Origin of the sequence: Paraburkholderia suaedae (genome assembly GCF_040812055.1) — a bacterium.
Taxonomy (GTDB): Bacteria; Pseudomonadota; Gammaproteobacteria; order Burkholderiales; family Burkholderiaceae; genus Paraburkholderia.
The window spans coordinates 1-115,343 of record NZ_JBFOAH010000001.1; the positions used below are offsets into that span (position 1 = coordinate 1).

Sequence of the window (115,343 nt, forward strand, 5' to 3'; positions counted from 1 at the left end):
CGCGGAATCGCTGATCGTGGGCGCGGTGTTCGACCGCAACGGCTTCGCCGGCGTTTATATGAAAAGCGGCAACTGGGGCAAGGTGGTGAGCGGCAACTACTTCTCCAGGAACGGCTGCGGCGGGAATGGCTCGCTGGGCCGCTGGAAGTTTTCGACGCCGTCTCATCCGTCGTATGTGCAGGTGCCGGCCGGGCAGAGCTGTCACATCCAGATCGATTATCAGCAGGGCGCGACGATCGTCGGCAACCGCTTCCGGCCTGGCCGTGACGACGACAACGACGGCTGCGACGGTCCGCAGTTTGTCTATGGCAGTTCGACCACGCCCGGCAGCACGCCGCTCGATGGCATCACGATTCACGGCAATATGGGCGACCGGGCCGGCGATTCGGTCGCCGGCTTCAATAAGGCGTATCCGGGCGGCGGCTCGATTGCCGGCGGCAAGGATACCGACCTGGTCCGCAGTCTCGATCTCGGCGTCGGATTCCATCGCGGCGGCGTGGCCTCGGCGCTGCATTGCGGCGACCAGGCCACTTCGCCGAAAACGTTGCAGGCCACGGTGAACGTGCTGCGCGGCTCGTCCGGCCGCGTGGTGGTGCGCGCAACCACCGAGGCCCATGCGCAACTGGCCGAGATTCTCTTCGCGACCAATGCATCCGATGCCGGATACAGGACAGTAGTCAACAACCTGATTGGCAATGCGGTGAAGAGCGCTGTGCTCGCCGCCAATTCCGCAGACAATCGCTACAACAGGATCGACATTGCTCTGACCGAGCCTGCATTCGTGTCGTATTCTGTTTTTTCAACTTGAGGGACGACCCAAGCGAATGTGCGTGACGAGCAATTGGAAACAGAACCCACTGTGTCGACGAGAAACGTAATCATTGCCCTGTATTCGGTTTACGCGCTCAACTACATGCTCCCATTGGTGACGTTGCCGTATCTGTCACATGTGCTGGGGCCGGCGGGGTTGGGCGTGATCGGCTATGCGCAGTCCATTGCGCAGATTCTGCTGGTGGTGGTCGACTTCGGCTTCGGCATGAGCAGCGCGCGCAAGGTGGCCGTCAATATCGATCAGCCGGCAGTCGTCAACCGCATCTACTGGTCCACGACGATCGGTAGGGCGCTCCTCGCGGTGCTGTGTTCGCTGGTGCTGGTCGCATGGTCGTTCGCGGGCCACATGATGCCGGCCGAACGCGGCGCCACGCTGCTGGCCTTGCTGGTGATCTGGGGCGGCGTCATCACGCCTGCGTGCTTCTACGAGGGATCGCAGCGGCTGCCGGTGCTGGCGGGTACGCTGCTGGTGTCACGAGTCGGCATGCTGATTCCGCTATTCCTGTTCGTGAAGAGTCACGACGACGTGATGCTGGCTGCCGCGTTGCAGTATGCGCCGACCTTCGTTTGCGGCGTGATCCTCACGGTCATGCTGATCTGGAAGCGCGAGATTCTCTTCAACGTCAGGATCGGCTTTTCGGAAGTGCTGGCCGAGGCCAAGGACGCGTATCACATCTTCCTCGGCTCGGCGCTCACGTCCGTGTACATGTACGCGAACGTCATCATGTTGCGGATGATCAGCGGTCCGGGCGCAGTCGGCTACTACGTGGCCGCGGAGCGGCTCACGAATGCGCTGCGCGCGTGTACCGCTCCCGCGATTCAGGCGTTCTTTCCGAAGATCTGCATCGCGTACGAGAATGGCGACCGCGAGTACGTGCACAAGGTCAACCGCGGGTTCATGCTCGCTTTTGCCGCGTCGGCGATCCTGATCCTGGTCGGGTTCTCGGTGCTCGGGGAGTGGTTCGTCGGGCGCTTTCTCGGCGAGGCTTTCGGCGAGACCTTCCGGATTCTGCGCGTTCTGGTGTTCGTACCGGCCATCGTCGGCATGACGACGACGCAGGTGATGCTCACCATCATCGCATCGGGCAACCAGTCCGTGCTGAAGAAAATCTATGTCTACGGCGCGCTGTTTCATCTGGTGCAGGCGCCGGTGTCCATCTATCTGTGGGGCGGCGTCGGCACCGCGTGTTCGGTTGCCGCCACGGAAATGTTCATGCTGATCGGCGTGTGTCGTGTGTCGAACCGTATCAATCGCGGTCAAATCGCGGTGCGCTCGCAGGGCCAGCCGCCGACGCAGCCGATCAAGCCGGAAATGGTAGCCGAAAGGGATTGACCGCGCGGACCCGAGCGGCCCGCGCGTACCGATGACAGCAGGCCGTCGCGCCACACCCCAGCAGTCCGATCGACACCGTATGTCAGACACGTGTTGAGAAGATGAGCGAAAGCAAACCGTCCGATGACGCATCGTTAGTTTTTGAAGTGCTGTCAGAGGCGGCCTCGTTCGTTCGGACAGGTATTTACCTTTACGGCGTGCAGGTGGTCGGAGGTTCAAATCCTCTCGCCCCGACCAACAGAAAATAAGGCTCTCAGGGTTCGGCTCTCAGGGCCTTTTCTCTTATCGGCTGTTTGCGCAAGTGTGCGGCGGACTCGACGCTGCGGCAGCCCCGAGCGCCACAAACCGCTCCAGATGATGATCCTCATCCCCCAGCTGATGATCGATCATCACGAGACGCTTCGCATAGTGAGCAAGCGGCAGCTCCCACGTCATGCCTATCCCGCCGTGCAGCTGGATGCATTCCTCCGCGACCCGCGTGCCGATTCGGCCAATACTGTATTTCGCCGCCGATAGCGCCCGCTCCCGCGACTTGCGCTCGGCACCGAGCGCCGCGGCCGCGTTGATCACCGCCGAGCGCGCCTGCTCGATATCGAGGAGCAGATCGGCCATCCGATGCTGCAGCGCCTGAAAGCTGCCGATCGGAACGCCGAACTGCTTGCGCGTGCGCAGATAGTCGAGCGTGTGGTCCTTCGCGACATCCATCGCGCCGAGCGCTTCGGCGCACAGCGCGAGCACGCCGCAGCCAATCGCGTATTCGAGCGTCGCGAAGCCAACGCCCGCCGTGCCGAGCAATGCGTCGTCGCCGAGCGTCACGTTGTCGAACGCGAGCTCGGCCGCGCGTGCGCCGTCGATCTTGGGGTAGCCCCGCACGCCGACGCCTGGCGCGTCGCGCGGCACCAGAAAGAGCGTCAGGCCTTCTTGCGCATCGTCGGCGCCAGCGGTGCGCGCCGACACCAGAAAGTGCGACGCGTGTTCGCCGTGCTGGACTACCGCTTTGGCGCCGTTCAGTTGCCACCTGTCGCCACTGCGCCGGGCGCGCGTCGTCACGCGCGACAGTTCGTAGTGAGAATCGGGCTCGCCGTGCGCAAGGGCGACCATCCACGAACCGTCGATCAATGCGCTGAGCGTCGCCTTCTGTGCGTGGGTGCCGCTGAGCGCGATCGCGCGGCCGACCATCAGCGTATCGAGAAACGGCTCGACCACCAGAGCGCGCCCGAGGCTTTCGAACACCACTGCGATATCGAAGCCGGCGCCGCCCAAGCCGCCGTCCGCTTCGTCGAACAGTGCGCCGATCGCGCCCAACTCCGCGAAGCGGTTCCATAGCTCGCTGCTGAACCCTTGTGCCGATGACGCGATGCGCTCGCGCGTGGCGAAGCCGTACTGCTCGCTGACGAAACGCCCGAGCGTATCGGCCAGCATGCGGCGGTCTTCGGTGTGCTGAAAATTCATGATGTGCGCCCCTTACAGTCCCAGAATCATTTTGGAAATGATGTTTTTCTGGATCTCGTTCGATCCGCCGAAGATCGACAGCTTGCGGTTGTTGAAGTACTGCGAGGCGGCGCTCGCGGCTTCGTCGGGACCGATGGGTGTTGCTTCGAAGCCGTCATGCAAGGCTTCCTCTACGAACGGCTGCGCATACGGACCCATTGCACGGCGCGTGAGCGACGAGATTTCCTGGCGGATCTCGGTGCCGCGAATCTTCAGCATCGAACTCTCGGCGCCGGGCACGCCGCCGCCCGCGACGGCCGCGATCACACGCAGATTGGTGGTCTTCATGTTCGCGAGGTCGATCTCTACGCGCGCCATGCGTGCTGCGAATGCCGGGTCCTCGGCGAGTGGCTTGCCGTTGCGGCGCTGGTTCGCGGCGATCTGGCGCAGACGATTGAAGGCGGCCACCGAAAAGCCGACGCCCGCGATATTGGTGCGCTCATACGTGAGCAGATATTTGGCGTAGGTCCAGCCCTTGTTCTCTTCGCCGACGAGATTCTCGGCCGGCACGCGTACGTCGGTGAAAAACACTTCGTTGACTTCGTGCTCGCCGTCGAGCGTGATGATCGGACGCACTTCGACGCCCGGTGTCTTCATGTCGATCAGCAGGAAGCTGATGCCTTCCTGCTTGCGCACGTCGGTCGCGGTGCGCACGAGGCAGAAGATCATATTCGCGTAGTGGCCGAGCGTGGTCCACGTCTTCTGCCCGTTGACGAGGTAGTGCTCGCCTTGCGCATCGGTCGCGCGTACCGCGCGGGTCTGGACCGAGGCGAGGTCGGAGCCGGCGCCCGGTTCCGAATAACCCTGGCACCACCAGTCGGAGCCATCGAGAATGCGCGGCAGCCAATGGCGCTTCTGCGCTTCGTTGCCGTACCGGATCAGCACCGGGCCGAGCATGTTGACGCCGAACGGCACCACACGAGGCGCGCCGGCCAGCGCGCATTCGTTTTCGAAAATGAATTTCTGCACTGCGGTCCAGCCCGGGCCGCCGTATTCCCTGGGCCAGTGATTGGCGAGCCAGCCGTGCGCGTTGAGGATCGCGTGCCATTGAGCCATATCGTCGCGCGTGAGACGGCGGCCGCCCTGCACCTTGTCGGCGAGACGCCGTGGGAGCTTATCGTGCAGGAACGCCAGGACGTCGGCGCGAAAGGTTTCTTCTTCGGGGGTGAAGTTCAGGTCCATGGCGGGTGGTTCCATGTTGAAGTGAGCGCGAAGCGGACCGACGCGGGCCATGCGCGAGCGATCCCCATGCGCTACATGATGTGCCGTTTCAGGCCGTCTGGTTCAGGCTCGCGAAATCGGCGCCGCGTTGCACGAGGTCGACCAGCAACGGCGACGCTTGCCAGAACAGCGGGTCCTCTTTGGCGAACTCGCGAATGTCGGCGAGAATCGTCGGCAGGCCGACCGTGTCCGCATATTTCATCGGGCCGCCGCGATAACGCGGAAAGCCGTAGCCGTACAGGAGAGTCACGTCGACATCCAGTGGCCGCAGCGCGATGCCTTCATGCACGACGTTCGCGCCTTCGTTGATCATCGCGGCCATGTAGCGGCGCACGATCTCTTCATCGGTGAACTTGCGCGGCGTGATACCTGCGCGGGCACGCTCGGCGTCGATGATCGCTTCGACTTCCGGGTCCGGCGTGCCGCTTCGAGAACCTTCGGAGTACAGATAAAATCCGCGTCCCGTCTTCTGCCCGAACCAGCCGCGCTCGCACAGGCGGTCGGCAATCTGCACATAGCGTGCCGCGGGGTTGCGCGTGGCCGCGCGCCGCTTGCGCGCGGCCCAGCCGATATCGCCGCCTGCAAGGTCGACCACCTGAAAGGGCCCCATCGGAAAGCCGAAGTCGCGCACTGCGGCGTCGATCTGATACGGCGACGCGCCATCTTCCATCATCGCGTCCGCGGCGCTGCGGTACACGGCCAGCACGCGGTTGCCGATGAAGCCGTCGCATACGCCCGCGCGCACCGGCGTCTTGCGCAGCTTCTTCGCGAGTTCGAACGCGGTGGCGACCACGTCGGCGCCGACCTGCTTGGGCACCACCACTTCGAGCAGCTTCATGACATTGGCGGGCGAGAAGAAGTGCAGGCCGATCACGTCGGCGGGGCGCGAGATGCTGGCGGCGATCGCGTCGATGTCCAGATACGACGTGTTGGTCGCGAGCACCGCGCCCGCTTTGCATACGCGATCCAGCTCGGCGAACACGGCCTGCTTCACGGCGAGGTCTTCGAACACGGCCTCGATCACGAGGTCGGCATCGGCGAGCGCATCGTATGACGTACTGCCGCTCCAGCGCGCCATGAGCTCCGCTTTTTTCTCCGCGCTCAGCCGACCCTTGACGATCAGGCCGTCATAGACCTTTTCGATGTGGGCGCGACCGCGTGCGAGCGACTCATCGTCGCGTTCGATCATCGTCACCGGCAGGCCCGCATCGAGCACCGCGACCGCGATGCCCGCGCCCATCGTGCCGCCGCCCACCACACCGATTGCGTCGAGCGCGCGCGGCTTCGCGCTGCGCGTCTCAGGCGCCTTCAGCACTTCGCGCTCGGCAAAGAACGCGTGGATCAGCCCGGCGCGCTGCGGGCTGTCGATACATTGCAGGAACAGTTCGCGTTCGAGCCGCAGGCCTGCGTCGAACGGCTGTTCGATCGCGGCCTCGACCGCCTCGACGATCTTCAGCGGCGAGAACAGCCCGCGCGACTTCTTCGCGGTCTGCGCGCGCGCCGTTGCAACGGCGGCGAGGTTCGCGGCGCGATTGTCGGCGCTATGGTCGAGCGCGGCTGCGTCGCGCGTGCGGCGCACCGGCGCGTGCCGGGCCAGCAGTTCCTGCGCGTAGGAGAGGCCTTCGGCGAGGATGTCGCCGCTGCTGCCGAGCCGGTCGACGAGGCCGAGCGCCAGCGCCTCTTTTGCGCCGGCGTGCCGGCCACTGAGCATCAGATCGAGCGCCGCGGCCGCGCCGATCAGACGCGGCGTGCGCTGCGTGCCGCCCGCGCCCGGCAGCAGGCCGAGCTGCACTTCGGGCAAGCCGAGCTTCGCGCCGTCGACGGCGATCCGGTAGTGCGCGGCGAGCGCGACCTCCAGGCCGCCGCCGAGCGCCGCGCCGTGAATCGCGGCGACGACCGGTTTGGTGCACGCCTCGATGCGGTTGCACACCTCCGGCAGCGAAGGCGGCACCGGTGGTTTGCCGAATTCGCGAATGTCCGCGCCTGCGATGAAGTTGCGCCCCGCGCCGACGATCAGCACGACCTCGACTGCAGGGTCGGCGTCGGCGGCGTCGATCGCGGCGACGAGGCCGCGCCGAACGTCGGCGGACAGCGCGTTGACCGGCGGGTGATCGATCGTAACGAGCAGCAGTTTGCCGCGCAATTCGCGCGTGACAACGCCGGCCGAAGGATTGAGGGTCATGATGTCGTCTCCTGACTGTTATCGAGGTTCAAGCAAGCGGATCGAAGCGCGGCGCAAGTGAGCGCCAGCATCCGGCGATGTGTGCCGATTGTCGAGCGGTCAAGCTTCGTTGACAATCCCATGGACAGTTGACAGACTGTCAAAATTACTTTGACAGAAGCGCCTGCATGGACGTCAATTCCCTGACCTTGCTGGTCGACATCCTGGACGCCGGCAACCTGAGCGAAGCCGCGCGGCGGCTGAAGATGAGCCGCGCCAACGTGAGCTATCACCTGAATCAGCTGGAGCGCTCCATCGGTCTGCAACTGGTCAGGCGCACCACGCGCCGGGTCGAGGCGACCGAAATCGGTCTACAGCTATACGAGCATGGCCGCACCATCCAGAACGCGCTGCTCGCCGCGAGCGAGTCGGTCGCGATGCTCGGCAAAAGCCTGCAGGGCCGCGTGCGGCTCAGTGTGCCGAGCGGCTACGGCCAGCTCGTGATGTCCGACTGGCTGATCGCGTTCAAGGGGCTTTATCCCGGCATCGTGCTGGACGTGATGTTCGAGAATCGCGTCGAGGACCTGATGCGCGACGAGGTCGATATCGCGGTGCGGGTGATGTCCGAGCCGCCGCAAAATCTCGTCGCGCGCGACATGGGACCGGTGAGTTATGTGGCGTGCGCGTCGCCCGCTTTTGCGCGAACGCACGGAATGCCCGCGAAGCTGGACGACCTGCGCACCGCACCGCTGATCACGGCGGCGGTGGTCGGCAGGCAACTGCGCGTGGCCGCTTATTTGCGCGACGAGCGGCACGAAGTGCTGCTGGAGCCTGCGATCATCTCCGAAAACTTTCTGTTCTTGCGCCAGGCGGTGCTCGCGGGCCTTGGCGTGGGGCTCGTGCCCGACTACGTGGTGCAGGACGATCTGACACGCGGCGACGTGCTCACGGCGCTCGATGAATGGCGGCTCAGCATTTTCGGCACGCACATGTACATGCTCTATATGCCCAACCGGCATCACACGCGTGCGGCCGCGACGTTTATCGAGTTCATCTTGCAGCAGGCGCATGGCGCTGGCCGAAGCGCGGCGGCCTGATGATCGTGCGGGCGAACGTCGAGCGCGATGCTGGATACGGCTTGTCGCGATCATAACGACGCCTGCATCACCCGCCGAACTTGCGCGCAATCGCCGTTGCGATCAACGGGACGCCGACGCGCAACAGCTTGCGCATGCCGTCGTCGCGTCCGACTTTCTCGACGGAGTTTTCGATCATCGTCTGCATCACGTCGGCCGGGTAAAACTCCCGGAACAAAGCGTTGATGCCTGTGCCGGCAAAGAGTTGATGCAGGAACGAACCGGCCGGCGGTCCAATGCGCTTGAACAGTCCCATCCTGGTGAGGCAATGGTTCCGCAGATGCAGTGCGTATGAGTTGGTGCACCACTCCGTACACTCGTCCAGATAGCGCGGCAGAAACACCTTGTAGTAGTCGTCGATACTCACCGGGTAGAACAGGGTTTCGGGCAAGCCCGCATCCATGCCATAGACGGCGGTCAGAAGGCGCGCACCCGTGTCGCTCCGACGGCTGTCAGTCCGCTTCATGGCCTCGATTCGATTCAGCAACTGCTGCAGACGCGGATCTGTCGAGGACAGGCGCAGCAGCGCGGTGCCGAGGCTGTCGGCGGTGCTTCTGCCGATCAGATCGCCAGGGGCATCGAGATCGAGATTGCGCAGCAACAGCATGTCGGTATCGATCCAGATGTCGTCCGTCCTCGTGAACATCGCGAAGCGGAAGTAATCGGAAAAACGCGTGATGGAAGGCACGCCTTTGATCGGGAAATCGTTCAGCGCGTCAGCCGGCAGAATTTCGCGTGCGTCTTTCGCTATCACGCCGGGTGGCAGATCCTTGAGCGGCTCGTAACTGTAGAGCGACACCGCGCTGCCATGCACGGTGAACGAACGCAGACTCGCCACTTCATACGGCGAGAGCTCGGGGCCGTGCCAAAAAGACGCAAATCTTGTCTGGCTCATCGCGTATCCAGGGGGCACTCCGCGTGATGCGCACCGCCGGGCGCATAAGGCAGGCGCAGGCCTGCGGGCACAGCTACCTTTCCGATACTACGCGAGGGGAGGGTTCTCAGCAGACAAAAGGCCGTAATCGCACACGCGTTGGCGCGAAACGATGAAGTGGGGTAGCAAGCGCGGCCTGAAAAAAAGTAGCGAATGTCATACATCGCGAGCTTCAGCGGCGCGCGGTACGATGTTTCTTTGCGCAGCGCCGCGGCCTCGACACGGCGAAGCGTGCAGCGCGGAGTGTACGATCGACCGCAACGGTGCAGGCAGCGTGCGTCGCGCACCAGGACCGCGCAGACCGGACAGCGACACAAAGGAAACGAGATGAACCTCGAAGGCCAGAACTACGATTCGCTCACGGCAAACTTCGCGTGGCGCATTCCTGCGCGCTACAACATCGGCGTCGACGTGTGCGACAAATGGGCCGACGGTTCCGGCCGGCTCGCGCTCATCTACGAAGACGCCGACGGCCGCGACACCCGTTACACGTTCGACCAGTTGAAGACGCTTTCCGGGCGCTTCGCGAATGCGCTGCTGGCAAGCGGCGCGCAACGCGGGGACCGCGTCGGCATCTTCCTGTCCCAATCGATCGAAACGGCCATCGCGCACCTGGCCGCATACAAGGCGGGCATGGTGGCCGTGCCGCTGTTCGCGCTGTTCGGCGTCGATGCGATCGAGCACCGTCTGGGCGACAGCGGCGCTGTTGCGCTGATCACCGATCGCGCGGGCGTCGAGAAAGTCGACGAGATTCGCGCGGCGTTGCCCGAGCTGCGCCATGTTTTCAGCGTCGACGCGCAGCGGGATCATGCGGACCCGGCCGCGCCCGTGCGTTCCTTCTGGCGCGCGCTCGAAAGCGCATCCGCCGACTTCACGCCGGTCGACACCAGCGCGGACGATCCCGCGATCATCATCTATACGTCGGGCACCACCGGCAAACCGAAGGGCGCATTGCACGGCCATCGCGTGCTGCTCGGTCACCTGCCGGGCGTGGAGATTTCGCAGCAGGGGTTTCCTGCTCACGCCACGCTGATATGGACGCCGGCGGACTGGGCGTGGATTGGCGGATTGTTCGACGTACTGCTGCCGGCGTGGCATCACGGCGTCGCCGTGCTCGCGCGCCGCTTTGCGAAGTTCGACGGCGAGGCGGCCTTCGATCTGCTCGCGCGTCACGCGGTCTCGCATGCCTTCCTGCCGCCGACCGCGCTGAAGATGATGCGCGGCGTGGAGCGGCCCGAGCGCTGGACGCTCGCGCTGCGCTCGGTTGCAAGCGGCGGGGAATCGCTCGGCGAGGAATTGATCGGCTGGGGGCGCAAAGCGCTGGGCGTGACGATCAACGAGTTCTATGGGCAAACCGAATGCAACGTCGTCGTGTCGTCGTGTGCGGCGCTGTTCGAGCCGCGTTTCGGTGCGATCGGTCGCGCGGTGCCGGGGCACCGCGTGGCCATCGTCGATGCGCATGGCAACGAACTGCCGGCCGGCGCGATCGGCGACATCGCGGTGGCCGCGCCCGATCCGGTCATGTTCCTCGGCTACTGGCGCAACGAGCCGGCGACGCGCGAAAAATTCCGTGGCCCGTTTCTGGTGACGGGCGATCTCGGCATGCGCGACGCGGACGGCTTCATCCGCTTCGTCGGCCGTGACGACGACGTGATCACGAGCGCGGGCTACCGGATCGGTCCGGCTTCGATCGAAGATTCGCTGCTGCGTCATCCGGCCGTCTCGATGGCCGCGGTGATCGGCGCGCCGGATCGCGAGCGCACGGAAATCGTGATGGCGTTCGTGGTGCTCAAGCCCGGCTTCGTCGGCGACGAAGCGTTGGTACGCGAGATCCAGCAGCATGTCAAAACGCGGCTGGCCGCCCATGAGTATCCGCGCGAGATCCGCTTCGTCGACAACCTGCCGTTGACGGCCACGGGCAAGGTGATCCGCAAGACACTGCGCGAGGAACTCGTGCGCGATCCGAAGGGTGGCGCTGCAAAGCGCTGAATCGCGGCACGGGTGCAACGGGTGCAACGGGTGCGGCGCGCCTCGCATGCTACGATGCTGCGCTGATTGCAAGAGCGTAACGTCGGAGACAGAGATGCGTCCTGAGCATGCCGCCCGTTTCGATCAACAGTTCGCACCTCGTATCGCCGAGGCGATTGCCGCCTGTCTGGCGGCCACCGTGCATACCGAAGTGCTGCCCTACGGCGGCCCGGGTCATCCAACCCGCTTGCGGATTCACGCATCGCCGCTCGACGGTCTGGGCCACTATCCGCATCCGTTGAACCTGTATCTGACCTGGGACAGCGACGAGATCGAGCGGCTAATGGATGCGCAGGGGCAGACGCGCTTCGCCAATTATCTCGGCGCGCTGCCGCGCAAGCTCACGGCGTGGACCCATGCACGGCAACTGGATTTTCTTTCACACACGCAAGCTGAACCGGTGGCGTTGATCGGCGGTCTCGACTTCGAGTCGTGAGCGGTGGTGGGCGCTGGCGTCGACAACCGATAGCGTTCAATGGAGCCCGAGCCCGAGCTCACGCGGCGCGTCGGGCAGACGGCCGCGGCAGTTCGTCCGCACCATCGGCTGCGCGACCGCTGCTCAGCTTCCCAGCGCCGGATCGCTCATGCTGCTCTTGCCGGTCTCCACATGGCCGGCCAGGCGCCGTATAAACGCGGCGTCGGCATCGACCGTGATCGCGAGGTCGTACCAGCCGTGCGCATTGCGCAGGTCGAGGTAGAGCGGTTCGGTATCGCCGCCGCGCACCGAACGTTGGATCACGTTGTCCGGGTCGTAGGCGTTGACGATGGTGAACTGGCAATGCGCGCTGCCGAGGTTTTCCAGCCGACTTGCAGATTGCCGTTCGCCACGTCATAACCTTCCGCAATTTCCGGCCGCGCGATGTCCGGGCCGCTCCACCCGCTGCGTGCCGCCGCCTGGCCTGCGAAACGCCGCAGAAATCCGTTCGGGCCGTGAACGGTGAAGTCATAGCTGCCGTTGGCATTCACCGGCAACTGATCCTGCAGGCTCTTACCGGCTTCCACGGTATAGCTGCGCGGCGCGTCGGTACTCCGTGCGGTGTAGACAAGGAACACCGCGCCGGCGCGGCCCGTGTTGACGAAGCGCATGGTCAATTGTTTCGCGGAGCCCTCGCCGTGCACGCGCACGAAGAGTTCGTATGGCAACGCTCGCGCGGGGCGCACGCCGGCTTCCTGCTTCGGCACCGCCTGCGTGGGCGGCGGCAGCGGCGCGTAGTCCGGATGGCGGTTCCGGTCGGCCGGCACGTAGGCACTGGTACTCGGCAGGCTCGGCCACGTATCGTTCGGAGTGCTGAAGTTGAACGCCGACAGCAGATCGCCGCACACCGCGCGACGCCACGGCGTGATGTTGGATTCGCCCAGGTTGGGGTGCTGGCCGAAACGCTTTTCGATAAAGCGGATCACCGACGTATGGTCGAACAGTTCGGAGCACACATAGCCGCCTTTGGACCACGGCGACACGACCAGCATCGGCACACGCGGTCCGAGGCCGTAGGGGGCCGCGGCCGTTTTCGCGTCGCCCGGATAGATTTCATGGGTGAGCTCGACGGTGGACAGGCCGTTCGTGTTCGAAGCCGCGGCGAACGGCGGCGCGATGTGATCGAAGAAGCCGTCGTTCTCGTCGTAGTTGATCAGCAGCACGGTCTTGCTCCACACATCCGGATTCGCCGTAAGGATCTGCAAGACCTGATCGATGTACCACGCGCCGTAGTTCGCGGGCCAGTTCGGATGCTCGGAATACGCTTCCGGCGCAACGATCCACGACACCTGCGGCAGCGCGTTGTTCTGCACGTCGCGCTTGAGAATGTCGAAGTAGCCATCCCCTTTTGCCGCGTTGGTGCCCGTGCGCGCGTTGTCGTAGAGCGGGTTGCCTGGCTGCGCGTTGCGGTACTGGTTGAAGTAGAGCAGCGAGTTGTCGCCATAATTGCCGATGTACGGATTCTGCGTCCAGCCCCACGACCCATTGCCGTCGAGCCCGTTGCCGATGTCCTGATAGATTTTCCACGTGATGCCCGCGCTCTGCAGCACTTCCGGATAAGTGGACCAGCCGTAGCCGAGTTCCGAATTGTCGATCACCGGGCCGCCGCCGCTGCCGTCGTTGCCGACCCAGCCGCTCCACATGTAGTAGCGGTTTGGGTCCGTCGGACCCATCAGCGAGCAGTGGTACGCGTCGCAGATCGTGAACGCGTCGGCGAGCTGATAGTGAAACGGGATGTCCTCGCGCGTGAAATAGGCCATCGTCGTCGCACCCTTGGCGGGCACCCATTGATCGTTGCGGCCGCCGTTCCACGCTGCATGTGTGCTGCCCCAGTCGTGCGCGAGATCCTGCAGGAACTGCAAGCCCAGGTTAGGCGCGGTGGGGTGAAACGGCAGCACGTAGCCTGGATTGGCGGAATCCGCCGCGAGCGGTTGATACCACACCGGTTTGCCGTTGGGCAGATCGATCGCGCGCGTATCGCCGAAACCGCGCACGCCTTTGAGCGTGCCGAAGTAGTGATCGAAGGAGCGGTTTTCCTGCATTAGCACGACGATGTGTTCGACGTCGGCAAGGGAGCCGGTCCGGGTGTTGGCCGGAATGGCGAGCGCGTTGCGAATGCCGAGCGGCAACATGCTCAGCGCGGTGGCGGAGCTGGCGGCTCGCGCGGCGGAGCGCAGAAAATCGCGGCGATTTTTCGAGGTCATGGTTTTGGCTTACGATCTTCGTTTGACGAACGATACATCGCGCGCGTAACTCAATCCACTGTATGGATCACGGGCGCGGCGAGCGGTGCGGTAGCGGCGGTGGCGAGTGCTGCGCCGGTGTTCGAAGCGGGCAATGCGGGGGTTCGAATAGTCAGCGCGGGCGGCGCAGGTTCGGACTGCGATGGGTTCGCCGATGCGGTTGTGACCACCTTGCCGGGGTCGACAGGATGATCCGGCGAGCTGGGCATGGTGGTGTCCGCCGCGCGGTCGTCGGCAGCATCGTCGCCACATGCAGCGATCAGCGCGCATAGCGAAGCGGCGAGCAACGCGGACGTCAAACGTTTGCGCTGCAACGCGGGAGAGGACTTGCTTACAGGCGTGATGACAACGTCTCCGGCACGGGGATGCGCGCCAGTGCAGTGATGCGCCCAGGTCAGCGATGCCGCAGGATAGTCGCTTACCTGTGTAAGTTTTATGAAGAAACGGAAGACGAAAGGGGCACCGCTCATGCGGGCTCAGGGCGACAGTTCGGACGCGGCGACGGCATGCGCCTTCAGGGTTGACGGGCGGCGCGCTTCCCGGCTGGCTGCTGCTTGTTTCCCGTAGCAGCGTTCACTGGCGCTGCGACGAAACAAAAGCCGCAATCGCATCGTTCAACTTTTCGGGCGCATCCCGATGCGGCGAATGTCCGCAAGCATCGAGCTTGACGAGTTGGGCGTGCGGCACCTGCACGGCGATCGTATCGATCTGCGCCAACGTCCCGTAGTTGTCGTCGTGGCCTTGTATCGCGAGCAACGGCTGGCGGATCGACGCCAGTTCCGCGGTGATCGACCACTGGCTGAACGCGGGGTTCAACCAGATATCGTTCCAGCCGTAAAACGCGGAATCGACGTCGGCATGATAGCGGCTGAGCTTCGCGCGAAAGTCCGTGGTTTCGTACAGCTGCTTCGTCTCGGCAATGCTCTGCACCGAGATATCTTCGACGAACACGTGCGGTGCGATGACCACCGCGCCCGCCAGCGCGTCCGGGCACAGCGCCGCGTACAAGAGCGCGATCGTGCCGCCATCGCTATGGCCAACGACCCACATGCGCCGGCGCTCGCGCGTGTCGATAGCGAGCGCGTCGAGCAGCGCGGGGAGAATGTCGCGCGCCTGGTCCGTCATGAAATGGACGGGCCATTTCACGTGGTGCGCGCGCGGCGTGGACAGTCCATAGCCGGGCCGCGAGTAAACCAGTCCCCGCATGCCGAGCCGCTCGCACAAAGTCTGCGGCCAGTCGCGCCACATTGCGATCGAACCGAGTCCTTCGTGCAGGAACACCACGATCGGCGCATTGGCCGCCGTCGGGTTGAGCCAGCGATACTCGATGCGCAACGGCCCATGCGAAGCCGTAGCCGGCAGTTCAGCGAAACTACTCGCGGTAGGGGTCGCAACGGCGGCAGCGGTGGCAGTGGCGGCGGCAAGGGCGGGCTTCGGCATGAATCACCTTATGACAGTTCGCGCAGTTTGAAGCGTTGAATTTTGCCAGTGGCGGTCTTGGGCAAATCGTCGGTAAAGACGATGTCGCGTGGATACTTGTGCGGCGCGAGCCGTGCCTTGACGAAGGCCTTCAACTCGTCCGCCAGTATCTCAGACGGCGTGAACTCGCGCTTGAGCACCACGAACGCGCGGGTCTTCACGAGGCCGCCATGGTCGACGCCGACCACCGCCGCTTCGAGCACCGCATCGTGCTGCACTAACACCATCTCCACCTCGACGGGCGACACATACTGGCCGCTGACTTTCAGCATGTCGTCGCTGCGGCCCGCGTACACGTAGCAGCCATTGGGCAGCCGCCGATACTTGTCGCCGCTGCGAATCCATTCGCCGAGAAACGTCGCGCGCGACTTCTCGCGATTGCACCAGTACATCAGTGCCGCACTCGGCCCCTTGATATACAGATCGCCGATCTCGCCATCGGGTACCGGATGACCTGCTTCATCGCGCAATTGCACTTCGTAGCCGGGCACCGGACGGCCGGTCGTGCCGTATTCGACTTCGCCGCCGCGATTGGACAGAAAGATATGCAGCATCTCGGTCGAGCCGATACCGTCGAGAATCTCGGCGCCGAAGTGCGCGGTGAAGCGTTCGCCGATTTCCCGCGGCAACGCTTCGCCGGCCGACGCGCAGATGCGCATCGCCACATCGGCCCGCGCGGGCAGGTTGGGCGACACCAGCATGCTCGCGTACAACGTGGGCACGCCGTAGAACACGCTCGGGCGATGCTGCACGAGGCGCTTGAAAATCGCATCGGCGGTAGGGCGCTCCGCCATCAGCACAGCGGTGGCGCCAACCGACAGCGGAAAGGTGAGCGCGTTGCCGAGCCCATATGCAAAGAACAGCTTGGCCGCCGAAAACACCACGTCGCTTTCGACAATGCCCAACACCGCCTTGGCGTACAACTCCGCGGTCCAGTACAGATTCGCGTGCGTATGGACCGTGCCTTTCGGCTTGCCGGTCGAGCCGGACGAATACAGCCAGAACGCGATGTCGTCGCCGTTGCTCCGGTAGCCTTTGACGGCCGGCTCGGCGGCGTCGATCAGGTCTTCGAAACGGGGCGCCGGGGGCCGAGCGTCGGTGAGCGGTTCGGAGACGATCAACTGGCAGCCGTCGTATTCGGCGTTAGCCAGCGCTTCGCTGACGTTCGGCACCAACGCACCCGACGCGATGACGGCGCGCGCATGACTATGCGTGAGCATGTACCTGTAGTCCGCGGCGCTGAGCAACGTATTGGCGACCACCGGCACGACGCCCGCATACAGTGCGCCGAGAAACGCGATCGGCAAGGCGACCGTATCGAGCATCACGAGCAGCACGCGTTCCTCGGGATGCACGCCGAGCGTGCGTAACGCGGTCGCGAAGCGGCGCGCGCGTTGTTCGAGTTCGCCGTAAGTGGTGGTGCCGGCGTCGTCGATATAGGCGATCTTGCCGGCGCGCACTGCATTCAGCTCAAACACATGCGTGGCGAAATTAAAGAGCGGGGGCGGTGGCGCCACCGGCGCGCCGCACTGCGCGGCGGGCGAATTTTCAGCTGTCTCGAGCGGGGATTGCATGTGTCTCCTCCATCGATGGTGGCGATCCGGCTGTTGTGTGCTCGTGATCCGCGCGATGCTTGTGCAGCTTCCCTGCGACCGCTAGGTCGTGGCGGGGTGAGTCATGTGCGTCAAAGTGTCGATCGCCGCCGCCGGCGCCTGGACCGCGCAGCGCCGGTGATAGAACCCGAGCGCGCGCAAGCCGCCGAGCTCTTCGCCACCGCCCGCGCGGCCGGGGCCGCCATGCAGCGACATCGGCATGACGTTGCCGTGCCCGGTGTGACTTTGCTCGACCGATGGCGAGATCGCATGCACGCGTCCGTGCGAGTCGGCGAGTTCGAGCGCGAGCTGGCCGGCATGCGCATCGTCGTTCGAATAGATCGACGCGACGAGCGAGCCCTGGCCGCGTCCTGCGAGTGCGACGGCGTGCGCTTCGGCCAGCGCGTTCGCGCCGACGGCGACGCGATAGGGCGCGACCGTCGCGACAGGACCGAACACTTCCACATCGTGCATCAGCGTTGCGCTGTCCGGATCATTCACGACGAACAGATACGGCGCGACGCACGCCGAGATTGCCGGGTCGGCGTCGATCAGCGGCACAGCCGAGCCGTCGAACGCGAGCAGCGCTTGCTCGCGCAACGCGGCGATGCCGGCCAGCACGTTCTCGAATTGCTCGCGGCTCACGAGCGCGCCCATTCGCACGGCTTCGTTGCGCGGATTGCCGACGCTGATTTTCGCGAGCTTCGTTTTCAGCGCCTCGAGCACGGCCTCGAGCGCTGTTTCCGGCACGAACGCCCGCCGAATTGCCGTGCACTTCTGCCCCGACTTCACCGTCATTTCGCGCACCACTTCCTTGATGAACAGCTCGAACGCGGGGGTGCCGGGCGTCGCATCGGCGCATAGGATCGCGCTGTTCAGACTGTCGGCCTCGACGTTCAGACGCGCGCCGCGCCGCACGAAAGCCGGGTGCGCGCGCAATGTGGCGGCGGTGTGCGCGGAGCCGGTGAACGACACCACGTCGTAGGGCTGAACCTGATCGAGCAGGCCTGCGGAGCTGCCGCAGATCACCGATAGCGCGCCGGCCGGCAGGATGCCCGCGTCGACCACATCGGCGACCATGCGCTGCGTGAGCCATGCGGTGGCCGTGGCGGGCTTCACGATGACCGGCACGCCCGACAGCAATGCGGGCGCCGCCTTTTCCCACAGGCCCCACGACGGAAAGTTGAACGCGTTGATGAAGAGCGCGACGCCGCGTGTCGGCACGAGCACGTGCTGGACGCTGAACGATTGATCCTTGCTGAGCGGCACGGCGTTGCCATCGCGCAGGGCATGCACGTCGCCCAGCGACGCGCCGAGTTTCGCGTAGTACGACAAGGTAAAGATGCCGCCGTCGATATCGACCGCCGAGTCATTGCGCGTCGTGCCGGAGTTCGCGGTGGCAATCGCGTAGTAGTCCTCACGCTTTGACTGCAGCAGCTTGACGATATCGGCGAGGCGCGCCGCGCGTTGCGCGTAGGTCAACGCGCGTAGTGCGGCGCCGCCCTGGTCACGCGCAAAGCCGAAGGCGTGCGGGAGATCGAGGCCTTCGCTGGACACGCGCACGAGCGCTTCGCCCGTCACCGGATCGCTCAGCGTGGTGCCCGCGCCGCTGCCCGCGACCCACTGGCCGGACACATGGTTCTTCAGAAGTTCGGTCATGGTTTTCTCGAATGGACGTGCATCAGGCGGAAGTGAATTCGATCGCGCCTTGTGGCAACAGATACAGCACCAGCGCCTCACCGTTCGCAACGGTCGGGCGATGCGCGGAGCCCGGGCCGTATACGCACCAGCCGGCCGGGTGGCCGTCGAACGTCGCGCCTTCGGTGAGCGGCATGATCAGATCGATCTCGCCGTGCGGATGCACGTGATGCGGACCGGCAATGTCCTGCATGTCGACGACGTCGACGGAAAAGCCGTGCGTTTCGGGCAGTGCCTTGAAGATGCGGCCGTAGCGAATGCCGCCGGCTTCGCGGTTGCACAGCCAGCCTTGCGCGACGCCGCAGCGGCAGGCATCCGCGAGCTCGCGGAAGGTCGCGCCGTCGGCCGGGTAGGTGTCGTTCAGCCAGGCGGCGAGCTGGCCGTCGAGCGGGCGGCCGGCGAGTTGCTCTGTGACGCCCGCAATCAGGCGCTGGAATTCATGTTGGGACATGCGAGCCTCCGGGTCAGCGCGCTCGCGCAGCCAGGGTGCCTCGGCACCCCAATGCATGCGTATTGCCGCGCAGTCTCCATGACGATGCCGAACAAGTTCGGCCGCGTTTGTTATTGGATCGATATTTGGCGAAAATTAACCGTTCACCTGGTGCGTGTCAAGCACTATAGTACATATAACGCAGCTACGAGGTGGTTAAACATGAATCAAAAGTACTCGCCGGCACCGCTGGATGAGGCCGCCGCCGATAGCAGCCGCACGGAGCCCGTGGAGCGCGGCGGCGAACGCGAAGAGCGCGATCCGTTTCTGACCGCGATGGGCGAACGCGTGCGCCTGCTGCGCGCTCGCCGCGGCATGACGCGCAAGACGCTGGCCAGCGAAGCCGGCCTGTCGGAGCGGCATCTGGCCAACCTGGAGTCGGGCGTCGGCAATGCGTCGGTGTTGGTGTTGCGGCAGCTCGCGGGCGCGCTGAACTGTTCGCTCGCCGAAATGATCGGCGACGAGACCACTGTGTCCGCCGAATGGCTGCTGATCCGCGAACTGCTGCAAGGCCGCGATCAGGCCGCGCTGCAGCGCGCGCGCGTGGCGCTCGCCGAGATGTTCGCGCAGGCGCCGCGCGACCCGAATCGCAAGAATAGGATCGCGCTAATCGGTCTGCGCGGCGCCGGCAAATCGACGCTCGGCAGGATGCTGGCGCAGGAGCGCAAGGTGCCGTTCGTCGAACTGACGCGCGTGATCGAGCAGATGGCCGGCTGCCCGCCATCGGAGATCCACTCGCTATATGGAGCGAGCGCTTACCGGCGTTATGAACACCGCGCGCTCGAGGCCGTGATTCGCGAGCATGAGCGCGCGGTGATCGCGTCGCCGGGGGGGCTCGTATCCGAGTCGGCCACCTTCAACGCGCTGCTGTCGCATTGCTTCACCGTGTGGCTGCAAGCTACGCCGGAGGAACATATGCGCCGTGTCGTCGCGCAAGGCGATTTGCGGCCGATGTCGGGCAACAAGGAGGCGATGGACGATCTGAAGCGCATCCTCGCGGGGCGCGGCGAGCTGTACGGCCGCGCGGACATGAACTTCGACACCAGCGAAAAAACGCTCGCCGACGCCTATCTGCAGCTGCGGGACCGGCTCGCCGCGCGCCTCGCGGCGGAGTCGCCGGACGACGTGCCAGTGGGTTGACCTGCGGCGAGCGGTCGGGGTTTACGAGTAAACATGCATTAAAGTGCTTTACATGGCGTGTACAGTGCACTATTGTTCAAAAAACAGATTTTGCATTGTCCAGTCAGGAGACAGCCCATGTCCGCAGCAGAAGCCGCCACCGCGCCGGTCGACTACCGAACCGATCCCTCGCAGTACAAGCACTGGAAGCTGAGCTTCAATGGTCCGGTCGCGACGCTCGGGATCGACATCGCCGAAGACGGCGGCATCCGCGACGGCTACAAGCTCAAGCTCAATTCGTATGATCTCGGCGTCGACATCGAACTGCACGACGCGATACAACGCATCCGTTTCGAGCATCCCGAAGTGAAGACCGTGGTGCTGACGAGCCTCAAGGACCGCGTCTTCTGCTCGGGCGCCAACATCTTCATGCTGGGTCTGTCCACGCACGCGTGGAAGGTCAATTTCTGCAAGTTCACCAACGAAACCCGCAACGGACTGGAAGACTCGTCGCGTCACTCCGGGCTGAAGTTTCTCGCCGCGGTCAACGGCGCGTGCGCAGGCGGCGGTTACGAACTGGCGCTCGCCTGCGACGAAATCTATCTGGTCGACGATCGCTCGTCGTCGGTATCGCTGCCCGAAGTGCCGCTGCTCGGCGTGCTGCCTGGCACTGGCGGCCTGACGCGCGTCACCGACAAGCGCCGCGTGCGGCACGACCGCGCCGACATCTTTTGCACGGTGGTCGAAGGCGTGCGCGGAGAACGCGCGAAAGCGTGGCGACTGGTCGATGAAGTCGTGAAGCCGAACCAGTTCAATCAGGCTATCCAGGCGCGCGCGTTGGAACTCGCCGCGCAGAGCGACCGCCCGGACGACGCGCAAGGCGTGATGCTCACGCGTCTCGAACGCACCGATCGCGCAGACGGGCTGACCTACCCGACGCTCGACGTGACGATCGACCGCGCGAAGCGCGTGGCGACCTTCACCGCCAAAGCCCCGCACGCCGAAACGCCCACGCAGATCGACGCGATCGTTGCGGCGGGCGCGAACTGGTGGCCGCTGCGATTTGCCCGCGAACTCGACGACGCGATACTGTCGATGCGCACCAACGAACTCGAAATCGGCACGTGGGTCTTCAAGACCGAAGGCGACGCCCGCAAGCTGCTCGCCGCCGACGCCACGCTGCTGCAGCACAAGGACCACTGGTTCGTGCGCGAGACGATCGGGTTGCTGCGCCGCACGCTCGCGCGCATCGACGTGTCGTCGCGCTCGTTGTTCGCGCTGATCGAACCGGGCTCGTGCTTCGCGGGCACCTTCGCGGAACTGGCTTTCGCCGCCGACCGCAGTTACATGGCCGCGTTGCCCGAAAACGAGGACGAGGAACCGGCCATCACGCTGTCGGAAGTCAACTTCGGTCTTTATCCGATGGTCACGCAGCAGTCGCGCCTCGCCCGGCGCTTCTATGAAGAGAGCGAGCCGCTCGACGCCGCGCGTTCGCGGATCGGCGAGCCAGTCAAGGCAGTGGAAGCCGAGCGCCTCGGTCTCGTGACCGCGTCGCCCGACGACATCGACTGGGCCGACGAGATCCGCATCGCGCTCGAAGAACGCGCGTCGATGTCGCCGGATGCGTTGACCGGACTCGAAGCGAACCTGCGCTTTAACGGCCCCGAAACGATGGAGACACGCATCTTCGGCCGTCTGACCGCGTGGCAGAACTGGATATTCAACCGGCCCAACGCAGTGGGCGAGAAGGGTGCGCTCAAGGTGTACGGCAAGGGCAGCAAGGCGCAATTCGACGTCTCGCGCGTTTGATGTTCGCCTGAACGTATGCGCGTCGGGTGCGCGTGAAATTGGCCGTGAGGCGCTCGCCTGCACAGCGCACTTCACGCCGGCAACGCGGCCCGACGCAACGCCACTCGCCCGATACGCGCTTCTCACCGTCAGCATTGCAGCTTCCGAACAAGGAACCGACCATGTCAACGATCAACTACAGCGAAAAAATCCCCAACAACGTCAACCTCGCCGACGATCGCACGCTGCAACGCGCGCTCGAACAATGGCAACCGAACTTTCTGTCGTGGTGGGGCGATATGGGCCCGGAAGGCTCGCACGGCTACGATGTTTATCTGCGCACGGCGGTCAGCGTCGATGCGGGCGGCTGGGCGCACTTCGACTACGTGAAGATGCCGGAGTACCGGTGGGGCATTTTCCTCACGCCCGGCGAACAGGACCGCAAAATCCACTTCGGCGAGCACAAGGGCGAAGCGGCATGGCAGGACGTGCCCGGCGAGCATCGCGCGAACCTGCGCCGCATCATCGTCACGCAAGGGGATACGGAGCCGGCGTCGGTCGAACAACAGCGCCACCTCGGGCTGACCGCGCCGTCCATGTACGACCTGCGCAACCTCTTCCAGGTGAATGTCGAAGAGGGGCGCCACCTGTGGGCGATGGTGTATCTGCTGCATCGCTTCTTCGGCCGCGACGGCCGTGAGGAAGCCGAAGCATTGCTCGGGCGCCGCTCGGGCGACGAGGACAATCCGCGCATTCTCGGCGCGTTCAACGAGAAAACGCCCGACTGGCTCGCGTTCTACATGTTCACCTACTTCACCGACCGCGACGGCAAGTTCCAGTTGTCGGCGCTCGCCGAGTCGGGCTTCGACCCGCTGGCGCGCACCACGAGGTTCATGCTGACCGAGGAAGCGCACCATATGTTCGTCGGCGAGTCGGGTGTGTCGCGGGTGATCCAGCGCACCGCCCAGGTGATGAACGAACTCGGCACGGACGACGTCGCGAAGATTCGCGCGGCGGGCGTGATCGATCTGCCGACCATCCAGCGCTATCTGAACTTCCACTACTCGGTGACGATCGACCTGTTCGGCGCCGATCATTCGTCGAACGCGGCGACGTTCTATAGCTCGGGGCTCAAAGGCCGCTACGAAGAGAACAAGCGCGACGACGATCACCAGTTGAACGGCCAGAGCTACAAGCTGCTCGACGTGCAGGACGGCAAGCTGGTCGAGCGCGAAGTGCCGATGCTCAACGCGATGAACGAAGTGCTGCGCGACGACTACATCAAGGATTCGGTGGCGGGCGTGGGGCGCTGGAACAAGGTGCTCGAAAAGGCCGGCATCGACTTTCGCATGACCGTGCCGCATAAAGCGTTCAACCGTCAGATCGGCACTTTCGCCGGCACACGTGTGTCGCCCGATGGCCGCGTGATCAGCGAGACCGAATGGGCCGCCAACGAAGCGAAGTGGCTCGCGTCGCCTGAAGACCGCGCATTCGTTGCGTCGTTGATGGGCCGCGTCGCCGAACCCGGCAAGTTCGCGAACTGGATTGCGCCGCCCGCGATGGGCGTGAATCGTCAACCGGTCGATTTCGAATACGTGCGCTTTAACTGAGCGCACGGGCAGGCGCGTAGCGCGCAACGCGCCGCACACCATGGTGGAGGAAGTGATGAACGGCCCAGTATCGATCGAAGTTCTCAGGCAGCATCTGATCGATCCGGAAATCTGCATTCGCTGCAATACCTGCGAAGAGACTTGCCCGGTCGATGCGATCACGCACGACGACAACAATTACGTGGTCAAGGCGGACGTCTGCAACGGTTGCATGGCGTGCGTGCCGCCGTGCCCGACTGGCGCGATCGACAACTGGCGCACCGTGCTGAAGGCCGACGCGTATACCATCGAAGAGCAGTTCACGTGGGACGTGCTGCCCGAGCAGAACACCATGGCGGTGGCCGCCGCGGACCAGGCGCCGGAGGCGGGCGCGTCGGGCGATACGCCTGCGCACGCAAGCGGAATCGAAGTGGACACGGTGCGCGGCTCGGTCGTGCCGCCGTGGTCGGCCGCCAAGCCTTACGTCAATCTCTATACGCACAAGGCGTCTACCGCCGCGACCGTGGTCGGCAACTACCGGCTCACCGACAGCACGACCAGCAGCGACATTCATCACATCGTGCTGGATTTCGGCTCGATGCCGTTCCCGGTGCTGGAAGGACAGTCGATCGGCATTCTGCCGCCCGGCATCGGCGCCGATGGGCGCGCGCATCATGCGCGCCAGTATTCGGTGGCGAGTCCGCGCGACGGCGAGCGGCCCGGCTACAACAACGTGTCGCTGACGGTCAAGCGGGTGTCGCAGCAACATGGCGATGAGCTCGACGGCGTGTGTTCGAACTACCTGTGCGATCTGAAGAAGGGCGACGTGGTCAACGTGATCGGCCCGTTTGGCGGCACCTTCCTGATGCCGAATCATCCGAACTCGCATCTGTTGATGATCTGCACGGGCACGGGTTCCGCGCCGATGCGCGCGATGACCGAGTATCGCCGCCGGCGTCGTCTGAAAGGCGCGACCGGCAAACTGATGCTGTTCTTCGGCGCGCGGACCAAGGAAGAATTGCCCTATTTTGGACCCCTGACGAATCTGCCGAAAGATTTCATCGATACCAATCTGGCCTTTTCACGCACCCCCGGCCAGGCGAAACGCTACGTGCAGGACGCGATGCGCGAGCGCGCCGCCGATGTCGCGAGCATGCTCAAGGACGACAACACGCACATCTACGTGTGCGGTCTGAAGGGCATGGAAGATGGCGTGCTGCAGGCGCTCAAGGAAATCGGCGAGCAGCATCGAATGGATTGGGACGTGCTGTGGGCAAAGCTCAAGCGCGAAGGGCGGCTGCATCTGGAGACGTACTGAGGTTCGGGCGCCCGCGCAGTTCGCCGGCAACACCGCACAGTCAACCAGGGCCCCGCCAGTCGGCAAGATCCGCGGGGTCTTTTTCCATACCTCAGCGTTGCGGCATTGATCCGTCCTTCTGCCGTGCAGGCGACACCGCACCGCACGCGCGGATAACCAGTTGCACGACTTCCTCGGTGGTTGCGTCGAACGCTTTCTGCGTCATCGCGCGCTTGCCTTTGAGCGCACGGATCTGCGCGTCGAAATCGGCGTAATGCTGGGTAGTCGCCCAGATCATGTACATCAGCGTTTGCGCATCGACCGGCGCGAGCAGGCCGCGCGCAATCCAGTCGTCAATCACCTTCACGCGGCTGTCGAGCCACGGCTTCACGCGCCCTCTCAGAATGTCTTCCATGTGCTCCGCACCGTGGATGATCTCGCTCGCCCACACCTTCGAGCCGAGCGGCCGGCGGCGCGACAACGCCATTTTCGCGCGCACATATCCGCCGATGGCTTCGACCGGGTCGTCACTGCATTCGAACGTGTCGGCCGCTTTGTGCCACTCTTCGAACAGGTCTTCGAGCACGCGCCGGTACAGCGCCAGCTTGGTCGGAAAGTAGTAGTGCACGTTGGCTTTCGGCAAGCCTGCACGCTCGGCGATCATCGCGGTGCTCGCGCCGTCGAGTCCGCGTTCGGCAAAAACCGCCTCGGCGCACGCCAGCAGATGCGCTTCGTTCGATTCGCGAATGTGCGCCTTGCGCCGCCGCAAAGGCGCGCGGGTCGGGTCGTTATCCGTGATGCCGGCCGCCACGTCGTCGTCTCTCATGTTTGCCTTCGGCGGCATCTGCGCCGCGTCGCGCTTCATTCTAGTCGGTTGATGCGGTGTCCACATGCGCATTTTGCTGCGCGCGCCAGACCGTGCTGCAACGCAATGGCATGCTTCTCGCTCTGTTCGTCGCCGAACGAAAGGTGTTGATCTGCCGCAGGTTATCGTCTACAACCTGTCCAACTGGACAGGATTGATAGAGCGGGCGATCACCAGGGTTAGCCCTCGTTTACGAGAGGCGATCCGTTGCATCGCACATGCACCGCCGCCGTGCGGACATGCGCCACAACCGCCGACGATGCACCAGTTTCATGTCGGTTCACCGAAAGGAGCGAGACGAATGAGCGCGGTATCCGAAGCACTGAATCCGGCCCCCGCAGCGAGCGCAGAGCTCGTTACTTCGATCCGGGTCGACGGCAAACGCCTGTGGGACAGCCTGATGACAATGGCGAAAATCGGCGCGACGCCCAAGGGCGGCGTGTGCCGTCTCGCGCTCACCGACCTCGACAAAGAGGGGCGCGACCTGATCGTGAGTTGGGCGAAAGAAGCGGGCTGCACGGTCACGGTGGACCAGATGGGCAACGTGTTCATGCGCCGCGCCGGGCGAAATCCTGCCGCACTGCCCGTCGTGACAGGCTCGCATGCGGATTCGCAGCCGACCGGCGGGCGCTTTGACGGGATCTACGGCGTGCTGGGCGGCCTCGAAGTGATTCGGAGTCTGAACGATCGCGGTATCGAGACCGAGCACCCCATCGAGGTGGTGATCTGGACCAACGAAGAAGGCTCGCGCTTCGCGCCCGCGATGGTCGCCTCGGGCGTGTTCGCCGGCGTGTTCACGCTGGACTATGGCCTGTCGCGCAAGGACGTGGACGGCAAGACCATCGGCGAAGAACTGCAGCGCATCGGCTATGCAGGCGAGGCGCCGTGCGGCGGCCGGCCGTTGCATGCGGCGTTCGAACTGCACATCGAACAGGGGCCGATTCTCGAGGCCGAGCAGAAAACCATCGGCGTCGTGACTGACGCGCAAGGTCAGCGCTGGTACGAGATCACGCTGACCGGCCAGGAAGCGCACGCGGGCCCCACGCCGATGCCGCGCCGCCGCGATGCGTTGCTCGGCGCTGCGCGCGTAGTTGATCTGGTCAATCGCATCGGGCTCGATCATGCACCGTTCGGCTGTGCGACGGTCGGCATGCTGCAGGTGTATCCGAACTCGCGCAACGTCATTCCGGGGCGCGTGTTCTTCACCGTCGATTTCCGCCATCCCGACGACGCCGTCCTCGCGCAGATGGATGCCGCGTTGCGCAAGGGCGTGGCTGATATCGCGAACGGCATTGGGCTCCAGACCGAACTCGAACAGATCTTTTACTACGCGCCGGTCGCCTTCGACGCCGCCTGTGTGAAGTCGGTGCGCGCCGCAGCCGAGCGCTTCGGCTATTCCCATCGCGACATGGTGTCGGGCGCGGGGCACGACGCGTGTTATCTGTCGCAAGTCGCGCCGACTTCGATGGTCTTCGTGCCGTGCGTCGACGGAATCAGCCACAACGAAATCGAGGACGCCAGCTTCGAGTGGATCGAGGCGGGCGCCAACGTGCTGCTGCACGCGATGCTGGAGCGCGCGTGCGAGCCGGCTTCATGACGCCATAGCGGTTGCAGTCGCGTATCACTCGCTGCCCATCAAACATGCCGTCACGGCTGCGCTCGTGCGCAGCCGGCAGGCACGGCTACGTCCTCACATCGAAGAAGGAACGCGTATGGCCATCAAGCAAACCGGCGACATTGCGGCCCAGCGCCTGTCGCCCGAGCAGCTCTCGTGCGAGTTTTCCGATATCGCGCCCTTGCTCGATGCGAGCGCGGCGGCCGCGGCGGCGAGCCGCTGTCACTACTGCTACGACGCGCCGTGCGTGAATGCGTGCCCGACGCGCATCGATATTCCCAGCTTCATTCGCAAGATCGGCAACGGCAATCTGAAGGGCGCGGCGCTGGACATCCTGTCGGCCAACCCGCTCGGCGGCATGTGCGCGCGGGTTTGCCCGACCGAGATTCTGTGCGAAGGCGCATGCGTGCGTCACCATCAGGATGCCAAACCGGTGGCGATCGGCGCGTTGCAGCGGCATGCAACCGATTGGGCGATGGCGCGTGGCGAACCGCTCTTCAAGCGCGCCGCTGAAACCGGGCGCCACGTTGCGGTGGTGGGCGCCGGGCCGGCGGGTCTCGCGTGCGCGCATCGGCTGGCGCTCGCGGGCCACCGCGTGACGATTTACGACGCCCGCGAAAAAGCCGGCGGTCTGAACGAATACGGGATCGCCGCATATAAGACCGTCGACGATTTCGCGCAACGTGAAGTGGCGTGGCTGTGCTCGGTCGGCGGCATCGAGATCGAGCATGGCGTCGCACTCGGCCGCGACGTCGAGCTCGCCACGTTGCGCCAGCAGCATGACGCGGTGTTCCTCGCCATCGGTCTGACCGGGGTGCGCATGCTCGCGATGGACGGCGAGGACCTGAGCGGCGTAATGAACGCGTTGGATTTCATCGCACAGATTCGTAGTGCGAACGATCTGGGCAAGGTGCCGGTGGGCCGCCGCGTCGTGGTGATCGGCGGCGGCAATACGGCGGTGGACGCCGCGGTGCAAAGCCGCAAGCTCGGCGCAACTTCGGTGACGATGGTGTACCGGCGCGGCGTCGAATCGATGAGCGCGACCTGGGCCGAGCGCGATTTCGCGCAGACGTGCGGCGTCACGCTCGTCACGCATGCGAGCCCCATGCGTATGCTGGGCGAACACGGCGCGGTCACGGGCGTCGAGTTCGAACGCACGGCGCGCGACGGTGCAAAAGAGCGCTTCGTGATCGAAGCCGACATGGTGCTCAGGGCGATCGGGCAAACGCTGGTCGCGGTCGGTATCGAGCGCGAGTTGTTGACGCTCGACGGCGCTCGGATCGCCGTCGACGCGAATGGGCAGACCTCGCTGGCCGGTGTATGGGCGGGCGGCGATTGTGCGGCGAGGCTCGGTGTCGATCTGACCGTGCAGGCGGTGCAAGACGGCAAGGTGGCCGCCGCCGCGATCGACGCGCATTTCATTCGCACGACGGTCAAGGCCGCATAGCGCCGCATTGAGCCGCATTGAGCCGCGTTGAGCCGAATCGAGCCGCTGGCTTCACGCGTCAGCAACGAGAAACCGCAGTCCCCAAGGAGCCGAACATGGCCGACCTGCGCTGTACGATTGCCGGCATCACTTCGCCTAATCCCTTCTGGCTCGCTTCCGCGCCGCCTACCGATAAAGCCTATAACGTGAACCGCGCATTCGAGGCGGGCTGGGGCGGCGTGGTGTGGAAGACGCTCGGCCTCGATCCGCATGTGGTGAACGTCAGCTCGCGTTACGGCGCGGTGCAATGGAACGGCCAGCGCATTGCCGGCCTGAGCAACATCGAGCTGATCACCGACCGTCCACTCGAGGTCAACCTGCGCGAGATCGCGCAAGTCAAACGCGACTGGCCCGAGCGCGCCATGATCGTGTCGCTGATGGTGCCGTGCAACGAGCGCGACTGGAAGTGGATTCTGCCGCTCGTCGAAGACACCGGCGCGGACGCGGTCGAGTTGAATTTCGGTTGTCCGCACGGGATGAGCGAGCGCGGCATGGGCGCGGCGGTGGGCCAGGTGCCCGAGTATGTGGAAATGGTCACGCGCTGGGTCAAGGAAGGCACGAAGCTGCCGTGTCTCGTGAAGCTCACGCCGAACATCAGCGACATTCGTCTGGGCTCGCGCGCGGCTTATCAGGGCGGCGCGGATGGCGTGTCGCTGATCAACACGATCAACTCGATCGTGGCGGTCGATCTGGACGCGATGGCGCCGCTGCCGATGGTCGACGGCAAGGGCACCCACGGCGGCTACTGCGGGCCGGCGGTGAAGCCCATCGCGCTGAACATGGTGGCGGAAATCGCGCGCGACGTGGAGACGCCGAATCTGCCGATCTCCGGCATTGGCGGTATCTCGACCTGGCGCGACGCCGCCGAGTTCATCGTGCTCGGCGCGGGCAGCGTGCAGGTCTGCACGGCCGCGATGCACTACGGCTTCCGGATCGTCGCCGATCTCGCCGATGGCCTGTCGAACTGGATGGACGAAAAAGGCTACGCGACGCTCGACGACATTCGCGGCCGCGCGGTGCCCAACGTCACCGACTGGAAGTACCTGAATCTGAACTACGACATCAAGGCGCGCATCGATCAGGACAAGTGCATTCAATGCGGACTCTGCCATATTGCCTGCGAAGACACGGCTCATCAGGCGATCATGAAAGAAAAAGATGGCGTCCGGCATTTTGAAGTGTTGGACTCCGGATGTGTTGGCTGCAATCTGTGCATGCATGTGTGTCCGGTCGAGCAGTGCATCACGATGGAGCGGGTCGATAGCGGCGAGTATGCCAACTGGACCACGCACCCGAACAATCCGGCGCGGGTGGACAGCGTGCCGTCACCGACCGCTGACGCGCTCGCAGCCGCGGCGCATGCAGATGCAGCTGCACCTGCGTCCGCGTCGGCGTCGAAAGCCGCCGCAAAAGCCGCCTGATGGTGCAGCACTCAGAGCAAAGCAGAGCAACGCGGCGCCAGTACCGCATCTGTCGTACCCCAAAGGCCCGATGCGCCGGCACACGCCGCAAGGGCTTCAACGATCCAGTGGAGACCTTTCGATGAAGCAGACAGCGCATTGCGTCGATCCGCAGTTCGCGGCCGGCGCGCAGGGCAGCGGTCTTTACAACGACGACCTTGCGCCGACCGGTCCCGCGCAGCGCACCTGGCGGTGGTATCACTTCGCCGCGCTGTGGGTGGGAATGGTGATGAACATCGCGTCGTATATGCTCGCCGCCGGCTTGACGGAGCAGGGCATGTCGCCGTGGCAGGCAGTCGTCACCGTGCTTCTGGGCAACCTGATCGTGCTGGTGCCGATGCTGCTGATCGGTCACGCGGGCGCGAAGCACGGCATTCCGTATGCGGTGCTGGTGCGCTCGTCATTCGGCACGAGCGGTGCGAAACTGCCGGCCATGCTGCGCGCGATCGTCGCGTGCGGCTGGTACGGCATCCAGACCTGGCTCGGCGGCAGCGCGATCTACACGCTGCTGAACATTCTCACCGGCAACGCGCTGCATGGCGACGCGCTGCCGTTTATCGACATCTCGCTCGCCCAACTCGCGTGCTTCCTCGTGTTTTGGGCGCTGCAGATCTACTTCATCGTGCACGGCACCGAAGCGATCCGCCGGCTCGAAAGCTGGTCCGCGCCGATCAAGATCGTGATGTGCATCGCGCTCGTGTGGTGGGCGACTTCTAAAGCCGGCGGCTTGGGCTCGATGCTGGCGGCGCCGTCGCAATTCGTGGCGGGCGGCAAGAAAGAAGGCCTGTTCTGGGCGACGTTCTGGCCGAGCCTCACCGCAATGGTCGGCTTCTGGGCGACGCTCGCGCTGAATATCCCCGACTTCACGCGCTTTGCGAAAACGCAGCGCGACCAGGTCATTGGCCAGACGATCGGCCTGCCGGTGCCGATGGCGCTGCTCTCGGTGATTTCGGTGGTGGTGACGTCGGCGACCGTGGTGATCTACGGCAAGGCGATCTGGGACCCGATCGATTTGACGAGCCGCATGACCGGTATCGGCGTCGGCGTCGCGCTGATCATCCTGACGCTCGACACGATGTCGTGCAATCTCGCGGCGAATCTGGTCGGCCCGGCCTACGATTTTTCGAGCCTGTGGCCGAAGGGCATTTCGTATCGCGCCGGCGGCATGATTACCGCGACCATCGCGATCGTGATGATGCCGTGGAAGATTCTCGCCACCACGCAGGGTTATATTTTCACGTGGCTGGTCGGTTACTCGGCATTACTCGGTCCAGTGGCCGGCATTCTGATGGTCGACTACTTTCTGATTCGCGGCACCCGGCTCGATACGCGCGAACTGTTCGACGAGCAGGGCGAGTACAGCTATACCGGCGGCTGGAACATCGGCGCGGTGCTCGCATTGGTCATCGGCGTGCTGCCGAATCTGCCGGGCTTTTTGCACACCGCGTTTCCGGCGTCGTTCGCCAACGTGCCCGCGATCTTCAACACGCTCTACACGTATGCATGGTTCGTCGGGCTCGCGTTGGCGTCGATCGTCTACAGCGCATGGATGAAGTTGAACAAGGGACCCAGCACGCGCGTGGCGAGCGCCTGAGTACGGATCGGATACGCGACATCGAAACCAGCAGTTCATGAGGAGGCGGCAACATGACGACCCTGATTCGCGGCGGCACGATCATCGACGCGGAAAACACGTATCGTGCAGACGTATTGTGTGCGGACCCGCAGGACGGCGGCACGATCCTGCAGATCGGCGCGGACCTGGAGGCGCCGGCGGGCGCGGCGATCGTCGATGCGGGCGGGCAGTACGTGATGCCCGGCGGCATCGATCCGCACACGCACATGGAGTTGCCGTTCATGGGAACCACCGCGAGCGACGATTTCTACACGGGCACGGCGGCGGGTTTGTCGGGCGGCACGACGAGCATCATCGACTTCGTGATTCCTAGTCCTAAGCAACCGCTGATGCAAGCGTTCAACGAATGGCGCGGCTGGGCCGAGAAGGCCTCGGCGGATTACGGCTTTCACGTCGCGGTGACCTGGTGGGACGAGTCCGTCCATCGCGACATGGGCACGCTCGTGCAGGAACATGGCGTATCGAGCTTCAAGCACTTCATGGCCTACAAGCACGCGATCATGGCCGACGACGAAGTGCTCGTGAACAGCTTCTCGCGGTCGCTCGAACTCGGGGCGCTGCCTACCGTGCACGCGGAAAACGGCGAGCTGGTGTTCCAGTTGCAGCGGCAGTTGCTCGCGAAGGGCTTCAAGGGTCCGGAGGCGCATCCGTTGTCGCGCCCGCCCGAGGTGGAAGGCGAAGCGGCCAACCGCGCGATCCGCATCGCCCAGGTGCTGGGCGTGCCGGTGTATATCGTGCACGTGTCCTCGAAGGACGCGGTCGACGCGATCGCGCGTGCGCGCAGCGAAGGCCTGCGCGTGTTCGGCGAAGTGTTGCCGGGGCATCTCGTGATCGACGAAGCCGTGTATCGCGACCCTGACTGGACCCGCGCGGCCGCGCATGTGATGAGCCCGCCGTTTCGCTCGGCTGAACATCGCGAGGCATTGTGGCGCGGTTTGCAGGCGGGCCAGCTGCACACTACGGCGACCGATCACTGCGTGTTCTGTGCGTCGCAAAAGGCCATGGGCCGGGAGGACTTCACGAAGATCCCGAACGGCTGCGGAGGGGTGGAGGATCGCATGGCGGTGCTGTGGCACCACGGCGTGAATTCGGGGCGTCTCACGCCGAATGAATTCGTGCGCATCACGTCGACCCATGCCGCGCAGATTTTCAACCTGTACCCCCGCAAGGGGGCGGTGCGGGTAGGCACGGATGCCGACCTCGTGGTGTGGGACCCGAACGCAAGCAAGACGATCTCCGTGAACACGCATCATCAGAAGGTCGACTTCAACGTGTTCGAAGGGATGACGGTGCAAGGCGTCGCGATGCATACGCTCACGCGCGGCGCGCTTGCGTGGACCGATGGGGACCTGCGTGCGGTGCGTGGTGCCGGCCGTTATCTGAAGCGGCCGCCGAACTCCGCTTATTTCGATGCGGTGCGGGTGGCTAACAAGCGCAAGGAGCCGCATCCGGTGGAGCGCTGAACGGGCATTGCAGCGGGTTGGCGGGTCAGCGCGCGTCGATCTGTACTAGCCACCCGGAAATAGGAGTGGCAAGCGCCGGCCGCGCCCCTGGTTCTCGTGCCATTCACTTGGGACAGCGCTTGCGCGAGGCGGCGTTCAAAAAGCGCAGGGGCGCCGAAGCGCCCCTAGCACGTCAAGCGACTACCGGACGCTTAAACCGCCACTTCCTCTGTCGCGTCGTTCAACGCAGCGTCGAAGAACCGTTTCTGCGCTTGCGCGGTAGCGCGCGCATACGCGCGATTCACGCCGCTGATCACCGCGCGAATCGAAGCCGTCACCAGATTCGCGTCGATGCCCACGCCGAACGCACTGCCGGCCACATCGGCGCCGGCCATTTCGGCGACCGCGACTGCGCGCGCATCCGCGCCCTGGGTCAACGCGCGTTCCTCGTAGTGCTGGATCCGCACCGGTGCGCCGATCGCGTGCATCAACGCGTCGAGCGGACCATTGCCGGAGCCGCTCAGCACGCGGCGCATGCCGTCGATCTCGACCGTGAGCTTGATATGTTCGCGCCCGTCACGCTCGGCGAGACTGTGGCCGAGGTAATGAATCGGTTCGACGGTTTGCACGTATTCCTGCTGGAACAGTTCCCAGATCTGCGCGGGCGTGACTTCCTGGCCGCTGTCGTCGGTATAGCGCTGCACGGCCGAGCTGAAGTCGACTTGCAGGCGGCGCGGCAGCGCGACGCCGTAGCCCTGTTCGAGCAGATAGGCGATGCCGCCTTTGCCGGACTGGCTGTTCACGCGGATCACCGAATCATAGGTGCGGCCGAGATCGCTCGGGTCGATGGGCATGTATGGCACTTCCCAGACCGCGTCCGGCTTCTGCACGGCAAAGCCCTTTTTGATCGCGTCCTGATGCGAGCCGGAGAACGCGGTGAACACCAGATCGCCGACATAAGGATGACGCGGATGCACCGGCAACTGCGTGCATTCCTCGGCAATGCGCGCGACTTCGTTGATATTCGAGAAATCGAGTTCGGGGTCGACGCCCTGCGTGTAAAGGTTCAACGCAAGGGTGACCAGATCGACGTTGCCGGTGCGCTCGCCATTGCCGAACAGGCAGCCTTCGATTCGATCCGCGCCGGCCATCACAGCGAGTTCCGCTGCCGCGACCGCTGTGCCGCGGTCGTTATGCGGGTGCACCGATACGATCAGCGAATCGCGGCGCGCCAGATTGCGGTGCATCCATTCGATCTGGTCCGCGTAGACGTTCGGCGTGGCCATTTCGACGGTGGCCGGCAAGTTGACGATCGCCTTATGCTCGGGCGTCGGTTGCCAGATATCGAACACCGCGTCGCAGACTTCCTTGGCGAATTCGAGTTCCGTGCCGCTGAACACTTCGGGGCTGTACTGCAGCGTGAAATGCGTTTGGGGCGCGGCGTCGGCGAGACGCTTCATGGTGCGGGCGGCCTTTTGCGCGAGTTGCTTCACGCCGCTCTTGTCCAGACCGAAGACGATCTTGCGGAACTCCGGCGCGGTCGCGTTATAGAGGTGGACGATCGCGCGCGGCGCGCCGAGCAACGATTCGAAAGTGCGTTCGATCAGATCGTCGCGGGCCTGGGTCAACACTTCGATCGTCACGTCGTCGGGGATATGGCCACCTTCGATCAGCTCCCGGACGAAATTGAAATCGGTTTGCGACGCCGACGGAAACGCCACTTCGATTTCCTTGAAACCGATCTGCACCAGCGTCTTGAACATGCGCATCTTGCGCTGTGCGTTCATCGGCTCGAACAGAGCCTGATTGCCGTCGCGCAGGTCGGTGCTCATCCAGATCGGCGCGCGCTTAATGGTGCGCGACGGCCACTGGCGGTCCGTCAAGTCGATAGGCTTGAACGAGCGATACTTGGTAGCGGGGTTCTTCAACATTTTCATCATCCGAGGTTAAGACTAGAAGGCTGGGAGTCGACCGGACGACGAAAAAGCGATACGAGGCCGCCGGTCGGAAACCGGGGCTGGGTCAGTTACTGGGGAATCAAGCGGTGCTTCGGTGTATCAGGTGGAAGCGCGCAGCAGCAGACCTAGCCCGGTAGAGCGGGCTAGTAGTAGCGATAGGGTGGTCTGGGCGCGGTACATAGTGCGCAATGGGAACATATTATCGGGACCGCGTCAAGCGACGCAGCCGATCGGTGCGAAGCTTCGAGGAAGCGCAGGCTCGTGCGGTCCGATTGTGCGATCGGCGCTCGGTTCGCATGGGGGCATCGTCGCCTCGTGCGTGCGCAGTAGCGGCGCAATGCCCGATCGTTCAAGCGGTACGCCCGTCCGATGTCCAGCGACAGGTCCGTAAGCTACAATTGCCGACGGCTTGAAAAACGGAACATCAATGAAGATTCGGACACTCACTATCGCGTGCGTTACGACGGCTGTCGCATTGCTGGCGGCATGCACGGCTGTCACCGGGAACTCGGGCGCCTGCGAGCAGCTGATGCGAAACAAGCTGGCCGACACATCGCAGGATACGCTCAGGGTCGTGCATCGGGCCGTCGCCATTCACGGCTCGCGGGTGGTGGTCGAAGGCACGATCGAGCATGTGATGACGGCTTCGGAAGTGGCGGCGGCCACGCCGGCCGTGGCCCAGCTTGCGGCTTCCGCGCCGCGCGGGGCGGTTGCGCAACCGGTGTCGGTCGCATCGGGCGTTGCAGCGGCGTCGTCGGTGGCAGCTTCTGATGTCGAGGCGTCGACGCACAAGCCCGCCAAGGCTCGGACGGTCAAGCTGCCAGCGGCGGCCGAGTGCACGTTCCGCGGCGAGCAGTTGAACGTATTCCGCTGGCTGGCGCCGGCCAAACTTGCCGCGCCGCTCGAGGATGAAGCTGCCGGTTAGTCTGCGTCATTAGCGGTGTTGGCGAGCGCGCTGCCGCACAGGTCGCGCGGCGCTTCTCGCAAGGCGGTGAGTGCCCATTCGCCAGGCAAAGTGCAACTGCGCAACGCAATGCGGCCGCCAGGCAATGAAAAACCGCAAAGCACCGGCAAACACCGCTTCGCAGACCGCAACCCGCCAACCCACCGCCGCTTGCCACGCGTGAGTTGCCCCATGCGACCCCTGCATCACCACGCACCTGAAGTCACATCCCCCCACGCATACCGTTGTCCGCCAGCACGAGCGCCAACACGCTCTCGCCAAACGCCTCAGGCCGCCCCTCGAAGCACCGCTGCACCGCCCGCGTATCGATCAGCTGCCGTCGTAACGCGGCGCGTTCAGCATGGCTGTCGATCATCCGGAGCGCAGCGGCGACATAATCTTCCACGGTATCGGCCACGGCCCACGACGGCATCCCCACCCGTTCGAACAGCGCACCGTCGATTCGCTCGAACACTTCCGCCCCGCGCTTGCACACACCGGGCACACCCAGCGTGATTGCATCGACGATACCGTTGGTATTGCCGAACGGAAACGGACTCAGAAACAAGTCCGCCCGATTGACGCGCTGCAGATAGCTCGCATAGTCGTGAAAGCCATGCACCAGCGCACCCGGCAACGCCCTGCCGATCACCTCTCGCATCCGGTCGAGCGGCAGCCCGGTCGGCACGCCGCTCATGAAGTGAAACTCGACCGGCGTCGCCGCGCGCGACACGATCTCGCGGCATGCGTCGAGAAAGCGAGGGTTCAGTTTCATCGCGCTTGCGGTGACGACGACTTCGAGGCGCTCGCGCGGCGGCGGAGCCTGCGCGGCAATATCGGGCAGCGCCACGGACGGCCGGTACGGCTGCCCGTCTTTCGGCAGAATCATCAGGCGTTCGCTGAAACAGGCCGGGTCGCCGACATAGTCGGCCTCGACGCTGACCCAGTCGATCTTGTCCGAATGCGTGGTGGCAGGGTGTCCGAGCCCGGCGATCTGCAGCGGCGCAACGCGCAGGTTCGACATGAATACCGTCAGCACGAACATGCCGACGCTTGGCATATAAAGTACGTCCGGCTGCTCGGCGGCGGCGAAGTCGCGGATGGTTTGCAGGCACTCGCCGATGTAATCCGGCTCCTTTAGCTCGATGAAGCGGTCGAACACCGCGCGCCCGGTTTCGTCGACCGCATAGTCGAAACCGAAGCCCACCACCTCGAAATGCTGCCGCGCGGCTTCGAGCGTGCGCGAGTGAGTGCGGTAGATCGAATGGGCGCCGCTGAACCACTCCAGTACGACGATCATCAGCGGTTTGTGCGTACGGCGCCCGCGTTGCGCCGGCTGCGGCTCGCGGTGTGACTTCGGCTGCGACCCCGGCCGTGACTCGGGATGTGACTCAGGCCCTGACTCAGGCTGTGACTCGGGCTGTGCCCCCGGCTTTGGCGCCGGCAGATCGGTCAGCCCCAATTGCGCCAACTTGCGCCGCACAAGTTCGTTGATGTCACGCTTGATTTCATGCCGGCGACGCGTATCGGCATAGCTGCAAAACATGTACGCGTTGTGCAGCAACGCGGTCGGCAACTCGTCGAGGTCGTCGATCTGCCGCAGTTTGCCGGGCAGCCATTCGATCAGCGCCTCGCGCTTCAGATGCGCGTTCGCCGACCCTTTGAAAACCGGTGCGAGCAGGACCAACGCAAGGCCCGCGGCGAGCGTTTTGTCGCACGCCCACAGCGCAGCCATGTCCAGTTCCAGTTCGGACTCCGTCGAATACAGCACGCACAGTTTCTCGATAAAACGGTCACCGGCGAGAAATTCACTGTTCTGCGGACCGCGCGGATTCAGGTGGCGCGCCACATGGTCTGCGTTGCCGAACGCCGTGCTGGCGAATACGAGGCCGATCCACTCATGCAGCGTGAGCAGCAGTCTGAAACAGGCGGGCGGCAACTCGAACTGCGGATCGGCGAACAAGGTCGAGGCCGCGCTCGCGAGGCGCGTGCAGAAGCGCTGATGCTGCTCGGCCGCGCTCAGGCCGAGCATGCCCGAGGCGAGGAAGCTCTCGTCGAGCTTGCCGCGCTTGTGTTGCAGCAGCGCGAGTGCGGCGATCAGTTGGACTGACGCTTTGACGTGCTGCCGTGTATAAACAAGTTGCTCGAAATGGTCGAGCGAAAATGTGGGGTCGTGCATCGGGCGCTTTTTCAATATGGACCGCTAACTATCCGGACGGAAGCTGACGGGAAACTTGAATTATGGCCGCCCCCCAATATCAAATTCCGCTGGCCAATGAATTTGCGAAATTTCCGCGTGTTCGGCTATCCCGTCGGACCCGGCCGCGATGGCGCCGCGTCCGCGCCCTTAGAACGCGTAGTAAGGCCCCGGGCCTGCCGATGTGTCGCGCGAGGCGATCGCCGTGTACACGCGTCGTCCGAAGAAGAACGGCAAGCCCCAGCCGAAGCCGCGTGCGGCAACGCCGGCAAGATTGTCGAACGCGTTATTGGAGGTTCCGAACAGCTGCACGGAATTGCCGATCTCGAACGACACCGTGCTCGACGAGCCGTTCGTGCCGGCGATGACGGCGTTGGCCGTTTGCGGCGAACTCGGGCAGTACCAGTAGCCGCACCGCTGCAGCTGCGCGTCGGGGAAAAAGATCCCATTCGAGCCGCTGTCGAGATAACTTTGCGCATAGGTCTGGCCGTTTTGGGTCGTGACCACGTAGCCGTTCATCGCGTTCGCCTTGACGACGCTCGCGCCGCCGAGCGCGTTGTTTCCCTGCGTGCCGATGCCGAAGATCAGCGAGCCCGATACGCTGGGCGCGCCCGTGTCGGCGATGGCGGGAAGGTCGATCACCACACCGTTGTTGTCGAGCGCGAAGCGGCTGACCGGATTGGTCACCTGCTGCGCGAGCGGCTGCGTGCTCGCCACGCAGTTGCCCGCGGCGCTGCACCTGTAGTACCAGCGCGGCAGTGCGGCGCTGGCGCAACCGCCGCCGCAGTCGGACGTGAACAGGCCGACGCCGAGAATGCCGTTGGCGTGCACGCCCGCGACTGTCTGCATGGCCGGGCCGGCGCTTGCGCAGTCGGCGGGAACGGCGGGCAGGGTCGCGTCGGCGATCAGCTGGATCGGGATGGACGCGGCCAGCTGGCCGGCCATGCGCACGTCGGCGGTACGCACGGCGCCCCACGCGTAGCCGCTGCCGAACGCGGCGCATTCGCCGGTGACGCCGCTGCCCGACGGCACTGCCGGCAGCGCGATACTGGCCGGTAATGCGGAGGCCAGGATGCGCAGGCCGTTCGAGCCCGTGTCGACCTGAATATTGTCGATCGTCGCGCAGTTGCTGGTGCCGGCCTGGCAGACGGTGACGCTGGTCGTCAACAAGTTGCGCGTGAGCCCGGGCGCGACGGTGACCGAGATCGGCTGGACGTTCGGCGTATTGGACGGCGGCACGTCGGCGGACGCGCTCGAGACCGACGCGCTCGACGACGTGCCCCCCGCGGGTGCGCTGGCGGCGCCGGCGCTGCTGGGCAGGCTGGTCTGTGAGGAACTGGCCGGGGTGCCGCCGCCACCGCCGCCGCAACCGGCCAGGACCGCGCACACGATGAGCAGGCAGTGAAGTCGGGAGGAGGGTGTCATGTCAAGGTCTCGATCGTTTTGGGCGGGAGCTGAGGGGCCCCGCGCTATTGCAGGTCGTCCGCGGTGACGCCGGGCGGCAGCGCGGCGGGTAGCCACGCGCGTCCGACGTAGCCGCGCATCGGGCCGCCGGATTCGACGATCACGTCCGGCCGCGCGATCCGCGAGGCGTGCAGATTGCCGTCGTGCCCCGACGCCGCGGCGCCGGCGCGATAGGAGCCGGCGTACTTGCCGAGCAGCGCGTCGAGGTCCGGCATGGTCGGGCCTTGCCACGCATAGCCGATGATCCGGCCCGTGCTCGTCGCGTATTCGTGGATAGCGGTGTTGCCGGCATCGGTTAGCGTGCGCAAGCGCAGCGCGCCGTTGAGCAGTACGTGTGGCGCGCTCGCGAGCGTGTCAGCGGAATCGGGCATGGCGCCGCCCAGTTCGGCATGCCCGGCCGCGCTCGCGCAGAGGGCGCCGGTCGCGACTGCCAGGACGGCGAGGGGACGGCGAAAACGGGACGTGTGCATGATGGTCGGCCTCCTGTTCCAGCGTGTTCCGCTTTACTTTATTGAGATGTCCGAATTACGGTAACACCAGGCCTTGCGGGCAATTACAGCAGGCGGCCTCGCCGCATGGCGGCAATCTCAAAATTGTGGCCGGGCACATCTCAAAAACTAGTTTGAAAACAATCGTCTGACGCAAATGTAGGCATCGTCCGCATGCCTTTTCGGAAAGGTTGTCGAGTGTTAAATATGCCGCGCGAGGGTAGCGCGTCCTGGCGACACTGACCTCCTGTTTGACTCGTGAGAACGCACGAAAACGCGGGATCAAACCGGCGCTCGCCGCGCCGTCACGCCGCGCGTTGCGCGCGTGCGTACGCCATGCGATGCGCGGGCAAACCCCACTTTTTGCACATGGCTCGCCGGGACCGGTAAAATATTGGGTTGATCCACGGAAAACTTGCCGTGGCGTTGCGGAAGGATTCCCCGAACATGACTGATCTTCGTCTTACCAAGCGGTTTGCAGTGATGCTGATGGCGGGCGGGCTGGTCGCCGGCTGCGGCACGTCGTCGCCGACCAAAATCGACTACAGGAGCGATTCCCGCTCGAAGCAGGTGTCGCTCGCCGTGCCGCCGAACATGATCGACGAGACGGCCGATCAGCGTTCGTTGCCCCCGCAAGGCGGCGAAACGTCGTTGTCCACGCTGCAGAAGGTGCAGGCGCAGGCCCCGTCGAATAACAGTTCGGTGGCGGTGGTGCCGCCCGTCAACGGCATGCACATCCAGCGCGACGGCACCGAAAGCTGGCTCGTGATCGACGACAAGGCGCCCCAGGCGGCATGGGCGCCGATCCGCCGCTTCTGGCAGGAGCAGGGCTTCCTGCTGGTGGTCGACCAGCGCGACAAAGGCGTGATGGAAACCGACTGGAACGAATCGCACCCGCAAATCAACGACGGCTTGATCCGCAATACGCTGTCCAAGGCGATGGGCACCAGCTATGTCACGGCCGAGCGCAACAAGTACCGCACGCGTCTCGAACCGGCGCCGAACGGCGGCACTTACGTGTTCATCAGCCAGAAGGGCATGCGCGAAGCGCTCACCGGCACGAACAACGATTCGAGCAAGTGGGAGCCGAAGGCGAACGACCCGGGCCTCGAGCAGGAATATCTGAAACGGCTGATGGCGGCGCTCGCGCTCGCGGATTCGCGCAGCAAGTCGGGCGGCATCCAAACGGCCGAACTGTCGCCGGCCGGCGCGCAAACGGCGCCGAACGAGGCGAGTGCGAATGCAAATGCAAATGCGAAGTCGGCGGCTGTGGCCACGGCCGCGCAGAACGTGTCGCTGTCGGCCCAGCAGCCGACGCCGGACGCGGACTCAGCGAACGGGGGGGCGCCGTTCTCGTCGACCGAACTCACGCTCGGCGAGCCGTATGACCGGGCCTGGCTCCGGGTGGGCCTCGCGCTCGATCGCAGCAACTTCACGGTCGACGACCGCGACCTGAGCCGCGGCCTGTACTTCGTGCGCTACGTCGATCCGAAGGATATGTCGTCGGCTCAACAGGGATTCTGGAGCCAGGTATTTCATGGCAAGAAGGAAAAGGTCGCCAGGCAGTATCGCGTGAACGTGCGCGCCTTGACGCCGGATCAGACGCGGGTGGCCGTGGTCGACGACAAGGGCGCGATCGACGACAGCCCGCAGGCGAGGCAGATCATGAGTCTGATGGTCGAACAGTTGCACTGAGCGACGCGTTAGCAGGTCGTGTGGTTGTTGGAAGAACCGCCCGTGGAAGATCCCGGGCGGTTTTTTTTGGGCTGTGGCTTGCTAGGTTTGCGCTGCGCACGGCGCGCGGCGTGTAGCTCTGTAGCATGGGCCGACCGTTTGGCGTGCACTTTAGCGCAGTCCGGGCTTTTGGCGAGCGGAACCGAATGTGGGTCGGCCGAAGCGAGCCCAAATGCCGTCCACTCTTCCCGGGCAAGCCGGAAACGACCCACGCGGCGCAGGAACGGGACTGCTATAAGCGAAGCGCATCCAGCCCGCGCTGGACGGCTTCGCGCCAAACCGTTTCAAGTGTCGGCCCGCCGCGTGCCGATCCAGGGCAGCCGCTTGATCGCGCCGGTCGCGAGCGCGGTGCCGACCAGGATCACCCCGCAGCCTTCGAGCATGCCTGGCGACACGCCTTCGTTGAGAAACAGTGCGCCCCACAGAATGCCGAAAATGGGAATCACGAACGTCACCGTGATAGCCCGTGCCGGACCGGCTACGGCAATCAGGTGAAAGAACAGCATATACGCCACCCCGGTGCATGCGACGCCGAGCGCCACCACCGCGCCCCATGCGTGCAGCGAGACAGGCGCGGCCGGCCAATAGATCACGGCGAGCGGCAGCAGCACGATGGTCGCGCCGGTCATGGTGCCGGCGGCGACGGTCAGCGCATCGACGCCGGTCAGGTGACGCTTGGTGTAATTGGCGGCGATGCCGTACAGCAGCGTCGCGCCGAGCGCGGCGCCCGCTGCGAGCGCGGTGGTGAGCGGCGTCGCAGCCGAGCCGTTGGGCGCGGCGATCTGGTCCCACACCAGCATCAGCACGCCGAGAAAGCCGATGACCAGACCGAGCGTGCGCAGTGCGCTCAGACGGTCGCGCAGCCACATGAAGCCGACCAGCGCACCCCACAGCGGCGTGCTCGCGTTGATCACCGAAGTGACGCCGGCGGACAACGTCAGTTCGGCGTACGCGAACAGGCAGAAGGGGGCCGCCGAATTGAGAATGCCGACCACCAGCAACGGCCAAGCGCCCGTGCGCAGCAGCGCCGCCGATTGCCGCAGCGGCCGCCGGGTGATCAGCACGGCCAGCAGAAAGATCGCGCCGATGCCGACCCGCAGCGCCATGAGCGGGGCGACGCCGAAGTCGGTCACGCCGACGCGAATGAACAGAAACGATGCGCCCCAGAGCGCGGCGAGAACTAGCAGTTGCAACAGGTTTTGAGGTTTCATCGAAAGGGCGCCGCGCGCGGTTGAGTCGGGACGCCTGCGCAATCGTAGCAGCGCGGTCGCTGGAAACGTTTCAGATTGGGATGAAACGGCAAGATCCGGGAACGTGGCGTCCGGTGCTTGTGATCGTAAGCGTTGGCGGGCCACAAGCAAAACGAGCAATTCTCACGCTGATGTGAGAAAAATTGCCGCGTTCGGGACTGGGTGACGCGAAGGGATGCCGTCAGAGGCCGAGCACGGCTTTAAAGCATGAATCGTTCAGCGCGCCGGGGCGGTTCCGGCTGCTACGCACCTCGCCCGGACGTCGCACAAACGACACGGGCGGTTCGGCAAACCTCGCTCGCCGAACCGCCCGTGATCGTGCACGCAGATTCAACCGGAGCCAGCTCCGCACTGTACCGGGCGAGTCTGCCCGCATTGCAGCGCGCAAGCTGGAAAGTCTGCAACCCGCAGCCCGCCAAGCCCAGGCCTTTATCGTCTCAATGCGGAATCATCCACTGCAGGAAGTTTTGCTGCGCCCAGACCAGCAACCCGAGCAGCACCGTCAACAGAATCGAGTGCTTGAAGGTTTTCGCGAACACGACGCCTTCCTTGCCTTTGAGTTCGGTGGTCGCAACGCCCGTCGAAATGTTTTGCGGCGAGATCATCTTGCCCATCACGCCGCCCGACGAGTTGGTCGCCGCCATCAGCACCGGATTGAGATTGAGCTGGTTGGCCGCCACCACCTGCAGGTTGCCGAACAGTGCGTTGCCCGACGTATCGCTGCCGGACAGGAACACCGCCGTCCAGCCGAGGAACGCCGACACCAGCGGAAACAACGGTCCGACCGAGGCCACGCCCAGGCCCAGCGTATAGGTAAGCCCAGAGTAGTTCATCAGATAAGCGAGGCCGACGATGGTCGCCACCGTCAGGATCGCGATGCGCGTCTGCACCCAGGTATCGGCGATCGCCTTGCCGAATTCGCGCGCACTCAGCCGGACCACCAACGCGGTGATGAGCGCCGCCACCAGGATCGCCGTGCCGGTGGCGAGCGGCTGAAAGTCCCACACTGCACCGTAGGGCGTGTTGTACAGCGTGATGAACACGGCCTTGTCGAGCCCGGGCCACGGGACCTTCACGTCGCCGATCGTGAAGACCTTCGCGATGGTCCAGATGATCACCACCACCGACACGATCAGCCACGGGTACCAGCCCTGGCCGCCGCCAATCTTGCCACGCACCTCGCCGACGCGGTCGACGTTGACCGCGAACGCCGGATCGGCGGCCGGCTTCCACACGCGAAGGAACGCGATCGTGACCAGCAGCGACACCAGCGACGACAGCACGTCGGTCAGACTGTAGTTCACGTAGTTCGACGCGACGAATTGGGTCAGCGCGAAGCTCGCGCCCGACACCAGCAGCACCGGCCACACCCGCAGCATGTTGCGAAAGCCCGCATACACGCCGATCACGTAAAAAGGCAGAAAGAACGCGAAGAACGGCAACTGGCGGCCGACCATTTTGGCGAGCACGTCCGACGGCAGATGGGTGACCGCGCCGAGCACGGTGATCGGCACGCCGAGCGCGCCGAATGCGACCGGTGCCGTGTTGAAGATCAGCGTGAAGGTGAGCGCCTCCAGCGTCGGAAAGCCGAGCATGATCAGCAGCGAGCTGGTGATCGCGACCGGTGTGCCGAAGCCAGAAATCCCTTCGAGCAGCGCGCCGAACGAAAAGCCGACCACCACCAGCACGATGCGCCGGTCGTTGGGCAGATTGTCGATCATCCACATGCGGAAGGCCGCGAAGCGGCCGGAACGTTGCGCGATGTTGTAAAGCAGAATCGCGGTGAACACGATCCACATCACTGGCCAGCACGCAAATACGGCGCCCGCGAATACCGAGTTGAACGCGAGCCCGGCGGGAAACTGCCACACTAGGATCGCCACCAGCAGCCCGACGACCAGACCCGCAAGCGACGCCTGCCACGCCGGTCGCCGCGCCCAGCCGAGCAGAACCAGCACGACGATGATGGGCAGCGCGGCGACCAGAAAGGAAGGGAAAAGTGAATTGCCGACCGGGGTCAGTAGTTGATGAAACATCGCGTCTCCTTGGCTTTTTGTTTGCATCGACGCACGCGGTGGATGACGGGCGCGTCTCAGGGGCAGGACGGATGAGCGTCGACGGAACGTGGGGGACCGGCGACGCTTATTTAAACGGGCGCTGATCAAGCTTTCCAAGCATAGAGGCCCCGGCGGGCGCGTCAAGCAGGGAAACTACGGGAGCGGGCCGAGGCGGTATGGATGCCGGCAGCCCGAAGCGACGCGATGCGCGTGCGGCGGCGCATTGGGTGGGCGCGCGCCGCGCCGTGACGCAGAGCGGTGAAGTGGCAAGGCGGCGGAGCTTCAATGCCCGTGGTGATGTCCCCAGCCGCCGCCCCAATGGCCGCTGATGCCGATCGCGATCGACGGTCCGTAGAAGGCGGGATAACCGTAATAGGCCGGGTAGACCGGTGGCGGATAGTAGACGGGATACGGCGGCGCCACATAAACGGGCGGCGGCGCTGCTACCGCGTACGATGGGCTTTGCTGTTGCCCTTGCCCTTGCGCGTCAGCCTGCTGCTGTTGCGCCGCGGATGGATCGTTCGCCTCGGCCCCGTTCTGCTGAACAGCCGTCGCGGGGACCGTGGCGTAGTAGGGGGAATAATAGTAGCCGGACGGATAATAACCGTACGGGTAATAGCAGCCGCAGAGCGTCAGCGCGCACAGGGCGCCGCCGAGCGCAACACCGGTTTTGGACAGCCGTGCAAAACCGTGCGGCGCAGACTGGCTCGTCGCGCGAGAAGGGTTGATGACGCGGGGCTTCATGACGCGCTCCTGGTTGCAACGACGCCGCTCGCCGCGACGTATCTTTCAGCTTACGCCACCGCACCGGGAACCCGCTTGCAAAACGGTAACGGCGTATTTCACGCCTGGTTCGACGCGTCTTCGGACCGCTTGTTGACCGACTCGAGGAGGACTTTTTCGACTCGCGACAAGCGCCGTCGCGGCGGTGTTCATGCATCCCGCGGCATCGCCGGGGCGCGGGTGGAACCGTCGGCTGACCCGCACGCGCGCCGCGCGAGCGGGACTTGCGCCGGTCCGCGCCGCTCGCTCGCGTGGTTCCCGCGCGACACTGCGCTCACGTGCTACTTGCCCAGCTGATTACCGATGATGCCGCCAGCCGCCGCACCGCCGACCGTCGACAGCGCATTGCCGCCGATCGCCGCGCCCGCGGCGCCGCCCAGGCCTGCCCCGATCGCGGTATCGCGTGTGCGCGGGCTCATGCCGTCACATGCCGACAGACCCGCGACAAGAGCAACGATGGTTGCTAGCGTACCGATTTGACGGATCGTTTTCATGATGGTGACTCCGGCTGGTGTAATTGGAAGTGATCATCGCCATGCGACAAAACCCCGAGACAGGACGCTGTCCATGCCTTGATCCTAGCCGTGTGTGCTGTAACCAGATGTGTGAGCTTGTCAGCGGACCCGGGGATTCGTAATCAATCGTTTCCCAACGCTTAGCATCGAACGTGCCTGCTAGTGCAAACGAAAAAGCCCGCCAGTGGCGGGCTTGCGGGCGGCGATGCGAGTTTGTGGCGGATCGGATGGCGTAAAAGTGATAGCCCTGCGCGAACCGCGCCTTACTGCCGCTGATAAATCTCCGCCCCCTTCTTCATGAACTCGATCGACTTCACTTCCATGCCTTTCTTTAGCGCTTCGTCGTCGGTGACCCCTTGTTGCGCAGCGAATTCGCGCACGTCCTGGGTGATTTTCATCGAGCAGAAGTGCGGGCCGCACATCGAGCAGAAATGCGCGACCTTCGCCGAATCCTTCGGCAGGGTTTCGTCGTGGAATTCGCGCGCCTTGTCCGGGTCGAGGCCGAGATTGAACTGATCTTCCCAGCGGAATTCGAAGCGCGCCTTGGACAGCGCATTGTCGCGCACCTGCGCACCCGGATGGCCCTTGGCCAGATCGGCGGCGTGGGCGGCGAGCTTGTACGTGATGATGCCGGTCTTGACGTCGTCCTTGTTCGGCAAGCCCAAGTGCTCTTTGGGCGTCACATAGCAGAGCATCGCCGTGCCGAACCAGCCGATCATCGCCGCGCCGATGCCCGAGGTGATGTGGTCGTAGCCCGGTGCGATGTCGGTGGTGAGCGGTCCGAGCGTGTAGAACGGCGCCTCGTCGCACCATTCCAGCTGCAGATCCATGTTCTCCTTGATCAACTGCATCGGCACGTGGCCGGGGCCTTCGATCATGGTCTGCACGTCGTGCTTCCACGCGATCTGCGTGAGTTCGCCGAGCGTCTTGAGCTCGCCGAGCTGCGCTTCGTCGTTGGCGTCGTAGATGGAGCCGGGGCGCAGGCCGTCGCCGAGCGAAAACGCCACGTCGTACGCCTTCATGATTTCGCAGATGTCTTCGAAATGCTCGTACAGGAAGCTTTCCTTGTGATGCGCGAGACACCACTTGGCCATGATCGAGCCACCGCGCGACACAATGCCGGTCATGCGGCTGGCCGTGAGCGGCACGTATTGCAGACGCACGCCCGCGTGGATCGTGAAGTAGTCGACGCCCTGTTCGGCCTGCTCGATCAGCGTGTCGCGGAAGATTTCCCACGTCAGGTCCTCGGCTTTGCCGTTGACCTTTTCGAGCGCCTGATAGATCGGCACCGTGCCGATCGGCACCGGGCTGTTGCGGATGATCCATTCGCGCGTTTCGTGGATGTGCTTGCCCGTCGACAGGTCCATCACCGTGTCGCCGCCCCAGCGGATCGCCCAGGTCATCTTGTCGACTTCCTCGCCGATCGACGACGTCACCGCCGAGTTGCCGATGTTCGCATTCACCTTCACGAGGAAGTTGCGGCCGATGATCATCGGTTCGCTTTCCGGGTGATTGATATTGTTCGGAATGATCGCGCGGCCGCGCGCCACTTCCTCGCGCACGAATTCCGGCGTGATTTCGGTGAGCCCGTTCGGACCGAACGCGCTCGCGCCGAATGCCTGGCCCGGATGCTGGCGGCCCATCATCGCGGCGAGCTTTGCGCCGTTCGGGCCGCTCGTCCTGAGCGTCTCCAGGTATTCAGCGCGGCGCTGGTTCTCGCGAATCGCGATGTACTCCATTTCCGGCGTGATGATGCCTTGCCGTGCGTAGTGCATCTGCGACACGTTCTTGCCAGCGATCGCGCGGCGCGGCGTGCGGTGCAGGCCCTGGAAGCGCAGCTCGGCGGTCGCCGGGTCGGCGGCGCGCTCGCGGCTGAAGTCGCTCGACAGGCCCGTCAGCGCCTCGGTGTCGCCGCGCTCTTCGATCCACGCCTGGCGCAACGCCGGCAGACCGGCGCGGATGTCGATTTTCGCGTCGGGATCGGAGTAGGGGCCCGACGTATCGTAGACATAGACCGGCGGGTTCTTTTCGCCGCCGAAGCTATCCGGCGTGTCGGCCTGCGAGATCTCTCGCATCGGCACGCGGATGTCGGGGCGCGAGCCGGTAACCCAGACCTTGCGCGAATTCGGCAGCGGCGCGACGGCGGCTTCATCGACGTGGGCGTCGGCGGAAATGAATTTCGGATTGGCGTTCATCGTATCTCCTGTGTCGGCCGGAGTTCGCGCTTTAGCGCGTGACTCCGGTCCCATGCAAAGCAATGCGGGGCCGCTAAGCAGGAGACGAGAAGGAAGTAGTCGGAGATCGCGAGAGGTGAGGCAATGGGGCTGGAGCGCGAAATCCGTACGCTTCCCTGCGCTGGCATTATCCAGATCAGGTTCAAAGGGTATTTCTCACCCACGTGGCACGGACCTCGAACCCCCATGCGACGCAGGACCCCCGCGTTAGCAGCGCACACGATACACCGCCGGCCCGCTGCTTGGCAACCCGTCGGGATCAGTCGAACGAGACATCGGGCGGGTTTGAATGGCCTATGCTAGTCGTAACAGGTGTGGCAACGGCGTTTTCGGGCGCGCGATTGCGATGGGCTGCGCGCGCGGTTGCACGCGCGCTGGCAGGAGCGGTTGCACGAGGTGTTGCACGCACGCAGCTGTCCACCGGTTGCACGGCCCCGCGCGCCGGTTTTGCCTCGCCCGAGCGGGTCGCATCGCGTCGGTCATAGCGAGAAGTCGTCGGCGGCTTCCGGCTGATACAGGATTTTGTCTACCTTCAATACTTTCTGCGTGCCGCTCGGCGGTGTAAAGCGGATGCGCTCGCCGCGCTTCGCGCCGAGCAATGCGAGACCCGCGGGCGAGAACACGTTCAGCCGGCCGTGTGAGAAGTCGGCATTGGGCGGATAGACCACGGTCCAGGTCATCTGCTCGCCGCTCGCTTCGTCGATCAGCGTGGCTTGGGAATTCATCGTCACGACGCTCGCGGGGATCTCGCGCGAATCGACGATCACCGCGCGCTCGAGGACGTCGTCGAGCATGTCCTGGAGCTTCGCGTCGGCGCCGGGCGCGGCTGCATGCTTTTCCAGACGTGCGACGTCGAGCTCGGTCAGGTAACAGGTTTTGGTCTTTTTCACCACGGGTACTCCAAATCGATCTGCATGGAAGGAATTTGCGTGCGGATGAGATCGGCCCGGAGCCCGACGACGCGGCCAGGGCTTGGGAGCAGGCAGCGTTAGATCGGGCGCCGGGCGGCGTGAAGCGGGAGCGTTCGTGACCGCCTGCCGGCCACGTGCGCCGCGCAGTCCACGCGCGCGCAACCGGCTGCGCGGCGAGGGCGCAAACGGGTGGGAGCACGGGAAGTCGGAATGCGCATCGAGGTAGCCGCCAGGGTCGGGAGAATAGGTGTGAGGTATAGGGCGTTGCCCGCAGGCTTGCTGTCTGGCGAACGCAAGAATGATGTTAGCACGCGCTCGCCAGAGCCTTTTGGTTGGCGATGGACCGGTTCCACGTTGCGACGTCCCGTGACGTTCCGCACGGTGCGGTTCGCCGGTCTCGGCCGGCGGCCTGGGCGCTGCTGCGGATGCGCATTACCTGGTCCGCCTCGATGGCGCAGGGCTGTCGCCATCGACGAAGTATGGCGGCACGATGCGCGCGTGAGCGTCGCCGTGAGTCAGGAAAGTGTTCGCCGCGCGTCGGTCGAGCGTCGGAAAAAAAATCCGCATTGGGCTGTCATAAGGCGCCGAGTGGCTCGACCAACGTGCAGATCCTCATCGGAGCACGTCATGCGAACCGCGCTTGCCCACCGAAATCTTCGGCGTTCCGTCCGCGCCTTCACGGTCGTGATTGCATTGGGCGCCTGCTTGGCCAGCGGACTCGCGAGCGCGGCCGGCGCCGTTTGCAGTGCGCGCAGCCCCGCTCATCGCGTGGCGCTGGTGGAGCTTTATAGCAGCGAAGGCTGCAGTAGCTGTCCGCCTGCCGATCACTGGCTCAGTCAGTGGAAAGACAGCGGCGCGGCGCAAGGCATCGTGCCGTTGGCGCTGCACGTGGACTACTGGAACAGCCTGGGCTGGACCGACCGTTTTTCGGAGCATCGCTTCACGGAACGCCAGCAGACGCTGACCGGTCTCGCCGGCGGCCACACCGTGTACACGCCGGAAATTTTCGTCGCCGGCCGCGAGCTGCGCGACTGGTCCCGGCCGGAGAGTTTTCAGAGTCGCGTAGGCAAGCTCGTCGCCGAACGGGCGCAGGCAAATGTCGTGCTGCAACTGACGCCGCAGGCGAAGGGGGCGTTCGACGTCGATGCGCAATTCGCGAGCACCCCCGGGCAGGATGCGCGCTCGTTGAACGGCTATCTCGCGGTGTATGAGAACTCGCTCACGTCGCATGTCGGCGGGGGCGAAAACGGCGGTGTGACGCTGCACCACGAGCGGGTCGTGCGACAGTGGCTCGGGCCGGTGCCGCTCGTTGGCGGCAGTGCGCGGATTCGCCGCGTTTTGCGCGTCGACGAAGCTGCAGCGGATGCTGATCCCAACACCAAGGCCGACACCAAATCCGACACCACGGCCTACCCACCGGCCTCCCGCTTCGGCGTGGTGGCCTTCGTTGAAAACGACGCGACCGGCGACGTGCTGCAAGTGGCCGAACTGGCCGCATGCGAGTGAGTGCAAACGTCGCGCCTATCCGCTGCGCTCACCTCAGGAGATCGCAACATGTCAACCCCTCACGCCCTTCACGACAGCGCGCCGCCGGCCGCGGCGAAGCCGCGCCTCATTCATCCACTATGGTTGCGTATCACGCATTGGCTCAACGCGCTCGCCGCCATCGTCATGATGCTGTCGGGCTGGCGCATCTACGACGCCTCGCCGATCTTTCCCGCATTCCATTTTGCGCCGTCCCTCACGCTCGGCGGCTGGCTCGGCGGCGCGCTGCAATGGCACTTCGCCGCGATGTGGCTGCTGGTTTTCAACGGCCTGCTGTACCTCGCGCTCAATCTGGCGAGCGGTCGCTTCGTGCGCAAGTTCCTGCCGCTCTCGCCGCGCGCCGTGCTGCGCGATTTCATTGCCGCGTTGACCGGCAAGCTCTCGCACGCCGATCTGCGCGAATACAACGCGGTGCAGCGATTGGCCTACCTGTTCGCGATCTTCGATCTGATCGTGCTGGTGCTCTCCGGCCTCGCGATCTGGAAGTCGGTGCAATTTCCGCTGCTACGCGAACTGATGGGCGGCTACGACAACGCGCGCGTCGTCCACTTTGCCGCGATGTCGCTGCTCGCCGCGTTTCTCGTGGTGCATCTGGCGATGGTGGCGCTCGTGCCGCGCTCGCTGCTGGCGATGCTGCGCGGACGATGAACCCCGCCCGCGCGAACCTTACGGACAACGAATCATGAATAAGCTCATTGGACAACCCCGGCAGCCAGGCCAGCCCCGGCTCGACCGCGAATCGATCCTGATCGACGCCCGGCGCGAACTCGCCATGCCGTCGCGGCGGCTGTTCGGCAAGCGGCTGCTGACGCTCGGCGGCCTCTCGATGCTGACCGGCTGCTCGCTGACCGACGATGAATCCGTGAACCGGTTTCTGACCGCCGTGTCGCGTCTGAACGACCGCGCGCAAGCCGCGCTGTTCGATCCGAAGCAACTGGCGCCGACCTACACCGAAGCGGAGCTCACCCGGCCGTTTCCGTTCAATGCGTACTACGACCTCGATCAGGTGCCGCAGGTGGACGGTTCCGACTACAAGCTGACCGTAAGCGGCCTCGTCACCGGACAGCGCAGCTGGACCCTGCCGGAGTTGTACGCGCTGCCGCATGCCGAGCAGATCACGCGGCACATCTGCGTGGAAGGGTGGAGCGCGATCGGCCGCTGGGGCGGCACGCCGTTCGGCGATTTTCTGCGGCGCGTCGGCGCGGACACCAGCGCGAAGTACGTCGGCTTCAAATGCGCGGACGATTACTACGAGAGCATTGACATGCCGACCGCGCTGCATCCGCAAACGCTCCTCACGTTCTCGTACGACGGCGAGCGGCTGCCCGCGAAATACGGCTTCCCGATGAAACTGCGCATGCCGACCAAGCTCGGTTACAAGAATCCCAAGCATATCGTCGAGATGTTCGTCACCAACACGTTTCCTGGCGGCTATTGGGTCGACCAGGGCTACAACTGGTTCGGAGGCTCCTGACGCGCGGGTCGGCGCATGGGCGAGGCGCTCATGTCGCCTGCGCCCGATCCCACGCGGCAGCGGCTTCGGAAATACGCCGGCGCGAGCCGGTTCTGATTCATCCACAACTCACGGAGTCATCCCATGAAAAAATTCGCAATCGCCACAGTGGCCGTCGCTTTGTTGACCAGCGGCGGCGCCGCGTTCGCGCAGGCAAGTGGCGCGATGTCCCACGATTCGATGTCGAAAGATTCGATGTCCAAAGACAGCATGTCGAAGGACACAATGAAAAAGGACACGATGAAGCACGACAAGATGAAAAAGGGCAACGATGCGATGGGCATGAAGCATGAAGCTTCGGGGGCGATGTCCAACTAAGCCCCACCAGCCGTGCCGGCCGCATGCGGTGATTGACGTCGGCCGGGCGTCGAGCGCAAGCCGGGGACGCGTCCCCGGCTTTTCTGTTGCAAGAAGCCAAAAGTTACGATTCTTGCGCGCGACGCGGTGGGCGCTTACTGCATAATGCGATGCGCGCCCAAGCCCGGGCGCGTGTTCGCCGTGGCCGGATTGCAGCCGGATGCCGCGGCGTCACGGCTCCCCTGGCCATCTATCGTTTTTCCGTTCCACCCACATGTCCGCCAGCCTCGCCCGTCAGACCGCATCGCCGATGCGGTGTCCGCCGTCCCGCCACAAAGTGTTCTGCGGGGGCGCCACCCGTCGAGCGGCCGCCGCGGGCTGAACGCATGTCGCTGCAACGCTCAAGCCGTCTTTCGCGCGCTTTTCCGAATGGTTTGCCGATCCGCCTGCCGCGCTCGCGCAACGGCCGGATCGCGCTCGCGCTCGCCGTCGTCTATCTCGTGTGGGGCTCGACCTATCTGGCCGTGCACGTCGCGCTCGGCTCGTTTCCACCATTGCTGATGTCCGGGCTGCGCAACCTCTTTGCCGGCATCGGGCTGTTCGTGTTCGCGGTGCGCCGCAAGCCGGCCTGGCCGAGCGCCGCCGAGATTGCGAATGCCGGGCTGGTCGGCACGATGCTGGTCGGATTGTCGAGCGGCATGCTGGCTTACGGGATGCGCACCGTCGGCACCGGCACTGCGGCCGTGATGGTCGCGACCGTGCCGCTGTTCGCAACCGTGATCGCGGCCGTCGCGGGGCGCAGGATTGGCGGCGGCGAGTGGTTCGCGGTCGGCCTCGGCCTCGTCGGCATCGCGATCCTGAGTCACGGCGATAGCGCGCCGGACTCGGCGGGCGGCAGTCTCGCGATTCTCTGCGGCGCGCTGTTCTGGGCGGGCGGCGCGCATCTGGCCGGGCGTCTGAAGCTACCGTCGGACCTGTTTCTCTCCACTGCGCTGCAGATCGGGCTGGGCGGCGCGACATCGACACTGGTCGCGTGGATCTCGGGCGAACGCATGCTCGAAGTGCATGTGCTGCCGGTGCTCGCGTTCGTCTACCTGATGCTGATCGGGACGATGGCGGCCTACGTCGCCTATGGTTTCCTGATCCGTCACACGAGTCCCATCATTGCGAGCAGTTGCATGTATGTGAATCCGGTCGTCGCCGTGGGCTTGGGGGCGCTGCTGTTAGGCGAGCCGGTGACGCGCTCGACGGTGATCGCGACCATTGTGATTCTGGTGAGCGTGGGCTTGTCTTTCTGGTTCGATTACAGGAAGAAGGGCCTTGCTTGAGTTTCGGTCGACGCGGGCTAGTCAGGCATCACTCCCTCGGGGCTGACCCGCGCGGCCCACAGGCGGCATACGCACTTGATATCAGCCGAAACAGGTGTTGAACATCCTCACATGGCCGCTTCATGCACCGGCGCAATTTGCATGTTTCATCCCACGCAAGTCAGGTAAGACTTGCAAGCAGGTTGTAGGGAACGGACATGCGCAAGGCGATGCCTGGGGAGCGAGGCCACAGCGCCGAAGAAAAATTCTAAACACCTTAAATTCTTGCTCGGTAAGCCATTTGTCTGTCTCAGAAAGCCAGATCGAATATATCGGCACAATTATTGCTCCGTGCCGAACGTCCGTCGACGTTCGACCGCGCCGCTGAGAAAAAACAGCGTTCAACGAGGCGTGGTTTGCGGCAGGGACAGGGAGGGGCGACCACTTCGCGCAGCGCCGCCCGGCACCGTACCAACGATCGCGAACACGGTGCCGGACGGCGGCAAGCCCGCAGGGACGCTCGCAATTCAATGGGTGAAGAGCCCGAACATTGATAAGGTGAACGAATGAAAATGATCCGAACCATGGCGGCCGCGGTTGCGGTCGCATCCGTGCTGAGCGCGTGCGGTGGCGGCGCCGACGACATAGGCAAGGTACTCGGCCTGACCAACCCTCAAATCCACTTCATTCACGTGATTCCGAGCGGTCCGGCGGTGGACTTCCTCGTGAACGGCAACGCGCCTTCCGGTCAGACGAACGTCTCGTATAAGGGCGTGACGAACTTCACCAATATCGGCACGGGCTCGACCACGGTCGCTTATGCGGCGACCGGCACCAAGACCGCGCTCGCGAGCGGCATTTTCCCGAACGTCGCGAAAGGCCACGAATACACGGTGCTGGCCTTGCCCGGTGCCGCTGCGCCGGACATCGGGCTGATCGACGATCCGTTCGCCAAGGGCTTGCTGCCCAACGACGCGCGGGTGCGGGGCTTCAATGCGTCGGCGAATGCGAGCAACCTCGACCTGTACCTCGTGCAGTCCTCGTCCACCGACATCACCAAGGTCTCGCCGACAATGGCGGGCGTGTCGTTCAAGAACGCGGTGCCGGCGAGCGGGCAGGATTCGATCTACGTGTCCGGCGGGCAATACGTGCTGATTGCGACCGCGGCGAGCAGCAAGACGCCGATCTTCCAGTCGGCCCCGGTCTCGCTGTCGAACAACGCCGACTGGCTGATCACATCGGTGCCGATCGGCGGCGCCGTGAGCCAGCTCTTGCCGGGGCAGATCCATTTGCTGATCGCGCAGAACGGCAATACCGGCACGCCGAGCATCGAGTTGTCGAATACGCTGACGGGGCAATAGCAGGGCGCCCAAGGCAGGCACGCTCAGCGTGCCTGCCGGTGCGGAAAAGCGGAAAAGCGCAGGCAATAAACGACAAAATGATAGGGAGGGACGGAGCGGCGATCCACGCAAGTGGATCGCCGTTTTGTTCTGGCGTGCGCAGCGCACGAGATGTTTCGCAATCCATAGAAAAAAAGCCCGCCGCATTTGCCCGCGACGGGCTCTCGAACATCAGCACGGACGGCGCTTTAATGCGCTGCGTACGATCGAATGCAATCGGACTTACTTGGCCTTCTCCGCCGAGTTCGTGATGGCGTGGCCACCCTTCGAAATATCCTCACCGGCGCCGGCCATCGTGTTGCAACCGGCGAGCGCGGCGGCCGAGCCTGCAATGAGAAGCAAAGCGATCAGTCGAGTCATCATAAAGGTTCTCCCTGTCGAGGTTGCATCGGTGGATGTGCCTGTGTACGGCACGCGCCAGCCTGTCGTCCGACCGGGGCTTACGCCAGTCGATCCGCTCTGATTGCATGGTAAAGAAAATGCAGGGGGCGACGCTGTCAGTTGCGCCGCGATTTTTTTGTAGGCGCACTCCGGTGTTCCCGTCGGCGCAGTCCTACATCAACGTTCAGCGGATGCCGCGCGGGGTCTTCGCCGGGTCTTGTTAGACAGGCGTGCGCGATGGCGAGGCGGGCGGCACGTCGACCGAAGGCGTCGCGGTGCTGACGCCCGGCATCACCACGTCGATCTCGGTGCCGTTCGGCACGCCGCGCCGGATATCGAAGCGTCCGCCGTGCGCGGCGACCCGCTGGCGCATGCCGAGCAGCCCGTGCGTATGCGTACGCTTGAGATCGGCCGGCGTGATGCCGACGCCGTTGTCGGCGATGTAGAGCGCCACCTGGCCGTCGCCGATCCGCAAGTCGATCGACACCCTGGACGCCCGCGCGTACTTCGCCGCGTTCGTCAGCGACTCCTGCGCGACGCGAAAGAGGGCGATCTCGGTTTGCTCGTCGAGCTGGATGTCGTCGGCGGGCAGGTGCAGTTCGAGCGTCCAGTTATTGCGCTGCGCGGCTTCGTCGGCGAGCGTGCGCAACGCGGTGACGAGCCCGAAGTTCGCCAGCACCGTGGGCCGCATGTCCTCGATGATGCGGCGCTTGAGCGCAATGCCCTGGTCGAGATTGGCGAGCGCGCGTTTGAGCTTGTCGGAGATGTCGGGCGCGCTGTCCTTCAGCTTGCGGTTGGCCCACGCCACGTCCATCTTGCTGGCGGTCAGGATGGCGCCCAATTCGTCGTGCAGTTCGCGCGCGAGCTGGGTCTTTTCGTTTTCGCTGACCGCCTGCAGATGCCAACCGAGCGCTTCGAGCTGCCGCGTTCGCTCGTTGACGAGCTGGTCGAGTCCTTCCTGCTGTGTGATGAGCTGCCGCTGCACGCGCGCCTGCCGGTCGATCTGGATGCCGAGATTGCGAAACAGCAGAATGAACAGCACGATGTTCAGCGCCGACAAGCCCGCTGCGCACAGCGTGGAAATGCGCTGATCGGCGCGGCTCGCAGCGAGTGCGTGCTGCGCGCGGCGCTCCTCGTTGTCGCGCAGCAGCGTGAGCGTGCTGTCGATCAGCGACGCATCGGCCGGATCGACAGCGCTTGCACCGCCGCACTCGGCGAGCTCGAGCGGATGGGGCGCGGCGCGCTCGAGGGCAGCGGCGCCGGCGCCGATGCGCGCCTCGATTAGCGCGCGGATCTGCGTGAAACTCGCAAGTTCGGCACTGTCGGCGCGGTCGCTGCGGTAGAAGTGATCGAGTTGCCCGGTGCTCTGGCGAATGCGCGCCGCACTCGCGCAAAAAGCGCGGGCGGACTCGTCTTGCTTTGTCAGAAGAAACCGGTATTGCTGCGCGCTCAAATTCGATAGCTGGCTGGCGAGCGTGCTCAGTTGCACGGTGACGTCCCGCGCTTCGAGCGCCGTTTCGTATTGGGCGGCAATGCGCTCGCGAGCGGTTTCGAGAATCACCAGACCGCCTACCGTAATCACGATCGCCACGGTCATCGCGATCGCCCAGCTCCGGTTGCGCATCCACTCGGCGAGCCGCGCTGCGGCGCGTGCGTGCTGCGCGGTTGGCTCGTTGTGGCGGTTCGGCACGTTGGGCTCCCAGGATGGCGCTGTAGTGTAGCGGGCGATGCGAACCGCGGCGCGGATAGCGATGCAGATGGCGGTGCGGATGACATCGCAGACGGCGTTGCATGTGCGCGGCCGCGACCGCACAGCACGATGGCGCCGCCCTCGCACCGGGACCGCGGGCTACCGCGGCCCCTTCGATCGGCATCGCAGCGGCGCGCCGCGTAACGCTGCCGTAATCCAATGTAAGCGGATTCTCACACGAAAACAGGCGTGCGTCGGAATGCGCTCGGCGCAGCCGCTCGATAGGATGGACCTGATGTTTCATTGATCGTTTCGGGAGGTAGCCATTATGTTGAAGTGGGCGTTGTTCTTTGCCGTCGTGGCGGTGATAGCCGGCCTTCTCGGCTTTACCGGCATTGCGGCTGGCGCAGCGGCGATCGCCAAGTTCCTGTTCGTGGTCTTCGTGATTCTGTGCGTGGTGTTCCTGGTGCTGGGCTTTGTCGTGACCCGGAAAATGATCGATTAGCGCAGCCCGTCGAACGGGCTGCGCGCTGCGCGTCGCTGCGGACCGGGAAGCGGCGCACTTTACGCCGATACCAACAGAAAGGGAGAGTCGCCATGCTTCACTATGCCATCGTCTTTTTCGTGATTGCGATCATTGCCGCCGTGTTCGGTTTTACCGGGATCGCGGCAGGTGCGGCCGAAATCGCGAAGATCCTGTTTTATATTTTTCTCGTCGTATTCGTGGTCACGTTGCTGCTCGGCGTGTTCCGAACGTAGGAGTACATGCGTAGCGCGGTCATCGCCGCGGTCGTTCTCTTTGCCGGCGCGTCGGGCGCGATTCGTGCGCGACGCGCAATTCCCCCTACCCGCTGAAGGAGAAATTCAATGACGACGCAATCTGGTGCCCAAGGTGGCGCCTCGCAATCGAGCGATCCTTTCGTGATGGACGTACAGAAGATCCGCGAGGACGCGCGCAAGCACATGTCGGATGGTCCGGTCACGCAGAGTTACGGCGCGGATCGCCAGACCGTGCTGAAGCTGCTCAACGACGCGCTGGCCACCGAAATCGTCTGCACGCTGCGTTACAAGCGCCATCACTTCATGGCCAAGGGCATCAACTCCGAGGCCGTGGCGGCGGAATTCGAACAGCACGCCACCGAAGAGCAGGAGCACGCCGACCGCATCGCCGAGCGCATCGTGCAACTGGGCGGCGAGCCGGACTTTGCGCCGGACGGCCTGAAGACGCGTTCGCATTCGGAATACAAGGAAGGCAACGATCTGACCGACATGATCCGCGAGAACCTCGTCGCCGAGCGGATCGCGATCGACACCTATCGCGAGATCATCCGCTATCTCGGCGAGAAGGATGTGACGACGCGTCGTCTGTTCGAAGAAATCCTCGCGGTCGAAGAAGAGCATGCCGACGACATGGCGGATCTTCTGCAGGGCCGCGAGTAGCGCGCCAGCGCACGCAGGGAGTGCGGACGGCGCGGCAGCGGCGGGCGGATGCAAGTTTGCGGCGCCGGTTGCCGCGCCGGCATGCTGCTTTCCCGCGTTGCGGCCGGCGCGCTGAATGGCGCCGGGTCGGCGGTCATTACAATGCAGGCCTGGAGCGATTTCACAGCAGGGGCACAGAGCCGATGATCCGAGTGTTGATAGCTGACGACCATGCGATCGTCCGGGGCGGTTTCAGGCAGTTCGTCGCCGACGAGCCCGACATGTGCGTTGCCGCGGAAGCCGCCACCGGCGACGAAACCATCAGCCTCGTGCGCGAGCAGGCGTTCGACGTCGTGCTGCTCGACATCGCGATGCCGGACAAGAACGGCATCGACACGCTGCGCATCATCAAGCAGGTGCGCCCGGAGCAGGGCGTGCTGATTCTGTCGGGCTACCCGGAGAGTCAGTACGCGATCAACCTGCTGCGCGCGGGCGCGAACGGTTATCTGAACAAGGACTGCGAGCCCGACGAAATCGTGCGGGCGATTCGCGCGGTCGCGCGGGGCCACCGCTATCTGTCGGAGGCGGTCGCCGACACGCTCGCCGACAATCTCGACAAGCCGGCCGCCGGGCGGCCTCACGAAGCGCTGTCGGAGCGCGAGTTTCAGATTTTCTGCAAGCTCGCGGCCGGGCGCATTCCCACCGAGATCGCGGAGGAGTTGCATCTGTCCGTGAAGACGGTCAGCACCTACCGCGCGCGAGTGCTGGAGAAGATGCGGTTGGCCAACAATGCCGATCTGACTTATTACGCGATCAAGAATGGCCTGATCGAATAATCGACGATCGAGATACTCCGATGAACAGCGAATCGAACACCGTTGCCGAGCGAGCCAGCCAAGCGCCGTTGCGTGTGTTGCTGATCGAGGATTCGCCGCTGATTCGCCGCAGCCTCGTGGAAGCGATCGACGCGTCCGGTACGCTGCAGGTCGCCGCCTACGCCGACTCCGCCGACGAGGCCATCTCGCTGCTAAGCGATGAAGCCTTCGATGCGGTGATCGTCGACCTGCAGTTGAAGCAGGGTTCGGGTGCGCCGGTGCTGGCGTATTTGCAGCGAGAAGGGCTGATCGACTCGATGTTCGCGGCGGTGTTGACCAATCACGCGCTGCCCGCGTATCGCGAGCGCTGCGAACAGTATGGCGTGCGCCACTTTTACGACAAATCGTTCGAGTTCGACCGGGTGATCGACGCGCTGCACGAGTATGCGTCGGCGCGCAGCGGCGAATGAGCGCCGCATGGGCGCTCGGTAAAGCCGCACCGCCAGTTTCTCAGTGCCCGGCGCGCGACCGCAGGCGCAGATGGTTCCACGCTGCGATCGCCGTGAACACGATCCCGGCCGCGCTGACGCCGAGCCATCCGAAGGCTGGCCAGATAGCCGCGCCGACCCCCGAGCCGAGCGCACCGCCAATGAAGTACGCGACCATATACACCGTATTCACGCGGCTGCGCGCCTCGGGCTTCAATGCGTAGATGCGCGATTGATTGGATATCTGCGCGGCCTGCACGCCGACGTCGAGGATGATCACGCCGATCACCAGCCCGGCGATGCTCTTTGCCGACGCGCCGAACACCACGAACGCAAGCGCCACCAGCACGATCGATACGGTGATGATCGCGCGCGGCCCGCGCCGGTCGGCGAACTTGCCCGCGAACGGTGCCGCCAGCGCGCCCGCCGCGCCGACGATACCGAACAGCCCCGCCGCCTGCGGGCCGAGGTGAAACGGCGCGCCCGCCAGCAGCAATGCCAGCACCGACCAGAAGATGCTGAACGCGGCGAACAGCGCCGCGCCGGTCAGCGACGCTTCGCGCAACGCACGATGCTCGACGACCAGATGCCACATCGACACCAGCAGTTTGCCGTAGGACAGCGTCGAGGTCGGCTGGCTCTTGGGCAAGCGCAGGATGATGACGACGGCCAGCGCCAGTAGCGCGACGACGGACGCGCCGAACACCGCTCGCCAGCCGAAATATTCGGCGATCAGACCTGACGCGGTCCGGGCCAGCAGTATGCCCAGCAGCAGCCCGCTCATCACCATGCCGACCGCCTGGCCGCGTTGCGACGGCGGTGCGAGTTCGGCGGAAAACGGCACCGCCTGTTGCGCGATGGTGGCGAGCACGCCGATCGCCAGGCTTGCGCCGATCAGTACGATCAACGTCGGCGCGGCGGCCGCCACGACCAGCGCGACGCACATGCCGGCGATCTGCAGCAGGATCAGACGGCGGCGATCCAGGCGGTCCCCGAGCGGCGCGAGCAGCAGCATGCCCGCTGCGTAGCCGAGTTGCGTGACGGCCGGCACCGTGCCGACCCACGACGCGCTGGCCGGAAACGACTGACGGAAGTTATCGAGCAGCGGCTGGTTGTAGTAGATGTTCGCGACCGACACCCCGGCAATGGTGGCGAGCAGAAACAGCAGCCCGCGCAACGACGGGTCGGCGGTGGCGGGATTGGAAGCGTCGGAAGTGGACATGAGGGCGGTTGAGCGATGGACCGGCCCATGCGCGGTCCTCAAGCGAGGCGATCATACCGGAGCGGGGCGGATCGTGCTGACGGGCGCGAAGCGTCCGGCACGCGAGCCGTGTGAGGCGTTTGCCGGGCGCGGCGCGTCGAATGCGCGCGACACGGTGGCCTTCGGCGAACTGCGCCGCAAACTGGCTTCCGCGTGCGGCAAATCGGAATACTTGCTGGTGCCGGGGACCGGACTCGAACCGGCAAGCTGTGAAGCGGCGGATTTTAAGTCCGCTATGTTTACCAATTTCATCACCCCGGCAGGGGCCGCAATCGCGCGCGGTCGCGAATTCTACCATTGCCCGGCGAGCGCACCCAACCGGGGCATCGCCTGCGCCAAGGCCGGCGGCAACCGCACGGCAACGCTGCTCCCGTAGCGCCGCTGGTGCATCCGAAATGAACTTATCCGCAGTCAACAATGTCCAGATAGTCCGTTCACCACAACGTTCCCAGCCGGAAGCAGACTCTATGATGCGATGGTCCGGTAGACGATGTCGCCGCGCTCGCGGTGTTGCCGCTTTCGATCGGGTACGCAAATGGCTGCGCCGCGCGGCAAGCCTTCGCACAACGGTTGTTGCCCCGATGGCCTCCTTCCAGCGCGCAAGCTATCATCCTCAGTCGTGCGCCCGCTGTCCGATCCGCCTGATGCGGTCTTGCACCAATCAATGCAAAGCACGCCCATGTCTCACCTCAAATACCTGACCGGCTACCCGCCATCCTTGCAGGAGAAGGTCAAGAAACTGATTGTCGAACAACAGCTCGGCGACTATCTCGCCGCGCGTTATCCCTACACCCACGACGTTCAGACCGACCGCGCGCTGTACGCGTACTGTGCCGAGCTCAAGCGCGAACACCTGCGCAGTGCGGAGCAGATCGATAAAGTGACCTACGACAGCAAGCTCGATGTCGTGCGTCACGCGTTGGGCCTGCACACGAGCATCTCGCGCGTGCAGGGCGGCAAGCTGAAGGCGAAGAAAGAAATCCGCATTGCGTCGTTGTTCAAATCGGCGGCGCCGGAGTTTCTGAAGATGATCGTGGTGCACGAACTCGCGCATCTGAAAGAGAGCGATCACAACAAGGCGTTCTACCGTCTTTGCGAGTTCATGCAACCGGGCTACCATCAGATCGAATTCGATTTGCGTCTGTATCTGACGTATCGCGACCTGGCGAAGAAGCAAGCGTAACGGGCTTGCGCAACCCCGCTCATGCGGCCACCGCCTGAGCTTGCAGCGCCGGAAGCTGCAGCATCACGCAGGGATTGGGCCGCCGCGCGCAAGCGTTCAAAGCTGGCTCATCCCGCCATCGGCGATGATTTCCGTGCCGACGATGAACGCCGACTCAGGCGCGGCGAGATGCAGCACGGTCGACGCAATTTCTTCCGGCTTGCCGAAGCGCCCGAGCGGCACCTGGCCGAGAATCTGCGCGGCGGTGGCTTCGAGCGTGGCGGCGTCGAGTCCGAGCTTGCCGTACAACGGCGTGTGCACCGGACCCGGGCTCACCACATTGACGCGCACACCTCGTGGCAGCAATTCCGCCGACAGCGTCTTCGCCAGCGAAATCAGCGCGGCCTTGCTTGCCGCATACACGGACGACGCCGGCATGCCGATATGCGCATTGATCGAACCATTGAGAACGATCGACGCGCCCTTGTTCAGCAGCGGCAGCAGCGCCTGGATCTGGAAGTACGCGCCTTTGACGTTGGTGTCGAAGGTCGCGTCCCAGAAGGCTTCGTCGACTTCGGGCAAGGGCGCGAATTTCGCAGTGCCCGCGTTGACGAACACGGCGTCGAGCCGGATGCCCGCGGCGTCGATCGCCGCGGCCAGTTCGCGCGCCGCCGCCATCGAGCCGGCGTCGTTGCGCACCGCGAGCGCATTGCCGCCGAGCGCGGCGCGGGCGGTCTCTAGCGCATCGGCGTCGCGCCCGGTGATGACGACGCGGGCGCCTTCGTCCGCGAATGCCCGGGCTGCCGCGAAGCCGATGCCGCTGCTGCCGCCGGTGACGAGAACGGCCTTGTTCTGAAAGCGAGTCATTGTGTTTCTCCGAAAGTGTGACGGGTTGGTGAGTAGGATAGTGCGCCTGCCCGAGCCGCCTGCCGTGCCACTTTTCCGATGCCCTCGTTCGAACTCGTCGAACGTGTTGCGGGCAGCGAGCTCCGGCTTGGCTGGTCGCTGAGCGAGGTGGAACTGCCGGGGTTCGAACCCGGGTTCGAACCGATAGCCGGCTCGGCACCGAGCCCCGGCGAGCCGCACACCCCAAAGCACGAACCCGAAAATCTGTCGCAAGTTCGCGTAAACCCGGGTGCGCCGCGTACACTAACCTGCCGATGTTGGGTTGGGGGATGCATATATGGCTTGCGAAGCAACATCAGATGGCAGGAGCGGAGCCCGGTCCGACGGCACCCGTTACCCGCCGGATCTGGCCCGGGAGGTGCTGGCCTCGGAGCGCAGCGTGCTGCGGCTCATTACCCGCAACGCGCCGCTGCCGGAATTGCTCGACGAGGTGTGCCGCCGCGCGGAAGCGCTGCTCGGCGAGGGCGCATTGTGTTCGATCCTGCTGCTCGATGCCGACGGCGTGCACGCCAGGATCGGCGGCGCACCGTCGCTGCCGCCGCATTTCAGCGCGGCGATCGACGGCGTCGCCATCAGTGCGCAAGCGGGGTCGTGCGGCACGGCGATGTACGAGCGGCGCCTCGTCATCGTGGAAGACATCGAAACCGATCCGCTGTGGGCCGATTTCCGGCATCTCGCGTTGCCGCTCGGCTTGCGCGCGTGCTGGTCGGTGCCGTTCCTGAACGACGCCGGCGTGGTGCTCGGCGCCTTCGCGGTGTATTACCGCACGCGGCGCCGTCCGAGCGCGGAGGAAGAAGCGATTCTGCGCGACATCGGCAGCAGCGTCGGCCTCGCGGTTCATCAGGACGCGATGGCCCAGCGGCTTGCGCACAGCGAGGAGCATCACCGGCTGGTAGTCGATCACCTGAGCGAGGGCATCGTCGTGCAGTCGCGCGCGGGCATCGTGCTGGCCTGCAACCCGAGCGCGCAACGCATGCTGCGCGTGGGGCCGCGCATCGTCGGCCACAATATTCGCACGGCGATGGTGCGCGCGTATCACGAGGACGGCTCGCTCGTGACCAGCGACGAGCGCCCGACCTCGCAGGTACTCGCGACCGGCAAACCGCTGCTCGGCATCACGATCGGCGTGGAACTGAGCGACGGCAGCGTCGTGTGGATCACGGAGAACGTCGTGCCGATCATGCGGCCCGGCCAAAGCGACCCGGACTCGGTGCTGATCTCCTTTACGGACATTGGCCCGGTGCGCGAAGCGCAGCGCCAGCTCAAGTTCCTCGCCACCCGGGATTCGCTCACCGGCCTGTACAACCGCGCCTATCTCACCCAACGCATGCGCGACCTGTTCGAACCGCCTGAACCCCACGGCTCGGGCGAGCTGTCGAGGGTCGCCGTGCTGTTCGTCGATCTGGACGGCTTCAAGAAGGTCAACGACACCGCTGGTCATGAGGCCGGCGACACCTTGCTGCGCAACGTGGCCGAGCGTCTGTCGGCCTGCGTCGGGCGCAACGACACGCTCGCGCGCGTGGGCGGCGACGAATTCGTGATCGTGGTCAGCGCCTATCGAGACACGGGACATCTGAACGACATCGCGCGCCGCATCCTCGACATGATCGCGGTGCCGTTCGCGGTGGCGGGCAACGAGTACTACCTGGGCGCATCGATCGGCATCAGTCTCTTTCCCGAGGACGGCCAGGACGTGGCCACGCTGATGCGCAACGCCGACTCGGCGATGTATCACGCGAAGCAGCGCGGCCGCAACAACTTCCAGTTCTTCACGGCCGAGCTGAATCAGCATCTGCAGCGGCGCTTCACCATCGAGCAGACGTTGCGGCGCGCACTCGCAGCCGACGAACTGAGCCTCGTGTACCAGCCGATCGTCGACAGCCACGATGGCCGCACGATCGGCGCCGAGGCGCTGCTGCGCTGGTACAACACCGAGCTGGGCAACGTGTCGCCGGGCGAGTTCATTCCGGTGGCCGAGGACGCCGGGCTGATCGTCGAGATCGGCGACTGGGTGCTGGCGCGGGCTTGCGCGCAGGTCGCGCAATGGCGGCGCACGATGGCGCCGCAACTGATCGTCGCGGTGAATCTGTCGCCGCGTCAATTCAACGACAGTCTGCTCGCGCGCGTCGAGCGCTGTCTGGCGGACTCCGGGCTCGAGCCCGCGGCGCTCGAACTGGAGATCACCGAACGCCTTTTGATGCACGACAGCGACACCGTGCTGCCCATGTTGAACGCACTCAGCGAAATGGGCGTGCGCATTTCCGTCGATGACTTCGGCACCGGCTACTCGTCGTTGTCGTATCTGAAGCGCTTTCCCCTGCACAATCTGAAGATCGACCGTTCGTTCGTCGCGGGTCTGCCGAATCATCGCGACTCGGTTGCGATCACGCAGGCGGTGGTCGCGATGGCGCATTCGCTGGGAATGAACGTTACCGCCGAAGGCGTCGAGACCGCCGAGCAGGCGGCATTTTTGCGGGCGATCGATTGCGACAAGCAGCAAGGGTATCTGTATAGCCGGCCAGTCGGCGCGATCGCCTATGCGCGCAGCTTGTGCGATGCGCAGGCGAGCCTGGCGAGCGCTGCGCCTCGAGCGTGCTCGACGTCATGATTCTTGGGAGCGTCACGAGTGCCGTGAACCCGCGAATCGCGGTGAATGCGCAGGCAGCCACGGCCGCCTGCGCCGAGGTTCTGTCGGGTTGCCTGGACGCGCGAGCTTTCGCGCGACGCGGCTGAACGCGGCGAATCTCTGCTGACGGCGCACGTTGCAGATTCGATTGTTCAGATTGCCGAACAACTGCCTTCGCGTTCCCGCTATTTATCCGCAGCCTCCCGATCCCTAGAATCCACCCATCGAAACGTATATTGAGCGCGATACCGCAACGGCGCCGCGCGATGGGAACCGTCATGCCAGCCTTGATCAGAAACCAGCTTTACCGGCCCTCGGTGGTGTTGCCGATGGTCGCCCTCATGCAAGTCATGGTGTCGCAGGACTTCAATCTCGGCCAGGTGGGCTGGGTGGTCCCGGCGCGCGGCGCGCAGGCAGCGCTGCAACGTTCGCGCGACCTGATCTGCGCCGTCCACTGCCACGCCTGAGCGCAGACGGGGGAAAACCCAGACGGAGGAAACTCGCCGCCGACAATCACCCACAACCCGCATGTCCACCCGAGACACCGAGCGTAGACACTGAGCGTAAGATGCTACGACCTACCGCAGCCTCGGGAGAGTTGCCATGCCACAGCATTTCGACGCAGTCGTGATCGGTACAGGACAAGGCGGCTCGCCGCTCGCCGTGCGGCTCGCTCAAAGCGGCCGTCAGACTGCGGTGATCGAGCGCGGCGCTTTCGGTGGAACCTGCGTGAACGTCGGCTGCACGCCGACCAAGTCGTATGTTGCGAGTGCGCGGGCGGCCCATGTGGCACGCCATGCCGCGCAGTTGGGCGTGCAGGTGAGCGGCCCGGTCGGCGTCGATCTGGCGGCCGTGAAGGCGCGTAAGGACAAGATCATCGGCCAGTCGCGCGACGGCGTCGAGAAATGGCTGCGCGGCACCGACAACGTGACGGTGTTCAACGCTCACGCGCGCTTCACCGGGGCGCACAATCTCGCGCTCAGCGGCCCGGACGGCCATCCGCTCGACCAGCTCAGCGCCGACGAAATTGTCATCAACACCGGCACGCGTGCCATCGTGCCGCCGCTCGAAGGCCTCGAGCGGGTTCGCTACTACACCAACTCCAATCTTCTCGAACTGACCGAGTTGCCGAACCATCTGGCGATCGTCGGCAGCAGCTATATCGCGCTCGAATTCGCGCAGATCTTTCGGCGCTTCGGCAGCCAGGTCACCGTGCTGGTGCGCGGCGAGCGCGTGCTCACGCGCGAGGATGCCGATTTCGCGGACTCGGTGCGCCGAGTGCTTGCCCGCGAGGGCGTCGAGTTCCGTTTCGGCGTGCAGCCCACCCGGGTCGACCCGCATCCGCAGCGCGCGAACGAACTCTGCATCGGCTTCGAGCAGGATGTTCCCGCGCTGGAAGCATCGCACCTGCTGTTCGCCACCGGCCGCGCGCCCAATACCGACGACCTCGGCCTTGCAGCCGCCGGCATTGCAACGGACAGGCACGGCACGATTCCGGTCGACGGCCAGTTGCGCACCAACGTGTCGGGCGTCTGGGCAATCGGCGACGTCAACGGACGCGGCGCGTTCACGCATACGTCCTATGACGACTTCCAGATCGTCGCGGCCAATCTGCTCGGCGGCGGCGCGCGCAGCGTCGACACGCGCATCATGGCCTACGCGGTGTTCGTCGATCCGCCGCTCGCGCGCGTCGGCATGTCGGAGGGGGAAGTGCGCGAGATGCGCCGCACAACCGGCCGCGACGCGCTGATCGCGACGATGCCGATGTCGCGCGTGGGGCGGGCGCGCGAACGCGGCGAGACCGACGGCTTCATGAAGGTGATGGTCGACGCGCAGAGCAAAAAGATACTGGGCGCGGCGATTCACGGTATCGAAGGCGACGAGGCGATCCACACGTTCATCGACATCATGACGGCGGGGGCGCCGTATCCGACGCTGCAGTACGCGATGCACATCCACCCGACCATCAGCGAGCTGGTGCCGACCTTGCTCGACGGACTCAAGCCGATGGAATGAGCGACGCGCACGGCACAGGTCTCAAACAAACGATGAAACCGGCACTCGCTACCGGCAATCTGTTCGATCACGCGAACCGCGCATCGCCGTCCGAGGCCGCCGGCGAGCGGATCGACGCGCTCGTGGAGCAAGGCGGCGTGACGATCGAGCGGATCGTCTCGATGGGGCAGGCGAGCCCGCCTGGCTTCTGGTACGACAGCCCGCGCGCCGAATGGGTCGCGTTGCTGAGCGGCGCGGCAACGCTCGAGTTCGAGGGCAACCCGCAGCCGCATCCGATGAGCCCGGGCGATCATGTGCTGATCCACGCACATTGCCGGCACCGGATCGCATGGACCAGCAACACGGAGCCGAGTGTGTGGCTCGCCGTCTACTATCCGCAGGCGGACGGCGCGCCGGGTTGAACGCGGCGCTCGGTCAACGGCGCAATCGGCGCAATCGGCGCACTGCGCGAGCGCGGCGGCCATGCGCGCAGGCCCTCCGGTCAGACTCACGCGCATCGACAAAGCCTCGCGGCATCGCGGATAATCGCCGGCGGCGCGGTGGTCTGCAAGAAAGCGGGCGGGCTCGGTGCGCCATCACATTCATCATCAGGAAATGGACCGATGGGCAAAGGACGTGTCGAAGCCTTCAGCGATGGCGTGATCGCCATCATCATCACGATCATGGTGCTCGAGCTGAAGGTGCCGGAGGGCTTCGATCTCGCCGCGCTGCGTCCGATGCTGCCGGTGTTCTGCGCGTACGTGTTGAGCTTCATCTACGTCGGTATCTACTGGAACAATCATCACCACCTGTTCCATGCCGTGCAGAAGGTCAACGGCGCCGTGTTGTGGGCCAATCTCCATCTGCTGTTCTGGCTGTCGCTCCTGCCCGCGGTCACGCACTGGGTCGGCGCAAACCATCTCGCTTCCTGGCCGACCGCGATGTACGGCGTCGTGCTGGTTATGTCGGCGATCGCGTATTTCATCCTGACCCGCGTGCTGATACGCGCGCACGGCAAGGCGTCGACCATCGCCAGAGCGGTCGGCAACGACTTCAAGGGCAAGGTTTCGGTAGTGGTCTATCTGGCGGGCATCGCGCTGGCCTTCATCGCGCCGTGGGTCTCGGCGGCGCTCTATACGCTTGCCGCGGCATGGTGGCTGGTGCCGGACAGGCGCATCGAACACGTGCTGGAGGCATGACGCATGCTGCTGACGCTGAAGCTCGTGCTGGTGCCGGCGTTCCTCGCCGCGCTGACGTTGGCCGCGCGGTTGTGGGGGCCGTCGGTGGCAAGATGGCTGGCGGGGCTGCCGGTCGTCGCCGGGCCGATCGTGCTCTTGCTCGCACTGGAGCGCGGACCGTTGTTTGCGGCGCAGGCGTCGGCCGGCATCGATTGCGGCGATCGCCGGGTCCGAAGCTTCGCGGTGAGCGCGACGCTGCTGCCGCGCTACGGCGTGGGGTTGAGCTTTGCGTGCGCGGCGCTGGCGTCGCTCGCCGTACAGGGCGTGACGAGGTGCATGCTCGGCGCGAAGCGGCCGGCGCGGACCGTGTCGCGCGAACTCGCCGCGCAGCAGACGGAGTGAGGCCGCCTGGCCGATACCTGAGCACATGACTTTGCGCAACGCAGTCTCTTCGCTTTCGCGCATCGGACTCATCTCCGATACGCACAACCTCGTGCGTCCAGAAGCTTTGCAGTATCTCGCCGGCTGCGACGCGATCATTCATGGGGGCGATATCTGCCAGCAAGCGGTGCTCGACGCGCTTGCGCGCATCGCGCCGGTTACGGCAGTGCGCGGCAACAATGACATCGGCGAGTGGGCCGCATCGCTGCCGACCCATGCGACCCTGACCGTGCAGCAGGTGACGATCCGTGTGGTGCACGATATCGCCGATCTGGGCGCCGACCCGCGCAGCGACGGCGTCGGCGTGGTGGTGAGCGGCCATTCGCACAAGCCGTCGATCAGCGAGCGCGACGGCGTGCTGTTCGTCAACCCCGGCAGCGCGGGGCCACGGCGTTTCAGGCTGCCGGTTTGCGCGGGCATCTTGATCGTGGACGGCGCGCGCGCCAGCGCCAGTTTCGATTCACTGCTGCCGTGAAAAAAAGCGGACCGGCAAATTGATGCCGGCCCGCTTGCCGAAGGGATCGGCATTGAGGCGGCGCGATCAAAGCTTCGGGCTTAACCCCTCGCGCTCGACCTAACGCACGCAATCAACGCACGCTCGCAATCAACGCACGCAATCAACGCACGCTCGCAATCAACGCACGCAATCAACGCACGCGGCGCTCACGCACGCGCCGTTGCAGCAGTCGCGTACACCTCATCCATTTCCTCGGCTTCGCGCTCGCCGCGCAGCACCGCATGCGCTTCGGCGCGGGTCGCCACGCAGGGGCCCGAGCCAAGCAGCGGCTTGCGGGCGGTTTCGCGCAGCGCGAGCACCGACGCGATGCCGATCAGCGACGCGCCCATCAGGTAATACGCGGGCATCATCAGATTGCCGCTACGCTCGACCAGCCATGCGGTCATCAGCGGCGTCGTGCCGCCGAACAGCGATACCGAAACATTGAAGCCGATCGCGAGCGCGCCGTAACGGATCCTGGTGGGAAACAGCGCCGGCAGCGCCGACGGCATCACGCCGGTAAAGCACGACAACAGCACGCCGAGAATCATCAGCCCGCCGAACACCGGCAGCACCGTGCCCATGCGGATCAGCAGCAGCGCGGGAATCGACAGCGCGAGCAGGCCCACGCAGCCGAACAGCATGACCGGCTTGCGGCCGATCGTGTCGGACAGGCGGCCGGCGGCGAGCGTCATCGGCATCATCAGGATCATCACGAGCAGCACGAGGAACAGGCCGTGCGTTTCGTTGAAGTGCAGCGTGGCCGACAGATAGCTCGGCAGATACGACAGCGCCATGTAGTCCGTGACGTTGAAGATCAGCACGAGGCCGACACACAGCAGCAGTGGCTTCCATTGCTGCGCGAGGAGTTGCCGGAAGGACTGCACGGGCAGCGCCTTGTCCTCGGCTTCACGCTGCTCGGCCTGCTTTTTGAACGCGGGCGTTTCTTCGAGCTTCATGCGGATGTAGAGACCGACCAGGCCCAGCGGACCGGCGATCAGGAACGGCACACGCCAGCCCCACGACAGCAGCGCGTCGTTCGACAGCGTCGCGCTCAGCACCGCCACCGTGCCCGCGCCCAGTACGTAGCCGATCAGCGTGCCGAACTCGAGGAAGCTCCCCATGAAGCCACGGCGCTTGTCGGTCGAGAATTCGGCGATGAAGGTCGCGGCGCCGCCATACTCACCGCCCGTCGAAAAGCCCTGCACCAGACGCGCGAGCAGCAGCAGCACCGGCGCAAGAATGCCGATCGACCCGTAATCCGGAATCAGGCCGATCGCAAAAGTGCCGAGCGCCATCATGATCATCGTCATCGCCAGCACGCGTTGCCGGCCGATGCGGTCGCCCAGCGGCCCGAACACCATGCCGCCGATCGGTCGCACGAGGAACGCCGCGGCGAACGTGCCGAACGTGGCGATCAACTGTGCGGACGGGTTGGAAGAGGGGAAGAACACTTTGCCGAGCGTCACGGCAATGTAACTGTACACGCCGAAATCGAACCATTCCATTGCGTTGCCCAGCGCCATCGCGCCGACGGCGCGCTTGAGCAGAGATGTGTCGACGACGGTGATGTCGTCCAGAGAAAGGCGTTGTTCTTCTTTATGGTGTCGCCAGAAGCCGTTGCTGGAAGCGCTCAAGGTAAAACTCCAATGACTGCGACGAAACGCATGACGCGCATGCAGGTTCCGTCACGGTTGCTGGGAAATGTGATTTCGCGAGCAAGGCCAAGGCTGCATCGTCACCGAAGGCGACGCAGTAGGGCGCAAATGAAAAACACAACGCCCGCGCCTCGCGAGACAGGTCGCGAAAAAACACTCGTCTAGATTGTGCTGACTGTTGCACCTGCGTGGCCGTACGAGGGGGGCAGATGCATGAGGACGCGGGGGTGGCCGAAAGCTGGCCCGCGCGCCGCTGGAAGGCTTGAAACGAAAAAGGCCGGTGTTTGCTCGCCGCTCATCGAGCGACGCAAACTGGGAAACGACCGACGAGCCTTCTTGTATGAAACGGTTCGATTCAGGAAGGCACGCGTCACGCGAGCCAGACTGAAAAGAAAGGTTAATGCAGGTAAATTGCTGTTGGAACGGGGCACATGTTAGCACGATGCCGGACGATCCTGCAAACCCAGGTTCCGAAGGCGGTTCGGCGAGCGACCTCAATGCGTTGGCACGCGGGCGATTACGGCTGATTCGGGCAGCCGGAAAAGGCGGGCCCGAAGCGGCTGTAACGAACCGTTTGGGTCAATGTGCGAGCGACCCGCTGAGAAAAGCCGGCGGCGAAAACGCGGCACACCCCGCTGAACAATCACGCCGCAAATAACGCCGCAAAATCAAGGCGAAAAAATCCGCGCTCGCGGCGCGGATTGTCGGTACGGGTTTTCGACGAGACGCTTGTCAGGCCGACGGCGGCACGTAACCCTGCGCAGTGTCCGCGCCTTCGCCGAAGAAGAACTTTTCTGTCTGCTTCATCAAGTACTGGCGAGCCCGCGGATCGGCCATGTTCAGGCGGTTTTCGTTGATCAGCATGGTCTGCTGTTTCAACCAGGCCTGCCACGCTTCCTTCGAAATGCTTTCGTAGATCCGCTTGCCGAGTTCGCCAGGCAGCGGCGGGAAATCGAGGCCTTCGGCTTCCTTGCCGAGCTTCGCGCATTGAACCATCCGAGTCATGCTGTGCTTCTCCTATCGATGTGGGCGGGCAGTCGCTTGATATGGGGCCGCTCAGAGCTGTTTCATCAGCACGAGCGACTTGCGCTGCCAGTTATAGAGTCTGCGGCGGTCTTCGGGCAGGTCGTCGACCGTGACCTTGACGAAGCCGCGCTTGAGGAACCAGTGTTCGGTGCGCGTGGTGAGCACGAAAATGCGCGTGAGGCCGCGCGCCCGCGCGCGCTGTTCGATGCGCTTGAGCAGGCGCTCGCCGTCGCCGGTGCCTTGCGCCTCGGGCGCGACCGTCAGGCACGCCATTTCGCCGATGCGCTCCTGCGGATACGGATAAAGCGCCGCGCAGCCGAACAGCACGCCATCGTGCTCGATCACCGAGAAATGGTCGATGTCGCGTTCGATCTGATGGCGGCCGCGCCGCACTAGCGTGCCGTCCGATTCGAGCGGCTCGATCAGGGACAGAATCCCGCCGACGTCGTCCGGCGTGGCTTCGCGCAGGCTTTCCAGATTCTCGTACGAGATCATCGTGCCGACGCCGTCGTGCAGGAACAGTTCGAGCAGCAGGCTGCCGTCGAGCGCATACGGGATGATGTGCGCACGCGGGACGCCGCCGCGGCACGCGCGGATGGAATGCTTCAGGTAGAAGCCCGCGTCGCCGGTGACTTCGCCGCTTTCGTGCAGCTTGTAGGCATCGTCGAGCGACAGTTCGCGGACCAGTTCCGGACCGTTTTCGCCGGCTTCCATGAGGCCGGGCGTTTCGGTCAGGAACACGATTTTGTCGGCGCGCAGCGCGATTGCCGCGGCCGAGGCCACGTCTTCCATCGCCAGGTTGAACGCTTCGCCGGTGGGCGAGAAGCCGAGCGGCGACAGCAGCACCAGCTTGCGGCTCGCGAGCGAGTGGCGGATCGAATCCGCGTCGATCTTGCGCACCACGCCGGTGTGAGCGAAGTCGACGCCATCCAGAATGCCGACCGGCCGCGCCGTCACGAAGTTGCCGGACACCACGCTGATGTGCGCGTGCGCCATCGGCGTATTCGGCAAGCCCTGGCTGATCGCGGCCTCGATGTCCAGACGGACTTCGCCGGCCGCTTCTTTCGCGGACTCGAGCGCGCGCGCGTCGGTAATGCGCATGCCGTGCGAAAACTCCGACTCGACGCCATGCAGGCTCATCTGCTCTTCGACCTGCGGTCGCGAGCCATGCACGAGCACGATCTGGATGCCCATTGCCTGCAGCAGCGCGATGTCGGACACGAGCGCGTTCAGGAGCCCCTGATGCACCACCTCGCCACCGAAACCGACCACGAACGTCTTGTTGCGGAACGCATGGATATAAGGGGCGACTGAGCGCATCCAGTCGACGAATTGCGCATGCTGGGCGAGGTCTTCCGTTGTGCCGGCAGGGGCCGGAACGCTCGCGGGCGCGGGGACGAGGTCGGTTTGAGAATTCATGCCGGGATTATAATGCGCCCCCATGTCGAATGTACCCAAAACTCCCGCTGCGCCGAACGAGAATCCGGCGCCTGCCGCCGATCAGGAGAACGCCGGCGACACGCCGCAGCGTGGGGCGCAGCGCGCCCAGTCCGAGCAGCCCAAAGAACCGCACGCGTCGCGCGAGCCGCGTCGCGCGGTGGAAGGCGCGTCGTCGTCGGCGCGGAAAGACGATCGGCAGCGCGAGCCGCGTCGCGGCGAGCCGCAAAAATTCGAACGCGGCGCGCCGTATCGCGAATCCGGCTCGCCTGCTCAACAATCGCCGCAAGCCGGCGGCGGTGAGCGCAACGCGGGACGCCCGGGACCGCGAGAAGCGGTGCGATCGTCGGCCAACTCGTCGGCCAACCCGGCGGGCAGCGCGGCGGGTGAATCGGGGCAGGGGCGTGAACCGCGTGAAGGCCGCCCGCCGCGTGAACCGCGTGCCCCCCGCGCGTCGCGTGTCGTCGAACCGAATCCGGTTCCGCCCATTACGTTCCCTGAAGCGCTGCCGGTCTCCGGCCGCCGCGACGAGATCGCCGAAGCGATCGCGCAGAATCAGGTGGTGATCGTGTCGGGCGAGACCGGCTCCGGCAAAACCACCCAGTTGCCGAAAATCTGCCTCGCACTCGGGCGCGGTCTCGGCGCCGGCGGCAAGGGGCTGATCGGCCACACGCAGCCGCGGCGGATCGCGGCGTCGGCGACAGGGCGCCGTATCGCCGAGGAATTGGGCACGCCGTTCGGCGAAGTGGTCGGCTACAAGGTGCGCTTCACCGACAACCTGTCGCCGGGCGCATCGGTCAAGCTGATGACCGACGGCATCCTGCTCGCCGAAACGCAGACCGATCCGCTCCTTAGCGCGTACGACACGCTGATCATCGACGAAGCGCACGAGCGCAGCCTGAACATCGATTTTCTGCTCGGCTATCTCAAGGAAATTCTCGCGAAACGGCCCGATCTCAAGCTGATCGTGACCTCGGCGACCATCGACGCCGACCGTTTCGCGCGCCATTTCGGCAGCGAAGACAAGCCCGCGCCGGTCATCGAGGTGAGCGGGCGGCTCTATCCGGTCGAGGTGCGTTACCGGCCGGTGGTCGAGGACAGCCCGGCGGTGAAGGCCGCGCAAGGCACTCAGGGCACTCAGGGCACTTCGGGCGCCGCGGCTGCCTCGTCGCGCGAGCGGCCGAAGACACAGCGCGAAACCGATCGCGATCTGATGGAAGCGATCGTCGAGGCCGTCGACGAACTCTGCCGCGAAGGGCCCGGCGATGTGCTGGTCTTCCTGCCGGGCGAGCGCGAAATCCGCGATGCCGCCGAGGCGCTGCGCAAGCATCATCCGCCGCACACGGAGATTCTGCCGCTGTTCGCGCGGCTGTCCGCGGCCGAGCAGGAGCGGGTGTTCCGCACGTCGAACGCGCGCCGTATCGTGCTGGCGACCAATGTCGCCGAGACTTCGCTGACGGTGCCCGGCATTCGCTACGTGGTCGATACCGGTCTCGCGCGCGTGAAGCGCTACTCGTATCGCAATAAAGTCGAGCAGTTGCAGGTCGAGCCGATTTCACAGGCCGCCGCGAATCAGCGCGCCGGGCGCTGCGGCCGTGTGGCCGACGGCGTGTGCATTCGTCTGTACGAGGAAAGCGATTTTCAGGCACGCGTGCGCTTCACCGATCCGGAGATTCTGCGTTCGTCGCTGGCGTCGGTGATTCTGCGCATGAAGTCGTTGCATCTGACGGCGATCGAGACTTTTCCGTTCATCGAGCCGCCGCCCGGCCGCGCGATCGCGGACGGCTATCAGCTGCTCAACGAACTGGGCGCGGTCGACGACGAAAACCAGCTCACCCTGCTCGGCCGCGAACTCGCGCGCCTGCCGCTCGATCCGCGCGTCGGCCGAATGATCCTGGCCGCGCGCGATCAGCAGGCATTGAAGGAAGTGCTGATCATCGCGAGCGCGTTGTCAGTGCAGGACCCGCGCGACCGGCCGATCGAAGCGCAGGAGCAGGCTGACGAGGCGCATCGCCGCTTCGCCGACGAGCGTTCCGAATTCCTGCAATGGTTGAAGATCTGGAACTGGTTCGAAGAAGCAATCGCGCACAAGAAGTCGAACAAGCAGTTGCACGAGGAATGTCGCAAGCACTTCCTGTCGCAGCTGCGGCTGCGCGAATGGCGCGACGTGCATTCGCAACTGCTGACGGTTGTGCGCGAGCACGGCTGGCGCGTCAACGAAGCGCCAGCGACTTTCGAGCAGATCCATCTCGCGCTATTGACGGGTCTGCTCGGCAACATCGGCCTGAAAGCCGATGACGAACCGTACTACCTGGGCGCGCGCGGCATCAAGTTTTACCTGTGGCCGGGCTCGGCACTGCTGAAGAAGGCGGGCAAGTGGGTGATGGCCGCCGAACTCGTCGAGACGAGCCGGCTGTACGCGCGCTGCATCGCGAAGATCGAGCCGGAGTGGGTCGAGAAAATCGGCGCGCATTTGCTGAAGAAGTCGCTCTCCGAGCCGCACTGGGAGAAGCGCGCGGCGCAGGTATCGGCATTCGAGCGCGGGATGCTGTACGGCCTGCCGATCTACCACCGGCGGCGCGTGAGCTTCGGCAAACAGGACCCGGCGCGCGCGCGCGAGCTGTTCATTCGCGGCGCGCTGGTCGAAGGCGAGTTCGACACGAAGCTCGCGTTCTTCGCTCACAACCGCAAGTTGCTCGCGGAGATCGAACAACTGGAGCACAAGTCGCGTCGCCAGGACGTGCTGGTCGACGACGAGCTGATTTTTGCGTTCTACGATCAGGCGGTGCCGAACGGCATTTTCACCGGCGCGTCGTTCGAGCGCTGGTATCGCGACGAGCTGAAAAACAGCGGTCAGCCGGAAGACAAGCTGCGCCTGCTCTATCTGTCGCGTGACGATCTGATGCGGCACGAAGCCGCCGGCGTGACGACCGATCTGTTCCCCAAGCGGATGACGATGGCCGGCGTCGAGATGGCGCTGACCTATCACTTCGAGCCGGGTTCGCCGCGCGACGGCGTGACGCTCACCGTGCCGTTGTATGCATTGAATCAGGTCGACGCGCGCCGCTGCGAGTGGCTCGTGCCTGGCATGCTGAAAGAGAAGGCGCAACTGCTGCTCAAATCCTTGCCGCAGAAATTGAGGCGTCATTGCGTGCCATTGCCCGAGTACGCGGCCGGCTTCGCCGAGCGGCACGGCGGCCCGCGTTTCGGGGCGGGCGGCTTGCTGGAGTCACTGATCGCCGACGTGCGCGGGCAGACTCAAGTCGCGATGAAGCAATCGGACTTCAAGCTCGAGACGCTGATGCCGCATCTGTTCATGAACTTCAAGGTCGTCGACGAACACGGGCGGCAGCTGGCGATGGGCCGCAATCTGTCGCAGCTGCGCGCCGAACTCGGCGGCCAGGCGCAACAGCATTTCCAGAAGATCGCGTCGAGCGCGGCGGGCGCGGCCTTGGCGGATGCCGGTGGCGGGGGTGTCGCGGCGCCTGCGCAGCGAGCGGGGTCGGTCGGGGCGGCAGCGGGCACGGCGCAGCGCGGCCAGGCCGCGGCCGGGGCCGGTCCGCGAACCGCGCCGCAAGGTGGCGCGGCAAGCACGGCACTGTACGAAAGTCTGACGACCTGGAACTTCGGCAAGCTTCCCGAGTTGCTGGAAATTCGCCGCGGCGGCCAGACTCTGTTCGGCTACCCGGCGTTGGTGGATCGCGGCACGCATTGCGACGTCGAAGTGTTCGATTCGCCGGACGAAGCCGCGCGGATTCACCGCGCGGGATTGCGTCGGCTGTTTGCGTTGCAGTTGAAGGAGCCGATCAAATATCTCGAAAAAAATCTGCCGGGCCTGCGCGAAATGGCGCTGCAATTCATGCCGCGCGGCACGCAGGAGGACCTGCGCGATCAGCTGATCGACACGGCGCTGGATCGCGCATGTCTGCAGGATCCGCTGCCTGACGATGACGCCAGTTTCCATACCCGACGCGACGAGGGACGCAGCCGCCTGACGCTGCTCGCTCAGGAAATTGCGCGGCTGGTCGGGCAGATTCTCGGCGAGTACGCGAGCGTGACGAAAAAGCTGGTGCAGGCGAAGTCGTTCGCGGCCGCCCATGCGGACATGCAAAGTCAGCTAGACGGCTTGATCGGCAAGCGTTTTGTGGTCGACACACCGTACACCCAACTGGCGCACTTCCCGCGCTATCTCAAAGCGATGACGCTGCGCATCGACAAGCTGAAGGCGGACCCGGCGCGCGACGCGCGGCAGTTGGCCGAGTTTCAGCCGCTTTTGCAGCACTATCAGCGTGCGGTGTCGCAGCGTGGCGGCGTGCTCGATCCTCGACTGTCGGAATTCCGCTGGCTGCTGGAGGAGTTGCGTGTGTCGCTGTTCGCTCAGGAGTTGCGTACGCCGATGCCTGTTTCGGTGAAGCGGTTGCACAAGGTTTGGGAGTCGATGCAGCGCTGAGTGAGTCGAGGCGGGTGCCGCCCAGGCTCCGGCCTTAAAGAAGGCTCGGCTACCCGAGTTTGCCTTCTTTGGGAGGCTCCACACATGCACGCGACGCCATGCATCGTCGGGCGACGTCGCGCGGAAACGGGCGAGCGCGGACCTTTCGGACCCGCGCTCGCTCACGCCCAACCCGGCATCAAAGCCCATGGACGCATGCCTTTGGCGGCGAGCCAGTTGGCGCATCTAGTGCTTAGCTCACCAGTGAACCCCCGCGCCGATCGACGCGCCGAATTGCCCGCGCGAGTCAGTCGTGCCTTGCAGCTTGTAGGCCCACTTGCCCGTGTCGGACAACTGGGACACGCCGATCGCCAAAGCCGACTGGCCGCCATACGTACCGCCCGCCATCGCGATCATGCCGCGGCCGGGCAGAATCGCCTGCGGCAAGCCCGCCATCGCCAACGCGGACGCCGTACCGCCGTATGCGTCGCGACGAACGGTGCGGATCTGGTCGTCGGTATAACGGTTCGCCTGGCCGGTTGCGCTGTCCATGCTCTGCTGCAACTGACCGAAGTTGACTGCGTCGGTGGCCTGCGTGCCGGCCGCGACGTTGGTGATCTGACGTTCCTGACCGGTGGCGCCGACCGATACGGTATTCGCGCGGTCCGCGACCGAGCCGTGACCCAACGCCACAGAATTGTCCGCGCTCGCGTTTGCTGCCCCGCCCAGCGCAGTCGCATTGTTGCCGCCGGCTGTCGCATTTGCGCCGAGCGCAGCCGCCTCGACGCCCAGGGCGCGCGCGTTCGCACCTGCGGCGACCGAATGCACACCGGACGACACCGCGCCTTCCGTATCCCGGTCGCCTTCGGCGCTCATCAACGGGTTCCCCGCATTGATCAGCGCGTTGTCGACCGCACCGTTCACGGCCGCGTTCAGTTGACCGAGGTTCACCGCGTCGAATGCATCCACGCCGTCGGCGACGTTGTGAATGACGGTGCCGCCGCTCGCAGCACCGCCGCCGAGCGTCACGCTGTTGCGATTGACAGTGCCGTCTGGGTTCTGGTCGTACATGAGCGCACCGTCGAGCTTCGCCGCCGTGGCCGCGCCCTGGTCACTCACCGTTTTCAATTGGGCGACGTTGACCGCGTCGGTATCCGCGGTGCCGGGGGCGACATTGTGGATGACGGCGCCGCCGCTGGCAGCACCGCCACCGAGCGTGACGCTGTTGCGGTTGATACTGCCATCGAGATTCTGGTCATACATGAGCGCACCGTCCAGCTTTGCGGCCGTGGCTGCGCTCTGTCCGCTAACCGTATTCAACTGTGCGACGTTGACCGCGTCGGTATCCGCGGTGCCGGCGGCGACGTTGTGGATGACCGCGCCGCCACTCGCTGCACCGCCGCCGAGCGTCACGCTGTTGCGGTTGACACTGCCATCCGCGTTCTGGTCGTACATGAGCGCACCGTCCAGCTTGGCCGCCGTCGCTGCGCCTTGGTCACTCACCGTTTTCAACTGCGCGACGTTGACCGCATCGGTATCTGCCGTGCCTGCGGCGACGTTGGCTATCTGGCGTTCATTGCCGGCGGAGCCCACCGATACGGTGTTCGCGCGGTCGGCCCGGGAGTTCGGGCCGAGCGCAACCGCGTTGTCTGCGCTCGCTGACGCGCCGTAACCGAGCGCGATGCTGCCTTCGCCGCTGACTGCCGAATACGCGCCGAGTGCAGTCGCGTTCAAACCGCTCGCCGTAGCCGATGCGCCGATCGCCGTGGCATTCGCCGCGCTTGCGATGGCACCCGCGCCGAGCGACGCCGACCCCGTTGCGCTCGCGCTCGAACCCGCGCCGACCGCAGTCGCATCGGCACCCGCTGCGCTGGCGCCGATGCCCGCCGCGAGCGCATGCGCGCCGCTCGCATCTGCGTCGGGGTCCGCCGGGCCCCCGTTCGCCTTGAAGTAACGCTGGGTACTGCTTTGGGCTATCGCATCGACCTTGCCGTCGACCGCCTGCAACTGGCTCACGTTGACGGCGTCCGTGGGGTCTGCGCCCGCTGCAACGTTGGTCAGGCGGCGCTCGCCGCTCGCGAAGCCGAGCGACACCTCGCCTGTCGGATCCGGCGCTGCGATGACGGTCGCGTCGAGGCCGGAGGGGACGAAAGCGCGGTGGTTCAGATCGGCTGTCGTCGTGGAATCGGCGCCTAGCGCGACGCTGTTGGCGGCGCTCGCGTTCGCGTTATGGCCGAGGGCGACAGCGTTGGAGTCCGACGCCGCCGCACCATAGCCGAGCGCGCTCGCATTGACGCCGCTCGCCTGCGCAAACGCGCCGAGCGCGATTCCGCCTGCGCCCACGACGCTCGCCTCATTGCCGAGCGCGACGCCGTAGTCGACCGCCTGGGCCGTGTTGCCGCCCGCAAACGCCCCGTTGCCGCTGCTTTGCGCGTGATAGCCGACTGCGGTTGAGCCGACGCCCGATGCAGTTGCCAGCGCGCCAAAAGCGGCCGCTGCGGCGTCCCCTGCGAGCGCGCCGCCGCCGGCCGCGATGGAGTCCGTGCCCATCGCCGCGGACGTCATGCCGAGCGCGGTTGCGCGTTCGCCCTGCACATTGGCGTTGTGGCCTACGGCGGTGGCCCCGTTGGCGACGGCCTGTGCATTCAGGCCGGTGGCCAGCGCGCCTGCACCAAGCGCCTGGGCGCCCTGGCCGAGCGCGCTGGCGCCTGCCGCTATCGCATTGGTATTCGGGCCAATGGCGATTGCGCCGTCGCCTTGCGTGGCGGCTTGCGGGCCCACTGCTATTGAATTGTCGCCCTGAGCGGTCGCGGTCTCACCGATCGCGATAGCGTAGTTGCCGGCCGCATCGGCTGCCGGTCCCACGCCGATGGCGCCGACCCCTGCTGCGAACGCCGGCGCGCCCACGGCGAACGCTGTCGCGGTGAGCACAGCCTGCGCGATGGCTTTCTTCCGCGCCGTTGCGCGATTTGCGCCGAACCTCGCAGGTCCGGATGCTGTGAGCGAAGTATGCGTTGCTCTGTGCCAGATTGAAGAAACTGAAGAAACCTGATTCATTGTGTCAGAGCCTCCCTGACTGTTGATGTGGATTTTTGGGTAGTGCAGATTCGCGATGATTGGCCGAAACGGATCACCTTAGATAATCGCGAAAATAGCAAAGACGGTTGCGGTGCTTTCCGGATGTTTTGCTGATTCTTTGCACGTCCGGGGATTTCCGCTGTATGCCACGCGCTTGATGCCGGCGGACACCATGGCGATGGCTGCTGAATTATCCGGTCTGTTAATGCGGCTCAGATATCAGCAAAATCTTAAATCAGTTGCGAAGATAATCCATCTCGAGTACCGCAGTTTTTCAAGCCGGTAATCAGATTATTCGTTGTGAAAGTTAGGCAATTTCCGGGGTTTTTTATATCTGACGCAGTACCACCGGAGAGGCAGATAATGCCTATCGCCTACCGGCTGAAAATTCGAATCCGGTTTTTCGCAAGCGTTGAAAGTACCGGGCGAGCGTCTCGCCACGCCGCCTCAACTGCCGTCGCATCTCATCGTGCCCTTCAGATTCAGCGCGCTGCACACCGACCTGCGTCAACCGCTGGCACGGGCAAACGTTCTACAATGACGGTTGTTCTCCGAAGCGAGTTTTCATGCGTAAATTTTTTCTTCCCGGCCTGACTGTCACGTTCGCCGCGAGCGTGGCGCTGGTTGCCGTCGCTGGCTTTTTTTCCCCGGCGGCCCGCGCCAACGACGTGATCGTGCTCAATTCCGGCGAAGCGACGCTGAGCCTCATCGACGAAGCCAGTCACCAGGTCGTCGGCACGGTCCCAACGGGCAAGGAACCGCATCACCTGATGGCCACGCCGGACAATTCGTCGCTGATCGTCGCCAATTCCGTGTCGAACAACCTGATGTTCGTCGATCCGAAATCGGGTCAGGTGCAGCGCTGGGTCGAGAACGTCGAAGACCCTTATCAGATCGGCTTTTCGCCGGACCGTAAGTGGCTCGTGACGACGGGCTTGCGCCTCGACCGTCTCGACATCTATCACTACGACGGCCAGAAGAACCAGATGACGCTTGCCGCGCGCTTGCCGCTCGCGGTCATGCCGAGCCACATGGCTTTCACCACGGACAGCAAGACGGTGTTCGTCACACTGCAGGTGTCGGGCGAACTTGCCGCGATCGATCTGCCGACGCAAACCGTGAAGTGGAAGATGAAGGTCGGCAAGGTGCCGGCGGGCCTGTGGATGACGCCGGGCGAGAAGTACCTGCTGGTCGGCATGACCGGTGCGGATTACGTCGCGGTGGTCGACTGGCGCAACCAGAAGATCGTGAAGACCATCCAGACGGGCAAGGGCGCGCATAACTTCCGGTCGCTGGCCGACGGCAAGCACGTCGCGGTGTCCAACCGGGTCGCGAGCACCATCAGCATCATCGACGAAGATACGCTCACCAACGTCGGCGACATCACCGGTCTGATGCCGGGTCCGGACGACATGGAACTTTCTGCCGACAAACGCTATCTGTGGGTGACGTTCCGCTTCGCGAAGCACGTCGGCATCATCGACCTGAACACGCGTAAGCTGATTCAGACGATTGCCGTTGGCCGGTCGCCGCACGGCATCTATTTCTTCGATCGCGCGCCAGTCACCGCGCCCAACGGCGCGTAGACTGGAACAGGGCAGCAGCAATGCCGCACCGAGGCGAGGCATGACGGATCAGGCAACCACAAGCGCACCATGCTCCATCTGATTTTTTCTTCGCTCGACAGCTTCGTTTCGGCCATGCAGACGCTGCTGTATGTCGACGTGGTGCAGCCGCTGTTGTTCCGCTTCGGCCTCATGGACTACGACGAAGATACGTACGACAGCCTGTACTGGTTGCTCGTGGGCGTCCTCGAGGTTTTGGCGATGTACGCGGTGTTGCGCCCGCTCGAAGCGCTGCGCCCGGTCGAGCAGTGGCACAACCGCAAGGCGGTGCGCATCGACGTGCTATACACGTGGATCGCCAAGCTCGGCATTCTGAACCTGTTCTTTTTCTTCGCGCTTCAGCCGTTCTTCGACAAGGTGCAGGCCTGGCTGCACCTGCATAACATTTCGAATATCGAATTCGACAATCTGTGGCCCGGTGTCACCACGCAGCCGCTCGTCACTTTCATCATGTATCTGCTGGTGCTCGACTTCGCCGGCTACTGGTATCACCGCTGGCAACACCGGGTCGGCGTCTGGTGGGAACTGCACGCGGTGCATCACAGTCAGCAGCAGATGTCGCTGTGGTCCGACGACCGCAACCATCTGCTCGACGATTTGCTGCAAGCATCGTTCTTTGCGGTGATCGCGCTGGTGATCGGCGTGCCGCCTTCGCAGTTCGTCGCGCTGGTCGCGATTACCAACCTCGCGCAAAGCGTGCAGCACGCCAACATCCGCCTGTACTTCGGCTGGCTCGGCGAGCGGCTGCTGGTCAGCCCGACGTTCCATCGCCGCCATCATGCGATCGGCTTCGGCCCGCAGGGTCCGAAATACGGCTGCAACTTCGGTGTGCTGTTTCCGTGGTGGGACATGCTGTTTGGCACCGTGTCCTGGAGCCGCGACATGCAGCCGACCGGCATCGGCGACCAGTTGGAAGGTCGGCGCTACGGCGACGGATTCTGGGCGCAGCACTGGCTCGCGTTCGTGCGCATCGCCGGGCGGGTCTCGCCCAAGCGCGCCGCTACGTCGAAAAGTAACGACGCCGCCGCCGTTTGAGCGTGTTCCCGAACGTCTTTTCCCCCGCGCCGCGGGTTACCCCGGCGGCGTCTCGCGTGGTTTATCCTGTTCACGTTTGCGCGCACGCGCGAGGCTCGTTGGCCGGTTCGTTGCGCGTTGCCGTTTATTCCATCGTTTCGTTCACCGGCACCGGCTCGCATGAATGATCTGTTGCGCTCGTTCGGGCGCGCGCTTGCCAGCGCGCTCCACCCGCGCATGCTCTGGCTGACCTTCAAACCATTTATCCTGGCGACGGTCGGATGGGGCGTGATTCTGTGGTTCTGCTGGCAGACGCTGGTCGGCGGCACGCGCGTGTGGCTCGATGGCTGGGCGTTTACGGCCACGCTTTATCATCTGTTCGACTGGTTGGGTTTTTCGGCGCTGCATGCGGTCATCGCACCGTTCATCGTGATTGCGATCGCCATTCCGCTGATCGTCGTCACGGTGTTGCTGTTGATCGCCACGCTGTCGATGCCCGCGGTGATCCGCTTCCTCGCGGCGCGGCAGTTCCCCGGGCTCGAAATGCGCCGCGGCGGAACGTGGTACGGTAGCCTCGGCCAGGCGTTGTGGACCACGCTGCTGTGTCTCGTGCTGCTGATCGTCACGCTGCCGCTATGGCTTGTGCCGCCGTTCTTCGCGCTGATTCCACCGCTGCTGTGGGGCTGGCTGACCTATCGCGTGATGAGTTACGACGCGCTCGCGCTGCACGCGTCGCGCGACGAGCGGCGCGCGCTGGTGCGGCGCTTCCGGCTGCCGCTCTTGCTGATCGGCATCGCCAGTGGTTTGCTGGGTTCGTTGCCGACCTTGCTGTGGGCGACGTCGGTCTGGCTGATCGTGCTGTTCCCGGTAATCACCGCGATGACGATCTGGATTTATGCGTTCATTCTCGTGTTTTCGGGGTTGTGGTTCGGCTACTACTGTTTGCGCGCACTGCAACGCATGCGCACCGAAGCGCACGGCGGCGTGCGTCAGACAGCGCCGGTTCCCTATTGATTAACCAAAGAGGCGGTAATGGCATTTGGCGTCATCATCATTGGCGATGAAATCCTGTCGGGCAGGCGTGTCGACAAGCATCTGCCGAAGATCATCGAGTTGCTGGGCGCACGCGGGTTATCGCTCGGCTGGGCGGAGTACATCGGCGACGACCCGGAGCGCATCACGGCGACGCTGCGGCGCACCTTCGCATCGGGCGACATCGTGTTCTCGACGGGCGGCATCGGCGCGACGCCGGACGACCACACCCGCCAATGCGCGGCGGCCGCGCTCGGCGTGCCGCTGGAATTGCATCCGCAGGCTGCGAAGCTGATCCAGGAGCGCATCCGCGACATGTATCCGGCCAGTGCGGCAACGCCGCTCGATCTGGATTCGCCGGAAAACCGGCATCGGCTGAACATGGGCACGTACCCACAGGGCGCGTCGATCATTCCGAACGGCTACAACAAGATTCCGGGCTTCTCCATCCGGCATCACCATTTCGTGCCGGGCTTTCCGGTGATGGCGTGGCCGATGATCGAGTGGGTGCTGGATACGAACTACACGCACCTGCATCACGCTACGCCGCATGCAGAGAAGTCGTTGCTGGTGTTCGAGTTGCCGGAATCGCGCGTGACGCCGTTGATGGAGAAGATCGAGCGCGATTTTCCGGGCGTGCGCGTATTCAGTCTGCCGAGTATCGGCGACGCCGAGCGGGGCGCCCTGTATGCGCGGCATCACATCGATCTGGGAGTGAAGGGCGAGCCGGAAGCGGTGGCGGCCGCGTTTGTGAAACTGCGCGAGGGCGTGCACCTGCTGGGCGGCGATATCGTGGAGCCGGAGTCGGCAGCGAAGAAGGCGTGATTCGCGCGGCGCATGTCAAAACGGGTTGCGCGGCGTCGTTGCCGATGGCCCGCCGGCTTCCGGCCGGCAGGTCGTTGAACGAGGCATTCGTTCGCTGCATCGGCATGTCGCCGACGTCGCCGACGCCTCGGTCTCTTACCGAGCGGCAAGCGTCAGGTCGCAGCTTTCATGCGTGAGGGGTCTTGCACCGCGCGATCGACGGCGTTCGCGCCGCGCCCCTGCAGCCCGCCGCTCAGCGGCGCGCAATCACGCGCCGATCCACGGCAGTCCGCGATAGCACCAGCCCGCCACCGTCTTCCGATGTCCCTGGCCGTCCTTGTCGCCTTCGAAGCCTTCCAGCAGGTCAAAGGCTTTCGTGAAGCCGGCCTGAGCGGCGGCGATCGCGGCGAGCTTCGAACGGGCGGCGCTGCGGCACAGAAATACCACCGGCGTATCGTGCGACGCTACCTGGGCCAATTGCGCCAGAAACTCCTGGTTTGGCACCGCGCCCGGATAGCGGGTCCATTCCACGTGCGCATATTGCCCGTCGCCAATGACCGGGCGGCCGACCCAATCGAGTTCGGCACGGGTACGTACGTCGACGAGGCGCGCGTGCGGATCGAGTTGCAGCAGTTCGAATGCTTCCGCGGGGGATACGGCGCCCGCGTAGGGCAGCTGGTTCTCGTTGCGGCGCGCTTCCGCCTTGGCATAGAGCTGTTCGAGCGTGCTCATGAGCGTGGATCTCCTTCACGAAATGATTATTCTAGCGCCGCGCGCAAAGCCTGCGTGCCGCCGCGCCGTAAACGGGCGGCCTGGCTAATCTGCTGTCACCGCAGTGCGCTATGCTGGTGCGTGTGCGGCGATTTGCACCGGTATAGGGATTCGCCGTGTCGTTGTTCCGGTGTAAGCACTTTTTCAGTGCAAGGGCAGCCAGGTCATTTTAAGGGCCGCAGCTGCTACGGTGCGCTGATTCCCCGCAAACGCGCGCGCAGCCAGCTGTTGCGCCGCATTGGCGCACGCATGGCACAGAACCTGCTTTATCGGTGCCGATCGACTTGCCGCGCAACATTTTCTGCGCCTTCCACCGATTCAGGGTGGACGTGCCGGGGCGGGTCCGCTAGATTGGGCGGCGGCTGAATCCGCCGAATTCGTTAATCAGGAGATAGGTTATGAGTAAATCCGTGGCCGACGTCGTTCAACTCGTCAAAGACGAAGACGTCAAGTTTGTCGACTTTCGTTTCACCGACACGCGCGGCAAAGAGCAACACGTTTCAGTACCGGTGTCGGCATTCGATGAAGACAAGTTCGAAAGCGGCCATGCGTTTGACGGTTCGTCGATTGCCGGCTGGAAGGGCATCGAAGCATCGGACATGTTGCTGGTCCCCGACGCGAATACCGCCTTTATCGACCCGTTCTACGAAGAATCGACGCTCGTGCTGACCTGCGACGTCGTCGAACCGGCTGACGGCAAGGGCTACGAGCGCGACCCGCGTTCGCTTGCCAAGCGCGCTGAAGCGTATCTGAAGAGCACCGGTCTGGGCGACACCGCCTACTTCGGTCCGGAGCCGGAATTCTTCATTTTCGACTCCGTCCAGTGGAACACGGACCAGTCGGGCTGCTTCATCAAGATCGGTTCGGAAGAAGCACCGTGGTCGTCGGCGAAGGAATTCGAAGGCGGCAACACCGGCCACCGTCCGGGCACGAAGGGCGGCTATTTCCCGGTCGCTCCGGTCGACACGTTCCAGGACATCCGGTCGGAAATGTGCCTGTTGCTCGAGCAGATCGGCATCCCGGTCGAAGTGCACCACCACGAAGTCGCGGGCCAGGGCCAGAATGAAATCGGCACTAAGTTCTCGACGCTGGTGCAACGCGCGGACTGGCTGCAGCAGATGAAGTACATCATCCACAACGTCGCGCACACGTACGGCAAGACGGCGACGTTCATGCCGAAGCCGGTCGTCGGCGACAACGGTTCGGGCATGCACGTTCACCAGTCGATCTGGAAAGACGGCACGAACCTGTTCGCAGGCAACGGCTACGCGGGTCTGTCGGAATTCGCGCTGTTCTACATCGGCGGCATCATCAAGCATGCACGCGCGCTCAACGCGATCACGAACCCGGGTACCAACTCGTACAAGCGTCTCGTGCCGCACTTCGAAGCACCGGTGAAGCTGGCTTACTCGGCTCGCAACCGCTCGGCATCGATCCGTATTCCGCACGTGTCGAACCCGAAGGGCCGCCGTATCGAAACGCGCTTCCCGGATCCGCTGGCCAATCCGTACCTGTGCTTCTCCGCGCTGATGATGGCGGGTCTGGACGGCGTGCAGAACAAGATTCACCCGGGCGAAGCCGCCGACAAGAACCTGTACGACCTGCCGCCGGAAGAGGATGCAAAGATCCCGACCGTATGCGCCGGCCTCGACCAGGCGCTCGACGCGCTCGACGCCGACCGCGAGTTCCTCACGCGCGGTGGCGTGTTCACGGACTCGATGCTCGACGCGTACATCGAACTGAAGACGGGCGAGCTGCAACGCTATCGTCAGTCGGTGCACCCGATCGAATTCGAAATGTACTACTCGCTGTAAGCGGTCATGGCGCTTCGCCCTTCACCCGGCGAAGCGTCTTGCCCGACGCTCGCGATCGGTCACGAAGGGACGGCGGCGCCGTCCCTTTTTCGTTGGGCCGAGTACAACCCTCCCGAAGCCGGGCAGTGCACAACCCACAGAAAGCGGCACACCTGATTTTTCACCATCTCCTATCGGCCGGACTGCAAGATGGTTCTCAAGAATCTGATCAAGGCAAGGAAAGGACACGAGCAGACGCTGTCGGACGATGCGCAACTCGTCGCTTCCGGTTTGCTGCCGGGCCTGGAGGCGCTGCCGACCGTCGTGCTAGTGCTCGACAAGCGTTCGCTGCGCGTCGCGTTCGCGAACCCGTCGGCCGAGTCGATGCTGGAAATGTCGCGCCGGCAACTGATGCAGATGACGTGGCCGGAAATCTTCTCGAATGCCGACGAACTGGTCGCGACCATCACGGCGATCGCCGCGCAGCGTTTTCATGCGACGCATCTGGACGCCGTGCTCGAGCGTCCTGGCCACGAGCCGCTGCATGTGCATGCGATCGTCGGCTTTCTGGAGAGCGCGCCAGGCTACGTGTTGCTGGAGCTGTTCGAGAACGAGCGGCATCTGCGCACGGACCGCGAAGAACGCATCAACGACCTGACCGCGGTCAACAAGCAACTGATCCGCAATCTCGCGCACGAGATCAAGAATCCGCTGGGCGGCATTCGCGGCGCGGCGCAACTGCTGGAATTCGAACTAGGCGAGCGCGAGCGTGACGAGTTGCGCGAGTACACCCAGGTCATCATCAAGGAATCGGACCGGCTGCAAACGCTCGTCGACCGGTTGCTCGAACCGCACCGTCATCCGCATATCGTCGGCGACGTGAATATTCACGAGGTGTGCGAACGCGTGCGCCAGGTGATTCTCGCGGAGTTTCCGCGCGGCCTCACGATAGAGCGCGACTACGACGTGAGCGTGCCGGACCTGCGCGGCGACAAGGAGCAACTGATCCAGGCGCTGCTGAACATCGTGCGCAACGCGGCAGAAGCATTGCGCGAACGCATTTCGCAAGGCGATGCGCGGATCGAATTGCGCACCCGAATCGCCCGCAAGATCACCGTGTCGAAACGCTTATGTAAGCTGGCACTGGACTTGCATATCGTTGACAACGGCCCAGGCATTCCCGAAGAAATCCGCGACCGCATCTTCTATCCGCTGGTGTCGGGGCGAGAGGACGGTAGCGGTCTCGGTTTGACGCTCGCACAGACCTTCGTGCAACAGCACGACGGACTGATCGAAGTGGAAAGCCGGCCGGGCCACACTGAGTTTCAGATTCTGCTGCCGCTCGACGTATAACCCCAGCACCTGGTGAGGGAACGCCGGGCCGCACAGGGTTTTCGCCCCAACGGAAGTCCCCGTGGCGATCACTCCCGCTCGCGGGGAGCCTGGCGCGAAGCGACAGGTAGGGGAGCCCTTCTTATCAAGACTTCTGACCGACCCATATGAAGCCGATCTGGATAGTAGACGACGATCAATCGATTCGCTGGGTGCTCGAAAAAGCGCTCGCTCGCGAGAACTTCGCGACTCGCAGCTTTGCGAACGTCCGCGAGGCTTCGGCTGCGCTCGAACACGAAAGCCCGCAGGTGCTCGTGTCCGACATCAGGATGCCGGGAGGCTCCGGCCTCGAACTGCTGCAAACCGTGCGCGAGAAGGTGCCGGGCTTGCCCGTCATCATCATGACGGCGTTCTCGGATCTGGATAGCGCCGTCGCCGCCTTCCAGGGCGGTGCGTTCGAGTATCTCGCCAAACCGTTCGACGTCGACAAGGCGGTCGAGCTGATCCGCCGCGCGGTCGACGAAAGCATGCGCGGTGAGCAGACGTGGGACGACCGCGTCGCCGAAGCCCCCGAAATGCTCGGCCAGGCGCCGGCGATGCAGGACATGTTTCGCGCGATCGGGCGCCTGTCGCATTCGGCGGCCACCGTGCTCATTACCGGCGAATCAGGCACCGGGAAGGAACTGGTCGCGCGTGCGTTGCACCGACATAGCCCACGCGCGAACGGTCCCTTCATTGCGCTGAACACCGCCGCGATTCCGAAAGATCTATTGGAGTCCGAACTATTCGGCCACGAGCGCGGCGCGTTCACCGGCGCGCAGGCGATGCGCCAGGGCCGCTTCGAGCAGGCCGAAAACGGCACGCTGTTCCTGGACGAAATCGGCGACATGCCGTTCGACCTGCAGACCCGGCTGTTGCGTGTGCTGTCGGACGGGCAGTTCTATCGCGTCGGCGGCCACAATCCGCTGCGCGCGAATGTGCGCGTGATCGCGGCGACGCACCAGAATCTCGAATCGCGCGTGCGTCAGGGGCTCTTTCGCGAAGACCTGTATCACCGGCTCAATGTGATCCGTTTGCGCTTGCCGGCGTTGCGCGAGCGCAGCGAAGACATACCGCTCCTCACGCGGCACTTCCTGCAAAAGAGTGCGCGCGATCTCGGTGTCGAGTCAAAGCGCGTGTCCGAAGCGGCGCTCGCGTATCTCGCATCGCTGCCGTTCCCGGGCAACGTCCGGCAACTGGAGAACCTCGCCAACTGGCTCACCGTGATGGCGCCCGCCCAGACCATCGAGATCAAGGACTTGCCGCCGGACCTCGGTCCCGCGCAAGCCGGCGTCAACGATCTCGCGAGCGGGGGAGCGATAGCTGGCACGGCTGACGAGGGCTTCGGCGGCGGGGTGCCGGGCAACGCCGCCAATGCCGCGCTTCATCCGGCCGGCGCGGCCGGCATCGCAGTCGCGCCGCCGGTCAGCGCGTGGGAGGGCGGTTTGCGCACCGAAGTCGCACGAATGCTGCGCGAAAACACGGCGGACGTGATGGACGAACTCGCACGCCGTTTCGAAGCGGCAGTGATTCGCGAGGCGCTCGACTTCACGCGCGGACGCAAGGTCGAAGCTGCCGAGCGTCTGGGCATCGGCCGCAATACGATTACGCGTAAGATTCAGGAGCTCAATCTCGAGCCCTGATTGGCGTCTCGATGCAGGGGACGGGGCGGCGCGTGGCCGCCTCGGCCTGCTGTCACTTGGCGGTCGGTTGAACGGGCCTCGGGCTGCCGCAAGGCATAATCAACGCTGTTCCCATTCGACAGCCGACGATGCCCGCTTCTCCCGCTCCTTTCTCCTGGCCGCTTTCCCCCGATCCTTTCCTCGCGCTCGAAGCGCTCGACGACCCCGACGCGCTCGCGTGGGTCGAGCGGCAGAACGCGCGCACGCGCGCCGCGTGGTGCAGCGGCGCGTCGTTCGAGGCGCTGCGGCAGCGGCTCGCCGACGCGTATCTGCCGCGCGAGCGTCCGGTGGTTCCCGACCGCTGGATGGATTGGGCCTACGATCTGTGGCAGGACGAACGTCATCCGAAAGGCCTCTGGCGGCGCACGCCATGGGCGGCATGGCGCAGCGGCGCGCCGCTCTGGCAGGACCTGCTCGACTTCGACGCGCTCGGCGCGGCCGAAGGCACGCCGTGGGTCTGTGTCGAGCTCGACATTCTCTATCCGGACGGCGATCGTGCGCTCATCACGATGTCGCCGGGCGGCTCGGATGCGCAGGTGGTGCGCGAGTTCGACATCGACGCGCGGCGCTTCGTCGAAGGCGGCTTCGCGATCGCCAAGGCGGGCAAGCACACCGCGTCGTGGATCGATCGGGACACGCTCTACGTCGGCTGGGACAATGGCCGCAAGATGCTCACGCGCTCCGGCTATCCGCGCGAGGTGCGGCGCTGGACCCGCGGCACGGCGCTGGCTGATGCGCCGGTGGTGTTCCGCGGCGCGTTCGGTGATATCGGTGTGGAACCGCATTACGATCCGCTCGAGCGGCGGCATACCGTGGTAAGCAGTGTCGATTTTTTCGACTCGCACACGTACTACCTCGATCGCGCCGATGCCGCCGATGCATGGCGTCAGTACGAGCTGCCCGCGCACGTCGCGGTGGGTGGCTGGCAAGGCTGGCTGCTGCTCGAACCGCGTCTGGACTGGCACTGCGATGGCGCGTGTTATCCCGGCGGCGCTTTGCTGGCGATCCGCGAGGCCGCGTTTTTGCGCGGCGAGCGCGACGTGGTGGCGCTCTTCATGCCGACGCCGCTGACCTCGGCGTGCGAGTGGACCCATACGCGCAATCACCTGATCGTGTCGTACCTCGATGACGTGCGTAGCAAGACCTTGCTGTGGACGCCGTCGCAAAGCCCGGATCAGGCGTGGCAGTGGCAGCAGCGGCCGTTTCCATCGCCGGGCGACACGCAAGCCGATGTATCGCCCGTCGAGCCGACGCTCAACGACGAAGTGTTCGTCGATACCGACGACTATCTGCAGCCGCCGGCCTACTGGCTGACCGACCTCGCGCGCGAGGATCTGAGCGAGTGGGAGTTGATCGACCGCTGGCCGACCCAGTTCGACGCGATGCGCTTTGTGGTCACGCGCGGACATGCGGTGTCGGCGGATGGCACACGGGTGCCGTACACGATGATCGGGCCGCGCGCCACCCAGGGCGCAGCGCAGCCGCACGCTCCTGCTCCTTGCTTGCTCAGCGGGTACGGAGGCTTCGCGATACCCTTGCTGCCGAGTTATCTGACAGGGCAGGGCATTGGCTGGCTCGAACGCGGCGGCGTGTATGTGGTCGCGCATATTCGCGGCGGCGGGGAGTTCGGCACGCGTTGGCACACGGCCGCACAGGGCGAGCATCGCCAACGGGCCTTCGACGATTTCATCGCGGTGGGCGAAGCGCTCGTCAGTAGCGGCGTGACCAGCGCCGCGCAGCTCGGCATCCAGGGCGGCAGCAACGGCGGCTTGCTGGTGGCGGCCTGCATGGTGCGACGTCCCGAGTTGTTCGGCGCGGTGGTATGCGAGGTGCCCTTGCTCGATATGAGCCGCTATCACCTGTTGCATGCGGGTGCGTCATGGATCGACGAATACGGCGACCCGGACGAGCCCGCCGACGCGCGCGCGCTTGCCGCTTACTCGCCGTATCATCGGGTGTCGGCCGAGGTTGCCTATCCGCCCGTGCTGTTCACCACATCGACCGCCGACGATCGCGTGCATCCCGGCCACGCGCGCAAGATGGCCGCGCGCATGCAGGCGCTGGGCGCGCAGCAGGTCTGGTATCGCGAGAACACCGAAGGCGGGCATGGCGGCTCCGACGAGCTGGAGCAGGCCGAGCATGACGCGATGGTGTTCGAGTTCCTGTGGAGCGTGTTGGGCGGCGCTGCCGGTGCTGCCGATGCCGATGCAACCGCGTGAGCCGGCACCCCGCACGAGCTGCGATGCGGGCTGCACGCTGCGCCCCGTTGAATCGAGCGCTCAGCCGAGTTGCGCGACCACGGGCGCGTGGTCCGATGGCTGCTCCCATTTGCGCGGTACCTTGTCGATGTCGCAGCACGAACACACGTCGGCCAGCGCCTTCGACAGCAGGATGTGGTCGATGCGCAGACCCGCATTGCGGCGAAACGCCATCATCCGGTAGTCCCACCACGAATAGAGCTTGTCCTGCTGCTCGAACTGGCGGAACGCATCCAGAAGACCGAGCCCGATCAGCCGCACGAATGCGGCGCGTTCTTCGGGCGACACGAGGTTCTGGCCTTCCCACGCCTTCGGGTCGTGCACGTCCCGGTCTTCCGGCGCGATGTTGTAGTCGCCGAGCAGCGCGAGCTTCGGATAGAGCGCCATCTCGCTCGCCACCCAGTCGTGCAGCGCGGCGAGCCAGCGCAGCTTGTAGGCGAACTTCTCGGTGCCGGGCGCCTGGCCGTTCGGGAAGTACGCGCTGATGATGCGCACGCCTTCGACCGTCGCCGCGATCACACGTTGCTGCGGATCTTCGAAGCCGGGAATGTTGCGAACGATGCTGCTTTCATCGACGTTCAGACCGTCGCGCACCAGAATGCCCACACCGTTATAGGTTTTCTGACCGGCATACCAGCTGCGGTAGCCCTTCTCGACGAGTTCGGCGCGCGGGAATTTTTCGTCGGGCAGCTTCAGCTCCTGCAGACACAGCACGTCGGCGCGGCTCGTTTCGAGCCAGTCGATCACGTGTTGCTGGCGGACTTTAAGGGAGTTGACGTTCCACGTCGCGATTTTCATGACATTCTTCTCACAGTCTTGCTGGCCAAAGTTTCCTGGAGGCTCGCGCTGGCGTTGTGCTCCGGCGCGCCGGCTTGTCGCGCGTCGTCGGGGGCAGGCAGCCGAGCCCCCGGCGCGGGTGCTGGCGCGGTAGAGCCGCCGGCGATCTCGACAGCCTCGCATCTTATCGTGCGGCAGCAAGCGTGCGAAATTGCGTCGGCCGCGCGGCCAAAATAAAAGCGTGAGCCGCCGATGCCGCAGCGTATAGTGAGACCATACACACATTCGCATGCCTGCGAGTTGGAGAGTCATCATGGCCGAACTATACCCATCCATTTATAAGGACTTCGAAGTGCATCCGCTAGTTTTTTCGCGGACGTTCGACAAATTCGACGGTCACAAGCGTTCCGCCGAAGGGTATGACGTTGCGGTGCGCGTTTGCCGGCCGGGTGCGATCAGCGGTTCAAAGGCGAGCCGCGTGTTTCGCTTGCCGCTGCACGCCACGATCTCCGATTTCGGCGTGGCCAAACGCAGCGCGAGCCAGTACGGCGCGGATATTATCGATGGCAAGGTGGAAGGGGCGACGGTCGCGGATCTTTGATGCGCGCTATGCATCCGGCTCGTTTCGCGAGTGCGCGCGCCGATATGCCTGCTCGATCGAGAAATAGCTCGCGCGATGCTTTGACCTTTTGCTTGCGTCACGATATACTCTTTTTCTCAGACGCGGGGTGGAGCAGTCTGGCAGCTCGTCGGGCTCATAACCCGAAGGTCGTAGGTTCAAATCCTACCCCCGCAACCAAGCAAATCAAAAGGCTTACAACGCATTGGCGTGTAAGCCTTTTTGCTTTGCGGCGCTGTGTAACTCAGGTGTAACCGCCACCAACGGCGGGCAATGCTGTCACGTCATCCCCTGCCACTGGGAAAAAGGTTTCTCGCGGAATACAGGCGACAGAGGTCGTCTCCCGGTCCTGATCGCCCGGTCCGATTTCTCCAGCCAGGCGTCTCAAACGGCGGAGACGTCTCTTGGCGTTGGCACGTCAGATCTCCGCCAGGTCGTCCAGCAAACTGTGGCTGCGAATCATGTACGCATCCCGTAGCCATCGACTCGATACCCACGAAACGCCGCACGGTCTGAATCGCGCATCAGAGTCGGGACAGTCAGGACAGCGCAGAACCGCACAACACGATCCGCCGCCACGCACAGATAAAGTACCGTGGGATGATTCATAGGACTCCTTCATTTTTTGATAATATGGAAGCCTATCCGGCAGACCGTCGCTGCTCAGTACTCGCGTAACCGCACTGTAGGCGCCGGTGCGCCGAGGCAACCCGCCGCGCGCTTGCGCGCTCCAGTTACCAAGATATCACATCACACCGTCGCACAATTTCCCTCCTGCGCAAAACCGTCCTCCGCCGCATTCGTGCGCGCATTGCCCGGGCGTTCAGCCACACACCATCCCTCATTGCGCCGCAATCGCCCACTCCACCGCCGCCTGCGCATGCAACCCAGTCGTGTCGAACGTCGGCAGCACCGAGTCTTCCGGCTTGATCAGCAGCGTAATTTCGGTGCAGCCGAGAATCACCGCCTGCGCACCACGCGCGGCCAGCGCTTCGATTACTCGCTGATACACCGCGCGCGACGCATCCGTGACGTCGCCGTGACACAGTTCGTCGTAGATGATGCGGTGCACGTCCGCGCGTCCGGCTTCGTCCGGTACCAGCGTTTCGAGGCCGTAGCGCTCGCGCAAGCGTCCCGTATAAAACGCCTGCTCCATCGTGTAGCGTGTACCGAGTAAGCCGACCCGCTCGATACCCGCCGCCCGCAGCGCCTCGCCGGTCGGATCGGCGATATGCAGGAACGGCACCGTGATCGCCTGTTCGATCGACTCGTACACGCGATGCATCGTGTTCGTCGCGAGCATCACCAGGTCGGCGCCGCCGCGTTCGAGCTGAAGCGCGGCATCGGCCATCTGCTGACCGAGCGCGGCCCAGTCACCGGCACGCTGGTTTGCCTCGATCGGTGCGAAGTCGACCGTGAGCATCAGACTGCGCGCGTTGTGATGACCGCCGAGGCGCGCCTTCGCGTGCCGGTTGAGGAGTTTGTAGTACTCGGTGGACGACTCCCAGCTCATCCCGCCGATTACGCCGATCGTTTTCATCTGCCGCTCCTTGTACGGGTGACGGCATCCGGACCATCCGGCACCGCCGTCATGAAGGCCGAGTATAGGCGCGCACCAGCGCGCGCCGCCGGTACGGATGGCGCGCCGTGCGCCGGTACGGGCTGGCCAAGAAAACCCGCGCGACCTTTCTGACGTCGCTAGAATCGTACGCATTCAAAGCGGGAAGCGGGTCATAAGGAGCGATACATGGAGCTGATCATCCGCCGCGCGATGCTGCCGCCGGCCGCCGCGTCGCGGCACGCACAACCGGTCGACATCGGCATCGACGCGGGCCGCATCGTCGCCGTCGAACCGAATCTGGCCGCGAGCGCGGCCGAAGAAATCGATGCAGCGGGCTCGCTCGTCACGCCGCCGTTCGTCGATCCGCATTTCCATATGGACGCGACGCTGTCGTACGGCTTGCCGCGCGTGAACGCGTCGGGCACGCTGCTCGAAGGCATCGCGCTGTGGGGCGAACTCAAGCCGGAACTGACCCAGGCGGCGCTCGTCGAACGCGCGCTGCAGTATTGCGACTGGGCCGTTGCGCGCGGCCTGCTGGCGATCCGCAGCCACGTCGACGTGTGTGATCCGCGCCTGCTCGCGGTCGAGGCGCTGCTCGAAGTGAAGCGCCGGGTCGCGCCTTATCTCGACCTGCAACTCGTCGCGTTTCCACAGGACGGTGTGCTGCGCAGCGCCGGCGCGTTCGAGAATCTGAAGCGGGCCATCGCGATGGGCGTCGATGTGGTCGGCGGCATTCCGCATTTCGAGCGCACCATGGCCGACGGCGCGCAGTCGGTGCGCATGCTCTGCGAGTATGCGGCGGAGCAGGGCTTGCGGGTGGACATGCATTGTGACGAGTCCGACGATCCGATGTCGCGCCACATCGAAACGCTCGCGGCCGAAACCCAGCGGCTCGGCTTGCAGGGGCGCGTCACCGGTTCGCATCTGACGTCGATGCATTCGATGGATAATTATTACGTCAGCAAGCTGCTGCCGTTGATGCGCGAGTCGGGCGTCGCGGCGATCGCGAATCCGCTCATCAACATCACGCTGCAGGGCCGCAGTGACACCTATCCGAAACGGCGCGGCATGACGCGCGTGCCGGAGATGATGGCGGCCGGCATCAACGTCGCGTTCGGCCACGACTGTGTGATGGACCCGTGGTACAGCCTGGGTTCGGGCGACATGCTCGAAGTCGCGCATATGGGCTTGCACGTCGCGCAGATGACAAGCGTCGACGCGATGCATGCGTGTTTCGACGCGGTCACGGTGAACGGCGCGCGGATTCTCGGTCTGGAAGGCTATGGCGTCGCGCCGGGCTGCGCGGCCAATCTCGTGCTGCTTGACGCGCGCGATCCGCTCGAAGCGATCCGCTTGCGCGCCGTGCGGCTCGCCGTGGTGAGCCGCGGCAAGGTAGTGAGCCGCGCGCCCGCTGCGCGCGCGGCGCTATCGCTCGACGGGCGTCCTGCGCAGGTGGACTTCAAGCTGCATCGCGCGTAGCGTTGGCGCGACGCGGTTCGCGGCATCCACACGAAAAAAGCCGGCGCCTGCTCACGCAGCCCGCCGGCTTCCTTTAGACATCGATATCGATGTCGACCGCGCGAAGCGCGATCAATGCACCGCGCTCGGCGTCATGCCGTTATGGCGCAACAACGCATCGATATTCGGCTCGCGGCCGCGGAACGCCTTGAACGATTCCATCGCCGGACGGCTGCCGCCCACTTCGAGAATTTCCTTTCGATAGCGCATGCCGGTCGCCTGATCGAGCACGCTGGTGCTCGCGGCCTGCGCCGCTTCTTCGAATGCGGCGTACGCGTCGGCGGACAGCACTTCCGCCCACTTGTAGCTGTAGTAGCCCGCCGCATACCCACCCGCGAAAATATGGCTGAACGTGTTCGGCCAACGCGAGAAGGAAGCTTGCGGCACGACGTGGAAGCGTTCGTTGATCTCGCTTGCGAGTTCGATCGGGCTCTTCGTGCCGTTCGCGTCGAAGCCGGTATGCAGTTGCATGTCGAACATCGAGAACACGATCTGGCGCAGCGTGCCCAGACCGCTCTGGAAGTTCTTCGCGGCGAGCATCTTGTCGAACAGATCGCGCGGCAGCGGCTTCGCGGTGTCGACGTGCGAGGTCATGTCGCTCAGCACGTCCCACTCCCAGCAGAAGTTCTCCATGAATTGCGACGGCAGTTCGACCGCGTCCCACTCGACCCCGTTGATGCCCGACACCCCCAACTCATCCACACGCGTAAGCATATGATGCAGGCCGTGGCCGAATTCGTGAAACAGCGTGATGACTTCGTCGTGCGTGAAGCAGGCCGGCTTGCCGCCGACCGGCGCCGAGAAGTTGCAGGTGAGATACGCAACGGGTGTTTGCACGCCGCCGTGCGCATGTTTGTGACGGCCACGCGCGTCGTCCATCCAGGCGCCGCCGCGTTTGCCTTCGCGCGCATACAGGTCGAGGTAGAACTGCGCGACGAGGCCGCCGTCCTGATTCTCGACGCGGAAAAAGCGCACGTCCGGATGCCACACGGCTGCTTCGTCGCGACGGATACGCACGCCGAAGAGCGTTTCGGTGACCTTGAACAACCCCTTGAATACGGCGTCTTCGGGGAAGTACTGTTTGACTTCGTTTTCCGAGAAAGAATAGCGCTGCTGACGCAGGCGTTCTGCGGCGAAGGTCATGTCCCACGGCTGCAGATCGCTCATGCCGAGTTCCTTTGCGGCAAACTCGCGCAACTCCTTCCAGTCCTGTTCCGCATGCGGACGCGCGCGCGTCGCGAGGTCTTCGAGAAAAGCCATCACCTGGGCGGGCGACTCGGCCATCTTCGGCGCAAGCGACACTTGCGCGAAGTTGTCGTAGCCGAGCATGTGCGCTTCTTCGGCGCGCAGCTTCAACTGTTCGGCAAGCACCGCGGTGTTGTCCCACTCCGGTTTGCCGTTGCCGTATTGCGGACCGAGCTCCGATGCGCGCGTCACATACGCGCGGTACATCGCTTCGCGCATCGGACGATTTTCCGAGTACTGCATCACCGGGAAATACGACGGGAAGTGCAGCGTGAATTTGTAGCCGCTCTTGCCTTCGCGTTCGGCCGCTTCTTTCGCCGCTTCGATCACGTCTTCGGGCAGGCCGGCCAGTTGGGCTTCGCCGCCGGCTTCGACCACGTACGCGTAGGCGTTGGTGGCATCGAGCACATGATCCGAAAACGCTTTGGACAGCGCCGCCTGGCGCTCCTGCAACTCGGCGAAACGCGGCTTCTGATCTTCCGGCAATTCGGCGCCGGACAGACGAAAATCGCGCAACGCGTTGCCGAGAATCTGCTTGCGCTCGCCGGTCAGCGAAGTGAAGTCACTGCTCGCGTTCAGCGCCTTGTACTTTTCGTACAGCGCCAGATTCTGGCCGACGCTCGACCAGAATTCGGTGACGCGCGGCAGGTTTTCGCCGTACACGGCGCGCAACTCAGGCGTATCGGCGACCGCGTTCAGATGGCCAACCACGCTCCACGCGCGCGACAGCGGCTCGGTGGCGCGCTCGACCGGCTCGACCACGTCGGCCCATGAGGCGGGCGTGATCGGCAGCGCAGCGCGCTCGACGGCGGCGGCCGCGTCGGCGAGCAGCACATCGAGGGCGGGGGTCACGTGTTCGGGGCGGATGTCGCCAAAGCGCGGCAGGTCGGAGAAATCGAGGAGCGGATTGTCGTGAGTCGAGGCGGTAGTGGACATGAGGCTTCCTGTCTGGCGCGGGTGAACGGGTAATCGGTGCATCGACGGGCGCGCGATCACGCGGTGTGGCACCCGATAGAGACATTATTGGGGCAGGACGCGCCGATTCCAATCCGTCGGCGGACAAATTATCGGAAGTCAGGGCGTTGCGGGGATGTCAGCAAGGCGGTGTGTGCCGGGCGACGCACCGTCCGCCGCTTTGCGTCCCGATGCCGCAAGCGGACCACGACGGGCGGCGCGAGTCGCTGCGGCGCCGCCTTGAGATGCCGCCGGGCGGCGGCCGCGCGTGTTGACCAGACCTACCGGACGTATGGCTTGGCGGTCTCGTCACGGTCTTTTTTGAAATGGCAACGGCCACAAGTGCGCCTGCGGGTTCGCTCGGCCTCGCGCCGCCGTGGCCTACGCTCGCTTCATTACGCTTGCGCGGCGTCCGCTTCGCGCTCGGCGGCTTCGATGGTATTGACGAGCAGCATCGTGATGGTCATCGGGCCGACGCCGCCCGGCACCGGCGTAATGTAGCCCGCCACTTCCTTCACGCCGGCGAAGTCGACGTCGCCGCACAGCTTGCCGGCTTCGTCGCGATTCATGCCGACGTCGATCACGGTCGCGCCGGGCTTCACCATGTCGGCGGTGACGATGTTGCGCAGGCCGGTCGCGGCGACCACCACGTCGGCCTGGCGCGTGTGCGCCGCCAGATCGCGCGTCTTGCTATGGCAGATCGTCACCGTCGCGCCCGCTTGCAACAGCAGCAGCGCCATCGGCTTGCCGACGATGTTCGAACGGCCGATCACCAGCGCATTCGCGCCTTGCAGCGCGATCTCGTAAGCGGCGAGCATCTTCATCACGCCGTACGGCGTACAGGGGCGAAACAGCGGCCGACCGGTCATCAGCGCGCCGGCATTGGCGACGTGAAAGCCGTCGACGTCCTTTTCAGGCGCGATGGCTTCAAGCACCTTGTAGCTGTCGATGTGCGCGGGCAGCGGCAGTTGCACCAGAATGCCGTGGATGCGCGGGTCGCGATTCAGTTCGTCGATGCGCGCGAGCAGTTCGGCTTCCGGCAGGTCGGCCGGATAGCGGTCGAACGACGAGCCCAGGCCGTTGTCGTGACACGCCTTGACCTTGTTGCGCACGTATACTTCGCTGGCCGGGTTGTCGCCGACCAGCACTACCGCGAGGCCCGGCTGATGACCGCGGGCGGTAAGGGCAGCGGCGCGCGCGGCGACGTCCGCGCGCAGGGTCTTGGAGAGGGCTAGGCCGTCGATCAGTTTGGCAGTCATGGTCGGTCGAGATAGGCAGATTGGAAAGCGGGGCAGGGCGCGGCGCCGCGACGGGGCACGCGAGGGCGTTTTTCAACGGGAAAAGGTCGGCGCGTGCAAAGCGCGCGGCGCAAATCGAAGATAGGCGCAACTGCAAAGTGCGACATTATACCGGCGCCGCCTTGCGCGCCGGGTGAGCAATCCACTCTGTGCGAAGGAGCTAGCTTGCCGGCGGGCGGCGGCAGGCGGGGGCAGGCGGGGCACCGCGGGCCTTGCGTCGCGGGCTCGCGCTCGGCGTGGACCGGCCGGGCAGCGTTATCCGTTTGCCGCAGCAAAACAGAAAGGCGACGGCTACGCCGGGCAAGATGCCCGCAGCAAAGGACCGTCGCCGCGCTGGCCGATCAGCCGATGGCCGATGTCTCAACAAAGGCCGGAGAGCGTGCCGATGATTGTGCAGAAATGATTGTGGCCGATGCGACGGACAGGCATCGCGCCGCTGGGGGATCGGTGCACCAGCGCACACGTACCGCAGGAAGGGAACGGCAAGGGTCCGGTCGCTGCGCGTATCGCCGGGTGAACGCCGCCGCGTCATCTGACGGTAGCCGGACCCCTTCGACGATCGCCGCGCGGCGCCTGCCTGTCACAGGCCGGTCCAGCCGGGCGTCGATCACCCAGGAACGCGTAGCGGCGAGTACCACCTAGCGTTGTTATTGCGCCGTTTGCGGCTTGTTCGACAGCGCGAGTCGCAGCAGATCGGCGACTGTGTTGACGTTGAGCTTTTCCATGATGTTCGCGCGATGCGCTTCGACCGTCTTGATGCTGATGCCCAGGTCGTCGGCGATCTGCTTGTTCAGGCGCCCCGCGATGATGCGCTCGAGCACCTGATGCTCCCGCGCGGTCAACTTGCCCAGACGCTCGGCGGCGGCGCGCTGCTGCTGCACGCTGGTGCTCTCGCTGCGCGCCTTGTCGAGCATGCGCTCCACGAGCTTGCGCAACTCGGCTTCGTCGAACGGTTTTTCGATGAAGTCCATCGCGCCTTTTTTCATCGTCGACACTGCCATTGGCACGTCGCCGTGGCCCGTCACGAAGATGATCGGCAGCGACGCGTTGTCGGCGATCAGACGTTCCTGCAACTCCAGCCCGCTCATGCCGGACATCCGCACATCGAGGATCAGGCATGCGATCTGGCCAGGGTGCTGATGCGGCTGCCATGCGTCGATGAACTGCTCGGCGCTGGAGAAGCATTGCACGCGGTAGCCGTTCGCCTCCAGCAGCCAGCGCAGCGAATCTCGCACGGCCTCGTCGTCGTCGACGACAAAGACACTTTCCTGTGTGGTGACTGGGCTGTTCATAGCTCTCCCGTAACGGTTTGTGGTGTCGGCGCCTCTGACCCGCCGTTGCTCGGGCCGTCAGGCTCTCCAATGGGCAGACTGCAATGGAACGTGGCGCCCGTGACGTGGCCGTCGGACTCGACGTTGTTCACCACCCACAGACGGCCACGGTGCGATTCGATAATCGAACGGCAAATGTTCAGCCCCATGCCCATGCCATCGGACTTGGTGCTGTAAAACGGTTCGAACAGGCGCTCGGCTGTCGCCTCGTCGACGCCCGGTCCCTGGTCGACGACGCTGATGCAGACGAACCCGCCCTCCAGCCGCACGACCACCCGAATCACGGGATCGACCGCGTTGGGGCGGGCTTCGGCCATCGCTTCGGCACCGTTCTTCAGCAGGTTGACCAGCACCTGCTCGATCAGCACCGGGTCGACGTAGATCACCGGCAGGCGCGAGCGCAGATCGGTGACGATGCGAATGCGCCGCTTGCGCGTTTCGATTTCGGCAAGGCCCACCGCGTCCGCGACGATATCGGCGACGCGCGTCGCCTGGCGCTTCGGCTCGCTGCGCTTCACGAACTCGCGAATGCGCTTGATGATCATGCCCGCGCGCACCGCCTGCTGCGCCGTCTTTTCGAGCACCGGAAGCAGGTTGTCGGGCGTGGTCCGGCCGGACTTGACGAGCGCGACCGTTCCGGAGCAATAGTTGTTGATCGCCGCGAGCGGCTGATTCAGTTCGTGCGCGAGCGACGAGGCCATCTCGCCCATGGTCATCAGGCGGCTGGTGAACTGCAGCTTCTCGTCCTGCTGGCGCGCGAGTTCCTGCGCGCGCTTGCGGGTGGTGATGTCGGTCGCTATCTGCATCTGCGCGAGGTGGCCGTCCACCCACTGAATGTACTGGCGGCGCACCTCGAACCATTTCTGGATGCTTTGCACGTAGATTTCCTGCGCATCGGCGGTGCTTTCGGTCAATGCGGCGGCGGGCAGGCCCGCGTAGGTGTCCACCATATCGATCGAATCGGACGACGCCTGTGCGCTATCGAACCCGCCGCCCGCCAATTCCAGATGACCGTCCGGGCGGATGCCGAACAGGTGCCGGTAGTAGCGGTTGGCGAACAGCAGCTCGGCTTCGTCGGCGGCCAGCACGGACACCGCCGCGTCGAGGCTTTCCAGCACGGTGGTGAAGCGCTCGTGGGCGGCAGCCAGTTCTTCGCGTGCGCGTTTGGGCTCGGTGATATCGGTCATCGACGACATCCAGCCGGTCTGGCGCCCGGAGCTGTCGATCAGCGGGGACACGTAGAGACGCGCGTGAAACAGCGAGCCGTCCTTGCGGCGTACCCGCAATTCGAAGCCGGACGACGGCGCCTTGCCGCGCAGCGTCATGTCGAGCTGGCGCTGCATTTCGGGGTAGGCATCGCGCGGCCAGTAGGCGAACGGGGCGTTCTTGCCGACCAGATCGCTCTCGTCCCAGCCGGTCATCCGGCAGAACGCCGGATTCACGTGAGTGATGCGGCCATGCATGTCGAGCACGCGCATGCCAATCAGCACCGAGTTTTCCATTGCGCGGCGGAAGAACGCTTCCGCATACAGCGCCTGTTGTGCCTCGAAACGCTGCCGTGTGTGTTTCCACAAACTCCACAGGCTCCACAGCACGAAACACGACAGCCCGGCCACCAGCCACACCAGCGTGTTGTTGGTGAAGTTGGTCATCTGCGGGAACGCGTACACGCGCACCGAGATGCCCTGGCCTGGCGGATCGAGCGGCAGATCGTAGAACATGTCGCGCGGCAGGCGCGGGCGGGTCGACGTGGTGGTCAACTCGCGGTTGTTCACGTCGATGATCGAAATCTTGTATTTGGCCGACAGCTCAGGCGGGATGTCGCGCTTCAGGATGCCGTCCACCGAGAACACCGCGGCGATCGAGCCGAGAAATTCGCGGTCGCGCAACACCGGCGTTTGCAGCGTGATATAGCCGTTGCCGAGGTCGTCGTAGATGAGCGGCGAGTACACCTGGCGGCGCGTGTTGCGCGCCTCGGCGAAGCCGGCCTTGACGGCCTCGTCCATCTGCGCGTCGCTGGGGCGCGCGAGGCGCTGGCCGAACACCGGCGGCGCGGTGTTGGGCCAGCGCGGCTGTTGCGCGCTCGTGTACCAGTTCATGTAGAGGATCTCGGGATGCCCCTGCATGATGTCGGCGGTGGATATCTGGAACGAATGCGGATCGGCATGGCCGACGGCCAGATCGCGCGCGAGCGCCTGGATCTGCTCCTGTGCGCCCGTCATGGACAGACGGATCTGCTGCTGCGCCCATGCGACGTTGCGATACAGCGTGTCTTCCTGCTGCTGCTGTTCGCGCCGGTTCAGGCTCCACAGGATCAGGCTCATGACGACCAGAAACACGAGGATCGACAGGAGCGGCGTCAGCAAATAGGAGTTCGACCACCACGGTCCATGGTGCCAGCGCGAGGACGGCGTCGAATCCACCGGCGAAGCGGCGGTGCGCGCCGAGCGAGTGAAAAGCCGATCGGTCAACATGCGTGGCATTGTAGCGCAGCACGTCCCTGACAAAACGCGCAAAAAAGCACGGAAAGTGCTGCTAATCGGCGCAAACTAGCCGACGTATCCGTCGAACGACAGTCAAACCAGGGTGCGGTGCAGCAATTTTCCGCATTATGAGAATCGATCTCGCAATTTGAAAAAAACGGTTGCGCGGACCTCGGGACCCTTATTACAATCGGCCGAAGCTGCCGCGGTCGTGCGTCGCCCGCGTCGTCTGTCCAAAGAGCGTTCCTCTACATCCAGGAGACGAGCATGTCCGCTGTACCCGACGAAGTCATGAAATATGTCGCCGCCGAAAAAGACGACGATCCCCAGGAAACCGGTGAGTGGCTAGAAGCGCTGGATGGCGTGATTTCTGCTGTCGGCCCGGACCGTGCCCACTACCTGATCGAGAAACAGATCGAATTCGCGCGTGTGCACGGCGAACATCTGCCGTTCTCCGCCAATACGCCGTACATCAACACGATTCCGGTCGCGCGCCAGGCGAAGATCCCCGGCGACCAGGACATCGAACACCGCATCCGCTCGTACACCCGCTGGAACGCTATCGCGATGGTGCTGCGCGCGGGCAAGCACACGAACGTCGGCGGCCACATCGCGTCGTTCGCTTCGGCGGCCACGCTGTACGACGTGGGCTACAACCATTTCTGGCATGCGCCGTCGGCCGAACATGGCGGCGATCTCGTGTTCGTGCAGGGCCACTCGTCGCCGGGCGTCTACTCCCGCGCGTTCCTGCTCGGCCGCCTGACCGAAAGCCAGCTCGACAATTTCCGCCAGGAAGTGGGCGGCGAGGGCATTTCGTCGTACCCGCACCCGTGGCTGATGCCGGACTTCTGGCAGTTCCCGACCGTGTCGATGGGCCTCGGTCCGATCATGGCGATCTACCAGGCCCGCTTCATGAAGTACATGCAGGCGCGCGGCATCGCGAAGACCGACGGCCGCAAGGTGTGGGCGTTCCTCGGCGACGGTGAGACCGACGAGCCCGAATCGCTCGGCGCGATCGGCATGGCCGGCCGCGAACGCCTCGACAACCTGGTGTTCGTGATCAACTGCAACCTGCAGCGTCTGGACGGCCCGGTGCGCGGCAACGGCAAGATCATCCAGGAACTCGAAAGCGAATTCCGCGGTGCGGGCTGGAACGTGATCAAGGTCATCTGGGGCAGCCGCTGGGATGCGCTGTTCCAGCGCGACAAGTCGGGCGCGCTGATGCGCCGGATGATGGACGTGGTCGACGGCGAGTATCAGACCTACAAGTCGGAGTCGGGCGCGTTCGTGCGCGAGCATTTCTTCAACACGCCGGAGCTGAAGGCGTTGGTCGCCGAATGGTCCGACGAGGAGATCTGGAATCTGAATCGCGGCGGCCACGATCCGCACAAGATTTACGCTGCGTTCCAGGAAGCGTCGAATTCGAAGGGCCAGCCAACCGTCATCCTCGCGAAGACGATTAAAGGCTACGGCATGGGCGAAGCCGGCCAGGCGATGAACATCACCCACCAGCAGAAGAAACTGCACGTGGATCAGCTGAAGAAATTCCGCGACCAGTTCCGTCTGCCGATCGCCGACGAAGATATCGTCAACGTGCCGTACCTGAAGTTCGAAGAAGGTTCGAAGGAACTCGAGTACATGCGCGCGCGCCGCCAGGAGCTTGGCGGCTATCTGCCGGCGCGCCGTCAGAAGGCGGAGTCGCTGCCGGTGCCGGAACTGTCGGCATTCGAGCCGCTGTTGAAGGGCACGGGCGAAGGCCGCGAAATTTCCACCACGATGGCGTTCGTGCGGATTCTGAACATCCTCCTCAAAGACAAGGCGCTCGGCAAACGCATCGTGCCGATCGTGCCGGACGAGTCGCGTACGTTCGGCATGGAAGGCCTGTTCCGCCAGATCGGTATCTGGAACCAGGACGGCCAGAAGTACGTGCCGGAAGATTCCGACCAGCTGATGTTCTACCGTGAGTCGGAAACCGGGCAGATCCTGCAGGAGGGCATCAACGAAGCCGGCGGCATGGCCGACTGGATCGCCGCCGCGACGTCGTACTCGACGCACGGCGAGATCATGATCCCGTTCTACATCTTCTACTCGATGTTCGGCTTCCAGCGTATCGGCGACCTCGCATGGGCGGCGGGCGACATGCGCTCGCGCGGCTTCCTGCTGGGCGGCACCGCCGGCCGCACGACGCTCAACGGCGAAGGTCTGCAACACGAAGACGGCCACTCGCTGCTGTGGGCCGCGTCGGTGCCGAACTGCATCAGCTATGACCCGACCTTCGGTTACGAACTTGCGGTCATCATGCAGGACGGTCTGCGCCGCATGGTGGCCAACCAGGAAGACGTGTACTACTACGTCACGGTGATGAACGAGAACTACGAGCACCCGGCCATGCCGCAGGGCGATGCCGTAGCGGCCGACATCATCAAGGGCATGTACTCGTTCCGCAAGGCCGAGGCCGACAAGAAGGCGCCGCGCGTTCAACTGATGGGCGCGGGCACGATCTTCAACGAAGTGATCGCCGCGGCCGAGCTGCTGAAGAACGACTGGGGCGTCGCCGCTGACCTCTGGAGCGTGCCGAGCTTCACCGAACTCGCGCGCGAAGGCCACGAAGTGCAGCGCTGGAACCTGCTGCACCCGAGCGAAGAAAAGAAGCTCTCGCACGTCGAAAAGCTGCTCAAGGACGCACGCGGTCCGGTCATCGCATCGACCGACTACGTGCGCGCGCTGACCGAGCAGATCCGCGCGTTCGTGCCGCAGAAGTTCGTCGTGCTGGGCACGGACGGCTATGGCCGTTCGGACACGCGCGAGAAGCTGCGCCATTTCTTCGAAGTCGACCGCTACTGGGTCACGGTTGCCGCGTTGAATGCACTCGCAGACGAGGGCACGATCGAACGCAAGGTCGTCGCCGAGGCGCTCAAGAAATACAACCTTGATCCCGCCAAACCCAACCCGATGACCGTCTAAGGCATCATTCCCCGTGTGCCATGGCGTGCGAGCCCGCCTCTGATCGACAGAGGCCGGGCGCGTGCGCGGCCCAGGAGACACTAACAATGAGTCAAGCGATCGAAGTCAAGGTGCCGGACATCGGCGATTACAAGGACATCCCTGTGATCGAGGTGCTGGTCAAGGCGGGTGACACCGTCGAGAAAGAGCAATCGCTCGTCACGCTGGAGTCCGACAAAGCGACCATGGACGTGCCGAGTTCGGCCGCCGGCGTCGTCAAGGAAGTGAAGGTCAAGGTCGGCGACAACGTGTCGGAAGGTTCGCTGATCGTCGTGCTGGATGGCGCGGCGGCCGGCGCGGCCGCTGCGGCGCCGTCGCCCGCGCCTGCAGCGGCTCCCGCACCTGCGCCGGCTGCCGCACCTGCCCCCGCGCCGGCTCCGGCTCCGGCTCCGGCTGCCGCGCCTGCTGCGGGCGGCGGCGGTCTGCAGGAAGTCAAAGTGCCGGATATCGGCGACTACAAAGACATTCCCGTGATCGAAGTCGCGGTGAAGGTCGGCGATCGCGTCGAAAAAGAGCAGTCGCTGGTGACGCTCGAATCCGACAAGGCGACCATGGACGTGCCGAGCTCGGCCGCCGGCGTCGTCAAGGAAGTGAAGGTCAAGGTCGGCGATACCGTGTCGGAAGGTTCGGTGATCGTCGTGGTGGAAGCCGAAGGCGGCGCGGCCGCCCCGGCTCCCGCGCCCGCCGCGAAGCACGCACCGGCCGAAGCGCCGTCCGACGCACCGGCGGCGCCGTCGCCCGCACCGGCGGCTCCGTCGGCACTCGCTCAAGCGCCGCTGATTCCGGCCGGCGAAGGCGGCACGCGTCGTCCGAGTCATGCGTCGCCGTCGGTGCGCAAGTTCGCGCGCGAACTCGGCGTCGACGTGACGCAAGTGCAGGGCACTGGTCCGAAGGGCCGTATTACGCAAGCCGACGTGACCGCGTTCATCAAGGGCGTGATGACCGGCCAGCGCGCGGCGCCCGCAGGTGCGGCAGCACCGGCAGCGGGCGGCGGCGAGCTCAACCTGCTGCCATGGCCGAAAGTCGACTTCACGAAGTTCGGTCCGGTCGATCCGAAGCCGCTGTCGCGCATCAAGAAGATCTCGGGCGCGAACCTGCATCGCAACTGGGTCATGATCCCGCACGTCACGAACAACGACGAAGCGGACATCACCGAACTCGAAGCGCTGCGCGTGCAGTTGAACAAGGAAAACGAAAAAGCCGGCGTCAAGATCACGATGCTTGCGTTCGTGATCAAGGCCGTGGTGTCGGCCCTGAAAAAATTCCCCACCTTCAACGCCAGCCTCGACGGTGACAACCTCGTGTTCAAGCAGTACTACCACGTGGGTTTTGCCGCGGATACGCCAAACGGTCTGGTGGTCCCGGTGATTCGCGATGCGGACAAGAAGGGTCTGGTCGAGATTGCGAAGGAAATGACCGATCTGTCGAAGGCCGCGCGCGAAGGCAAGCTCAAGCCCGATCAGATGCAAGGCGGCTGCTTCTCGATTTCGTCGCTCGGCGGCATTGGCGGCACTAACTTCACGCCGATCATCAACGCGCCCGAAGTCGCGATTCTCGGCCTGTCGCGCGGTGCGATGAAGCCGGTGTGGGACGGCAAGCAGTTCGTGCCGCGCCTGACGCTGCCGCTGTCGCTGTCCTATGACCATCGCGTGATCGACGGGGCAGAAGCAGCACGCTTTAATGCCTACCTGAGTGCGATTCTTGCCGATTTCCGGCGTGTGATTCTTTGATGTGGTGATGGCGCGGGCCGCGGGCTTTTTCGTCTGCGACCCGCGTCAGTCTGTCGAACCTGCTTTCTGGTCGGTGTATTCGGTGTCGCCCCCGTGCGGTGCGGCACTCACTTTTCTTCGTACCGCACGGGCATTTCCTGCCGGGCGTCTTCCAGAGAAAAGTAGCAAAAGAGAGGCGCGTCCTCGGGCGGACTGCAAACGATGATTCCGTCCGTCCCAAGGGTGCCTGTTTCGCCGGCTATTGCAGATGCTCCGCTCATCACGATCAACAAGAGAAGGGGACACCATGAGTCTCGTCGAAGTAAAAGTACCGGACATCGGTGACTTCAAGGACGTCGATGTCATCGAAGTCAACATCAAGCCGGGTGATGCGATCGAAAAAGAACAGTCGCTGCTGACACTCGAATCCGATAAGGCTTCCATGGAAGTGCCGAGCGATACCGCGGGCACCGTCAAGGAAGTCCGCATCAAGCCCGGCGACAAGGTTTCGCAAGGCACGGTCATCGCGCTCGTCGAAACGGCGGCGGACGCGGCGCCCGCCACAGAGGAGCCGAAGGAAGCTGCAAAAGCGCCAGCGCCAGCTGCGGCTCCTGCCGCGCCCAAGGCTGCGGCGCCGGCTCCGCAAGCCGGCAGTTTTTCCGGCAGCGCGGATATCGAGTGTGACATGCTCGTGCTCGGTTCGGGCCCTGGCGGTTATTCGGCCGCGTTCCGTTCGGCCGACCTCGGCATGAAGACAGTGCTGGTCGAGCGTTATTCCACGCTCGGCGGCGTGTGTCTGAACGTCGGCTGTATTCCGTCGAAGGCGCTGCTGCACACCGCGCTCGTGATGGACGAAGCGGAAGCGCTCGGCGCGCACGGCATCACGTTCGCAAAACCGCAGATCGATCTCGACAAGCTGCGCGAGTTCAAGTCGGGCGTCGTCAAGAAGCTCACCGGTGGTCTCGCCGGCATGGCCAAGATGCGCAAGGTCGAAGTCGTGACCGGCACCGGCTCGTTCGTCGATCCGTATCACATGGAAGTGCAGACCGAAGGCGGCAAGAAGGTCGTCAAGTTCAAGCAGGCGATCATCGCGGCCGGCTCGGAAGCGGTGAAGCTGCCGTTCATTCCGGAAGATCCGCGCGTGGTCGATTCGACCGGAGCGCTCGAATTGCGGCAAATTCCGCAGCGCATGCTGGTGATCGGCGGTGGCATCATCGGCCTGGAAATGGCGACGGTGTACGCGACGCTCGGTGCAAAGATCGACGTCGTCGAAATGCTCGACGTCCTCATGGCCGGCGCGGACCGCGATCTGGTCAAGGTCTGGGACAAGTACAACGGCAAGCGTTTCGCCAACGTCATGCTGAAGACCAAAACCACCGCGGCAGAAGCGAAAGACGACGGCATCTACGTGTCCTTCGAAGGCGAGAAGGCGCCGCCCGAAGCGCAGCGCTACGACCTCGTGCTGGTTGCAGTCGGCCGTACGCCGAATGGCAACAGGATCGGCGCGGACAAGGCCGGTGTGGCGGTGACGGATCGTGGCTTCATCGACGTCGACAAGCAGATGCGCACCAACGTGCCACACATCTTCGCGATCGGCGATATCGTCGGTCAGCCGATGCTCGCGCACAAGGCGGTGCACGAAGCCCACGTCGCCGCGGAAGTCGCGCATGGCGAGAAGGCATACTTCGACGCGCTGCAGATCCCGTCGGTGGCCTACACCGATCCGGAAGTGGCGTGGGCCGGCAAGACCGAAGACCAGTTGAAGGCCGAGGGCGTCAAGTACGGCAAGGCGGTGTTCCCGTGGGCCGCTTCGGGCCGGGCGATCGCCAACGGCCGCGACGAAGGCTTCACGAAGCTGCTGTTCGACGAGGAAACGCATCGCGTGATCGGCGGAGGGATCGTCGGTCTGAATGCGGGCGACCTGATTAGCGAAGTGTGTCTCGCCATCGAAATGGGCGCGGATGCAACGGATATCGGCAAGACCATTCATCCGCATCCGACGCTCGGCGAATCGATCGGCATGGCCGCCGAGTTGTACGAAGGCGTCTGTACCGATTTGCCGCCGCAAAAGAAGAAGTAACCCGCCGCTCGTTCAGGCCGTCCGCTTGCGGCGGTCTGCGCGAAGCAAATAAAAACAGCGCGTCCTGTGAAGGGCGCGCTGTTTTTTTTGGGGCTCGGGCAGGGCCGGCAAGCGGACGTACGGCCAAAAAAATCCCGGCCTCGGGCCGGGGAAACGATACGTTGTTCAACGTATCGGAGCGTTCCGCCCATCAAACCGTGGGAACGGCGACGGCGCGACGCCGTTGCTTGCGATAACGCCGGCTAGCGGGTGTGCTGAGCCGGCGTGGCGTGCTGCGTTGAAGCGAAGCGTGAAGCTTAGACCGGCTTCTTGGTCGAGCGCGATGCCTGGGCAGCGGCTTGCGAAGCTGCCTTCGATGCGGCCGTAGCGGCTGCATTGAAATTGCTTTCAGCGATCTCGACGGCTTGACGGGTTGCCTTGTGAACTGTTTCGTACGTGGTGTTGGCGGCGGTGATCGCCGACTTCATTACGGCCACTGCGGTTTCGGAACCGGCCGGCGCGTTCTTCGCGACGTTTTCGACGAGCGACTGGACCTTGCGGTTTTGCTCTTCGAATTGCGCTTCAGCGACGCGAGTGAATTCACCTTGCGTTGCCGAGAGGATTTCATACACGTGGCGGCCATACGACAGCGCCTTTTCAGCCACTGGCTGCGCGAGGCTGGCCTGCAGCGCCAGCAATTCCTGCGCGTCCTTCACCGACAAAGCGCGCTGGGCATTTTCCTGGCTTTCCGCGAGGGTCGACTTCACGACTTGCAGGTTCAGCTCAACCAGCTTTTCGACGCCTTCAAATGCTTTGGTCGTCAGGCCGAACAGCGTTTCGAAGTTGGCTTTCTGGGCTGCGGCGAATTGCTCAGGGGTCAGCAGAGTCATGTTTACGCTCCTGGGTAGCGGTCTGTCTGTGCGGACCGCATTGGGTGGGTGGCGAGACGCGTGAGGTGGTCTCCCCGGACCGCGATGTTTTGTGCATCGCAGCAATGGTTCCCATTTTAAGATGCGCGCCGCCAATGTCAAGTAGTTTTTGTGCATCGCACAATGTTAAGAAATTACCTGATAAAACATGGGCTTATGCAGTAAGCATGAGGTGCGCACGAGGAAGGTGGATTCATCTCCGACCTTCGAAAGAGTGCGGAAAAACTCGCGCGGAGCGGCCGTTTGCGCAGTAGCTTTTACCGAGATCATCGCGTTTAGGCGCTTCGTATTCTGCCCGTCTCGAAAAAGATCGCGCGTTTGCCGCTTTCGTGTAAACCGCGAACTGTCACGGAACGTTAATGGCGTAGGCCGGTCGAACGCGCGTCGGCGCAGTGCAGCAGACTCTTAAGAGTAGCCGCAATGCGCGACGTGTTCGTCGGCGGTGCGGCACCTGCCCCATGCCGACGGTGTTTCCCCTATCAAGCTTGTCTCGAACTTGCCGTTATGCTGCAGGAATCCTTGGGTTTCCGTAGAGGGCGGCAACAGAGACGCACTGCGCGTCGATCGATTTCGAGCGGCGCGCCGCACTTTCCGTTTTGGCAACACCGGAGCTAACAAGGCGGTTTAACGAGCGCTCATAAGTGCTTAAAATTGCTAATTTTTCGTTGTTTTACTACACTTGCGGAAAACTCTCGCCGCTCCCTACCGCACACCCCATGAAAACCGACATGTTTTCGTCGCTAAAAGTGATCCACGGCGCGGCTCGCAGCACCGCGCTGTCGGTGGCCGCCTCGCTGGTCGTCGCGGCCGCCTTTGCCGCGCCCGTCGGCACTTTTGCCGCCACGCACGCTGCACCTGAAAGAACGTCCAGACACGCAAAAGCCACTAAGGCCGCGAAGAAACCGGTCGTGGCCAACGAATCGACCCGGTCGGCGAAGGCCGGCAAAGGCGCGAGCGCGAAAGCCGTGGCCGCCGTCGACGACGAGGCGCCGCACGCCGGCATCAAGCGTAAGCGC

85 protein-coding genes, 2 tRNA genes, 3 pseudogenes and 1 riboswitch (1 of these 91 running past the window's edge) are annotated in these 115,343 nt (G+C 64.4%); of the genes and pseudogenes, 52 read left to right on the forward strand and 38 right to left on the reverse strand.

Annotated elements, in window-relative coordinates:
* Nucleotides 1-808: pseudogene (locus tag ABQJ48_RS00005) on the forward strand (hypothetical protein); the annotation flags it as partial.
* A gap of 51 nt (nt 809-859) precedes the next feature.
* Nucleotides 860-2,164, forward strand: coding sequence for an oligosaccharide flippase family protein (locus ABQJ48_RS00010; RefSeq protein ID WP_367835113.1), 1,305 nt, complete (start codon nt 860-862; stop codon nt 2,162-2,164).
* A 282-nt stretch (nt 2,165-2,446) separates the two neighbouring features.
* Here ABQJ48_RS00010 and ABQJ48_RS00015 read toward each other — a convergent pair whose 3' ends face one another.
* From ABQJ48_RS00015 to ABQJ48_RS00025, 3 genes are all read right to left on the reverse strand, one after another.
* Nucleotides 2,447-3,616 (reverse strand): acyl-CoA dehydrogenase family protein, encoded by a 1,170-nt coding sequence (locus tag ABQJ48_RS00015; protein ID WP_367835114.1) that lies wholly within the window; start codon nt 3,614-3,616, stop codon nt 2,447-2,449.
* 12 nt (nt 3,617-3,628) lie between these two features.
* Nucleotides 3,629-4,837: an acyl-CoA dehydrogenase family protein gene (locus ABQJ48_RS00020; RefSeq protein WP_367835115.1), complete on the reverse strand. Its 1,209-nt coding sequence runs from the start codon at nt 4,835-4,837 to the stop codon at nt 3,629-3,631.
* 88 nt (nt 4,838-4,925) lie between these two features.
* A complete protein-coding gene (locus ABQJ48_RS00025; protein WP_367835116.1) occupies nt 4,926-7,058 on the reverse strand; it encodes a 3-hydroxyacyl-CoA dehydrogenase NAD-binding domain-containing protein in 2,133 nt (710 codons plus the stop codon).
* Between the two features lie 167 nt (nt 7,059-7,225).
* Between ABQJ48_RS00025 and ABQJ48_RS00030 the strand changes: the two genes are divergently transcribed.
* Nucleotides 7,226-8,134 carry a LysR family transcriptional regulator gene (locus ABQJ48_RS00030; RefSeq protein ID WP_367835117.1) on the forward strand — a complete coding sequence of 303 codons (909 nt, stop codon included), beginning with the start codon at nt 7,226-7,228 and terminating at the stop codon, nt 8,132-8,134.
* 67 nt (nt 8,135-8,201) lie between these two features.
* On the opposite strand, the gene ABQJ48_RS00035 is transcribed toward ABQJ48_RS00030, so the two are convergent.
* Complete coding sequence (locus ABQJ48_RS00035) at nt 8,202-9,068, reverse strand: hypothetical protein (protein ID WP_367835119.1); 867 nt, start codon at nt 9,066-9,068, stop codon at nt 8,202-8,204.
* Between the two features lie 366 nt (nt 9,069-9,434).
* Between ABQJ48_RS00035 and ABQJ48_RS00040 the strand changes: the two genes are divergently transcribed.
* Together ABQJ48_RS00040 and ABQJ48_RS00045 are read left to right on the forward strand one after the other, a co-directional pair.
* Nucleotides 9,435-11,096 (forward strand): acyl-CoA synthetase, encoded by a 1,662-nt coding sequence (locus tag ABQJ48_RS00040; RefSeq protein ID WP_367835121.1) that lies wholly within the window; start codon nt 9,435-9,437, stop codon nt 11,094-11,096.
* Between the two features lie 94 nt (nt 11,097-11,190).
* Complete coding sequence (locus ABQJ48_RS00045; protein ID WP_367835123.1) at nt 11,191-11,571, forward strand: DUF5594 family protein; 381 nt, start codon at nt 11,191-11,193, stop codon at nt 11,569-11,571.
* Nucleotides 11,572-11,694: 123 nt separating this feature from the next.
* On the opposite strand, the pseudogene ABQJ48_RS00050 reads toward ABQJ48_RS00045, so the two are convergent.
* The 6 genes and pseudogenes from ABQJ48_RS00050 to ABQJ48_RS00075 form a co-directional block, all read right to left on the reverse strand.
* Nucleotides 11,695-13,814, reverse strand: a pseudogene (locus tag ABQJ48_RS00050) (phosphocholine-specific phospholipase C).
* A 50-nt stretch (nt 13,815-13,864) separates the two neighbouring features.
* Nucleotides 13,865-14,323 carry a hypothetical protein gene (locus ABQJ48_RS00055; protein WP_367835124.1) on the reverse strand — a complete coding sequence of 153 codons (459 nt, stop codon included), beginning with the start codon at nt 14,321-14,323 and terminating at the stop codon, nt 13,865-13,867.
* 103 nt (nt 14,324-14,426) lie between these two features.
* Complete coding sequence (locus ABQJ48_RS00060) at nt 14,427-15,293, reverse strand: alpha/beta fold hydrolase (protein ID WP_367835126.1); 867 nt, start codon at nt 15,291-15,293, stop codon at nt 14,427-14,429.
* A gap of 8 nt (nt 15,294-15,301) precedes the next feature.
* Nucleotides 15,302-16,906, reverse strand: coding sequence for a benzoate-CoA ligase family protein (locus tag ABQJ48_RS00065; protein ID WP_367835127.1), 1,605 nt, complete (start codon nt 16,904-16,906; stop codon nt 15,302-15,304).
* A gap of 81 nt (nt 16,907-16,987) precedes the next feature.
* The gene (locus tag ABQJ48_RS00070; protein ID WP_367835128.1) at nt 16,988-18,583 is read right to left on the reverse strand and encodes a 3,4-dehydroadipyl-CoA semialdehyde dehydrogenase; all 1,596 of its coding nucleotides are present in this window, start codon (nt 18,581-18,583) and stop codon (nt 16,988-16,990) included.
* A 22-nt stretch (nt 18,584-18,605) separates the two neighbouring features.
* Complete coding sequence (locus ABQJ48_RS00075; protein ID WP_367835130.1) at nt 18,606-19,073, reverse strand: DUF4863 family protein; 468 nt, start codon at nt 19,071-19,073, stop codon at nt 18,606-18,608.
* Between the two features lie 201 nt (nt 19,074-19,274).
* Between ABQJ48_RS00075 and ABQJ48_RS00080 the strand changes: the two genes are divergently transcribed.
* The 4 genes from ABQJ48_RS00080 to boxA all read left to right on the forward strand — a co-directional run bounded on the left by ABQJ48_RS00080 (nt 19,275) and on the right by boxA (nt 24,926).
* A complete protein-coding gene (locus ABQJ48_RS00080) occupies nt 19,275-20,252 on the forward strand; it encodes a helix-turn-helix transcriptional regulator (RefSeq protein WP_367835131.1) in 978 nt (325 codons plus the stop codon).
* A gap of 117 nt (nt 20,253-20,369) precedes the next feature.
* Nucleotides 20,370-22,040 carry a 2,3-epoxybenzoyl-CoA dihydrolase gene (gene boxC, locus ABQJ48_RS00085; protein ID WP_367835133.1) on the forward strand — a complete coding sequence of 557 codons (1,671 nt, stop codon included), beginning with the start codon at nt 20,370-20,372 and terminating at the stop codon, nt 22,038-22,040.
* Nucleotides 22,041-22,201: 161 nt separating this feature from the next.
* On the forward strand, nt 22,202-23,629 hold the full coding sequence (gene boxB, locus ABQJ48_RS00090; protein WP_367835134.1) for a benzoyl-CoA 2,3-epoxidase subunit BoxB: 1,428 nt from the start codon (nt 22,202-22,204) through the stop codon (nt 23,627-23,629).
* Between the two features lie 55 nt (nt 23,630-23,684).
* Nucleotides 23,685-24,926: a benzoyl-CoA 2,3-epoxidase subunit BoxA gene (gene boxA / locus ABQJ48_RS00095; protein WP_367835136.1), complete on the forward strand. Its 1,242-nt coding sequence runs from the start codon at nt 23,685-23,687 to the stop codon at nt 24,924-24,926.
* A 91-nt stretch (nt 24,927-25,017) separates the two neighbouring features.
* On the opposite strand, the gene ABQJ48_RS00100 is transcribed toward boxA, so the two are convergent.
* Nucleotides 25,018-25,770, reverse strand: a complete 753-nt coding sequence (locus ABQJ48_RS00100; RefSeq protein ID WP_367835138.1) for a TetR/AcrR family transcriptional regulator — start codon at nt 25,768-25,770, stop codon at nt 25,018-25,020.
* 301 nt (nt 25,771-26,071) lie between these two features.
* Here ABQJ48_RS00100 and ABQJ48_RS00105 point away from each other — a divergent pair, with 301 nt between their 5' ends.
* The 5 genes from ABQJ48_RS00105 to hydA all read left to right on the forward strand — a co-directional run bounded on the left by ABQJ48_RS00105 (nt 26,072) and on the right by hydA (nt 33,430).
* Complete coding sequence (locus tag ABQJ48_RS00105; protein ID WP_367835139.1) at nt 26,072-27,367, forward strand: Zn-dependent hydrolase; 1,296 nt, start codon at nt 26,072-26,074, stop codon at nt 27,365-27,367.
* A 115-nt stretch (nt 27,368-27,482) separates the two neighbouring features.
* Nucleotides 27,483-28,832 carry an NAD(P)-dependent oxidoreductase gene (locus tag ABQJ48_RS00110; protein ID WP_367835140.1) on the forward strand — a complete coding sequence of 450 codons (1,350 nt, stop codon included), beginning with the start codon at nt 27,483-27,485 and terminating at the stop codon, nt 28,830-28,832.
* Nucleotides 28,833-28,927: 95 nt separating this feature from the next.
* Entirely contained in the window at nt 28,928-30,292 is a 1,365-nt protein-coding gene (gene preA, locus ABQJ48_RS00115) for an NAD-dependent dihydropyrimidine dehydrogenase subunit PreA (RefSeq protein WP_367835141.1), read from the forward strand.
* Between the two features lie 121 nt (nt 30,293-30,413).
* A complete protein-coding gene (locus tag ABQJ48_RS00120) occupies nt 30,414-31,925 on the forward strand; it encodes an NCS1 family nucleobase:cation symporter-1 (RefSeq protein ID WP_367835143.1) in 1,512 nt (503 codons plus the stop codon).
* 53 nt (nt 31,926-31,978) lie between these two features.
* Nucleotides 31,979-33,430, forward strand: a complete 1,452-nt coding sequence (hydA, locus tag ABQJ48_RS00125) for a dihydropyrimidinase (RefSeq protein ID WP_367835146.1) — start codon at nt 31,979-31,981, stop codon at nt 33,428-33,430.
* 191 nt (nt 33,431-33,621) lie between these two features.
* On the opposite strand, the gene leuA is transcribed toward hydA, so the two are convergent.
* Entirely contained in the window at nt 33,622-35,340 is a 1,719-nt protein-coding gene (gene leuA, locus ABQJ48_RS00130) for a 2-isopropylmalate synthase (RefSeq protein ID WP_367835148.1), read from the reverse strand.
* 454 nt (nt 35,341-35,794) lie between these two features.
* On the opposite strand from leuA, the gene ABQJ48_RS00135 reads away from it, so the two are divergent.
* Nucleotides 35,795-36,292 (forward strand): hypothetical protein, encoded by a 498-nt coding sequence (locus ABQJ48_RS00135; RefSeq protein ID WP_367835149.1) that lies wholly within the window; start codon nt 35,795-35,797, stop codon nt 36,290-36,292.
* A gap of 241 nt (nt 36,293-36,533) precedes the next feature.
* Here the strand turns inward: ABQJ48_RS00135 and ABQJ48_RS00140 are convergent, their stop codons facing one another.
* The 3 genes from ABQJ48_RS00140 to ABQJ48_RS00150 form a co-directional block, all read right to left on the reverse strand.
* Nucleotides 36,534-38,489 (reverse strand): glycosyl transferase family 1, encoded by a 1,956-nt coding sequence (locus ABQJ48_RS00140; protein WP_367835150.1) that lies wholly within the window; start codon nt 38,487-38,489, stop codon nt 36,534-36,536.
* A 168-nt stretch (nt 38,490-38,657) separates the two neighbouring features.
* Nucleotides 38,658-39,932, reverse strand: a complete 1,275-nt coding sequence (locus ABQJ48_RS00145; RefSeq protein WP_367835151.1) for a DUF3443 domain-containing protein — start codon at nt 39,930-39,932, stop codon at nt 38,658-38,660.
* Between the two features lie 44 nt (nt 39,933-39,976).
* On the reverse strand, nt 39,977-40,441 hold the full coding sequence (locus ABQJ48_RS00150) for a DUF2844 domain-containing protein (protein ID WP_367835153.1): 465 nt from the start codon (nt 40,439-40,441) through the stop codon (nt 39,977-39,979).
* 465 nt (nt 40,442-40,906) lie between these two features.
* Between ABQJ48_RS00150 and bamC the strand changes: the two genes are divergently transcribed.
* Nucleotides 40,907-42,154 (forward strand): outer membrane protein assembly factor BamC, encoded by a 1,248-nt coding sequence (gene bamC / locus ABQJ48_RS00155; protein ID WP_367835154.1) that lies wholly within the window; start codon nt 40,907-40,909, stop codon nt 42,152-42,154.
* 323 nt (nt 42,155-42,477) lie between these two features.
* Here bamC and ABQJ48_RS00160 read toward each other — a convergent pair whose 3' ends face one another.
* The 6 genes from ABQJ48_RS00160 to ABQJ48_RS00185 all read right to left on the reverse strand — a co-directional run bounded on the left by ABQJ48_RS00160 (nt 42,478) and on the right by ABQJ48_RS00185 (nt 49,922).
* Nucleotides 42,478-43,404, reverse strand: a complete 927-nt coding sequence (locus tag ABQJ48_RS00160; RefSeq protein WP_367835155.1) for a DMT family transporter — start codon at nt 43,402-43,404, stop codon at nt 42,478-42,480.
* Between the two features lie 476 nt (nt 43,405-43,880).
* Nucleotides 43,881-45,479, reverse strand: a complete 1,599-nt coding sequence (locus ABQJ48_RS00165) for an L-lactate permease (protein ID WP_367835156.1) — start codon at nt 45,477-45,479, stop codon at nt 43,881-43,883.
* A gap of 303 nt (nt 45,480-45,782) precedes the next feature.
* The gene (locus tag ABQJ48_RS00170; protein WP_367835157.1) at nt 45,783-46,244 is read right to left on the reverse strand and encodes a hypothetical protein; all 462 of its coding nucleotides are present in this window, start codon (nt 46,242-46,244) and stop codon (nt 45,783-45,785) included.
* Nucleotides 46,245-46,564: 320 nt separating this feature from the next.
* A complete protein-coding gene (locus ABQJ48_RS00175) occupies nt 46,565-46,777 on the reverse strand; it encodes a glycine zipper 2TM domain-containing protein (RefSeq protein ID WP_367835158.1) in 213 nt (70 codons plus the stop codon).
* Between the two features lie 284 nt (nt 46,778-47,061).
* Nucleotides 47,062-48,993, reverse strand: a complete 1,932-nt coding sequence (gene thiC, locus ABQJ48_RS00180) for a phosphomethylpyrimidine synthase ThiC (protein ID WP_367835159.1) — start codon at nt 48,991-48,993, stop codon at nt 47,062-47,064.
* Nucleotides 48,994-49,127: 134 nt separating this feature from the next.
* A riboswitch (TPP riboswitch) is annotated at nt 49,128-49,246 on the reverse strand.
* A gap of 265 nt (nt 49,247-49,511) precedes the next feature.
* Nucleotides 49,512-49,922, reverse strand: a complete 411-nt coding sequence (locus ABQJ48_RS00185) for a GreA/GreB family elongation factor (protein ID WP_367835160.1) — start codon at nt 49,920-49,922, stop codon at nt 49,512-49,514.
* A 648-nt stretch (nt 49,923-50,570) separates the two neighbouring features.
* Here ABQJ48_RS00185 and ABQJ48_RS00190 point away from each other — a divergent pair.
* The 6 genes from ABQJ48_RS00190 to ABQJ48_RS00215 all read left to right on the forward strand — a co-directional run bounded on the left by ABQJ48_RS00190 (nt 50,571) and on the right by ABQJ48_RS00215 (nt 55,966).
* On the forward strand, nt 50,571-51,449 hold the full coding sequence (locus ABQJ48_RS00190; RefSeq protein WP_367835161.1) for a DUF1223 domain-containing protein: 879 nt from the start codon (nt 50,571-50,573) through the stop codon (nt 51,447-51,449).
* Between the two features lie 48 nt (nt 51,450-51,497).
* A complete protein-coding gene (locus ABQJ48_RS00195) occupies nt 51,498-52,136 on the forward strand; it encodes a cytochrome b/b6 domain-containing protein (RefSeq protein WP_367835163.1) in 639 nt (212 codons plus the stop codon).
* Nucleotides 52,137-52,170: 34 nt separating this feature from the next.
* On the forward strand, nt 52,171-52,962 hold the full coding sequence (locus ABQJ48_RS00200) for a molybdopterin-dependent oxidoreductase (RefSeq protein ID WP_367835164.1): 792 nt from the start codon (nt 52,171-52,173) through the stop codon (nt 52,960-52,962).
* Between the two features lie 123 nt (nt 52,963-53,085).
* Nucleotides 53,086-53,319, forward strand: a complete 234-nt coding sequence (locus ABQJ48_RS00205) for a pentapeptide MXKDX repeat protein (protein WP_367835165.1) — start codon at nt 53,086-53,088, stop codon at nt 53,317-53,319.
* A 365-nt stretch (nt 53,320-53,684) separates the two neighbouring features.
* Nucleotides 53,685-54,626, forward strand: coding sequence for an EamA family transporter (locus ABQJ48_RS00210; protein ID WP_367835166.1), 942 nt, complete (start codon nt 53,685-53,687; stop codon nt 54,624-54,626).
* A gap of 545 nt (nt 54,627-55,171) precedes the next feature.
* On the forward strand, nt 55,172-55,966 hold the full coding sequence (locus ABQJ48_RS00215) for a DUF4397 domain-containing protein (protein ID WP_367835168.1): 795 nt from the start codon (nt 55,172-55,174) through the stop codon (nt 55,964-55,966).
* Between the two features lie 261 nt (nt 55,967-56,227).
* Here the strand turns inward: ABQJ48_RS00215 and ABQJ48_RS00220 are convergent, their stop codons facing one another.
* Both ABQJ48_RS00220 and ABQJ48_RS00225 read right to left on the reverse strand, forming a co-directional pair.
* Complete coding sequence (locus ABQJ48_RS00220) at nt 56,228-56,365, reverse strand: entericidin A/B family lipoprotein (protein WP_367835952.1); 138 nt, start codon at nt 56,363-56,365, stop codon at nt 56,228-56,230.
* Nucleotides 56,366-56,606: 241 nt separating this feature from the next.
* Nucleotides 56,607-58,076 (reverse strand): sensor histidine kinase, encoded by a 1,470-nt coding sequence (locus ABQJ48_RS00225; RefSeq protein WP_367835169.1) that lies wholly within the window; start codon nt 58,074-58,076, stop codon nt 56,607-56,609.
* A 328-nt stretch (nt 58,077-58,404) separates the two neighbouring features.
* On the opposite strand from ABQJ48_RS00225, the gene ABQJ48_RS00230 reads away from it, so the two are divergent.
* The 5 genes from ABQJ48_RS00230 to ABQJ48_RS00250 all read left to right on the forward strand — a co-directional run bounded on the left by ABQJ48_RS00230 (nt 58,405) and on the right by ABQJ48_RS00250 (nt 60,780).
* Nucleotides 58,405-58,581 carry a DUF1328 domain-containing protein gene (locus ABQJ48_RS00230; protein WP_367835171.1) on the forward strand — a complete coding sequence of 59 codons (177 nt, stop codon included), beginning with the start codon at nt 58,405-58,407 and terminating at the stop codon, nt 58,579-58,581.
* Between the two features lie 92 nt (nt 58,582-58,673).
* Nucleotides 58,674-58,835, forward strand: coding sequence for a DUF1328 domain-containing protein (locus tag ABQJ48_RS00235; protein WP_006052455.1), 162 nt, complete (start codon nt 58,674-58,676; stop codon nt 58,833-58,835).
* A gap of 108 nt (nt 58,836-58,943) precedes the next feature.
* Nucleotides 58,944-59,516, forward strand: a complete 573-nt coding sequence (locus ABQJ48_RS00240; RefSeq protein WP_367835173.1) for a ferritin-like domain-containing protein — start codon at nt 58,944-58,946, stop codon at nt 59,514-59,516.
* 182 nt (nt 59,517-59,698) lie between these two features.
* Nucleotides 59,699-60,331: a response regulator gene (locus ABQJ48_RS00245; RefSeq protein WP_367835174.1), complete on the forward strand. Its 633-nt coding sequence runs from the start codon at nt 59,699-59,701 to the stop codon at nt 60,329-60,331.
* A gap of 20 nt (nt 60,332-60,351) precedes the next feature.
* The gene (locus tag ABQJ48_RS00250) at nt 60,352-60,780 is read left to right on the forward strand and encodes a response regulator (RefSeq protein WP_367835175.1); all 429 of its coding nucleotides are present in this window, start codon (nt 60,352-60,354) and stop codon (nt 60,778-60,780) included.
* Nucleotides 60,781-60,820: 40 nt separating this feature from the next.
* Here the strand turns inward: ABQJ48_RS00250 and ABQJ48_RS00255 are convergent, their stop codons facing one another.
* Entirely contained in the window at nt 60,821-62,020 is a 1,200-nt protein-coding gene (locus ABQJ48_RS00255) for an MFS transporter (protein ID WP_367835176.1), read from the reverse strand.
* 215 nt (nt 62,021-62,235) lie between these two features.
* Nucleotides 62,236-62,320: transfer RNA gene (locus tag ABQJ48_RS00260), tRNA-Leu, on the reverse strand.
* A gap of 418 nt (nt 62,321-62,738) precedes the next feature.
* Here ABQJ48_RS00260 and ABQJ48_RS00265 point away from each other — a divergent pair.
* Nucleotides 62,739-63,242: a M48 metallopeptidase family protein gene (locus ABQJ48_RS00265; protein WP_367835178.1), complete on the forward strand. Its 504-nt coding sequence runs from the start codon at nt 62,739-62,741 to the stop codon at nt 63,240-63,242.
* 96 nt (nt 63,243-63,338) lie between these two features.
* On the opposite strand, the gene ABQJ48_RS00270 is transcribed toward ABQJ48_RS00265, so the two are convergent.
* The gene (locus tag ABQJ48_RS00270) at nt 63,339-64,088 is read right to left on the reverse strand and encodes an SDR family oxidoreductase (protein WP_367835179.1); all 750 of its coding nucleotides are present in this window, start codon (nt 64,086-64,088) and stop codon (nt 63,339-63,341) included.
* 316 nt (nt 64,089-64,404) lie between these two features.
* Here ABQJ48_RS00270 and ABQJ48_RS00275 point away from each other — a divergent pair, with 316 nt between their 5' ends.
* The 8 genes and pseudogenes from ABQJ48_RS00275 (at nt 64,405) to ABQJ48_RS00305 (ending at nt 70,842) form a co-directional block, all read left to right on the forward strand.
* Nucleotides 64,405-66,735 (forward strand): putative bifunctional diguanylate cyclase/phosphodiesterase, encoded by a 2,331-nt coding sequence (locus tag ABQJ48_RS00275; RefSeq protein WP_367835180.1) that lies wholly within the window; start codon nt 64,405-64,407, stop codon nt 66,733-66,735.
* Between the two features lie 296 nt (nt 66,736-67,031).
* Nucleotides 67,032-67,220: a hypothetical protein gene (locus ABQJ48_RS00280; RefSeq protein ID WP_367835181.1), complete on the forward strand. Its 189-nt coding sequence runs from the start codon at nt 67,032-67,034 to the stop codon at nt 67,218-67,220.
* 136 nt (nt 67,221-67,356) lie between these two features.
* Nucleotides 67,357-68,769: an FAD-containing oxidoreductase gene (locus tag ABQJ48_RS00285; RefSeq protein WP_367835183.1), complete on the forward strand. Its 1,413-nt coding sequence runs from the start codon at nt 67,357-67,359 to the stop codon at nt 68,767-68,769.
* 32 nt (nt 68,770-68,801) lie between these two features.
* Entirely contained in the window at nt 68,802-69,170 is a 369-nt protein-coding gene (locus tag ABQJ48_RS00290) for a cupin domain-containing protein (RefSeq protein ID WP_473094090.1), read from the forward strand.
* Between the two features lie 201 nt (nt 69,171-69,371).
* The gene (locus tag ABQJ48_RS00295) at nt 69,372-69,947 is read left to right on the forward strand and encodes a TMEM175 family protein (protein ID WP_367835187.1); all 576 of its coding nucleotides are present in this window, start codon (nt 69,372-69,374) and stop codon (nt 69,945-69,947) included.
* Nucleotides 69,948-69,950: 3 nt separating this feature from the next.
* Nucleotides 69,951-70,164: pseudogene (locus tag ABQJ48_RS37775) on the forward strand (hypothetical protein); the annotation flags it as partial.
* A 5-nt stretch (nt 70,165-70,169) separates the two neighbouring features.
* On the forward strand, nt 70,170-70,328 hold the full coding sequence (locus ABQJ48_RS37780; RefSeq protein WP_473094082.1) for a hypothetical protein: 159 nt from the start codon (nt 70,170-70,172) through the stop codon (nt 70,326-70,328).
* 25 nt (nt 70,329-70,353) lie between these two features.
* Nucleotides 70,354-70,842 (forward strand): metallophosphoesterase family protein, encoded by a 489-nt coding sequence (locus ABQJ48_RS00305; RefSeq protein ID WP_367835189.1) that lies wholly within the window; start codon nt 70,354-70,356, stop codon nt 70,840-70,842.
* A 188-nt stretch (nt 70,843-71,030) separates the two neighbouring features.
* On the opposite strand, the gene proP is transcribed toward ABQJ48_RS00305, so the two are convergent.
* The 3 genes from proP to argA form a co-directional block, all read right to left on the reverse strand.
* Nucleotides 71,031-72,500, reverse strand: coding sequence for a glycine betaine/L-proline transporter ProP (gene proP, locus ABQJ48_RS00310; protein ID WP_367835191.1), 1,470 nt, complete (start codon nt 72,498-72,500; stop codon nt 71,031-71,033).
* A gap of 753 nt (nt 72,501-73,253) precedes the next feature.
* On the reverse strand, nt 73,254-73,526 hold the full coding sequence (locus tag ABQJ48_RS00315; protein WP_007181244.1) for an oxidative damage protection protein: 273 nt from the start codon (nt 73,524-73,526) through the stop codon (nt 73,254-73,256).
* A gap of 51 nt (nt 73,527-73,577) precedes the next feature.
* On the reverse strand, nt 73,578-74,966 hold the full coding sequence (gene argA, locus ABQJ48_RS00320; RefSeq protein ID WP_367835192.1) for an amino-acid N-acetyltransferase: 1,389 nt from the start codon (nt 74,964-74,966) through the stop codon (nt 73,578-73,580).
* Between the two features lie 22 nt (nt 74,967-74,988).
* Between argA and hrpA the strand changes: the two genes are divergently transcribed.
* Nucleotides 74,989-79,434: an ATP-dependent RNA helicase HrpA gene (gene hrpA, locus ABQJ48_RS00325; RefSeq protein WP_367835194.1), complete on the forward strand. Its 4,446-nt coding sequence runs from the start codon at nt 74,989-74,991 to the stop codon at nt 79,432-79,434.
* Nucleotides 79,435-79,671: 237 nt separating this feature from the next.
* Here hrpA and ABQJ48_RS00330 read toward each other — a convergent pair whose 3' ends face one another.
* Nucleotides 79,672-82,470: a YadA-like family protein gene (locus ABQJ48_RS00330; RefSeq protein WP_473094083.1), complete on the reverse strand. Its 2,799-nt coding sequence runs from the start codon at nt 82,468-82,470 to the stop codon at nt 79,672-79,674.
* Nucleotides 82,471-83,057: 587 nt separating this feature from the next.
* Here ABQJ48_RS00330 and ABQJ48_RS00335 point away from each other — a divergent pair.
* The 4 genes from ABQJ48_RS00335 (at nt 83,058) to ABQJ48_RS00350 (ending at nt 86,987) form a co-directional block, all read left to right on the forward strand.
* Nucleotides 83,058-84,077, forward strand: coding sequence for a YVTN family beta-propeller repeat protein (locus ABQJ48_RS00335; protein ID WP_367835196.1), 1,020 nt, complete (start codon nt 83,058-83,060; stop codon nt 84,075-84,077).
* Between the two features lie 69 nt (nt 84,078-84,146).
* Nucleotides 84,147-85,151 (forward strand): sterol desaturase family protein, encoded by a 1,005-nt coding sequence (locus tag ABQJ48_RS00340; protein ID WP_367835198.1) that lies wholly within the window; start codon nt 84,147-84,149, stop codon nt 85,149-85,151.
* Between the two features lie 159 nt (nt 85,152-85,310).
* Nucleotides 85,311-86,144 (forward strand): EI24 domain-containing protein, encoded by an 834-nt coding sequence (locus tag ABQJ48_RS00345; RefSeq protein WP_367835200.1) that lies wholly within the window; start codon nt 85,311-85,313, stop codon nt 86,142-86,144.
* Between the two features lie 18 nt (nt 86,145-86,162).
* Nucleotides 86,163-86,987, forward strand: a complete 825-nt coding sequence (locus tag ABQJ48_RS00350; protein WP_367835202.1) for a competence/damage-inducible protein A — start codon at nt 86,163-86,165, stop codon at nt 86,985-86,987.
* Between the two features lie 246 nt (nt 86,988-87,233).
* Here the strand turns inward: ABQJ48_RS00350 and ABQJ48_RS00355 are convergent, their stop codons facing one another.
* The gene (locus tag ABQJ48_RS00355; protein WP_367835203.1) at nt 87,234-87,698 is read right to left on the reverse strand and encodes a rhodanese-like domain-containing protein; all 465 of its coding nucleotides are present in this window, start codon (nt 87,696-87,698) and stop codon (nt 87,234-87,236) included.
* 437 nt (nt 87,699-88,135) lie between these two features.
* Between ABQJ48_RS00355 and glnA the strand changes: the two genes are divergently transcribed.
* The 4 genes from glnA to ABQJ48_RS00375 all read left to right on the forward strand — a co-directional run bounded on the left by glnA (nt 88,136) and on the right by ABQJ48_RS00375 (nt 94,802).
* Complete coding sequence (gene glnA / locus ABQJ48_RS00360; protein ID WP_367835205.1) at nt 88,136-89,551, forward strand: type I glutamate--ammonia ligase; 1,416 nt, start codon at nt 88,136-88,138, stop codon at nt 89,549-89,551.
* 189 nt (nt 89,552-89,740) lie between these two features.
* Entirely contained in the window at nt 89,741-90,883 is a 1,143-nt protein-coding gene (glnL, locus tag ABQJ48_RS00365) for a nitrogen regulation protein NR(II) (protein WP_367835206.1), read from the forward strand.
* 146 nt (nt 90,884-91,029) lie between these two features.
* The gene (gene ntrC, locus ABQJ48_RS00370; protein ID WP_367835207.1) at nt 91,030-92,544 is read left to right on the forward strand and encodes a nitrogen regulation protein NR(I); all 1,515 of its coding nucleotides are present in this window, start codon (nt 91,030-91,032) and stop codon (nt 92,542-92,544) included.
* Nucleotides 92,545-92,672: 128 nt separating this feature from the next.
* Entirely contained in the window at nt 92,673-94,802 is a 2,130-nt protein-coding gene (locus ABQJ48_RS00375) for a prolyl oligopeptidase family serine peptidase (RefSeq protein ID WP_367835209.1), read from the forward strand.
* A gap of 60 nt (nt 94,803-94,862) precedes the next feature.
* On the opposite strand, the gene xth is transcribed toward ABQJ48_RS00375, so the two are convergent.
* Complete coding sequence (xth, locus tag ABQJ48_RS00380; RefSeq protein ID WP_367835210.1) at nt 94,863-95,639, reverse strand: exodeoxyribonuclease III; 777 nt, start codon at nt 95,637-95,639, stop codon at nt 94,863-94,865.
* A 292-nt stretch (nt 95,640-95,931) separates the two neighbouring features.
* Here xth and ABQJ48_RS00385 point away from each other — a divergent pair, with 292 nt between their 5' ends.
* Both ABQJ48_RS00385 and ABQJ48_RS00390 read left to right on the forward strand, forming a co-directional pair.
* The gene (locus ABQJ48_RS00385; protein WP_367835211.1) at nt 95,932-96,219 is read left to right on the forward strand and encodes a hypothetical protein; all 288 of its coding nucleotides are present in this window, start codon (nt 95,932-95,934) and stop codon (nt 96,217-96,219) included.
* Nucleotides 96,220-96,340: 121 nt separating this feature from the next.
* A tRNA-Met gene (locus tag ABQJ48_RS00390) sits at nt 96,341-96,417 on the forward strand.
* A 661-nt stretch (nt 96,418-97,078) separates the two neighbouring features.
* Here ABQJ48_RS00390 and ABQJ48_RS00395 read toward each other — a convergent pair.
* On the reverse strand, nt 97,079-97,777 hold the full coding sequence (locus tag ABQJ48_RS00395; protein WP_367835212.1) for an aspartate/glutamate racemase family protein: 699 nt from the start codon (nt 97,775-97,777) through the stop codon (nt 97,079-97,081).
* A 207-nt stretch (nt 97,778-97,984) separates the two neighbouring features.
* Here ABQJ48_RS00395 and ABQJ48_RS00400 point away from each other — a divergent pair, with 207 nt between their 5' ends.
* Nucleotides 97,985-99,277, forward strand: a complete 1,293-nt coding sequence (locus ABQJ48_RS00400; protein ID WP_367835214.1) for an amidohydrolase family protein — start codon at nt 97,985-97,987, stop codon at nt 99,275-99,277.
* Between the two features lie 111 nt (nt 99,278-99,388).
* On the opposite strand, the gene ABQJ48_RS00405 is transcribed toward ABQJ48_RS00400, so the two are convergent.
* The 4 genes from ABQJ48_RS00405 to fixL form a co-directional block, all read right to left on the reverse strand.
* Entirely contained in the window at nt 99,389-101,497 is a 2,109-nt protein-coding gene (locus ABQJ48_RS00405) for a M3 family metallopeptidase (RefSeq protein WP_367835215.1), read from the reverse strand.
* A gap of 413 nt (nt 101,498-101,910) precedes the next feature.
* Nucleotides 101,911-102,774 carry a bifunctional methylenetetrahydrofolate dehydrogenase/methenyltetrahydrofolate cyclohydrolase FolD gene (folD, locus tag ABQJ48_RS00410; RefSeq protein ID WP_367835217.1) on the reverse strand — a complete coding sequence of 288 codons (864 nt, stop codon included), beginning with the start codon at nt 102,772-102,774 and terminating at the stop codon, nt 101,911-101,913.
* A gap of 686 nt (nt 102,775-103,460) precedes the next feature.
* Nucleotides 103,461-104,105 (reverse strand): oxygen response regulator transcription factor FixJ, encoded by a 645-nt coding sequence (gene fixJ / locus ABQJ48_RS00415; protein ID WP_367835219.1) that lies wholly within the window; start codon nt 104,103-104,105, stop codon nt 103,461-103,463.
* On the reverse strand, nt 104,102-106,618 hold the full coding sequence (gene fixL / locus ABQJ48_RS00420) for an oxygen sensor histidine kinase FixL (protein ID WP_367835220.1): 2,517 nt from the start codon (nt 106,616-106,618) through the stop codon (nt 104,102-104,104). Before fixL ends, fixJ begins: the two co-directional genes overlap by 4 nt.
* Nucleotides 106,619-106,894: 276 nt before the next feature.
* Between fixL and aceE the strand changes: the two genes are divergently transcribed.
* From aceE to lpdA, 3 genes are all read left to right on the forward strand, one after another.
* Nucleotides 106,895-109,591 (forward strand): pyruvate dehydrogenase (acetyl-transferring), homodimeric type, encoded by a 2,697-nt coding sequence (gene aceE, locus ABQJ48_RS00425; RefSeq protein ID WP_367835221.1) that lies wholly within the window; start codon nt 106,895-106,897, stop codon nt 109,589-109,591.
* 86 nt (nt 109,592-109,677) lie between these two features.
* Nucleotides 109,678-111,360, forward strand: a complete 1,683-nt coding sequence (gene aceF / locus ABQJ48_RS00430; protein WP_367835222.1) for a dihydrolipoyllysine-residue acetyltransferase — start codon at nt 109,678-109,680, stop codon at nt 111,358-111,360.
* A 286-nt stretch (nt 111,361-111,646) separates the two neighbouring features.
* Nucleotides 111,647-113,419 carry a dihydrolipoyl dehydrogenase gene (gene lpdA / locus ABQJ48_RS00435; protein WP_367835223.1) on the forward strand — a complete coding sequence of 591 codons (1,773 nt, stop codon included), beginning with the start codon at nt 111,647-111,649 and terminating at the stop codon, nt 113,417-113,419.
* Between the two features lie 296 nt (nt 113,420-113,715).
* On the opposite strand, the gene ABQJ48_RS00440 is transcribed toward lpdA, so the two are convergent.
* Nucleotides 113,716-114,288, reverse strand: coding sequence for a phasin family protein (locus ABQJ48_RS00440; protein ID WP_367835224.1), 573 nt, complete (start codon nt 114,286-114,288; stop codon nt 113,716-113,718).
* Nucleotides 114,289-115,043: 755 nt separating this feature from the next.
* On the opposite strand from ABQJ48_RS00440, the gene pbpG reads away from it, so the two are divergent.
* Nucleotides 115,044-115,343: the start of a D-alanyl-D-alanine endopeptidase gene (gene pbpG, locus ABQJ48_RS00445; RefSeq protein ID WP_367835226.1), read on the forward strand. 891 nt of this gene lie beyond the right edge of the window; only the first 300 of its 1,191 coding nucleotides appear in the window; its start codon is at nt 115,044-115,046; the stop codon falls past the right edge of the window.

What these genes read in the sequence shown, in the direction of transcription:
- ABQJ48_RS00375 (WP_367835209.1), top strand. Translation starts at nt 92,673, where the DNA reads ATGCCCGCTTCTCCCGCTCCTTTCTCCTGGCCGCTTTCCCCCGATCCT.
- ABQJ48_RS00070 (WP_367835128.1), bottom strand. Translation starts at nt 18,583, where the DNA reads ATGACCGAACTTCTGAAGAACCATGTGTCCGGCCAGTGGGTCGCGGGC.
- ABQJ48_RS00315 (WP_007181244.1), bottom strand. Translation starts at nt 73,526, where the DNA reads ATGACTCGGATGGTTCAATGCGCGAAGCTCGGCAAGGAAGCCGAAGGC.
- ABQJ48_RS00255 (WP_367835176.1), bottom strand. Translation starts at nt 62,020, where the DNA reads ATGTCCACTTCCGACGCTTCCAATCCCGCCACCGCCGACCCGTCGTTG.
- ABQJ48_RS00245 (WP_367835174.1), top strand. Translation starts at nt 59,699, where the DNA reads ATGATCCGAGTGTTGATAGCTGACGACCATGCGATCGTCCGGGGCGGT.
- ABQJ48_RS00170 (WP_367835157.1), bottom strand. Translation starts at nt 46,244, where the DNA reads ATGAAGCCCCGCGTCATCAACCCTTCTCGCGCGACGAGCCAGTCTGCG.
- ABQJ48_RS00020 (WP_367835115.1), bottom strand. Translation starts at nt 4,837, where the DNA reads ATGGACCTGAACTTCACCCCCGAAGAAGAAACCTTTCGCGCCGACGTC.
- aceF (WP_367835222.1), top strand. Translation starts at nt 109,678, where the DNA reads ATGAGTCAAGCGATCGAAGTCAAGGTGCCGGACATCGGCGATTACAAG.
- ABQJ48_RS00015 (WP_367835114.1), bottom strand. Translation starts at nt 3,616, where the DNA reads ATGAATTTTCAGCACACCGAAGACCGCCGCATGCTGGCCGATACGCTC.
- ABQJ48_RS00140 (WP_367835150.1), bottom strand. Translation starts at nt 38,489, where the DNA reads ATGCACGACCCCACATTTTCGCTCGACCATTTCGAGCAACTTGTTTAT.
- ABQJ48_RS00250 (WP_367835175.1), top strand. Translation starts at nt 60,352, where the DNA reads ATGAACAGCGAATCGAACACCGTTGCCGAGCGAGCCAGCCAAGCGCCG.
- hrpA (WP_367835194.1), top strand. Translation starts at nt 74,989, where the DNA reads ATGTCGAATGTACCCAAAACTCCCGCTGCGCCGAACGAGAATCCGGCG.
- ABQJ48_RS00080 (WP_367835131.1), top strand. Translation starts at nt 19,275, where the DNA reads ATGAATCAAAAGTACTCGCCGGCACCGCTGGATGAGGCCGCCGCCGAT.
- ABQJ48_RS00395 (WP_367835212.1), bottom strand. Translation starts at nt 97,777, where the DNA reads ATGAAAACGATCGGCGTAATCGGCGGGATGAGCTGGGAGTCGTCCACC.
- ABQJ48_RS00145 (WP_367835151.1), bottom strand. Translation starts at nt 39,932, where the DNA reads ATGACACCCTCCTCCCGACTTCACTGCCTGCTCATCGTGTGCGCGGTC.
- boxA (WP_367835136.1), top strand. Translation starts at nt 23,685, where the DNA reads ATGAACGGCCCAGTATCGATCGAAGTTCTCAGGCAGCATCTGATCGAT.
- ABQJ48_RS00100 (WP_367835138.1), bottom strand. Translation starts at nt 25,770, where the DNA reads ATGAAGCGCGACGCGGCGCAGATGCCGCCGAAGGCAAACATGAGAGAC.
- ABQJ48_RS00350 (WP_367835202.1), top strand. Translation starts at nt 86,163, where the DNA reads ATGGCATTTGGCGTCATCATCATTGGCGATGAAATCCTGTCGGGCAGG.
- preA (WP_367835141.1), top strand. Translation starts at nt 28,928, where the DNA reads ATGGCCGACCTGCGCTGTACGATTGCCGGCATCACTTCGCCTAATCCC.
- ABQJ48_RS00285 (WP_367835183.1), top strand. Translation starts at nt 67,357, where the DNA reads ATGCCACAGCATTTCGACGCAGTCGTGATCGGTACAGGACAAGGCGGC.
- ABQJ48_RS00175 (WP_367835158.1), bottom strand. Translation starts at nt 46,777, where the DNA reads ATGAAAACGATCCGTCAAATCGGTACGCTAGCAACCATCGTTGCTCTT.
- ABQJ48_RS00105 (WP_367835139.1), top strand. Translation starts at nt 26,072, where the DNA reads ATGAGCGCGGTATCCGAAGCACTGAATCCGGCCCCCGCAGCGAGCGCA.
- ABQJ48_RS00195 (WP_367835163.1), top strand. Translation starts at nt 51,498, where the DNA reads ATGTCAACCCCTCACGCCCTTCACGACAGCGCGCCGCCGGCCGCGGCG.
- fixL (WP_367835220.1), bottom strand. Translation starts at nt 106,618, where the DNA reads ATGTTGACCGATCGGCTTTTCACTCGCTCGGCGCGCACCGCCGCTTCG.
- aceE (WP_367835221.1), top strand. Translation starts at nt 106,895, where the DNA reads ATGTCCGCTGTACCCGACGAAGTCATGAAATATGTCGCCGCCGAAAAA.
- glnA (WP_367835205.1), top strand. Translation starts at nt 88,136, where the DNA reads ATGAGTAAATCCGTGGCCGACGTCGTTCAACTCGTCAAAGACGAAGAC.
- hydA (WP_367835146.1), top strand. Translation starts at nt 31,979, where the DNA reads ATGACGACCCTGATTCGCGGCGGCACGATCATCGACGCGGAAAACACG.
- ABQJ48_RS00355 (WP_367835203.1), bottom strand. Translation starts at nt 87,698, where the DNA reads ATGAGCACGCTCGAACAGCTCTATGCCAAGGCGGAAGCGCGCCGCAAC.
- ABQJ48_RS00240 (WP_367835173.1), top strand. Translation starts at nt 58,944, where the DNA reads ATGACGACGCAATCTGGTGCCCAAGGTGGCGCCTCGCAATCGAGCGAT.
- boxB (WP_367835134.1), top strand. Translation starts at nt 22,202, where the DNA reads ATGTCAACGATCAACTACAGCGAAAAAATCCCCAACAACGTCAACCTC.
- boxC (WP_367835133.1), top strand. Translation starts at nt 20,370, where the DNA reads ATGTCCGCAGCAGAAGCCGCCACCGCGCCGGTCGACTACCGAACCGAT.
- ABQJ48_RS00035 (WP_367835119.1), bottom strand. Translation starts at nt 9,068, where the DNA reads ATGAGCCAGACAAGATTTGCGTCTTTTTGGCACGGCCCCGAGCTCTCG.
- ABQJ48_RS00275 (WP_367835180.1), top strand. Translation starts at nt 64,405, where the DNA reads ATGGCTTGCGAAGCAACATCAGATGGCAGGAGCGGAGCCCGGTCCGAC.
- bamC (WP_367835154.1), top strand. Translation starts at nt 40,907, where the DNA reads ATGACTGATCTTCGTCTTACCAAGCGGTTTGCAGTGATGCTGATGGCG.
- folD (WP_367835217.1), bottom strand. Translation starts at nt 102,774, where the DNA reads ATGACTGCCAAACTGATCGACGGCCTAGCCCTCTCCAAGACCCTGCGC.
- ABQJ48_RS00340 (WP_367835198.1), top strand. Translation starts at nt 84,147, where the DNA reads ATGCTCCATCTGATTTTTTCTTCGCTCGACAGCTTCGTTTCGGCCATG.
- ABQJ48_RS00025 (WP_367835116.1), bottom strand. Translation starts at nt 7,058, where the DNA reads ATGACCCTCAATCCTTCGGCCGGCGTTGTCACGCGCGAATTGCGCGGC.
- ABQJ48_RS00150 (WP_367835153.1), bottom strand. Translation starts at nt 40,441, where the DNA reads ATGCACACGTCCCGTTTTCGCCGTCCCCTCGCCGTCCTGGCAGTCGCG.
- ABQJ48_RS00265 (WP_367835178.1), top strand. Translation starts at nt 62,739, where the DNA reads ATGTCTCACCTCAAATACCTGACCGGCTACCCGCCATCCTTGCAGGAG.
- ABQJ48_RS00040 (WP_367835121.1), top strand. Translation starts at nt 9,435, where the DNA reads ATGAACCTCGAAGGCCAGAACTACGATTCGCTCACGGCAAACTTCGCG.
- glnL (WP_367835206.1), top strand. Translation starts at nt 89,741, where the DNA reads ATGGTTCTCAAGAATCTGATCAAGGCAAGGAAAGGACACGAGCAGACG.
- leuA (WP_367835148.1), bottom strand. Translation starts at nt 35,340, where the DNA reads ATGTTGAAGAACCCCGCTACCAAGTATCGCTCGTTCAAGCCTATCGAC.
- xth (WP_367835210.1), bottom strand. Translation starts at nt 95,639, where the DNA reads ATGAAAATCGCGACGTGGAACGTCAACTCCCTTAAAGTCCGCCAGCAA.
- fixJ (WP_367835219.1), bottom strand. Translation starts at nt 104,105, where the DNA reads ATGAACAGCCCAGTCACCACACAGGAAAGTGTCTTTGTCGTCGACGAC.
- ABQJ48_RS00405 (WP_367835215.1), bottom strand. Translation starts at nt 101,497, where the DNA reads ATGTCCACTACCGCCTCGACTCACGACAATCCGCTCCTCGATTTCTCC.
- ABQJ48_RS00280 (WP_367835181.1), top strand. Translation starts at nt 67,032, where the DNA reads ATGCCAGCCTTGATCAGAAACCAGCTTTACCGGCCCTCGGTGGTGTTG.
- ABQJ48_RS00400 (WP_367835214.1), top strand. Translation starts at nt 97,985, where the DNA reads ATGGAGCTGATCATCCGCCGCGCGATGCTGCCGCCGGCCGCCGCGTCG.
- ABQJ48_RS00060 (WP_367835126.1), bottom strand. Translation starts at nt 15,293, where the DNA reads ATGCCGAAGCCCGCCCTTGCCGCCGCCACTGCCACCGCTGCCGCCGTT.
- ABQJ48_RS00290 (WP_473094090.1), top strand. Translation starts at nt 68,802, where the DNA reads ATGAAACCGGCACTCGCTACCGGCAATCTGTTCGATCACGCGAACCGC.
- ABQJ48_RS00135 (WP_367835149.1), top strand. Translation starts at nt 35,795, where the DNA reads ATGAAGATTCGGACACTCACTATCGCGTGCGTTACGACGGCTGTCGCA.
- ntrC (WP_367835207.1), top strand. Translation starts at nt 91,030, where the DNA reads ATGAAGCCGATCTGGATAGTAGACGACGATCAATCGATTCGCTGGGTG.
- ABQJ48_RS00200 (WP_367835164.1), top strand. Translation starts at nt 52,171, where the DNA reads ATGAATAAGCTCATTGGACAACCCCGGCAGCCAGGCCAGCCCCGGCTC.
- ABQJ48_RS00220 (WP_367835952.1), bottom strand. Translation starts at nt 56,365, where the DNA reads ATGACTCGACTGATCGCTTTGCTTCTCATTGCAGGCTCGGCCGCCGCG.
- ABQJ48_RS00295 (WP_367835187.1), top strand. Translation starts at nt 69,372, where the DNA reads ATGGGCAAAGGACGTGTCGAAGCCTTCAGCGATGGCGTGATCGCCATC.
- ABQJ48_RS00065 (WP_367835127.1), bottom strand. Translation starts at nt 16,906, where the DNA reads ATGCAATCCCCGCTCGAGACAGCTGAAAATTCGCCCGCCGCGCAGTGC.
- ABQJ48_RS00190 (WP_367835161.1), top strand. Translation starts at nt 50,571, where the DNA reads ATGCGAACCGCGCTTGCCCACCGAAATCTTCGGCGTTCCGTCCGCGCC.
- ABQJ48_RS00030 (WP_367835117.1), top strand. Translation starts at nt 7,226, where the DNA reads ATGGACGTCAATTCCCTGACCTTGCTGGTCGACATCCTGGACGCCGGC.
- ABQJ48_RS00160 (WP_367835155.1), bottom strand. Translation starts at nt 43,404, where the DNA reads ATGAAACCTCAAAACCTGTTGCAACTGCTAGTTCTCGCCGCGCTCTGG.
- ABQJ48_RS00345 (WP_367835200.1), top strand. Translation starts at nt 85,311, where the DNA reads ATGAATGATCTGTTGCGCTCGTTCGGGCGCGCGCTTGCCAGCGCGCTC.
- ABQJ48_RS00235 (WP_006052455.1), top strand. Translation starts at nt 58,674, where the DNA reads ATGCTTCACTATGCCATCGTCTTTTTCGTGATTGCGATCATTGCCGCC.
- ABQJ48_RS00270 (WP_367835179.1), bottom strand. Translation starts at nt 64,088, where the DNA reads ATGACTCGCTTTCAGAACAAGGCCGTTCTCGTCACCGGCGGCAGCAGC.
- ABQJ48_RS00110 (WP_367835140.1), top strand. Translation starts at nt 27,483, where the DNA reads ATGGCCATCAAGCAAACCGGCGACATTGCGGCCCAGCGCCTGTCGCCC.
- ABQJ48_RS00210 (WP_367835166.1), top strand. Translation starts at nt 53,685, where the DNA reads ATGTCGCTGCAACGCTCAAGCCGTCTTTCGCGCGCTTTTCCGAATGGT.
- ABQJ48_RS00075 (WP_367835130.1), bottom strand. Translation starts at nt 19,073, where the DNA reads ATGTCCCAACATGAATTCCAGCGCCTGATTGCGGGCGTCACAGAGCAA.
- thiC (WP_367835159.1), bottom strand. Translation starts at nt 48,993, where the DNA reads ATGAACGCCAATCCGAAATTCATTTCCGCCGACGCCCACGTCGATGAA.
- ABQJ48_RS00205 (WP_367835165.1), top strand. Translation starts at nt 53,086, where the DNA reads ATGAAAAAATTCGCAATCGCCACAGTGGCCGTCGCTTTGTTGACCAGC.
- ABQJ48_RS00165 (WP_367835156.1), bottom strand. Translation starts at nt 45,479, where the DNA reads ATGTTTCATCAACTACTGACCCCGGTCGGCAATTCACTTTTCCCTTCC.
- ABQJ48_RS00440 (WP_367835224.1), bottom strand. Translation starts at nt 114,288, where the DNA reads ATGACTCTGCTGACCCCTGAGCAATTCGCCGCAGCCCAGAAAGCCAAC.
- argA (WP_367835192.1), bottom strand. Translation starts at nt 74,966, where the DNA reads ATGAATTCTCAAACCGACCTCGTCCCCGCGCCCGCGAGCGTTCCGGCC.
- ABQJ48_RS00330 (WP_473094083.1), bottom strand. Translation starts at nt 82,470, where the DNA reads ATGAATCAGGTTTCTTCAGTTTCTTCAATCTGGCACAGAGCAACGCAT.
- ABQJ48_RS00335 (WP_367835196.1), top strand. Translation starts at nt 83,058, where the DNA reads ATGCGTAAATTTTTTCTTCCCGGCCTGACTGTCACGTTCGCCGCGAGC.
- lpdA (WP_367835223.1), top strand. Translation starts at nt 111,647, where the DNA reads ATGAGTCTCGTCGAAGTAAAAGTACCGGACATCGGTGACTTCAAGGAC.
- ABQJ48_RS00120 (WP_367835143.1), top strand. Translation starts at nt 30,414, where the DNA reads ATGAAGCAGACAGCGCATTGCGTCGATCCGCAGTTCGCGGCCGGCGCG.
- ABQJ48_RS00215 (WP_367835168.1), top strand. Translation starts at nt 55,172, where the DNA reads ATGAAAATGATCCGAACCATGGCGGCCGCGGTTGCGGTCGCATCCGTG.
- ABQJ48_RS00045 (WP_367835123.1), top strand. Translation starts at nt 11,191, where the DNA reads ATGCGTCCTGAGCATGCCGCCCGTTTCGATCAACAGTTCGCACCTCGT.
- ABQJ48_RS00230 (WP_367835171.1), top strand. Translation starts at nt 58,405, where the DNA reads ATGTTGAAGTGGGCGTTGTTCTTTGCCGTCGTGGCGGTGATAGCCGGC.
- ABQJ48_RS00055 (WP_367835124.1), bottom strand. Translation starts at nt 14,323, where the DNA reads ATGAGCGGTGCCCCTTTCGTCTTCCGTTTCTTCATAAAACTTACACAG.
- ABQJ48_RS00305 (WP_367835189.1), top strand. Translation starts at nt 70,354, where the DNA reads ATGACTTTGCGCAACGCAGTCTCTTCGCTTTCGCGCATCGGACTCATC.
- ABQJ48_RS00385 (WP_367835211.1), top strand. Translation starts at nt 95,932, where the DNA reads ATGGCCGAACTATACCCATCCATTTATAAGGACTTCGAAGTGCATCCG.